The sequence below is a fragment of the Streptomyces sp. NPDC055239 genome (genome assembly GCF_053606205.1).
In genome coordinates this window covers 113,988-225,950 of sequence record NZ_JBSGRD010000012.1, presented here as the reverse complement: position 1 = coordinate 225,950, position 111,963 = coordinate 113,988, and the positions used below count along the sequence as shown (strand labels likewise).

At 69.5% G+C, this 111,963-nt stretch carries 110 protein-coding genes and 5 tRNA genes (2 of these 115 running past the window's edge); 78 read left to right on the top strand and 37 right to left on the bottom strand.

Annotated features, from left to right (window positions below; genetic code table 11):
* Positions 1-337, bottom strand: the start of a protein-coding gene (locus ACWFRJ_RS32840; RefSeq protein ID WP_453539145.1) for a PucR family transcriptional regulator. 830 nt of this gene lie to the left of the window's left edge; 337 of the gene's 1,167 nt are visible here — the first part of the coding sequence; the start codon lies at positions 335-337; its stop codon lies beyond the left edge, outside the window.
* A 181-nt stretch (positions 338-518) separates the two neighbouring features.
* Between ACWFRJ_RS32840 and ACWFRJ_RS32835 the strand changes: the two genes are divergently transcribed.
* Both ACWFRJ_RS32835 and pruA read left to right on the top strand, forming a co-directional pair.
* Complete coding sequence (locus tag ACWFRJ_RS32835) at positions 519-1,445, top strand: proline dehydrogenase family protein (protein WP_453539140.1); 927 nt, start codon at positions 519-521, stop codon at positions 1,443-1,445.
* 42 nt (positions 1,446-1,487) lie between these two features.
* Complete coding sequence (pruA, locus tag ACWFRJ_RS32830) at positions 1,488-3,119, top strand: L-glutamate gamma-semialdehyde dehydrogenase (protein ID WP_453539137.1); 1,632 nt, start codon at positions 1,488-1,490, stop codon at positions 3,117-3,119.
* Positions 3,120-3,283: 164 nt separating this feature from the next.
* On the opposite strand, the gene ACWFRJ_RS32825 is transcribed toward pruA, so the two are convergent.
* Complete coding sequence (locus tag ACWFRJ_RS32825; protein WP_453539134.1) at positions 3,284-3,658, bottom strand: MerR family transcriptional regulator; 375 nt, start codon at positions 3,656-3,658, stop codon at positions 3,284-3,286.
* A 74-nt stretch (positions 3,659-3,732) separates the two neighbouring features.
* Here ACWFRJ_RS32825 and ACWFRJ_RS32820 point away from each other — a divergent pair, with 74 nt between their 5' ends.
* Positions 3,733-4,851: an alkene reductase gene (locus ACWFRJ_RS32820; protein WP_453539131.1), complete on the top strand. Its 1,119-nt coding sequence runs from the start codon at positions 3,733-3,735 to the stop codon at positions 4,849-4,851.
* Here the strand turns inward: ACWFRJ_RS32820 and ACWFRJ_RS32815 are convergent.
* Genes ACWFRJ_RS32815 through ACWFRJ_RS32800 form a run of 4 tightly spaced genes read right to left on the bottom strand, consistent with a single transcriptional unit; the run spans position 4,830 to position 8,272 of the window.
* Positions 4,830-5,537, bottom strand: a complete 708-nt coding sequence (locus ACWFRJ_RS32815; RefSeq protein ID WP_453539128.1) for a nitroreductase family protein — start codon at positions 5,535-5,537, stop codon at positions 4,830-4,832. The two genes, ACWFRJ_RS32820 and ACWFRJ_RS32815, sit on opposite strands and share 22 nt — an antisense overlap.
* 19 nt (positions 5,538-5,556) lie before the next feature.
* Positions 5,557-6,759 (bottom strand): lysophospholipid acyltransferase family protein, encoded by a 1,203-nt coding sequence (locus ACWFRJ_RS32810; protein WP_453539424.1) that lies wholly within the window; start codon positions 6,757-6,759, stop codon positions 5,557-5,559.
* A gap of 32 nt (positions 6,760-6,791) precedes the next feature.
* Positions 6,792-7,655, bottom strand: coding sequence for a phosphatidate cytidylyltransferase (locus tag ACWFRJ_RS32805; RefSeq protein ID WP_453539125.1), 864 nt, complete (start codon positions 7,653-7,655; stop codon positions 6,792-6,794).
* Positions 7,652-8,272, bottom strand: a complete 621-nt coding sequence (locus ACWFRJ_RS32800; RefSeq protein ID WP_453539122.1) for a CDP-alcohol phosphatidyltransferase family protein — start codon at positions 8,270-8,272, stop codon at positions 7,652-7,654. The genes ACWFRJ_RS32805 and ACWFRJ_RS32800 overlap by 4 nt, the downstream gene beginning before the upstream one ends.
* Between ACWFRJ_RS32800 and ACWFRJ_RS32795 the strand changes: the two genes are divergently transcribed.
* Positions 8,271-8,876, top strand: coding sequence for a GNAT family N-acetyltransferase (locus ACWFRJ_RS32795; protein WP_453539119.1), 606 nt, complete (start codon positions 8,271-8,273; stop codon positions 8,874-8,876). The two genes, ACWFRJ_RS32800 and ACWFRJ_RS32795, sit on opposite strands and share 2 nt — an antisense overlap.
* Positions 8,877-9,165: 289 nt before the next feature.
* The gene (locus ACWFRJ_RS32790; RefSeq protein WP_383279553.1) at positions 9,166-9,294 is read left to right on the top strand and encodes a hypothetical protein; all 129 of its coding nucleotides are present in this window, start codon (positions 9,166-9,168) and stop codon (positions 9,292-9,294) included.
* Positions 9,295-9,323: 29 nt separating this feature from the next.
* Here ACWFRJ_RS32790 and ACWFRJ_RS32785 read toward each other — a convergent pair whose 3' ends face one another.
* A complete protein-coding gene (locus ACWFRJ_RS32785; RefSeq protein ID WP_453539115.1) occupies positions 9,324-10,919 on the bottom strand; it encodes a purple acid phosphatase family protein in 1,596 nt (531 codons plus the stop codon).
* Between the two features lie 162 nt (positions 10,920-11,081).
* Here ACWFRJ_RS32785 and ACWFRJ_RS32780 point away from each other — a divergent pair, with 162 nt between their 5' ends.
* From ACWFRJ_RS32780 to ACWFRJ_RS32770, 3 genes are all read left to right on the top strand, one after another.
* Entirely contained in the window at positions 11,082-12,131 is a 1,050-nt protein-coding gene (locus tag ACWFRJ_RS32780) for a 3-isopropylmalate dehydrogenase (protein WP_453539112.1), read from the top strand.
* Between the two features lie 263 nt (positions 12,132-12,394).
* Positions 12,395-13,492 carry a branched-chain amino acid aminotransferase gene (locus ACWFRJ_RS32775; protein WP_453539109.1) on the top strand — a complete coding sequence of 366 codons (1,098 nt, stop codon included), beginning with the start codon at positions 12,395-12,397 and terminating at the stop codon, positions 13,490-13,492.
* A gap of 173 nt (positions 13,493-13,665) precedes the next feature.
* Positions 13,666-14,133 carry a hypothetical protein gene (locus ACWFRJ_RS32770; protein ID WP_453539106.1) on the top strand — a complete coding sequence of 156 codons (468 nt, stop codon included), beginning with the start codon at positions 13,666-13,668 and terminating at the stop codon, positions 14,131-14,133.
* Here ACWFRJ_RS32770 and ACWFRJ_RS32765 read toward each other — a convergent pair.
* Entirely contained in the window at positions 14,114-15,529 is a 1,416-nt protein-coding gene (locus ACWFRJ_RS32765) for a cytosine permease (protein ID WP_453539103.1), read from the bottom strand. The two genes, ACWFRJ_RS32770 and ACWFRJ_RS32765, sit on opposite strands and share 20 nt — an antisense overlap.
* Positions 15,530-15,691: 162 nt before the next feature.
* Between ACWFRJ_RS32765 and ureA the strand changes: the two genes are divergently transcribed.
* The 8 genes from ureA (at position 15,692) to ACWFRJ_RS32725 (ending at position 25,672) form a co-directional block, all read left to right on the top strand.
* Positions 15,692-16,396 carry an urease subunit gamma gene (ureA, locus tag ACWFRJ_RS32760; protein ID WP_453539100.1) on the top strand — a complete coding sequence of 235 codons (705 nt, stop codon included), beginning with the start codon at positions 15,692-15,694 and terminating at the stop codon, positions 16,394-16,396.
* Positions 16,393-18,081, top strand: coding sequence for an urease subunit alpha (locus ACWFRJ_RS32755; RefSeq protein ID WP_453539097.1), 1,689 nt, complete (start codon positions 16,393-16,395; stop codon positions 18,079-18,081). Before ureA ends, ACWFRJ_RS32755 begins: the two co-directional genes overlap by 4 nt.
* Before the next feature lie 36 nt (positions 18,082-18,117).
* Complete coding sequence (locus tag ACWFRJ_RS32750) at positions 18,118-19,131, top strand: agmatine deiminase family protein (RefSeq protein ID WP_453539094.1); 1,014 nt, start codon at positions 18,118-18,120, stop codon at positions 19,129-19,131.
* Positions 19,132-19,241: 110 nt separating this feature from the next.
* A complete protein-coding gene (locus ACWFRJ_RS32745; RefSeq protein ID WP_453539421.1) occupies positions 19,242-19,808 on the top strand; it encodes a TetR/AcrR family transcriptional regulator in 567 nt (188 codons plus the stop codon).
* 128 nt (positions 19,809-19,936) lie between these two features.
* Complete coding sequence (locus ACWFRJ_RS32740) at positions 19,937-21,286, top strand: TolB family protein (protein WP_453539091.1); 1,350 nt, start codon at positions 19,937-19,939, stop codon at positions 21,284-21,286.
* A gap of 330 nt (positions 21,287-21,616) precedes the next feature.
* Positions 21,617-23,221, top strand: coding sequence for a citramalate synthase (gene cimA / locus ACWFRJ_RS32735; RefSeq protein ID WP_453539088.1), 1,605 nt, complete (start codon positions 21,617-21,619; stop codon positions 23,219-23,221).
* Between the two features lie 66 nt (positions 23,222-23,287).
* Entirely contained in the window at positions 23,288-24,658 is a 1,371-nt protein-coding gene (locus ACWFRJ_RS32730) for a hypothetical protein (RefSeq protein WP_453539085.1), read from the top strand.
* Positions 24,659-24,769: 111 nt separating this feature from the next.
* Entirely contained in the window at positions 24,770-25,672 is a 903-nt protein-coding gene (locus ACWFRJ_RS32725; protein WP_453539082.1) for an alpha/beta fold hydrolase, read from the top strand.
* On the opposite strand, the gene ACWFRJ_RS32720 is transcribed toward ACWFRJ_RS32725, so the two are convergent.
* Together ACWFRJ_RS32720 and ACWFRJ_RS32715 are read right to left on the bottom strand one after the other, a co-directional pair.
* The gene (locus ACWFRJ_RS32720; protein ID WP_453539079.1) at positions 25,669-26,661 is read right to left on the bottom strand and encodes an SDR family NAD(P)-dependent oxidoreductase; all 993 of its coding nucleotides are present in this window, start codon (positions 26,659-26,661) and stop codon (positions 25,669-25,671) included. The genes ACWFRJ_RS32725 and ACWFRJ_RS32720 overlap by 4 nt on opposite strands.
* A gap of 295 nt (positions 26,662-26,956) precedes the next feature.
* On the bottom strand, positions 26,957-27,493 hold the full coding sequence (locus ACWFRJ_RS32715; RefSeq protein WP_453539076.1) for a hypothetical protein: 537 nt from the start codon (positions 27,491-27,493) through the stop codon (positions 26,957-26,959).
* A 66-nt stretch (positions 27,494-27,559) separates the two neighbouring features.
* Here ACWFRJ_RS32715 and ACWFRJ_RS32710 point away from each other — a divergent pair, with 66 nt between their 5' ends.
* Positions 27,560-28,084, top strand: a complete 525-nt coding sequence (locus ACWFRJ_RS32710) for an NADPH-dependent FMN reductase (protein ID WP_453539073.1) — start codon at positions 27,560-27,562, stop codon at positions 28,082-28,084.
* A gap of 114 nt (positions 28,085-28,198) precedes the next feature.
* Here the strand turns inward: ACWFRJ_RS32710 and ACWFRJ_RS32705 are convergent, their stop codons facing one another.
* A complete protein-coding gene (locus tag ACWFRJ_RS32705; RefSeq protein WP_453539070.1) occupies positions 28,199-28,834 on the bottom strand; it encodes a YceI family protein in 636 nt (211 codons plus the stop codon).
* A gap of 433 nt (positions 28,835-29,267) precedes the next feature.
* Here ACWFRJ_RS32705 and ACWFRJ_RS32700 point away from each other — a divergent pair, with 433 nt between their 5' ends.
* Positions 29,268-30,860, top strand: a complete 1,593-nt coding sequence (locus tag ACWFRJ_RS32700; protein WP_453539067.1) for an acyl-CoA carboxylase subunit beta — start codon at positions 29,268-29,270, stop codon at positions 30,858-30,860.
* A 54-nt stretch (positions 30,861-30,914) separates the two neighbouring features.
* Entirely contained in the window at positions 30,915-31,109 is a 195-nt protein-coding gene (locus tag ACWFRJ_RS32695; protein ID WP_453539064.1) for an acyl-CoA carboxylase subunit epsilon, read from the top strand.
* Positions 31,110-31,196: 87 nt separating this feature from the next.
* Here the strand turns inward: ACWFRJ_RS32695 and ACWFRJ_RS32690 are convergent, their stop codons facing one another.
* From ACWFRJ_RS32690 to ACWFRJ_RS32680, 3 genes are read right to left on the bottom strand one after another with little or no spacing between them, the layout of a single operon-like run.
* Positions 31,197-31,451 (bottom strand): DUF397 domain-containing protein, encoded by a 255-nt coding sequence (locus ACWFRJ_RS32690; RefSeq protein WP_453539061.1) that lies wholly within the window; start codon positions 31,449-31,451, stop codon positions 31,197-31,199.
* Positions 31,448-31,690, bottom strand: coding sequence for a DUF397 domain-containing protein (locus tag ACWFRJ_RS32685; protein WP_453539418.1), 243 nt, complete (start codon positions 31,688-31,690; stop codon positions 31,448-31,450). The genes ACWFRJ_RS32690 and ACWFRJ_RS32685 overlap by 4 nt, the downstream gene beginning before the upstream one ends.
* Positions 31,690-32,547 carry a helix-turn-helix domain-containing protein gene (locus tag ACWFRJ_RS32680; RefSeq protein ID WP_453539415.1) on the bottom strand — a complete coding sequence of 286 codons (858 nt, stop codon included), beginning with the start codon at positions 32,545-32,547 and terminating at the stop codon, positions 31,690-31,692. Before ACWFRJ_RS32680 ends, ACWFRJ_RS32685 begins: the two co-directional genes overlap by 1 nt.
* A gap of 173 nt (positions 32,548-32,720) precedes the next feature.
* On the opposite strand from ACWFRJ_RS32680, the gene ACWFRJ_RS32675 reads away from it, so the two are divergent.
* Complete coding sequence (locus ACWFRJ_RS32675) at positions 32,721-33,146, top strand: ATP-binding protein (protein WP_453539058.1); 426 nt, start codon at positions 32,721-32,723, stop codon at positions 33,144-33,146.
* A gap of 191 nt (positions 33,147-33,337) precedes the next feature.
* Here the strand turns inward: ACWFRJ_RS32675 and ACWFRJ_RS32670 are convergent, their stop codons facing one another.
* The 9 genes from ACWFRJ_RS32670 to ACWFRJ_RS32630 all read right to left on the bottom strand — a co-directional run bounded on the left by ACWFRJ_RS32670 (position 33,338) and on the right by ACWFRJ_RS32630 (position 44,803).
* Positions 33,338-33,943: an RNA polymerase sigma factor gene (locus tag ACWFRJ_RS32670; RefSeq protein ID WP_453539055.1), complete on the bottom strand. Its 606-nt coding sequence runs from the start codon at positions 33,941-33,943 to the stop codon at positions 33,338-33,340.
* Between the two features lie 291 nt (positions 33,944-34,234).
* Positions 34,235-34,819, bottom strand: coding sequence for a GTP-binding protein (locus tag ACWFRJ_RS32665; protein WP_190084708.1), 585 nt, complete (start codon positions 34,817-34,819; stop codon positions 34,235-34,237).
* A complete protein-coding gene (locus ACWFRJ_RS32660) occupies positions 34,800-35,399 on the bottom strand; it encodes a DUF742 domain-containing protein (protein WP_453539051.1) in 600 nt (199 codons plus the stop codon). The genes ACWFRJ_RS32665 and ACWFRJ_RS32660 overlap by 20 nt, the downstream gene beginning before the upstream one ends.
* A gap of 93 nt (positions 35,400-35,492) precedes the next feature.
* Positions 35,493-35,906: a roadblock/LC7 domain-containing protein gene (locus ACWFRJ_RS32655; RefSeq protein ID WP_135330751.1), complete on the bottom strand. Its 414-nt coding sequence runs from the start codon at positions 35,904-35,906 to the stop codon at positions 35,493-35,495.
* A gap of 10 nt (positions 35,907-35,916) precedes the next feature.
* Positions 35,917-39,075 carry a nitrate- and nitrite sensing domain-containing protein gene (locus ACWFRJ_RS32650; protein ID WP_453539048.1) on the bottom strand — a complete coding sequence of 1,053 codons (3,159 nt, stop codon included), beginning with the start codon at positions 39,073-39,075 and terminating at the stop codon, positions 35,917-35,919.
* A gap of 340 nt (positions 39,076-39,415) precedes the next feature.
* Positions 39,416-40,000 (bottom strand): GTP-binding protein, encoded by a 585-nt coding sequence (locus tag ACWFRJ_RS32645; protein ID WP_453539045.1) that lies wholly within the window; start codon positions 39,998-40,000, stop codon positions 39,416-39,418.
* Positions 39,981-40,385: a DUF742 domain-containing protein gene (locus ACWFRJ_RS32640; RefSeq protein ID WP_190084712.1), complete on the bottom strand. Its 405-nt coding sequence runs from the start codon at positions 40,383-40,385 to the stop codon at positions 39,981-39,983. Before ACWFRJ_RS32640 ends, ACWFRJ_RS32645 begins: the two co-directional genes overlap by 20 nt.
* Before the next feature lie 119 nt (positions 40,386-40,504).
* Positions 40,505-40,924: a roadblock/LC7 domain-containing protein gene (locus tag ACWFRJ_RS32635; RefSeq protein WP_098244998.1), complete on the bottom strand. Its 420-nt coding sequence runs from the start codon at positions 40,922-40,924 to the stop codon at positions 40,505-40,507.
* Complete coding sequence (locus tag ACWFRJ_RS32630) at positions 40,925-44,803, bottom strand: nitrate- and nitrite sensing domain-containing protein (protein ID WP_453539040.1); 3,879 nt, start codon at positions 44,801-44,803, stop codon at positions 40,925-40,927.
* 573 nt (positions 44,804-45,376) lie between these two features.
* On the opposite strand from ACWFRJ_RS32630, the gene ACWFRJ_RS32625 reads away from it, so the two are divergent.
* The 9 genes from ACWFRJ_RS32625 (at position 45,377) to ACWFRJ_RS32585 (ending at position 49,430) form a co-directional block, all read left to right on the top strand.
* Positions 45,377-45,577, top strand: a complete 201-nt coding sequence (locus tag ACWFRJ_RS32625) for a hypothetical protein (protein ID WP_453539037.1) — start codon at positions 45,377-45,379, stop codon at positions 45,575-45,577.
* Positions 45,578-45,656: 79 nt separating this feature from the next.
* A complete protein-coding gene (locus tag ACWFRJ_RS32620) occupies positions 45,657-46,445 on the top strand; it encodes a fumarylacetoacetate hydrolase family protein (protein WP_453539034.1) in 789 nt (262 codons plus the stop codon).
* Positions 46,438-47,919, top strand: a complete 1,482-nt coding sequence (gene gltX, locus ACWFRJ_RS32615; protein WP_453539031.1) for a glutamate--tRNA ligase — start codon at positions 46,438-46,440, stop codon at positions 47,917-47,919. Before ACWFRJ_RS32620 ends, gltX begins: the two co-directional genes overlap by 8 nt.
* A 183-nt stretch (positions 47,920-48,102) precedes the next feature.
* The gene (locus ACWFRJ_RS32610) at positions 48,103-48,828 is read left to right on the top strand and encodes an HAD family hydrolase (protein WP_453539028.1); all 726 of its coding nucleotides are present in this window, start codon (positions 48,103-48,105) and stop codon (positions 48,826-48,828) included.
* Positions 48,829-48,917: 89 nt separating this feature from the next.
* Positions 48,918-48,989, top strand: a tRNA-Gln gene (locus ACWFRJ_RS32605).
* Between the two features lie 21 nt (positions 48,990-49,010).
* Positions 49,011-49,083: transfer RNA gene (locus ACWFRJ_RS32600), tRNA-Glu, on the top strand.
* Between the two features lie 62 nt (positions 49,084-49,145).
* A tRNA-Glu gene (locus tag ACWFRJ_RS32595) sits at positions 49,146-49,218 on the top strand.
* Positions 49,219-49,245: 27 nt separating this feature from the next.
* Positions 49,246-49,317: transfer RNA gene (locus ACWFRJ_RS32590), tRNA-Gln, on the top strand.
* 40 nt (positions 49,318-49,357) lie between these two features.
* Positions 49,358-49,430, top strand: a tRNA-Glu gene (locus ACWFRJ_RS32585).
* A 68-nt stretch (positions 49,431-49,498) separates the two neighbouring features.
* Here the strand turns inward: ACWFRJ_RS32585 and ACWFRJ_RS32580 are convergent.
* Positions 49,499-50,146, bottom strand: coding sequence for a MerR family transcriptional regulator (locus ACWFRJ_RS32580; protein ID WP_453539025.1), 648 nt, complete (start codon positions 50,144-50,146; stop codon positions 49,499-49,501).
* A 151-nt stretch (positions 50,147-50,297) separates the two neighbouring features.
* Here ACWFRJ_RS32580 and ACWFRJ_RS32575 point away from each other — a divergent pair, with 151 nt between their 5' ends.
* Positions 50,298-50,756 (top strand): DUF4188 domain-containing protein, encoded by a 459-nt coding sequence (locus ACWFRJ_RS32575; protein ID WP_453539412.1) that lies wholly within the window; start codon positions 50,298-50,300, stop codon positions 50,754-50,756.
* A 104-nt stretch (positions 50,757-50,860) separates the two neighbouring features.
* On the opposite strand, the gene ndgR is transcribed toward ACWFRJ_RS32575, so the two are convergent.
* Positions 50,861-51,577 (bottom strand): IclR family transcriptional regulator NdgR, encoded by a 717-nt coding sequence (ndgR, locus tag ACWFRJ_RS32570; protein WP_383280905.1) that lies wholly within the window; start codon positions 51,575-51,577, stop codon positions 50,861-50,863.
* A gap of 181 nt (positions 51,578-51,758) precedes the next feature.
* Between ndgR and leuC the strand changes: the two genes are divergently transcribed.
* From leuC to ACWFRJ_RS32550, 4 genes are all read left to right on the top strand, one after another.
* On the top strand, positions 51,759-53,192 hold the full coding sequence (gene leuC, locus ACWFRJ_RS32565) for a 3-isopropylmalate dehydratase large subunit (protein WP_453539021.1): 1,434 nt from the start codon (positions 51,759-51,761) through the stop codon (positions 53,190-53,192).
* 5 nt (positions 53,193-53,197) lie between these two features.
* Positions 53,198-53,791, top strand: coding sequence for a 3-isopropylmalate dehydratase small subunit (gene leuD / locus ACWFRJ_RS32560; protein ID WP_453539018.1), 594 nt, complete (start codon positions 53,198-53,200; stop codon positions 53,789-53,791).
* A 239-nt stretch (positions 53,792-54,030) separates the two neighbouring features.
* Positions 54,031-54,267, top strand: coding sequence for an SCO5555 family protein (locus ACWFRJ_RS32555; protein ID WP_389909061.1), 237 nt, complete (start codon positions 54,031-54,033; stop codon positions 54,265-54,267).
* Positions 54,268-54,440: 173 nt separating this feature from the next.
* Positions 54,441-55,124 carry an HU family DNA-binding protein gene (locus tag ACWFRJ_RS32550; RefSeq protein WP_453539015.1) on the top strand — a complete coding sequence of 228 codons (684 nt, stop codon included), beginning with the start codon at positions 54,441-54,443 and terminating at the stop codon, positions 55,122-55,124.
* A 106-nt stretch (positions 55,125-55,230) separates the two neighbouring features.
* Here ACWFRJ_RS32550 and ACWFRJ_RS32545 read toward each other — a convergent pair whose 3' ends face one another.
* A complete protein-coding gene (locus tag ACWFRJ_RS32545; RefSeq protein WP_361838132.1) occupies positions 55,231-55,434 on the bottom strand; it encodes a hypothetical protein in 204 nt (67 codons plus the stop codon).
* A gap of 13 nt (positions 55,435-55,447) precedes the next feature.
* The gene (cofC, locus tag ACWFRJ_RS32540; protein ID WP_453539409.1) at positions 55,448-56,083 is read right to left on the bottom strand and encodes a 2-phospho-L-lactate guanylyltransferase; all 636 of its coding nucleotides are present in this window, start codon (positions 56,081-56,083) and stop codon (positions 55,448-55,450) included.
* Between the two features lie 147 nt (positions 56,084-56,230).
* Between cofC and ACWFRJ_RS32535 the strand changes: the two genes are divergently transcribed.
* The 3 genes from ACWFRJ_RS32535 to ACWFRJ_RS32525 are packed head-to-tail and all read left to right on the top strand — an operon-like array spanning position 56,231 to position 59,245.
* Complete coding sequence (locus tag ACWFRJ_RS32535) at positions 56,231-57,022, top strand: lysophospholipid acyltransferase family protein (RefSeq protein WP_453539012.1); 792 nt, start codon at positions 56,231-56,233, stop codon at positions 57,020-57,022.
* Positions 57,019-58,029 carry an NAD(P)H-dependent glycerol-3-phosphate dehydrogenase gene (locus ACWFRJ_RS32530; RefSeq protein WP_453539009.1) on the top strand — a complete coding sequence of 337 codons (1,011 nt, stop codon included), beginning with the start codon at positions 57,019-57,021 and terminating at the stop codon, positions 58,027-58,029. The genes ACWFRJ_RS32535 and ACWFRJ_RS32530 overlap by 4 nt, the downstream gene beginning before the upstream one ends.
* Before the next feature lie 34 nt (positions 58,030-58,063).
* Positions 58,064-59,245 carry a D-alanine--D-alanine ligase family protein gene (locus ACWFRJ_RS32525; protein WP_453539006.1) on the top strand — a complete coding sequence of 394 codons (1,182 nt, stop codon included), beginning with the start codon at positions 58,064-58,066 and terminating at the stop codon, positions 59,243-59,245.
* Between the two features lie 63 nt (positions 59,246-59,308).
* On the opposite strand, the gene ACWFRJ_RS32520 is transcribed toward ACWFRJ_RS32525, so the two are convergent.
* Both ACWFRJ_RS32520 and ACWFRJ_RS32515 read right to left on the bottom strand, forming a co-directional pair.
* Entirely contained in the window at positions 59,309-59,794 is a 486-nt protein-coding gene (locus ACWFRJ_RS32520; RefSeq protein ID WP_453539406.1) for a DUF3515 domain-containing protein, read from the bottom strand.
* A 26-nt stretch (positions 59,795-59,820) separates the two neighbouring features.
* Entirely contained in the window at positions 59,821-60,054 is a 234-nt protein-coding gene (locus tag ACWFRJ_RS32515; RefSeq protein WP_055698135.1) for an Lrp/AsnC family transcriptional regulator, read from the bottom strand.
* 209 nt (positions 60,055-60,263) lie between these two features.
* Between ACWFRJ_RS32515 and ACWFRJ_RS32510 the strand changes: the two genes are divergently transcribed.
* Positions 60,264-61,232: a thiamine-phosphate kinase gene (locus ACWFRJ_RS32510; RefSeq protein ID WP_160507427.1), complete on the top strand. Its 969-nt coding sequence runs from the start codon at positions 60,264-60,266 to the stop codon at positions 61,230-61,232.
* Entirely contained in the window at positions 61,229-62,044 is an 816-nt protein-coding gene (gene thiD, locus ACWFRJ_RS32505; RefSeq protein ID WP_453539001.1) for a bifunctional hydroxymethylpyrimidine kinase/phosphomethylpyrimidine kinase, read from the top strand. Before ACWFRJ_RS32510 ends, thiD begins: the two co-directional genes overlap by 4 nt.
* A gap of 90 nt (positions 62,045-62,134) precedes the next feature.
* On the opposite strand, the gene rpmB is transcribed toward thiD, so the two are convergent.
* On the bottom strand, positions 62,135-62,320 hold the full coding sequence (gene rpmB / locus ACWFRJ_RS32500) for a 50S ribosomal protein L28 (RefSeq protein WP_160507429.1): 186 nt from the start codon (positions 62,318-62,320) through the stop codon (positions 62,135-62,137).
* Positions 62,321-62,538: 218 nt separating this feature from the next.
* On the opposite strand from rpmB, the gene ACWFRJ_RS32495 reads away from it, so the two are divergent.
* From ACWFRJ_RS32495 to mutM, 9 genes are all read left to right on the top strand, one after another.
* Positions 62,539-64,221, top strand: a complete 1,683-nt coding sequence (locus ACWFRJ_RS32495) for a DAK2 domain-containing protein (RefSeq protein WP_453538999.1) — start codon at positions 62,539-62,541, stop codon at positions 64,219-64,221.
* Between the two features lie 71 nt (positions 64,222-64,292).
* Entirely contained in the window at positions 64,293-66,503 is a 2,211-nt protein-coding gene (gene recG / locus ACWFRJ_RS32490; RefSeq protein WP_453538996.1) for an ATP-dependent DNA helicase RecG, read from the top strand.
* Between the two features lie 46 nt (positions 66,504-66,549).
* Positions 66,550-67,143, top strand: a complete 594-nt coding sequence (rsmD, locus tag ACWFRJ_RS32485; protein ID WP_389909037.1) for a 16S rRNA (guanine(966)-N(2))-methyltransferase RsmD — start codon at positions 66,550-66,552, stop codon at positions 67,141-67,143.
* Positions 67,144-67,169: 26 nt separating this feature from the next.
* Positions 67,170-67,649 (top strand): pantetheine-phosphate adenylyltransferase, encoded by a 480-nt coding sequence (gene coaD, locus ACWFRJ_RS32480; RefSeq protein WP_453539403.1) that lies wholly within the window; start codon positions 67,170-67,172, stop codon positions 67,647-67,649.
* Between the two features lie 130 nt (positions 67,650-67,779).
* Positions 67,780-68,865 (top strand): DivIVA domain-containing protein, encoded by a 1,086-nt coding sequence (locus tag ACWFRJ_RS32475; RefSeq protein ID WP_453538993.1) that lies wholly within the window; start codon positions 67,780-67,782, stop codon positions 68,863-68,865.
* A gap of 181 nt (positions 68,866-69,046) precedes the next feature.
* Positions 69,047-69,691 carry a YceD family protein gene (locus ACWFRJ_RS32470; RefSeq protein ID WP_453539400.1) on the top strand — a complete coding sequence of 215 codons (645 nt, stop codon included), beginning with the start codon at positions 69,047-69,049 and terminating at the stop codon, positions 69,689-69,691.
* 2 nt (positions 69,692-69,693) lie between these two features.
* The gene (gene rpmF / locus ACWFRJ_RS32465; protein WP_003965982.1) at positions 69,694-69,867 is read left to right on the top strand and encodes a 50S ribosomal protein L32; all 174 of its coding nucleotides are present in this window, start codon (positions 69,694-69,696) and stop codon (positions 69,865-69,867) included.
* A 19-nt stretch (positions 69,868-69,886) separates the two neighbouring features.
* Positions 69,887-70,714, top strand: coding sequence for a ribonuclease III (rnc, locus tag ACWFRJ_RS32460; protein WP_453538990.1), 828 nt, complete (start codon positions 69,887-69,889; stop codon positions 70,712-70,714).
* Between the two features lie 93 nt (positions 70,715-70,807).
* Positions 70,808-71,671 carry a bifunctional DNA-formamidopyrimidine glycosylase/DNA-(apurinic or apyrimidinic site) lyase gene (gene mutM, locus ACWFRJ_RS32455; RefSeq protein WP_453538987.1) on the top strand — a complete coding sequence of 288 codons (864 nt, stop codon included), beginning with the start codon at positions 70,808-70,810 and terminating at the stop codon, positions 71,669-71,671.
* On the opposite strand, the gene ACWFRJ_RS32450 is transcribed toward mutM, so the two are convergent.
* Positions 71,641-72,063 carry a winged helix-turn-helix transcriptional regulator gene (locus ACWFRJ_RS32450; protein WP_453538984.1) on the bottom strand — a complete coding sequence of 141 codons (423 nt, stop codon included), beginning with the start codon at positions 72,061-72,063 and terminating at the stop codon, positions 71,641-71,643. The genes mutM and ACWFRJ_RS32450 overlap by 31 nt on opposite strands.
* A 131-nt stretch (positions 72,064-72,194) precedes the next feature.
* Between ACWFRJ_RS32450 and ACWFRJ_RS32445 the strand changes: the two genes are divergently transcribed.
* Positions 72,195-72,794, top strand: a complete 600-nt coding sequence (locus ACWFRJ_RS32445) for a flavodoxin family protein (protein ID WP_453538981.1) — start codon at positions 72,195-72,197, stop codon at positions 72,792-72,794.
* Positions 72,795-72,829: 35 nt separating this feature from the next.
* On the opposite strand, the gene ACWFRJ_RS32440 is transcribed toward ACWFRJ_RS32445, so the two are convergent.
* A complete protein-coding gene (locus tag ACWFRJ_RS32440; RefSeq protein ID WP_453539397.1) occupies positions 72,830-73,771 on the bottom strand; it encodes a CAP domain-containing protein in 942 nt (313 codons plus the stop codon).
* Positions 73,772-73,902: 131 nt separating this feature from the next.
* On the opposite strand from ACWFRJ_RS32440, the gene ACWFRJ_RS32435 reads away from it, so the two are divergent.
* The 4 genes from ACWFRJ_RS32435 to ACWFRJ_RS32420 all read left to right on the top strand — a co-directional run bounded on the left by ACWFRJ_RS32435 (position 73,903) and on the right by ACWFRJ_RS32420 (position 80,254).
* On the top strand, positions 73,903-74,184 hold the full coding sequence (locus tag ACWFRJ_RS32435) for an acylphosphatase (protein WP_383316858.1): 282 nt from the start codon (positions 73,903-73,905) through the stop codon (positions 74,182-74,184).
* 383 nt (positions 74,185-74,567) lie between these two features.
* A complete protein-coding gene (locus ACWFRJ_RS32430; RefSeq protein WP_383270783.1) occupies positions 74,568-74,771 on the top strand; it encodes a hypothetical protein in 204 nt (67 codons plus the stop codon).
* 256 nt (positions 74,772-75,027) lie between these two features.
* A complete protein-coding gene (smc, locus tag ACWFRJ_RS32425; RefSeq protein ID WP_453538977.1) occupies positions 75,028-78,600 on the top strand; it encodes a chromosome segregation protein SMC in 3,573 nt (1,190 codons plus the stop codon).
* A 229-nt stretch (positions 78,601-78,829) separates the two neighbouring features.
* The gene (locus ACWFRJ_RS32420; protein WP_453538974.1) at positions 78,830-80,254 is read left to right on the top strand and encodes a sugar porter family MFS transporter; all 1,425 of its coding nucleotides are present in this window, start codon (positions 78,830-78,832) and stop codon (positions 80,252-80,254) included.
* A 44-nt stretch (positions 80,255-80,298) separates the two neighbouring features.
* Here the strand turns inward: ACWFRJ_RS32420 and ACWFRJ_RS32415 are convergent, their stop codons facing one another.
* The gene (locus tag ACWFRJ_RS32415) at positions 80,299-81,279 is read right to left on the bottom strand and encodes an LLM class flavin-dependent oxidoreductase (protein WP_453538971.1); all 981 of its coding nucleotides are present in this window, start codon (positions 81,277-81,279) and stop codon (positions 80,299-80,301) included.
* A 132-nt stretch (positions 81,280-81,411) separates the two neighbouring features.
* Positions 81,412-82,857 (bottom strand): purine-cytosine permease family protein, encoded by a 1,446-nt coding sequence (locus ACWFRJ_RS32410; protein WP_453538968.1) that lies wholly within the window; start codon positions 82,855-82,857, stop codon positions 81,412-81,414.
* A gap of 211 nt (positions 82,858-83,068) precedes the next feature.
* On the opposite strand from ACWFRJ_RS32410, the gene ftsY reads away from it, so the two are divergent.
* Entirely contained in the window at positions 83,069-84,277 is a 1,209-nt protein-coding gene (ftsY, locus tag ACWFRJ_RS32405; protein ID WP_389909006.1) for a signal recognition particle-docking protein FtsY, read from the top strand.
* 126 nt (positions 84,278-84,403) lie between these two features.
* Here ftsY and ACWFRJ_RS32400 read toward each other — a convergent pair whose 3' ends face one another.
* Entirely contained in the window at positions 84,404-85,066 is a 663-nt protein-coding gene (locus ACWFRJ_RS32400; RefSeq protein ID WP_453538964.1) for a bifunctional DNA primase/polymerase, read from the bottom strand.
* Positions 85,067-85,490: 424 nt separating this feature from the next.
* Between ACWFRJ_RS32400 and nsdA the strand changes: the two genes are divergently transcribed.
* The 6 genes from nsdA to ftsH all read left to right on the top strand — a co-directional run bounded on the left by nsdA (position 85,491) and on the right by ftsH (position 95,556).
* Entirely contained in the window at positions 85,491-86,966 is a 1,476-nt protein-coding gene (gene nsdA / locus ACWFRJ_RS32395; RefSeq protein ID WP_453538961.1) for a transcriptional repressor NsdA, read from the top strand.
* A 334-nt stretch (positions 86,967-87,300) separates the two neighbouring features.
* Positions 87,301-88,668: an ammonium transporter gene (locus ACWFRJ_RS32390; RefSeq protein ID WP_453538958.1), complete on the top strand. Its 1,368-nt coding sequence runs from the start codon at positions 87,301-87,303 to the stop codon at positions 88,666-88,668.
* Entirely contained in the window at positions 88,665-89,003 is a 339-nt protein-coding gene (locus tag ACWFRJ_RS32385) for a P-II family nitrogen regulator (RefSeq protein WP_249587501.1), read from the top strand. The genes ACWFRJ_RS32390 and ACWFRJ_RS32385 overlap by 4 nt, the downstream gene beginning before the upstream one ends.
* 81 nt (positions 89,004-89,084) lie before the next feature.
* Positions 89,085-91,571 (top strand): [protein-PII] uridylyltransferase, encoded by a 2,487-nt coding sequence (locus tag ACWFRJ_RS32380; RefSeq protein ID WP_453538954.1) that lies wholly within the window; start codon positions 89,085-89,087, stop codon positions 91,569-91,571.
* Between the two features lie 344 nt (positions 91,572-91,915).
* The gene (ffh, locus tag ACWFRJ_RS32375) at positions 91,916-93,481 is read left to right on the top strand and encodes a signal recognition particle protein (RefSeq protein ID WP_453538951.1); all 1,566 of its coding nucleotides are present in this window, start codon (positions 91,916-91,918) and stop codon (positions 93,479-93,481) included.
* Between the two features lie 140 nt (positions 93,482-93,621).
* A complete protein-coding gene (gene ftsH, locus ACWFRJ_RS32370; RefSeq protein ID WP_453538948.1) occupies positions 93,622-95,556 on the top strand; it encodes an ATP-dependent zinc metalloprotease FtsH in 1,935 nt (644 codons plus the stop codon).
* 44 nt (positions 95,557-95,600) lie between these two features.
* Here the strand turns inward: ftsH and ACWFRJ_RS32365 are convergent, their stop codons facing one another.
* Positions 95,601-96,464, bottom strand: coding sequence for a class I SAM-dependent methyltransferase (locus ACWFRJ_RS32365; protein ID WP_453538945.1), 864 nt, complete (start codon positions 96,462-96,464; stop codon positions 95,601-95,603).
* Positions 96,465-96,691: 227 nt separating this feature from the next.
* Between ACWFRJ_RS32365 and proS the strand changes: the two genes are divergently transcribed.
* The 18 genes from proS to ACWFRJ_RS32275 all read left to right on the top strand — a co-directional run bounded on the left by proS (position 96,692) and on the right by ACWFRJ_RS32275 (position 111,517).
* Positions 96,692-98,107, top strand: coding sequence for a proline--tRNA ligase (gene proS, locus ACWFRJ_RS32360; RefSeq protein WP_453538942.1), 1,416 nt, complete (start codon positions 96,692-96,694; stop codon positions 98,105-98,107).
* Between the two features lie 261 nt (positions 98,108-98,368).
* Positions 98,369-98,965 carry a hypothetical protein gene (locus ACWFRJ_RS32355; RefSeq protein WP_453538939.1) on the top strand — a complete coding sequence of 199 codons (597 nt, stop codon included), beginning with the start codon at positions 98,369-98,371 and terminating at the stop codon, positions 98,963-98,965.
* Positions 98,966-99,185: 220 nt separating this feature from the next.
* The gene (gene rpsP / locus ACWFRJ_RS32350; protein WP_344525346.1) at positions 99,186-99,623 is read left to right on the top strand and encodes a 30S ribosomal protein S16; all 438 of its coding nucleotides are present in this window, start codon (positions 99,186-99,188) and stop codon (positions 99,621-99,623) included.
* 2 nt (positions 99,624-99,625) lie between these two features.
* The gene (locus ACWFRJ_RS32345) at positions 99,626-99,865 is read left to right on the top strand and encodes an RNA-binding protein (RefSeq protein ID WP_030361979.1); all 240 of its coding nucleotides are present in this window, start codon (positions 99,626-99,628) and stop codon (positions 99,863-99,865) included.
* Between the two features lie 141 nt (positions 99,866-100,006).
* On the top strand, positions 100,007-100,615 hold the full coding sequence (gene rimM, locus ACWFRJ_RS32340) for a ribosome maturation factor RimM (protein ID WP_453538935.1): 609 nt from the start codon (positions 100,007-100,009) through the stop codon (positions 100,613-100,615).
* Positions 100,615-101,436: a tRNA (guanosine(37)-N1)-methyltransferase TrmD gene (trmD, locus tag ACWFRJ_RS32335; RefSeq protein ID WP_453538932.1), complete on the top strand. Its 822-nt coding sequence runs from the start codon at positions 100,615-100,617 to the stop codon at positions 101,434-101,436. The genes rimM and trmD overlap by 1 nt, the downstream gene beginning before the upstream one ends.
* A gap of 132 nt (positions 101,437-101,568) precedes the next feature.
* Positions 101,569-101,919, top strand: coding sequence for a 50S ribosomal protein L19 (rplS, locus tag ACWFRJ_RS32330; RefSeq protein WP_160507458.1), 351 nt, complete (start codon positions 101,569-101,571; stop codon positions 101,917-101,919).
* Positions 101,920-101,964: 45 nt separating this feature from the next.
* Positions 101,965-102,684 (top strand): signal peptidase I, encoded by a 720-nt coding sequence (lepB, locus tag ACWFRJ_RS32325; protein WP_453538929.1) that lies wholly within the window; start codon positions 101,965-101,967, stop codon positions 102,682-102,684.
* Positions 102,677-103,762 carry a signal peptidase I gene (gene lepB, locus ACWFRJ_RS32320; protein WP_453538926.1) on the top strand — a complete coding sequence of 362 codons (1,086 nt, stop codon included), beginning with the start codon at positions 102,677-102,679 and terminating at the stop codon, positions 103,760-103,762. Before lepB (ACWFRJ_RS32325) ends, lepB (ACWFRJ_RS32320) begins: the two co-directional genes overlap by 8 nt.
* On the top strand, positions 103,647-104,618 hold the full coding sequence (gene lepB, locus ACWFRJ_RS32315; RefSeq protein ID WP_453538919.1) for a signal peptidase I: 972 nt from the start codon (positions 103,647-103,649) through the stop codon (positions 104,616-104,618). Before lepB (ACWFRJ_RS32320) ends, lepB (ACWFRJ_RS32315) begins: the two co-directional genes overlap by 116 nt.
* A gap of 80 nt (positions 104,619-104,698) precedes the next feature.
* Positions 104,699-105,466, top strand: coding sequence for a signal peptidase I (lepB, locus tag ACWFRJ_RS32310; RefSeq protein WP_453538916.1), 768 nt, complete (start codon positions 104,699-104,701; stop codon positions 105,464-105,466).
* Positions 105,456-105,971, top strand: coding sequence for an NUDIX hydrolase (locus tag ACWFRJ_RS32305; protein ID WP_453538913.1), 516 nt, complete (start codon positions 105,456-105,458; stop codon positions 105,969-105,971). The genes lepB (ACWFRJ_RS32310) and ACWFRJ_RS32305 overlap by 11 nt, the downstream gene beginning before the upstream one ends.
* 55 nt (positions 105,972-106,026) lie before the next feature.
* Positions 106,027-106,335: a DUF2469 domain-containing protein gene (locus tag ACWFRJ_RS32300; RefSeq protein WP_003965949.1), complete on the top strand. Its 309-nt coding sequence runs from the start codon at positions 106,027-106,029 to the stop codon at positions 106,333-106,335.
* Between the two features lie 139 nt (positions 106,336-106,474).
* The gene (locus ACWFRJ_RS32295) at positions 106,475-106,852 is read left to right on the top strand and encodes a YraN family protein (protein ID WP_453538910.1); all 378 of its coding nucleotides are present in this window, start codon (positions 106,475-106,477) and stop codon (positions 106,850-106,852) included.
* Complete coding sequence (locus ACWFRJ_RS32290; protein WP_453538907.1) at positions 106,852-108,471, top strand: YifB family Mg chelatase-like AAA ATPase; 1,620 nt, start codon at positions 106,852-106,854, stop codon at positions 108,469-108,471. Before ACWFRJ_RS32295 ends, ACWFRJ_RS32290 begins: the two co-directional genes overlap by 1 nt.
* Entirely contained in the window at positions 108,468-109,646 is a 1,179-nt protein-coding gene (gene dprA, locus ACWFRJ_RS32285) for a DNA-processing protein DprA (protein WP_453538904.1), read from the top strand. Before ACWFRJ_RS32290 ends, dprA begins: the two co-directional genes overlap by 4 nt.
* A 338-nt stretch (positions 109,647-109,984) precedes the next feature.
* Positions 109,985-110,827 (top strand): RNA polymerase sigma factor WhiG, encoded by an 843-nt coding sequence (gene whiG, locus ACWFRJ_RS32280; RefSeq protein WP_383270743.1) that lies wholly within the window; start codon positions 109,985-109,987, stop codon positions 110,825-110,827.
* Positions 110,828-110,959: 132 nt separating this feature from the next.
* Complete coding sequence (locus tag ACWFRJ_RS32275; protein ID WP_453539394.1) at positions 110,960-111,517, top strand: TetR/AcrR family transcriptional regulator; 558 nt, start codon at positions 110,960-110,962, stop codon at positions 111,515-111,517.
* Here ACWFRJ_RS32275 and ACWFRJ_RS32270 read toward each other — a convergent pair.
* Positions 111,489-111,963 carry the 3' portion of a peptidoglycan DD-metalloendopeptidase family protein gene (locus ACWFRJ_RS32270; protein WP_453538901.1) on the bottom strand. It continues 284 nt past the right edge of the window, so 475 of the gene's 759 nt are visible here — the last part of the coding sequence; the start codon falls outside the window, past its right edge — the gene reads right to left on this strand; its stop codon occupies positions 111,489-111,491. The genes ACWFRJ_RS32275 and ACWFRJ_RS32270 overlap by 29 nt on opposite strands.

Genomic DNA, 111,963 nt, shown 5'->3' with positions numbered 1-111,963 from the left:
ATACGTAACCCAGGGCGAACCCCCGATGCCGTACGGGAAGGCAGATCCGGCCCCGATGGACGCCCGCCTCCGGAGTGGGCGGAATGCGGACCGGGGCGGTCGCGCGGGTGATGCCGAAGCTCTCGAACCAGGTGCGGACCCCGGCCGTCGAGCGGCGCGTGAGGATCGAGCGCGTGCGCACCGGGTCGAGAGCCGTCGCGTCGAAGTCGGTGTCGCCGCTGTCGTGCGCGCCGAACGCGATCAGCTCGAAATCGCGGTTCTCCAGCGTCGCGGGAGCGCCGAGCAGGGCCGAGATCTCGTCGACCAGTTCCTGGTAATCACCTTTCACACTGTCCATTCTGGCGTAGTTCCGCCCCACCTTCAGACAGATGTCTGAGATCCAGGGCACGGATGCGTGACAGGTGTCGATGGCCCCGGATCGGAGGGATCCTTAAGTTTCACGGTGGTTCTCCGTGCCGTACCGGCTTGTTACGCATATCCAGGTACGGCCCCGTTATCTACTCCCCGTGGAGGTGCCCGTGCTGGGTCCCGTGATCCTCGCCGCGTCGCGCAGCGACCAGATGCGCCGTTTCGTGTCGGCGGCCCCGGGCACCAAGCAGGTCGTCGACCGCTTCATCGCCGGTGAGTCGGTGGACCAGGTCGTGCCGATCATCACGGACGCCGCCGACAAGGGCCTCGAGGTCACCCTCGACGTCGTCGGCGAGGACATCACCACGCCCGAGCAGGCCGCCGCCGCACGCGACGCCTACCTGGAGCTCGTCGAGCGCCTCAAGGACCTCGGCCTCGGCACCAAGGCCGAGATGTCCATCAAGCTCTCCAGCTTCGGCCAGGCCCTGGAGGGCGGCCACGAGCTGGCCCTCGCCAACGTGCGCCCGGTCGTCATCGCCGCCGCCGCGATCGGCACCACCGTCACCCTGGACGCCGAGGACCACACCACCCTCGACTCGATGTTCGCCATCCACGAGGAGCTGCGGAAGGACTTCCCGCAGACCGGCTGCGTCATCCAGTCCTACCTCTTCCGCACCGAGGACGACGCCCGCCGCCTGGCCGCAGCGGGCAGCCGCGTACGCATCGTGAAGGGCGCCTACAAGGAGCCCGCCGAGGTCGCGTACCAGGACAAGGCGGAGATCGACAAGGCGTACGTCCGCGTCATGCGCATCCTCATGGAGGGCGACGGGTACCCGATGATCGGGTCCCACGACCCGCGCCTGATCGCCATCGCGCAGGAGCTCGGACGGCGTGCAGGGCGCAAACTGGACGAGTACGAGTTCCAGATGCTGTACGGCATTCGCAGCGACGAGCACCTGCGGCTCGCGGCCGAGGGCCACCGGATGCGCGTGTACACCGCCTACGGCACCGACTGGTACGGATACTTCATGCGCCGCCTCGCGGAGAAGCCGGCCAACCTGCTCTTCTTCGCCCGCTCCATCCTCACCAAGGGCTGAGCTCCCTTTCCCCCGACCCCCCTCCAAGGAGATACGGAACTCATGGACGCCGTCACCCAGGTCCCCGCGCCGGTCAACGAGCCGGTGCACGGCTACGCACCCGGTTCCCCGGAGCGTGCCCGCCTCGAGACGAAGCTCAAGGAGCTCTCCGAGAACCCCATCGAGCTGCCGATGACCATCGGCGGCGTCAAGCGCCTCGGTGGCGGTGAGCCCTTCAAGGTCGTGCAGCCGCACAACCACCAGGCCGTCATCGGCAACGGCCGCGGCGCCACGCAGCAGGACGCCCAGGACGCGATCGACGCCGCACTCGCCGCCGCCCCGGCGTGGCGCGCGATGTCCTTCGACGACCGCGCCGCGATCATCCTGCGCGCCGCCGAGCTGCTCTCCACGACGTGGCGCGAGACGCTCGCCGCGTCCACGATGCTCGGCCAGTCGAAGACCGCCCAGCAGGCCGAGATCGACACTCCCTGTGAGCTCGTCGACTTCTGGCGCTTCAACGTCAAGTACGCCCGTGACCTGCTCGCCGAGCAGCCCCCGGCGAACTCGACCGGCGTCTGGAACCGTCTGGACCACCGCCCGCTCGAGGGCTTCGTCTACGCGATCACGCCGTTCAACTTCACCGCCATCGCGGGCAACCTCCCCACCGCCCCCGCCCTCATGGGCAACGTGGTCGTGTGGAAGCCGTCCCCGACGCAGACGCACGCCGCCGTGCTGCTCATGCAGCTCCTTGAGGAGGCGGGCCTGCCCAAGGGCGTCATCAACCTGGTGACCGGCGACGGCATCGCCGTCTCCGAGGTGGCCCTGACCCACCGCGACCTGGCGGGCATCCACTTCACCGGCTCGACCCCGACCTTCCAGCACCTGTGGAAGACGGTCGGCGAGAACATCGCCAACTACCGCACGTACCCGCGCCTGGTCGGCGAGACCGGCGGCAAGGACTTCGTCGTCGCGCACCCGTCCGCGGACCGTGCCGTCCTGAAGACCGCGCTGACCCGTGGTTCCTTCGAGTTCCAGGGCCAGAAGTGCAGCGCCTCGTCGCGCGCGTACGTTCCTGCCTCGATCTGGAACTCCGGTTTCAAGGAGGAGTTCGCGGCCGAGGTCGACGGCATCAAGATGGGTGACGTCACCGATCTGTCGAACTTCATCGGCGCCGTCATCGACGAGCGCGCGTTCGCCAAGAACAAGGCCGCCATCGACCGTGCGGCGAGTGACCCGACCTGCACGGTCGTCGCGGGCGGCACGTACGACGACTCGGTCGGCTACTTCGTGCGCCCGACCGTCGTCGAGTGCTCGGACCCGGCCAACGAGGTCTTCACGACTGAGTACTTCGGTCCGTTCCTCGCGATCCACGTCTACGAGGACGACAAGTACGAGGAGATGCTGACCCAGATGGAGTCGGCGTCGGACTACGCGCTGACCGGGTCGGTCATCGCGGGTGACCGTGCGGCGGCGGCGTACACGATGGAGAAGCTCCGCTATGCGGCGGGCAACTTCTACATCAACGACAAGTCGACCGGTGCGGTTGTCGGGCAGCAGCCCTTCGGTGGTGGGCGTGCCTCGGGCACGAACGACAAGGCCGGGGCCCCGCAGAACCTGCAGCGTTGGACGCTGACCCGCGCCATCAAGGAGACGCTGGTCTCGCCGACGGAGTACGGCTACCCGCACATGGGCTAGCCCCTCCAGGGCCTCGCGCCCCCTCTTTACCCCGCCTCCGGCCTGGGCCCCACCCCGGTCGGGGGCGGTGTTTTTCCTCCCTGGGGCTTCAACTGGCCGAACAAGCCTCTCCCGCCCACCCGCTCGATTGCCCCGTGTTGCCAGGGGGGCGCGGGGTGCTCCCCTCAGCCGCTCGCAGGCGTCGTGCCCGACGCCGCCGAGATCACCTCGTCCAGTACGTCCCGCGCCCGCAGCAGCTCCTCCACCATGCCGTCGATCCGCGCCCGCTCCACCGACAGCTCCTCCACCAGCCAAGGCGTGGCCGTCTTCGAAGGGCCGCCGTCCTGGTCCCGCATGCACGGGAGCAGCTCCACGATTTTCGCGCTGCACAGGCCCGCCGCGAACAGCTCCTGGATGTGGACGACGCGGTCGATCGCCGCCTCCGTGTAGTCGCGGTGGCCGCCCGGTGTGCGCTCCGCGTGCAGCAGGCCCTGCTTCTCGTAGTAGCGCAGGGACCGCTCGCTCACAGCGGTACGCTTCGCCAGCTCGCCGATCCTCATGTCACGCGTACCTCCGCACTCGAAGTGTCTCCGCACTTGAATCTGACACCGGTGTCAGCTTCTACCTTTTCGGCATGACGAACACTTCGCTTCTCGCACCGTATTCCGCAAGCCCCATCGGCCACCTCCCCAACCGCATCGTGATGGCGCCCATGTCCCGTCACCGGGCGGCGGAGGACGGCACGCCGCTGCCGGTCGTCGCCGACCATTACGCCCAGCGCGCGAGCGCGGGCCTCATCGTCACCGAGGGCATCTGGCCCGCGAGCAGCGGTCAGAGCGACTGGCGGATCCCGGGTCTTCAGACCCCCGCCCACATCGCCGGCTGGCGCGTTGTGACCGAGGCGGTGCACGAGGCGGGCGGCCGGATCTACGCCCAGCTCATGCACGGCGGCCGCAAGGGCCACCCGCTGGCCCGGATCGACGGCGACCTTCCCGCGGGGCCGTCCGCGGTGCTCGTCCCCGGCCGTGTCCACGTGAGCGACGGCGGGAAGGCCGATCCGGTCGTCCCGCGCGCGATGACCCGCGACGAGATCCACACCGCCGTGCGCGATCACGTCACCGCCGCCCGCAACGCCATCGCCGCTGGCTTCGACGGCGTCGAACTCCACGGCGCCAACAGCTACTTGATCCACCAGTTCCTCGCCGACAACACCAACTTCCGCGACGACGAGTACGGCCGGAACTCGTTTCCCGACCGCATCCGCTTCGCCGTCGAGGTCGTGCGCGCCGTCGCCGACGCCATCGGGGCCGAGCGCCTCGGCCTGCGCCTCTCGCCGGGCAACCCGCAGTTCGGCATGGCGGAGGCCGACCCCGGCCCCGTCTACCGCGCGCTGCTCGACGAGATCGACGGCCTCGGCCTCGCCTATCTTCATCTCACCGACAACGACAGCTACCCCGCTCTCACCGACCTTCGCCCCCACTGGCACGGCACCCTCATCGGCAACGTCGGTGAGAACGGCGACCCGACCACGCGCGATGCGGGTGAGGCGGTACTCGCCGCAGGCCTGGCGGACCTCGTCTCCTACGGGCGGGCTTTCATCTCCAACCCCGACCTGCCGCAGCGGTTCGCTGCGGGCGCGCCTCTCCAGGAGATCGACGCGGCCCACCTCTACACCCACGGGGCCGAGGGGTACACCGACTACCCCTCCATGGAGCGCGAGTTGGTCTCCGCTCAGACCTCCACCAGGACCTGATCAAGCGATTTCCGTACGAGATCGGGGACCTGGCAGTCCGGCGCCGGATAGCCCACGGGGATCACCGCGAACGCCTTCTCGTTCTCCGGGCGGCCGAGCACCTGCGACAGGAACCGCATCGGGCTCGGGGTGTGGATCAGTGCGGCGAGGCCCGACAGGTGCAGCGCGGACAGCAGCATCCCCACGGCTATGCCGACCGACTCGTCGACGTAGTAGTGCTTGTGCTTGGCGCCGTCGTCGCCGAGCCAGTAACGCTCCTTGAAGACCACGACGAGGGCAGGCGCGTCCGTCAGATGCGGCTTCACCTCGTCCGTGCCGAGGGGGCGCAGCGCCGCGAGCCACTCCTCGCCGAGACGGCCGTCGTAGGAGATCTGCTCCTCGTGCTCGGCGGCCTCGCGGATCAGGCGGCGTATCTCCGGGTCCTGGACGAGGACGAACGTCCACGGCTGCTGGTGGGCGCCGGACGGCGCCGTCGCCGCGCACGCGATGGCGTCCCGCACTACTTGCGGGGGCACGGGGTCCGGCGCGAACTGTCGTACTGTCCGCCGCTCCTGCATCCGCGTCCTCAACTCGGCTGCGTGCGCGAGGGATTCGGACGCGGGCATGCGCGAGGGGCGGTACGGGACGGAGCGGTACGGCTCGCCGTGGATGGGGGTCCAGGGTCGTTCTGCGGTCTCGTCAGCCATGTTCACGAGTGTGCCCCGGTCAGCTCCATCCCGTCACGATCAATGAGAGCCCGGTCGTGAATCCGACGCCCAGCAGGGCCAGATAGAGACCGTAAAAGCGTCGTAGTCGGTGCGCGAGGAAACCGAAGGCCCCGAAGGCGAGGCCCACCGTGAGGGTGCGGGAGCCGCGCGAGAGCGCCGACTGGGCGAGCCAGTCCTGCGGCGCGATGTCGGCCCGGCCCGCCTCGCGTGCGTACACCTTGAACGGGATGCCGTTCCAGGGCTGGTGGCGGACGGCCGCCGCGGATTCGACGGCTAGTTCGGCGCGTACTTCCGCGCGCATCCTGTCCGTGGTCAGGGGGTGCGGCAACTGCACTCCGGACGCGGCCAGTTGGAGGGCGAGAAGGCCACCCGCCAGGCTTCCCGCGAGGGCGGTGAGGGAGAGCTTCAGGGCCCGGCGCGGTACCGCCACGCAGGCGATCGCCAGGAACAGCTCCGGCATCAGCGGCCAGCTCAGCGCCTCCGCGAACGCCCAGGCGAAGGCCGCCAAGAGGCCCCAGCGCGAGCCGATGACAGCGGCGGTCCGTTTGCGGGTGACGGAGTCCCTGAGGGGTTCTTCCGCCGTACGCCGATGAAGTTCCGCCACCGCGTCACGTGCCGCCTCCGGTGTGGTGTCCGGGGGCAGCGGGATTCCGATGCGGACCCGCACCAGGGTGGGGCGGAGCCTGCCGTGCTTGGGCAGGAGGCGGGCCGTGCCGTCGATGGCGACCGGGACGATGGGCACGTGCGCCTCCCGGGCGAGGATCAGGGCGCCCTTGTGGAAGGAGCCCAGTTCGCCCGCCCGCGCGCGAGTGCCCTCGGGGAAGAGGACGACGGCTCCGCCCGCGCGAAGGGCGTCCGCCCTGGACAGCAGGTCGTCCATGCCGCCTCCCGTGCGGCGCACCGGGAAGCCGGCTGCCAGGCGGCTGCAGATGCGCCTGCGCCAGGGGGAGGCGAACCAGTAGTCCGCTGCGGCGCCTATCGCGGGCGCGTGCCGGGCATCGAGCGCCGCGAGCAGGGCTGCGGTGTCCGCGTGCGACGAGTGGTTCGCCACGACCACGCAGCCGCCGCGCGGGAGTCGGCCGCGCCGCTCTACACCTCCGGTGAGGGTGAGCAGGGTCCACCAGAGGGCGCGGCGGAGGGTTGCTGCTGTGGCTGCTCTGGGGCGCCGTCGATCACCGGCTTCGCCGAGTTCGTCCTCGATCGCCGGACCGGCTGGATACGTAGTACGGACCTTCACAGCGTCACCACCATCGTCAGCAACAGCGCGACCAGCAACGAATCGATCCGGTCGAGCAGCCCGCCGAACCCCGGCAGCCAGCTCCCCGCGTCCTTCACTCCCGCCTCGCGCTTGACCATCGACTCCAGAAGATCCCCGAGTACGCAGCCGACGAGCACCGCGGCCCAGAGCAGCAGGGAGAACGCGCCGACCGCGGCCAGCGCAGCGGCGGTCGCGGCCGCGGCGCCCGCGGCGCCCGCCCAGGTCTTGTTGGGGGAGAGGGGAGAGAGCGGGCGGGCAAGGAGCCCCCTGCGGCCGAGCGCCGTACCCCCGCACCACGCCCCCACGTCCCCGAACGCCACCGCGACGCCCACCGCCACGGCCGTGTCGCCGAGCAGGACGAGTCCGCTCAGGGAGAGCGGGATCCAGAGCAGCCCGAAGACCGTCCGGCTCGCCCGGGTGAAGCCCTGCGCCGCGTCCCCGGAGAAGAGGGCCACACCGGCGGCGACGATCAGCAGCACGCCCGCCGTCCGCAGATCGAGGGCGTCGGGCGCGGCCCAGGCAATACCCGGTACCGCCACTGCGGACACCCCGAGCACCGCACGCTCGCCCCGCGGCAGCCCCGCCATCCGCGCGTACTCGCCCACGGCGACCACTCCGAGCCCGGCCGCCAGCGCGAACGCCCCCGCCCGGCCCAGGAAGAACGCCCCGAGGAAGAGCGGCGCGGACAGCGCCCAGGTCCGCCACCGCTTGCGCAGCTCGGCCCGCATCCGCACCCGCGAGGGCAGCGCGGCGACGGCCACTCCACCGGCGCCGAGCACTCCGGCGACCACGGGCACGGCCCGCCCGGCGACCTCCCCGGCGATGAACGCGGCGCTCATCGCCCGCTCCGCACATCACCGGCGGCCGACGAAGACGCGGAGGACGCCCCCAACTCCCGCCACAGCCGCCCGATTCGCATCCACGCCGTAAGGACCGAACCCGCCGCGATCACCGCGAGCACCGGCACGACCCACCCGGAAGCCGCCGCGAGGACCACAAGGGCGCAGCGCTCCGTCTTGCCGACCGGGCCTCCGTTCAGGCGGGGCGCGCCCGCCGCCGCCCCCGCGAGCGACACCCACGAAGGCAGTGTCGCCGCGAGGCCCGCCGTCGCCACGAGCCACAGCGGGGCCAGCGTGAGGAAGCCCGCGAGCATGGCCAGGTCGGCCGCCCGGTCGCCCAGTTCGTTCAGGAGCGCACCACGGCGCGTCGTGCGGCCCGTGTCGCGGGCCAGGGCTCCGTCGAGGTTCGCGAAGGCGAGCCGGGCGGAGAGCAGCACGGCCACGGGGAGCGCCGCGACCGGCACCGGCAGCCGGGCGAGAGCCGCCGCCGCGCCCGCCGCGCAGAGCACACCCGCCACGGTGAGGGTGTCGGGCGACACCTCGCGGCGGGCGAGCGCGCCGCGTACGCCGGACAACCGGTCCGCGTACCAGGGCTTGAGAGCGTAGAGGCCGTTCATGGCACTGACTCTGCCGCCGCCAGGACGCGGGCAAATCGGGGTGCGTACTCAGATATGGCCTGAGTACGGTGGATGGGTGACCACGTTGCGCACGGCCCATACCTGCGATCTCGACCCCACCGAACTCGGCGCCGCCCGCGCGTTGCTGGACGAGGCGTTCGACGGGGACTTCAGCGATCAGGACTGGGACCACGGCCTCGGCGGCGTGCACGCCCTCGTGCACGACGACTCCGGCCTTCTCCTCGCGCACGGCTCCGTGGTCCAGCGCCGGATCCTGCACAACGGCCGTTCGCTGCGCACCGGTTACGTCGAAGCGGTCGCCGTCCGCCCGGACCGGCAGCGGCAGGGCCTCGGCGGGCAGGTGATGGGAGCCCTGGAGCGGGTGATCGACCGGGCGTACGCGCTCGGCGCCCTCTCGGCGTCGGACGCGGGGCAGCGGCTCTACCTGGCGCGCGGCTGGCAGGAGTGGAAGGGCTCGGTCGGCACCCTCGGCGCGGAGGGTGTGCTCCGCATGCCCGACGAGGACTCCCCGCTCCTCTGGGGCGCCGACCTCGACCCGGTGCACGAACTCCTCATCGACTGGCGCGACGGGGACATCTTCTAGACCGCTTGCCTCGACCGTCGCGGTCCGTGCCCTCGTCCGCGAGCTCAGAGCCGCCAAAGGGCGACGGGTTGTGACGGAGAGTGATAGCCGTCTCAGATAGTAGGAAGTCCGAGTAATTGTGGAGACAGGTGCTCCGTCCTCGCTTAGCTTTGTAGAAGCCGAACGTCTCGCTCGACCAAGCGAATGGCGGTCGTGAGCCGGAGCTCCACGCAGGCAACCCCTGTCGCTCCTTCGCTCCCCGCCCCTCCGGCGTCTCGAAAACATCCTTCTTCCCAGGAGTGGATCCCCCATGGCCGAGACGACCGCACGCCGAGTCCGCCACGCCTCCCGTACCAGCGATTCCGAGCGCAGGAACGCCGCCGCTGCCCTGCAGCGAGCCCTCGACCGCAGGGACAACGGCGGCGAGACGGGTCACTGACCCGCCCGCTGCCCGCGCACCAATAGCCGCTACTTCCCGCGAGTCACCTCGAAGTGGTCCACGCGCTCTCCGCTCTCGGCGAGCGCGGTGACCGTCAGCTTCGGGTTCGCGCCGGCCGTCACCTCCACCGCGAGGAACGAGAAGCCGGTGTACCGCACCCGCGACCACTCCACCGTGTCCGGCTCCGGTCGGCGTGACTTCGTCCAGTGGAACGACTCGATCGACTCGCGGTCGTTGACGTTTCCCTCGTAGCTGTCGCGCACGCCCGCCGGGAAGTCGTAGAGGTCCTTGCCCGCGCCGCCCGCGGTGACGTACACGATGCCGTCGCGCGTCGGATCGGTCGACGCACCGACCGGCACGGGCTTGCCGACCTTGCCGTCCTTGACCGCGTCGGTCCGTTCGTAGACGTGGTTGTGGCCGTTGACGACCAGGTCCACCTGGTGCTTGGTGAACAGTTCGAGCCACGCGTCGCGCAGCCCGCCGTCCGACGCGTGCCTCGCCGTCGAGTACATGCAGTGGTGGAAGAAGACGACGACGAAGTCGATCGTGCCGTCGGCCCGCAGCTCGCCCAGGCGCTTGTCCAGCCAGGCGGTCTGCCTGCCGTCCGTGTAGCCCTTGTTGGCGGGGATCTCGTACGAGACGTCGTTCGCGTCGAGCGCGACGACGCCGACATTGCCGTAGGTGAAGGAGTAGACGCCGGGCGCGTTCTTCGGGTCGAAGCCGCTCTCCGGGAGTGACCAGCGGGCGGACTGGCCGCCGTAGCCGTTCGGCGAGTACCACGCCTCCATGTCGTGGTTGCCGGTCGTCACCATCCACGGGACCGACTTCGCCACCGACTCCGTCTGCGCGAGGAAGGTGTCCCACACACGCGCGTCGTACGTGTCGGACTCCTCGCCGTGCCCGGTGGTGTCGGCGTAGCAGATGTCGCCCGCGTGCAGGTGGAACGACGGGTTCTGGCCCAGGATCAACTGGTCGTTGGCGAGGGCGTGGTAGCTCACGCCCTGATCGCCGAAGGCCGTGAAGACGAAGTTCTCCGCCCGCGCCGGTGCCGTGCGGAAGGAGCCGATCGTCGCGAGGCGCTCGGGCGACGCCGGGTCGAAGCCCTCGTGGCCGACGCCGTAGTAGTACGTCGTGCCGGGCCTGAGTCCGTCGAGCGCCGCGTGCAGGTAGTACTGCTCTACCGCGGGCAGCTTCTTCGACAGGGACGGCGTGTGCAGATCGCGCACCTCGGCCTCGATCTTCCGGCTCAGCTCCCAGGGCTTCAACCCCACGCGCAGATACGGGGACTTGACCGCGAGCGGCACCTGCCAGGAGACCCGCATCTGCGTCTTCGGGTCGGCCCCGAAGGCGAGATGCCGGGCGAAGGGCGCCACGAGCCTGCCGTCGACCTTGACGGGGGTGGAGGACGCGGCGAGCGGACTCGACGCGGATGTGGTCCCGCTTCCGCCGTGCGCGCTGCCCGAACTTCCGGCGAGCAGGCCGATGCCGCCGACCGTGCCCGCGGTGGCGAACGAACTGGCGAGGACCTTGCGGCGGGAGAACTTCTTGCGCAGGTACGCGTGCTGCTCCGGCATGCTCATCGCGGCCGCGAGCCGCTCCGGTATGCCGACATCGGGGGTGTCCATGAAGGGGAACTTCCCAGTGGCCCCCAACTCCCACCAGGCCTGAGGGTGAAAACCGGGTGTCCATGCGGTGGCCTGCGCGCGGCACGGTCGGCGGCGTGACCAGGGGTGTCCGCATGTCGGACTGCGCGTGTCATCCCGTGGGACGAGGCGTACGCTGCTCGCATGTCGGCAAGTTCTCGCATCCTCAATCTCGCAGTGATCCCCGGTGATGGAATCGGCCCGGAAGTCGTGGCCCAGGGGCTCAAGGTCCTCAATGCCGTCCTCCCGCAGGATGTGAAGCTGGAGACCAAGGAGTTCGACTTCGGAGCCAAGCGCTACCACGCCTCCGGTGAGACCCTCACCGACGCCGACGTCGACGCCCTCAAGCAGTACAACGCCATCCTCCTCGGCGCGATCGGAGACCCCTCGGTCCCGTCCGGCGTCCTGGAGCGCGGCTTCCTGCTGAAGCTCCGCTTCCTCTTCGACCACCACGTCAACCTGCGGCCCTCGAAGCTGCTCCCGGGTGTCTCGACCCCCCTCAAGGGCCAGCCCGAGATCGACTTCATCGTCGTACGCGAAGGAACCGAGGGCCCCTACACGGGCAACGGCGGCTCGATCCGCACCGGTACCCCGCACGAGGTGGCCACCGAGGTCTCCGTCAACACCGCCTTCGGTGTGGAGCGCGTGGTCCGTGACGCCTTCGCCCGTGCCCAGGCCCGCCCGCGCAAGAAGCTGACGCTGGTCCACAAGAACAACGTCCTCGCGTACGCCGGTCACCTCTGGACGAACGTGTTCAACAAGGTGGCGAAGGAGTTCCCCGACGTCACCACCGACTACATCCACGTGGACGCGGCGACGATCTACCTCGTCACCGACCCGGCCCGCTTCGACGTGATCGTCACCGACAACCTCTTCGGCGACATCATCACCGACCTCGCCGCGGCCGTCTCCGGCGGCATCGGCGTCGCGGCCTCCGGCAACATCAACCCGAGCCGCGAGTTCCCGTCGATGTTCGAGCCCGTGCACGGCTCGGCGCCGGACATCGCGGGCCAGGGCAAGGCCGACCCCTCGGCCACCGTCCTGTCCGTCGCGCTGCTCCTGCGTCACCTCGGGTACGAGGACGAGGCGGCGCGCATCGAGGCCGCGGTCTCCGCCGACCTCGCGGAGCGCGGCGACACGGTCCGCAGCACCGAAGAGATCGGCGACGCGCTCGCCGTACGAGTAGCGGGCTGACCCGGTAGCTCACTGACATCACAGAAGCCGCCGGGTCCGGTTCACGACCCGGCGGCTTCTCGTATGCGGCTCCGGGTGCCAGTATCGACCCCTGGGCCGCATTCACGCTGTTTCTTCCTCGGAGCCACGCGAGCGATAATCGAACGTGGGACCGCGGAATGCAGGGTTACTCGGACGTCCTAGTACGAGCCAGCACGAGCTGGTAAGGGACGTACGGGCGTGAGCGCGGTCCGTCACCATCACACCGTGAAGGACTAGTACTCATGACGACGACGCCGACAACCACGATCGAGCTCAAGCCCACCTCGAGCCCGCTGTCCAGGGCGGAGCGCGAGGCGATCCTGGCCAATCCCGGGTTCGGTCGCCACTTCACCGATCACATGGTGACGATCAAGTGGACCGAGGGCCGGGGCTGGCACGACGGTCAGCTCACGCCGTACGGCCCGCTCTCGCTCGACCCGGCGACCAACGTCCTGCACTACGCGCAGGAGATCTTCGAGGGCCTCAAGGCCTACCGCCGCCCCGACGGCTCGGTCGCCTCCTTCCGCCCCGAGGCCAACGCGGAGCGCTTCCAGCGGTCGGCGCGGCGCCTCGCCATGCCGGAGCTGCCGGTCGAGACGTTCATCGAGGCGTGTGACGCGCTGGTGAGGGCGGACAAGGCGTGGGTGCCGGAGCACGGTGGCGAGGAGTCGCTCTACCTGCGTCCGTTCATGATCGCGAGCGAGGTCGGGCTCGGTGTGAAGCCGGCCAACGAGTACCTCTTCATCGTCATCGCGTCGCCCGCGGGCGCGTACTTCCCCGGTGGCGTCAAGCCCGTCTCGATCTGGCTGTCGGAGGACCGCGTGCGGGCGGTCCCCGGCGGTGTGGGCGACGCCAAGACCGGCGGCAACTACGCGGCGTCCCTGCTCGCGCAGGCCGAGGCCGCGGAGAAGGGCTGCGACCAGGTGGCGTACCTGGACGCCGTGGAGCACAAGTGGGTCGAGGAGCTCGGCGGGATGAACCTGTACTTCGTGTACGGGGACAAGATCGTCACCCCGACCCTGACGGGCTCGCTGCTCGCCGGAATCACCCGTGACTCGCTGCTGACGGTCGCCCGCGACCTGGGTTACTCCTCGGAGGAGTCGCGGGTCTCGATCGACCAGTGGCAGGCGGACACGTCCGACGGCACGCTGACGGAGGTCTTCGCGTGCGGCACCGCTGCCGTGATCACTCCCGTGGGTACGGTCAAGTGCCGTTCGGGCGAATGGACCCAGAGCGGCGGCGAGCCGGGCCCGGTCACGATGAAGCTGCGCGAGGCGCTGCTCGACGTGCAGCGCGGCACGGCGAAGGACCGGCACGGCTGGATGCATGATCTCGGCTGAGGGCTTAGCCGCGTACGTGGGTGAGGGCCGGGCCCGGAAGTGAGTCTTCCGGGACCGGCCTTCGCGCTGTCTGACAACGCGGGGCAATCGGGTGGGTGGGAAAGCCTGTTCGTTCAGGGGTGAATGCGGGGTGATCGGGCGGGTGGGTGGGAGAGCCCCGCCAGGAGGTGCCTGTGGTGGGACAGTGGGGCCCGTATCCCCGCGCCCACGTAGAAGTGGCCGAGTTCGAAACGTGGGCGTTGCCCCCGGAACCGTACGACCTGGTCGTCACCACCGAGCACGTCGCCGGGGGCAGTTCGGAGTTCTGGGTCGAAGTGCAGGGGTGCTACGAGCGCTGGGATCCCGACGCCACCGAGCCGGGCCTGCGGCTGCCCGCGGAGAGCACCGTCCACAGCGACACGGGGGAGCTGGAGCGAGCGGACTGCCTCGGCCCTGTCACCGTGCGGCGCTTCGCGCGCGACATCACCTACACCGCCGATCAGTACATCGACGTACTGCGGACCTACTCGGGGCACCGCACTCTCGACGACCCGACGCGGGACGGACTGCTCGGGTGCGTAAGGGCGTTGATCGAAGGGACGTACGGCGGTGTCATCGTCAAGCGCTATCTGCATGAGCTGATCACGGCGTCGGCACGCTGACCGCCGCGGGCTCGGGCGCCTGCCTTCGCTCCAGGATCACGTACGCAAGGCCGCCCACCACGCCCGACAGCAGGAAGCTGCAGTCCACCCCACCCGTGAGGGAGAGCAGCGGCCCCTCGTAGGAGGGGAGGGAGACCGCAGCGAGGCCGACCACCGCGCCGAGCGCCCAGCTCGCCGTTGCCGGGATGTTCCAGCCCGCGCGGTACCAGTAGATCCCGCCCCTGGAACGGCGGTTGAAGACCTGGAGCGCCTCGGCGTCGTAGACGCCCCCGCAGCGCGCGAAGCCGACCAGGGTGATCACCGCCCAGGGTGTGCCGATCGCCGTCAGGAGCAGCACGAAGGACGTCATCGCGTCCTGCGCCTCCCACGCGTAGTGGCCCACGAACACGCACCCCGTGGCGACCACCGCCACCGTGTACGTCGCGCGGGCGCGGGACGCGCGCGGCAGGATCGCGTCCAGATCCAGGCCCATCGAATACAGCATCAGACCCGCGTTGCCCACCGAGCCCGCCGACGCGGCGAGCAGGAGCGGGACCAAGTACCAGGTGGGGGACGCCGAGACCAGCGGGCCCGCGTAGTCGAGCGCCGCCCCCGCCGCGTACGCCGTGAACGTACCGAAGAGCTGGGGGACCAGGAGCCCGGCGAGCAGGCCGACCCACGACGCCCGCAGGACCGTACGCGAGCTGTGGCGGGTGGGGGAGACGTAACGCGTGTAGTCGCCCAGGAGCGTGATGAACGCGATGGGGCCGCTCAGACCCGCCGCCACCAGGGCGAGGAGCCACGTCGGCCAGAACGAGCCCAGGAGGTAGCCGCCCGCCTCGGGGAGCGACGACGTCGTGAAGTCGGGGGCGTACGCCACGACGCCGAGGATCAGCAGCGCCGTCATGCCGACCGCGAGGACGCGCGAGAGGCGCAGCAGGACCCGGTATCCGTACACCGCGCCCGTCACCGTCGCGGCGGCGAGAAGCGCGTACACGATCCCGTACGAGAGGCCGCCCGCCGGGAGCCCGATCAGGCGGTGCAGTACGCCCACCATCACGTCGCCGCCGATCCAGACGGTCAGCGCGGTGTAGCCGAGGGAGAGGAGGAGGCCGACGATCGAGCCGACCAGGCGGCCCCGGACGCCGAACTGCGCGCCGGAGGAGGTGGAGAGGTTCGTGCCCGTGCGGAGCGAGACCAGGGCGAGAGGTGCGGTGAGGGCGGTGCCGAGCACCGTGCCCGCCACCACCGAGGTGATCGACGCCCACCAGCCGAGGCCGAACGACACCGGCAGCCAGCCGAAGACGATCACCCCGAGACAGAGGTTGGAGCCGAGCAGGATCGAGATGAGATCGCGGGGGCCGCTGGTGCGTTCCCCGTCCGGGATGGTGTCGACTCCGCGCTGTTCTATCGGCATGAGGGTGCCCCTGACGCTCGATCGTGGCCGCCTGCGCACACAGGCCGCCGTTCGACTGTTTGAGTGCCGCTCAATGTGACCTGAGGCATGCTCGTACGTCAATGTTTCCGCTGGATCAATCTGGTGGTTAGAGTGTTGTTCAAACGATGGAGGTGTGGTGGCGTGCGGCTTACCCCCACGGAACGCGACCGGCTGCTGCTCTTCGGGGCGGCCGAGCTCGCCAGGGCCCGCAAGGCGCGCGGCCTCAGACTCAACGTCCCCGAGGCGACCGCGCTGATCGCGGACACGGTGTGCGAGGCGGCCCGCGACGGGGCCAGGCTCGCCGATGCGATCGAGCGGGCCCGCTCGGTCCTGGGCCCCGACGACGTCCTGCCGGGCGTGGCGGACGTGGTGACCGAGGTGCATGTGGAGGCCGTCTTCGACGACGGGTCCCGGCTCGCGGTCGTCTCACAGCCGATCGGGGCGGGGATGGGCGATGCGGCTCCGGGCGCGCTGCTTCCCGGGCCGCCGCACGCGGAGCTCGCGCCCGTCGCGACGCTCACCGTGCACAACACCGCCACCGTGCCCGTCTCCGTGACCTCGCACTTCCACCTCTTCGAGGCCAACCCCCGGCTCGACTTCGACCGCTCCGCCGCCTACGGCATGCGGCTCGCGGTGCCCGCGGGGTCCTCCGTCCGCTTCGGCCCCGGCGAGAGCGTCGAGGTCGGGCTCGTGCCGATCGGCGGTGAGCGCGTCGCGATCGGCTTCGCCGGTCTGGTGGACGGCGCGCTCGACGCGCCCGGCGCCAAGGAAGAGGCCCTGCGCAGGGCCGTGGCCTGCGGCTATCTGGGAGCAGACGGAGGAGCCGACGGAGGAGTTGAACGATGAGCATCGATCCCTACGCGTACGCGGCCACGCACGGACCCCGCGCGGGCGACCGCGTCCGGCTCGGCGACTCGGGCCTGACCGTCCGGGTGGAGTCCGACGCGCAGAAGTACGGCGAGGAGTTCCTCGCCGGGTTCGGCAAGACGGCCCGTGACGGGCTGCACCTGAAGGCCGCCGCCGTCCGCGAGACCTGTGACGTCGTGATCAGCAACGTGCTGGTGATCGACGCCGTGCAGGGCATCCGCAAGGTGTCGATCGGGATCAGGGAAGGCCGTATCCACGCCATCGGGCGGGCCGGTAATCCGGACACCCTCGACGGGGTCGACGTCGTGGTCGGCACCGGCACGTCCATCGTGTCGGGGGAGGGGCTCATCGCCACCGCCGGAGCCGTGGACACCCACGTCCACCTGCTCTCGCCGCGCATCATGGAGGCCTCGCTCGCCTCCGGGGTGACGACGATCATCGGCCAGGAATTCGGGCCCGTGTGGGGCGTCGGCGTCAACTCCCCCTGGGCGCTGCGGCACGCGTTCAACGCCTTCGACGCCTGGCCGGTCAACATCGGCTTCCTCGGCCGGGGTTCGTCCTCGCACGACGCCCCGTTGATCGAGGCGCTCGCCGAGGGCGGTGCGTCGGGCTTCAAGGTGCACGAGGACATGGGCGCCCATACGCGTGCGCTGGACACCGCCCTGCGGGTCGCCGAGGAACATGACGTCCAAGTCGCCCTGCACAGCGACGGGTTGAACGAGTGTCTGTCCGTCGAGGACACGCTGAGGGTGTTGGAAGGGCGGACCATTCACGCCTTCCACATCGAGGGCTGCGGCGGCGGACACGTACCGAACGTCCTGAAGATGGCGGGCGTGCCGAACGTGATCGGCTCCTCCACCAACCCCACGCTGCCCTTCGGGCGCGACGCGGTCGCCGAGCACTACGGGATGATCGTCTCCGTCCACGACCTGAAGACCGACCTGCCGGGCGACGCCGCCATGGCCCGCGACCGCATCCGCGCCGGGACCATGGGCGCCGAGGACGTGCTGCACGACCTGGGCGCCATCGGGATCACCTCGTCGGACGCGCAGGGCATGGGGCGCGCGGGCGAGACCGTACGCAGGACCTTCGCCATGGCCGGGAAGATGAAGGCCGAGCTCGGTCCCATGGAGGGCGACGGCGACGGCGACGACAACGCGCGCGTCCTGCGCTACATGGCCAAGCTGACCATCAACCCCGCCATCGCCCACGGTCTGTCCCACGAGGTCGGCTCCATCGAGGTCGGCAAGATGGCCGACGTCGTGCTCTGGCGTCCCGAATTCTTCGGCGCCAAGCCGCAGTTGGTACTGAAGTCCGGCTTCCCCGCCTACGGGGTCGTGGGTGATCCGAACGCCGCGACCGACACCTGCGAGCCCCTCGTCCTCGGGCCGCAGTTCGGGTCGTACGGCGCGACGCCCGCCGACATCTCGGTGGCCTTCGTCGCGCGGGCCGCCGTCGACCAGGGCAACGACCAGATGCCGACCCGGCGGCGCAGGGTCGCCGTGCACGGCACCCGGGGGATCGGGCCCGCCGACCTGCGCCTCAACTCCCGTACCGGCTCGATCGACGTCGACCAGCGCTCCGGCCTCGTCACGCTCGACGGCGACCCGGTCCGCTCCGAGCCCGCCGACTCCGTATCGCTCAACCGCCTGTACTTCCTGTAGCCCCGCCCGCTGCCCGTCCTTCCCGTAGGGATCACCATGACCTTCCGTATGCCCGCCGAGTGGGCCCCGCACGAGCGCACCTGGATGGCCTGGCCCGGCCCCAACACCACCTTCACGGACGAGCGTGAGCTGGCAGAGGCACGGGCCGCCTGGGCGGGCGTCGCCCGTGCCGTACGCCGCTTCGAACCCGTCACGATGATCGTCGGTACCGGCCAGAGCGAGTCGGCCCGCGCGCTCGTCGGTCCTGACGTCGAACTGGTCGAGCGCGATCTGGACGACGCGTGGATGCGTGACATCGGCCCCACCTTCGTACGCGATGGTCAGCGACTCGCCGCTGTGGACTGGACGTTCAACGGCTGGGGCGGCCAGGACTGGGCCCGCTGGGAGCACGACGCGAAGATCGCCCGGCACGTCGCCGACATCGCGGGCGTGCCCGTCCACTCCTCGCCCCTGGTCAACGAGGGCGGCGGCATCCACGTCGACGGCGAGGGCACCGTCCTCCTGACGGACACGGTCCAGCTCGACCCCGGACGCAATCCGGGACTGACCCGTGAGCAGGCGGAGGAGGAGATCCACGCCCGTATCGGCACGGAGAAGGCGATCTGGCTGCCGAAGGGCCTGACCGGCGACTACGGGCAGTTCGGCACCCGGGGGCACGTCGACATCGTCGCCGCCTTCGCCGCGCCCGGTGTCGTGCTCGTCCACGCGCAGCAGGACCCCGCCCACCCGGACTTCGAGGTCAGCAAGGAGATCATCGGGATCCTGCGGGGGCAGACCGACGCCAGGGGCCGCACCCTGCGGATCGTCGAGGTGCCGGCGCCGACGGTCCTCACCGACGACGACGGCTGGGTCGACTACTCCTACATCAACCACTACCTCTGCAACGGCGGCGTCGTCCTGTGCGCCTTCGACGACCCGCGCGACGAGATCGCGGCAGGCATCTTCCGCCGTCTCTTCCCTGAGCGGACCGTGACGCTCGTGGACGCCCGTACGATCTTTGCCGGGGGTGGTGGCATCCACTGCATCACCCAGCAGCAGCCGAAGATCTAGCCAGTCCATCTGGCGCATCCGGCGTCAGACGAATCACCGCAGGAGTCCCCGTGGCCGAGGCCGCCCGTCGGAAGAACGCGCCACCGCGCGAGGACGTCCTTGCCGCTGCCATGGAGATGATCGCCGAGCGTGGCCTGGAGAAGCTGACCATGGCCGCGCTCGGCCGCGAGGTCGGCATGAGCAGCGGCCACCTGCTCTACTACTTCCGCACCAAGGACGAGCTGCTCCTGCGCACCCTGGAGTGGAGCGAGTCCGCGCTCGGCGCCGAGCGCGGCAGGCTGCTCGCGCGGCGGGGCACGGCACGCGAGCGCCTCGACGCGTACGTCGATCTGTACGTCCCCGACGCCCCCGGCGACCCCCACTGGACGCTCTGGCTCGAGGTCTGGAACCGCTCCCTGAACGCCGACGAGGACGAGCGCGACCGGCAGGTCGCCATCGAGAGCGCCTGGCACCGCGACCTGGTGGCGCTGCTCGCCGAGGGCGTGTCGCGCGGCGAGTTCGGAGCCCTGGACCCCGACCGGTTCGCGGCGCGGCTCCGGGCGCTGCTCGACGGGTTCTCCATCCACGTGGCCATCGGCCTGCGTGGCACGAGCCGGGACCAAATCCTCGCGCACGTAAGGGAGTTCCTGGACGGAGCGCTCGCCTCCGGCCCCCAGGACCGCGTCACCCCCGTCTAGGTTGTACGCGTTCCGGCGGATTGCGTGTCCCCTGCGTCCCCTGGAACCGTTGGAGCATCCAGCGCATCAGAGACATTGCGTGCACTCAACACCACTGCAACACGGGGGACTTGACCATGCGCAGCGCCATGCCCAGAACCACTGCCAGCACCACGCCCAGCACCACGTCCAGAACCAAGCTCCGCGCCACCCTGGCCGCCGCCGCGCTCGTCGCCGCGATCACGGCCGCCACCCTGCCCGCCGCGTCCGCCGCACCCGATGCCGCACCCGTCGCCGCGCCCCGCACCGAACGGGTCAGCGTCGCCGCCGACGGGACACAGACCGACGGGGCGTCGGAGCTGCCGGACGTCAGCGCCGACGGGCGGTACGTGGTCTTCTCGACGGAGGCGAAGAACCTCGTGCCGGGCGACACCGACACCTGGCCCGATGTGTACGTACGTGACCTGCGGCGCGGCACGGTGGAGCGGGTCAGCGTGCAGGACTCGGGCGCCGAGTTCACCGACTTCGTGGGCCAGCGGCCGACCATCAGCGCCGACGGCCGCTACGTGACGTTCGCCGCCGTCTCGTACGACGCGGACGGCCATTACTACAGCGGCATCTACCTGCGGGACCTCAAGAAGAAGCGGACCGAGCTCGTCAGTCTCTCGGACGCGGACAAGCCCGTGACCGGGGAGAGCACGACACCCGCGCAGACGAGCGCGGACGGCAGATACGTCACGTTCGTCTCGCAGCTCAAGGAGAACGGCGACTACGTCGACGGGATGAACACCGGCGTGTACGTCCGCGACCGCAAGAAGGGGACCACCAAGCGGATCAGCGAGATCGTCACGGGCCCTGCCAGCTCCTCGTACTTCATCGGGCAGTTCACCGTGAGCGCCGACGGCAGCCACATCGGCTACTCGATCGGCCAGCAGCGTCCCGGCCTCGACAGCCGCACCTACATCTATGACACGAAGGCGGGCCAGGGCAGGCGGCTCGACCTCACACCGTCGGGCGCGGATCGCGAGGTCGGTGTCGACTCGCTGAGCAAGGACGGGCGGTACGGCGTCTTCTCCGCGCGGTCGGGCGATCTGGTCCCTGGCGACACCAACGAGAAGTACGACATCTTCCGCATCGACCTGCGCACCGATGTCATCGAGCGGATCGTGTACGACGCCGACGGCGGCCAGACGGACGGCACCTCGACCGAGCCCCGGATCACGCCGGACGGCCGCCACGTCGTGTTCAGCTCGAGCGCCTCCGGTCTCGTCGCCGACGATCCCGGGCACGGCTCCCTCTACGTACGCGATCTGCGCACCGGAAAGAACCAGCGCGTGGACGTGCCGCAGGGCGGCGGCGACGCCGACTCCGGCGTGTCCCACTACGCGCTCAGCGCGGACGCCGGGACCGTCGCGTTCTCGTCGGACGCCACGAATCTGGTGTCCGGCGACACCAACGGGGTGCGGGACGTCTTCGTACGTCACCCGCGCCAGAACTGAGGCCCCACGTCACGCGGGCGGCGCGCTGGACGCGTCGCCCGCATCGTGAGACGGGGCAGCGCGGCGTGTGCGGGCTGTGGCAGGGTGTCAGCGTGCTCTCGTTCGCCATGATTATTGGCAGCAGGCGCGCCGGTCCGCAGTGACCGTCTCGTACCACCATGTACGGGCGGACACCGTCGTCTCCAGACCCGCGCGCAAACCTCTCGTACCCACGAGGGGTTTTTTCGTTTCCTGGCCCAACATCAGCCGGACGCGGAGCGCGAGGGATCATTGAGGCGGTGGAGCCGGTCATTCCGGTAGACCGAGATCCGACACAGGAGCCAGATCAGCATGACGGAAACCAGCACACCCGACGATACGTTCCACGTCTTTGACACCACGCTGCGCGACGGCGCGCAGCGCGAGGGAATCAACCTGACCGTCGCGGACAAGCTGACCATCGCCCGGCACCTGGACGACTTCGGCGTGGGCTTCATCGAGGGCGGCTGGCCGGGTGCCAACCCCCGCGACACCGAGTTCTTCTCCCGCGCCCAGCAAGAGATCACCTTCCGGCGCGCCCAGCTCGTGGCCTTCGGCGCCACGCGCCGCGCGGGTGGCAACGCGGCCACGGACCCGCAGGTCAACGCCCTGCTGGAGTCCGGCGCCCCGGTCATCACGCTCGTCGCCAAATCTCATGACCGGCATGTCGAGCTCGCTCTGCGCACGACCCTGGAGGAGAACCTGGAGATGGTGCGGGACACCGTCTCCTACCTCGTGGGCCAGGGGCGTCGGGTCTTCGTCGACTGCGAGCACTTCTTCGACGGCTACCGCGCCAACGCCGCGTACGCGAAGTCCGTCGTCCGCACGGCCTCCGAGGCGGGCGCCGACGTCGTCGTCCTGTGCGACACCAACGGCGGCATGCTCCCCGCCCAGGTCCAGGCGATCGTGGGCACCGTGCTCGCCGACACCGGCGCCCGGCTCGGCATCCACGCGCAGGACGACACGGGGTGCGCGGTCGCCAACACCCTCGCGGCCGTCGACGCCGGCGCCACCCACGTGCAGTGCACCGCCAACGGCTACGGCGAGCGGGTCGGCAACGCCAACCTCTTCCCCGTGGTCGGCGCCCTTGAGCTGAAGTACGGCATGCGGGTCCTGCCCGAGGGCTCGCTGAGCGAGATGACCCGCGTCTCGCACGCCATCGCCGAGGTCGTCAACCTCACCCCCTCCACGCACCAGCCGTACGTAGGCGTCTCGGCCTTCGCGCACAAGGCGGGCCTGCACGCCTCCGCGATCAAGGTCGACCCGGATCTCTACCAGCACATCGACCCGGACCTGGTGGGCAACCGCATCCGGATGCTGGTCTCCGACATGGCGGGGCGCGCCTCCATCGAGCTCAAGGGCAAGGAGCTCGGGATCGACCTGGGCGACGACCGGGCGTTGGTGGGCCGGGTCGTGGAGCGGGTCAAGGAGCGCGAGCTCAACGGCTACACGTACGAGGCGGCCGACGCGTCCTTCGAGCTGCTGCTCCGCGAGGAGGCCGAGGGCCGGGCCCGGCGCTACTTCCGCGTCGAGTCCTGGCGGGCCATCGTCGAGGACCGGCCCGACGGCACGCACGCCAACGAGGCGACGGTGAAGCTGTGGGCCAAGGGCGAGCGCATCGTCGCCACGGCGGAGGGCAACGGCCCGGTCAACGCCCTCGACCGCTCGCTGCGTGTCGGCCTCGAGCGCATCTACCCCCAGCTCGCCAAGATGGAGCTCGTCGACTACAAGGTCCGCATCCTGGAGGGCAAGCACGGCACGTCGTCCACGACCCGGGTCCTTATCTCCACCAGTGACGGTGACGGGGAATGGTCGACGGTGGGTGTGGCGGAGAACGTGATCGCGGCGTCCTGGCAGGCCCTGGAGGACGCGTACACGTTCGGCCTGCTGCGGGCGGGCGTCGAGCCCGTGGAGTAGGAAACCGGGCGAAACCGGGTCGGCCCCGGGCCGCCGTCGGACGCCCGACTGGGTTAGCTTCGATGTATGAGGAATGGGACCAAGCGAGTCACTGTCGCGCTGTCCGGGCTTCTCATGGCTCTGGGCGCCGTGTCGTTCACGGCGGCGCCCGGAGCTGCGGCGGCCACCGGCGTCCCGGCCGTGGCCGACGCCTGGGAGAAGAGCCCGGTGTACGTGGACCCGGCCGTGTCGGACGAGCTGTCCGGGGTCGAGGCGAACGCCCTCGCGCAGAAGATCAAGGACGCCGACAAGCCGGTCTTCGTGGCGGTGCTGCCCGCGGACTTCCCGAAGAAGAAGCTCTTCAACAAGCTGCGCACCGAGACCGGCGTGACGGGTGTGTACGGGGTCCGGCTCGGTGACGCCTTCAACGCGAAGGCCGACAGGCAGGTGCTGAGCGGCGCGGCCGTCTCCAACCTGGTCACGACGTACGGGGACGAGGGCGACACCAAGGCCCAGCTGAACGCCTTCGTCGACCAGGCGGTGAAGGACGCTCACGGCTCGGCGCCCGACTCATGGGGCGGTTCTTCCGGTTCGGGTTCCGACGACGGCGTCAACGTGGGCGGTCTCATCGGTGTCGGTGCGGTGCTCGTGGCGGGCGCCGGGGCGACGTACGCGGTGGTCCGGCGCAACCGGCGGCGGCGGGCCGACGAGCAGCGGGCTGCCCTTGAGAAGCTGCGGGTCGTGGTGGACGAGGACATCACGGCGTACGGCGAGGAGCTCGACCGCCTCGACTTCCATCCCGCGGAGGCGGGCGCTGACGACGCGATGCGCGCCGACTACGAACGGGCGCTCGACTCGTACGAGAAGGCGAAGTCGTTCATGGCGGCTGCGGAGCGGCCCGAGGACGTACGGGGAGTCACCCAGTCCCTTGAGGACGGCCGCTTCTCGCTCGCCCTGCTCGCCGCGCGCCGGGAGGGCCGTCCCCTGCCGGAGCGGCGCGCTCCCTGCTTCTTCGACCCGCGGCACGGCCCGTCGGTGAAGGACGCGCAGTGGGCGCCGCCTGCCGGGGCCGAGCGCACGGTCCCGGTCTGCCAGGCGGACGCGACACGCCTGGCCGACGGCCAGGAACCCCTGTCCAGGACGGTGGCCACGGAGTCGGGGGAGCGCCGCCCGTACTGGGAGGCGGGCCCGGCATACGGCCCTTGGGCCGGTGGCTACTTCGGCGGCGGCATCCTGCCGGGCCTCCTGGTCGGCACGATGCTGGGCGGAATGATGGCGAGCCCGGCGTACGGCGCGGATTACGGCTCCGGGTACGGGGACTTCGGTGCCGGGTCCGGGTACGACGGCGGGGACTACTCGGGGTCGGACTTCGACCCGGGTGACTTCGGCGGCGGCGGTGACTTCGGTGGCGGTGGGGACTTCGGGGGTGGCGGCGACTTCGGGGGCGGCGGGTTCTAGGGGGAGAGGCGGACGGGGCCAACGGTTGACGGAACGGACAGAACGCGAGACGATACGTAGCGTCTCGCTTTGTTTCGTGTCCGATCGTCCAGTTGACCCGGGAGGTCACCCGTGCGGCAACAGTCGCGGCAGCAGGAGTACGTCGAAGTCGCCCCCGCTGTCCGCCTGTGGACGGAGCGGCGGGGCGCGCCCGATGCCCCCGCGCTGCTTCTGGTCATGGGTGCCCAGGCTTCGGGCCTCGGCTGGCCCGACACCTTCGTCGACATGCTTGCCGCCCGGTACCAGGTCATCCGCTACGACCACCGGGACACGGGCCGCTCCACCTCCACCTTCGATCAACACCCTTACCCCATCACCGACTTGGCGCAGGATGCCGTGGCGGTCCTGGACGGCCTCGGTGTCGAGCGGGCGCATCTGGTGGGCCTGTCACTGGGCGGCATGCTGACCCAGCTGGTCCTGGCCGACCACCCCGAGCGCGTCCTGAGCGCCACGCTGATCGGCACGTGCGCGCTCAGCGGGACTCCGTACATGACCCCGGACGGCACCGAAGTCCCGGTCGGCGAACTGCCCGGCATCGCTCCGGAAGCCCTGGAGATGTGGTCACGCCCGTTCGAGGACAAGGGCCCGGAGGCCGAACTTGACCGCCGGGTGGAGCACTGGCGCGTCCTGAACGGCGGCCAACTTCCCTTCGATGCACCGTACTTCCGCGATCTCGAGCGCCGGATCATCGAGCACACCGGCACTCACATCGCCTCGACGGCCCACGCCCGAGCCGACGACTCCCACATGCTCCGCACCGACGAACTGGCCGGCTCGAAGGTCCCCACACTCGTCGTCTCCGCCTCGGCCGAGCCGGTGTTCCCGCCCCCGCATCCGTACCACCTGGCGCAGGTCATCGGCGGCGGCGCACGCGTGGTGGAGATCGCGGGCATGGGCCACGCACTGCCCCCGGCGGTGCAGCCCCCGCTAGCGAAAGCGATCCTCGACCACGCCGACTCCACGGCCGGGCTCTAGGCCGCCAGGCCGCCCAATCCCGTGAGCTCCGCGGACAGTTGCCAGAGGCGGGCCGCGGCCTCCGGGTCCGTCGCCCAGGGTTTGACGCCGCCGATCAGCATGTCGTCCGTCGTGGCGGGCTCCGCGATGTCGCAGTCCTGGCAGTACGCGCCGCCATGGGCGTCGAGGAGCGGTGACGTCGCAGCCCAGACCGCGGTGGCCGCGCCCTGCGCCGGGGTCTTGAATCCTCGCGCCGGGGTGCCGTCGGCGGACATCCAGCCCTGGGCGACCTGCTCCTCGTGGGGGATGTGGCGCTGGAGGGGCGTCAGGATGCTGCCCGGATGTACGGAGAAGGCTCGTACGCCGGTGTCCGCCGTTCCAAGGGAATCGAGGTGGACGGCGAAGAGCGCGTTCGCCGTCTTGGACTGGGCGTAGGCGAGCCAGCGGTCGTAGCCCTGGTGGAAGTGCGGGTCCGCCCAGCGGATGTCGGAGAGGAAGTGCCCGGACGAGGCCACGGAGACCACGCGCGCGGTGCCCGGACTCAGCGCCGGATAGAGGTGGTTGACCAGGGCGAAGTGGCCCAGGTGGTTGATCGCGAAGTGGGACTCCCAGGTGCCGTCCGGTCCGACGCGGCTCTCGGGGCAGGCCATCACGCCCGCGTTGTTGATGAGGATGTCGAGGCTGCGGTGCGTCGTCGCGAGGAAGCGGCCCGCGAAGCGCCTGACGCTGCCCTGGTCGGCCAGGTCCAGCGCCCGCACTTCCACACGCTCCATGCCCCGCAGCGCCTTCTCCGCCACGTCCGGCCTGCGAGCGGGGACGACGACGTGCGCGCCTGCCCTGGCGAGCGCCCGGGTGATCTCCAGACCGAGCCCCGAGTAGCCGCCGGTGACCAGCGCCGCCTTGCCCGAGAGATCGACCCCGTCGAGTACGTCGTCCGCCGTGCTCACGCCCCCGAACCTGCTGCCGATCCTGCGCTCTTGCTTCTCTTGCTGCTCTGGCCGTGTGGTCATGAGCGGGAGGCTAGAAGCTGGACCGCGCTCTAGGGCAAGGCGTCTCTGCTCGGCGCTCGGCCGTCCGAGGCGTGTCGGACGGGCCTCCGCCGAGGCCTGGGCGACGGTCGGCGAGACGGTTCAGGAGTTACGGGTACCGACCCCGCCTTGCACCATGACCGCGGCCGTAGAGCCGGTACGCGCCTTCGCCTTCGTGCCCGCTCTTGAGGCGGAGGAGGGTAGGGCGGATGCGGGGGAGGCAGCTGAGCTGCTGCGGTACCTCGGTCGCCGGCCGAACTGGCCACAGCCGGAAGGCTCAAGCCCCCGTCGGCGGCGGCATGCTCCAGGTCCCCGAATGGCCGGGCGGGAGCGCCAAGTCGCGCCGGACCGCTTGGTAGTAGCCCTCGCGCGTCTTCCGTTGGCGGTCCAGGAGCGCTGACCACGCCTCCGGATCCCGGATGTCCTCGCGCAGGAAGCCTTCCATCTCGACGACCGTGAGGACCCAGACCCGTGCCTTGTCCACCACGTCCGGAGTGCCGAGCATCAGCAGCGCCTCACCGGCCGGATCCCGCGCGATGGTGGCTTCCGCCAGATGGGGTTCCGCCTCTTCGGGGGAGAGGGGGTGCGGGTGCGGGTCGTTGCCGAGGTGGGCCGATACGCGGTAGGTGAGCGTGACCGTCTGCTTCACCACGCGCGCATAGTCCCCGTATACGGCGAGGCGCCGCTCCTCCCAGCGAGCCGCCTGCTCCCGCTGGAAGCGGGCCCGGTCGCCCCGGGTGATCGCCAGGTACGAACCGAGCGCACCAACGATCACGCCTATGAGAGCAGGCAGTTGCTGTATGAACTCGTTCACGGCCCGAACGGTATAGGAGGTGCCGATGGGCCGGACAGGTAGAGGAGAGGCGGGTACGTTCGGCGGATGTCCTCCATGATCCTGCTGCTGTCCGGAAGCCTGCGTGCCGGTTCCTCCAACGAGGCCGTGCTGCGCACCGCGCAAGACGTGGCCCCCTCCAACGTACGCACCCTGCGCTACGAAGGTCTCGCGACGCTGCCCCACTTCAACCCCGATGACGACACGGACCCCCTGCCGCCGTCGGTGGCGGAGTTGCGTGCGGCGATCGACGAGGCGGCGGCGATCCTGGTCTGCACGCCGGAGTACGCGGGGACCCTGCCCGGCTCCTTCAAGAACCTGCTCGACTGGACTGTCGGCGGCACGGAGATCTCGGACAAGCCCGTCGCCTGGGTGAACGCGGCGGCACCGGGGCGAGGAGAGGGCGCGGCGGCCACTCTGCGGGCGGTTCTCGGCTACACGGGTGCGGCTGTCGTGGAGGAGGCCTGTGTCCGGATCCCGGTGAGCGGGGGAACGGTGGCCGAGGACGGCACGATCACGGACGCGAAGGTGAGGGAGCAACTGACTTCGGCGATGGCCCAGTTGCTGCGCTAGCCGACCAATGCAACGACCCACCCGCCCCTAGCCCACTTCGTCACGCGGGGCAATCAGGCGGGTGGGCGGGAGAAAATCCGCCGCGAAGCGGCGGCACAGAAAAGGAACCAGGGCTCAAGACCCGGACTTGATCGCGGAGATGTCGAAGCTCAGCTTGATCTTGTCGGAGACAAGCACTCCGCCCGTCTCGAGCGCGGCGTTCCACGTGAGGCCCCACTCCGAGCGGAGGATCTGCGCCGTGCCCTCGAAGCCGACCCGCTCGTTCCCGAAGGGGTCCGTGGCAGCGCCGTTGAACTCGAGGTCGATGGAGAGCGGCTTGGTGGTGTCCAGGATCGTCAGGTCACCGGTGATGCGGTAGTCGTCGCCACCCAGCGCCTCCGCCTTCGTGGAACGGAACGTCATCTCCGGGAACTCGTCGATCTTGAAGAAGTCCGCGCTCTTCAGGTGACCGTCACGGTCCGCGCTGCCGGTGTCGATGCTCTCCATCTTCACGTCGATGGAAGCCGTCGACCCGGACGGGTCGGTGCCGTCCAGGTGCAGCGTGCCTGCGACGTCGGTGAAGGAGCCCTTGACGTTGGTGACCATGGCGTGGCGCGCGACGAAGCCGATCGACGTGTGCGCGGGGTCGATCGCGTACTCGCCGGTCAGGGCGGCCAGGTCCGGGTTGACCGGGGCGGACGCCGCGGCGGCGGCTTCGGGGGACGTGGCGGAGGAGGTGGCGGTTTCGTTCTTGCGGCCGAAGAGACCCATGACTGCTCCTTGAGGGCGGGGTGCGAGCTGCGAGCTACAGGGTTACATCTGTTGAATGTTCAACGAGATTGACTCTAGCGCCATTCGGTTCAACATTCAACCTAATGCGAAGCGTGTCCGTGTGTTCACACTCCGCATTCGACAATAGCGCCCACACTGTGACCCCGCCGCTCCTCGCCCTCCCGGCCCACGGGTTTCGGACCCCCGGGCCGGGTGCGCCCCTCGCCGGTCCGCCGGGTACGCTCGCCTCCGCGGCGACTGTGAGGTGGATCTCACGTAGCCTTTTGTGGAATCCCTACAGCCGAACAGGGCTCTGAGCAGTCACTTCGGGCGCACTGACGGGACCTTCTGTTCAGGGGTGCCAGGAAAACGGGCCGGAGACTGTTCATAGTCGACGGTCCGTTTCTGTAGGCCCGCTTCGTATGGTCGCTACATGACCGTTTTGGACGACACCGCTTCTCCCGAGGGCGAGCCCACCGACGCGCGCGGGCGCGTGGCCGAGCTGCACGCGATTCGTGCCGAGGCCCTGCGCGGCCCGAGCGAGAAGGCGACGAAGGCCCAGCACGCCAAGGGCAAGCTGACCGCCCGCGAGCGGATCGAGCTTCTTCTGGACGCGGGTTCGTTCCAGGAGGTCGAGCAGCTGCGCCGGCACCGGGCGACCGGGTTCGGCCTGGAGGCCAAGAAGCCGTACACCGACGGTGTCATCACCGGCTGGGGCACGGTCGAGGGGCGCACGGTCTTCGTCTACGCCCACGACTTCCGCATCTTCGGCGGCGCGCTCGGTGAGGCGCACGCCACGAAGATCCACAAGATCATGGACATGGCCATCGCGGCCGGTGCGCCGCTGGTCTCCCTGAACGACGGCGCGGGGGCCCGTATCCAGGAGGGCGTCTCCGCGCTCGCCGGGTACGGCGGCATCTTCCAGCGCAACACCAAGGCCTCGGGCGTCATCCCGCAGATCAGCGTCATGCTCGGCCCGTGCGCGGGCGGTGCCGCCTACAGCCCCGCCCTCACCGACTTCGTCTTCATGGTCCGCGAGACCTCGCAGATGTTCATCACCGGACCCGACGTGGTGCGTGCGGTGACCGGCGAGGAGATCACCCAGAACGGCCTGGGCGGCGCCGACGTGCACGCCGAGACCTCGGGCGTCGCGCACTTCGCGTACGACGACGAGGAGACCTGCCTCGCCGAGGTCCGCTACCTCATCGCGATGCTCCCCTCGAACAACCGCGAGAACCCGCCCACCCACGAGTCGGACGACCCGGCGGACCGCCGCTCGGAAGTCCTGCTCGACCTGGTCCCGGCGGACGGCAACCGTCCGTACGACATGACCAAGGTCATCGAGGAGCTCGTCGACGACGGCGACTACCTCGAGGTCCACGAGCGCTGGGCCCGCAACATCATCTGCGCCCTGGCCCGTCTGGACGGCAAGGTGGTCGGCATCGTAGCCAACCAGCCGCAGTCGCTCGCCGGAGTCCTGGACATCGAGGCTTCCGAGAAGGCTGCCCGCTTCGTCCAGATGTGCGACGCTTTCAATATCCCGATCGTGACGCTCCTCGACGTGCCCGGCTTCCTGCCGGGTGTGGACCAGGAGCACGGCGGGATCATCCGGCACGGCGCCAAGCTGCTCTACGCGTACTGCAACGCCACGGTCCCGCGCATCTCGCTGATCCTGCGCAAGGCCTATGGAGGTGCGTACATCGTCATGGACAGCCAGTCCATCGGCGCCGACCTCACCTACGCCTGGCCCACGAACGAGATCGCGGTGATGGGCGCCGAGGGCGCCGCCAACGTCATCTTCCGCCGCCAGATCGCGGCCGCCGAGGACCCCGAGGCCATGCGTCAGAAGATGGTCAAGGAGTACAAGGCCGAACTGATGCACCCCTACTACGCCGCCGAGCGCGGCCTGGTCGACGACGTCATCGACCCCGCCGCCACGCGTGAGGTGCTGATCAGCTCCCTCGCGATGCTCCGCAACAAGCACGCGGACCTGCCGTCGCGCAAGCACGGCAACCCTCCGCAGTAAATCCGCAGTACTGACGCAGTACTTCCTGCAGTAGCCCACAAGGAGAACGCTGCAATGACTACCCCCGACATTCGCGTCGAGAAGGGCCACGCCGAGCCCGAAGAGGTCGCCGCCATCACCGCGATCCTGCTGGCCCGCGCCGCCGCCACCGCACAGGCACCCACGCCCCGCCGGGGTCGCGACAGGGCCGGCTGGCGCCGCCTGGAGCGCTCGCCCGGCTTCCGCGCCCCGCACAGCTGGCAGGGCTGACCGGCCCTCTGAAGCAGCCGGCAAGGCCGACAGGCACCCCGAAGGACCCCGCCATGGTGCGGGGTCCTTCGGCGTCTGCCCGCCAGATCAGTCGAACTCTCCGTCAAACACCCCGAGCTTGAACGCGTACCACTCCTCCGCGGTGAAGCGCAGGACGAGGCCGCGAGGGTCTGCGGGGTTGCGCAGGGCCACCGCGCCGTTCGCCAGCTGGGCTATCTCCACAGGGCCCTTGGCGGGGCTCCCCGGGGTGCTTGTCCACTGGGCGCGAGAGATGTCGAGCGCGTAGAGCAGCGCCTTTTCCCGCTGCGTGACACGTGTGCCGCTTGCAGTGTTCGTTCTCATATCTGCAGCATCCCGGAGTTGATTCCAGCGATGAATGCGTGCCACGAGGTGGAGTCGAATACGAGTGTTCCGAACTCCCGATTCTTCGTGTCACGAATCGCCCGCTGATCGGCCGAAAGCTTCGTATGCTCGATGCAGCCGTTCGAGGCGCCGCTGTAGGTGCTCTTGTGCCAGTTCGCTTTCACTGATTCGACTTCTGTATCTGTGAACGCGGCACTGGCCGCAGATGTACGAGACATCACGACCCGCTTTCTCCATTCATGTTTTTGAGGATGTACTGGCGAGACTCGGCGGGAGAGAGCGCGGCGGCCGTCAGATCGTCCCAGGCTTTGGTGTAAACCTGCACGTCAGGCCGCTGCTCAAGCAATGTTCCCCCGGTCATGTGTTCCAACCAGGTCACCTCTATGGGGGGCTCTCCGCGCAGGGTGAACACCGTGTACGGAGCGTACTGCGCGAGCGGCAATGCGATGTTCAGGGGGAGGATCTGAACAGTGACATTGGCCTGATTACCCACGTCGATCAGGTGCTGAAATTGTTGACGGATCAATTCAGCGGGACCAGAAATGCGGTGCAGTGCCGGGGCGTCGATGACGACGCGCAGCCGGAATTCATTGTTCCCGTCGAGCAGATCTTTGCGTCTCATGCGTGTCTCCACAAGAGTTTCGACGCGATCCGCTTCGGCTCCCGCGGTGAATATCTCCCGCATGTATGCCTCTGTCTGGAGCAGACCCGGAAGGACCATTGGCTCGTAAGAGCGGATGAGTGAGGAGTCGGCCTCCAGCGTGAGGTAGTCGCGCAAGTCGCCGCTGATCAAGGGACCTTGACCGGACCACCAGTCGACCTTGTGGATGTCCCTGGCGAGCCGCTTCAGATTCGACCGCTGCTGATCGTCCTTCACCCCGTACAGATTGAGCAGGGTGGTGAGGTCGAGTTGCCGGATGCCCCGTTTGCCTGTCTCGATCTGGCTGATCTTTGGCTGCCCACACTCCAGCGCGTCGGCCGCGTCCTGGACCTTGAGGCCGGCATCCGACCGGAGTCGTCGCAGCTCGGCGCCGAGACGCCGGCTGCGCATGGTGGGCATATCACTTTGCGGCATGCGCACATGATGTCCCTCGCCTTCCGGCCAGACAACTGTCATCTGCCGCACTCCCCTTGAGAGATATGGCTGGTACGTAATACTTGCCTAAGTGATAGATGCCTCGACATGATGCGAGTCCAACGTCCTTTGTTCTCGGTTGAGTTGACACCTACAGCGGTGCCGGAGGGGCAATGCCGAACATGTCCGCGGAGCAACTCGTAGTGATCAGCAGATCCTGCGAGGTCCGCATGGAGTACGACCCGCACTGCCTGGAGCAGATACGCCGGATCGTCGGCGCCTGCCTGTGCAGTTGGGGCCTGGAGGAGCTGGTCGACGACTGCGCCTTCGTGGCCACCGAACTGTGCAGCAATGTGCGGCACTGCACGTGCTCGTCGTTCGAGTTCGCCGTCCGTCGTACGGGCGCTGAGAGCGTGCGCCTGGAGGTGACGGACACTTCCACCGAGCTTCCGGTGGTTCCCACCGAGCTCCCTGACCTGTTCCAGGTCAGCGGGCGTGGACTGTTCCTCGTCGCGGCTCTGTCGGCCGACGTCGGGGTCGAACCGACGGTCGGAGGCAAGATGGTCTGGGCCGAGCTCAAGGTGCCCGGGTTCGGCTGACGAGGCCGGTAATGGGGGGTGAGACGTCGGCCGGACGCGATGCGTCGGTCGGCGTCTTCGTCTGTGTACCAGCATGACTCTCCTCTCTTTTTTCTGTGGTCTTTCCTGGTCCTTGCTGGCCGTTCTCGCGCCGGTGTCTGCCGTACCGCCGCACAGAAGGTGCTCTGCGGTCCGTTCGGCCGGATGGCGACCTACAGGGCGGCGGTGTCCCCGAGGAGCTTGGCCAGTCCGCGCATACCCCGGTGTGCGGCGGTCCGGACGGTTCTCGCCCGTCTGCCGAGCACGGCGGCCGCCTGTCGGAGGTCGAGCCTCACCACGAGGAGAAGGAGCAGTGCCTCCGCCTGCTCCTGCGGCAGCCGCGCGATGAGTGCGAGGGTCCGCTCGGCGGGCCGCGTGGCCTCGTCGCCGTCGGGCCGGAGCCGGTCCTGGCGGCAGGGGTGTTCCAGGGCTCTGGTGCGGACCATCAGAGCGCACCAGCCGCGGAAGTCGGCGCCGTTCCCCTGGAACTTGGCCAGATTTCGGGCGATGTACTCCCAACTTTGGGCCTCGACACCGGCGGCGAGCGCCGGACCCACCAATCCCTGGGCGTACAGGAGCAGTTGGGGGTGCAGGGACCGGTAGAGCACCCGGAAGGCGTCCTCGTCCCCCCGCTGCGCCGCCGCCACCGCCGCTCCCAGGTGGTCGTCCACCGGGAGTGCGCCGGAACGGCCCTCCTGCCCGGCTGGTGCCGCCCGCGCCCGCTGTGCGGTCAGGGCGCCGGTCAAGGAGACGCTCCCGCCTGGGTGGGACAGGCTCATGTGAGGGCTCCGCTTCCTGCTCGATCCGTCGGGGGAAAGAAGAAAGGCAGGAGTGGTCGCGAACCTGCCTCTCCCTCCAGCGAGGGTGCCATCGAAAACATCACAGCGGCAGGTATGTGTTTTGGCCAAAGGTGAACGCAAGGCTACGGTCGGCAACGCAAGGCGACGGTCGGCTACGTAAGGCAACGGACAGCATACGCAAGGCGACGGCCGCACGGAGGTGCCTTCACAGCAGTTCGCCCCCGCCGGCTCCTGCCGGCGGGGGCGAACTGTAGGACGTGTACGGGGCTGTTACCGGAGCCGCGCCATGAGCGCGTGCTCCACGAGCGTGATCAAACCGCTCTTGGCGTCAGCGCGATGCCGCGCGTCCGTCGTGATGATCGGAGTGTCCGGGCCGATCTGCAGCGCCTCGCGCACCTCGTCCGGCGTGTACGGCTGGTGGCCGTCGAAGCCGTTGAGGGCGATGACGAAGGGCAGGCCCGAGTTCTCGAAGTAGTCGACGGCGGGGAAGCAGTCGGCGAGCCTCCTCGTGTCGACCAGGACCACGGCGCCGATCGCGCCGCGTACGAGGTCGTCCCACATGAACCAGAAGCGGTCCTGTCCCGGCGTACCGAAGAGGTACAGGATCAGGTCCTGGTCCAGGGTGATGCGGCCGAAGTCCATGGCGACGGTCGTCGTCGTCTTGTCCCCGGTGTGGGTGAGGTCGTCGATGCCCGCGGACGCGGACGTCATGACGGCCTCGGTGCGCAGCGGGTTGATCTCAGAGACCGCCCCGACGAAGGTGGTCTTGCCCACGCCGAAGCCGCCCGCCACCACGATTTTCGCGGAGGTGGTGGAGCGAGCTGTTGCTCCGCCGCTAGAGCTTGCGAAGTCCACTGAGCACCCTTTCGAGCAGTGTCACGTCTGGCTGGCCGCCGGCGGTCTCGTCGCCGCCCGGCTGATGGATGGCGACAAGTCCGGCCTCCGCCAGGTCGGCTACGAGGATTCGGGCGACGCCGAGAGGAATGGAGAGAAGTGCCGAGATCTCAGCGATTGACTTGATCTCTCGGCACAGATTGCAGATCCGCTGATGCTCGGGCAACTGGCCCTGCAACTGATGCGGTTGAGCTGTGGTGTGCACCAGCGCCTCGATGGCGAGCTGGTAGCGGGGCCTGGTGCGGCCGCCCGTCATGGCGTACGGACGCACCAGGGGATTGCTCGCAGCCCCCGCGGGCGCCGGTTCAGGGGCGCGTCGCTGTGGTTGCACTGGCTGGATCCTGGGGGTGTGAGGCTGGTCGTACGGGCTCTGGCGGGGGCCCGGCTGCTGCGGTTGCTGATACGGCCTGCGGTGCTGGCTCGGTGTGGAGGGGAAGTTGTACCGGTTCGGCGCCCCGTCGTGCGGCCCTTGACCCTGGCCGTGACCAGGCGACCAGCTGGCCGATGACGAACCGTCCGGGGGTGTTCCTGAACCTGCCACGTACTCCTCCTCCGACTGTGCCTGGCACCATCATCCTGGAGCCGCGTTCCGAAACCTTACGGCCACGGAGCGCGAAAACGCACCGTACGTCTACTAGTTGAGAAGGCTCCCCTGCAGCTCCGCACGCAGGTCGGGCGTGAGTACGGTGCCGGCGCGGTCGACAAGAAGTGCCATCTCGTACCCAATGAGACCGATGTCCGCATCCGGGTGTGCGAGGACGGCGAGCGAGGAGCCGTCAGAAATGGACATGAGGAAGAGAAATCCTCGCTCCATCTCCACAACGGTCTGGGTCACGGAACCGCCCTCGAAGATCCGGGAGGCCCCGGCGGTGAGGGAGGTCAGACCGGACGCGACAGCCGCGAGCTGGTCGGCCCTGTCGCGGGGGAAGCCTTCGGACATCGCCAGAAGGAGTCCGTCGGCGGAGACCACCACCGTGTGGGACACCCCGGGGGTGTTGTCCACGAAGTTAGTGATCAACCAGTTCAGATTCTGCGCCGCCTGGCTCATCGGGCTCACACTAACGCTCCTGGTTGTAGGTGCTGTCAGGCCCACCGTGGTGATTACCGGTGTCCTGGCCATTCGTGGTGTCACTGCCTGCGTTGCGTCCCCGCTGGACGCCGCGGCGCAGGTTGCTCAGCCGACCCCGGACGTCCTCGGGGTCGCGGGAGACCTGAGGGCCGCCCTGTGGGGTCTGTTCCGCCGTACCCTCGACCAGATTGGCCTTGGGCACCCGCTTCGGGAGACCGGACGGGGTGACCCCACCCGCCTTGGGCTCCTTCAGCGATTCGGCGCGCTGCCAGCGGTCGTCGTTGGACGTACGCCAGCTGCTGTCGTTGTCGCCGTCCGCGGTGTCGGCCGGGGCCGGGACGCTGCCGTTGCTGATCGCACCGGTGGCGCCGCGGCGCGGAAGACCCGCAGCGGTGGTGTCGTGGACCGCGGACGGGGCCGGTCCGGGACGCTCGAAGCCTACGCGGTCGGCACCGTTCGCGGGAGCCGCCGAGCCAGATTCCGATTCCGGAGAGTACTCGGCCCGATACGCGCCCGAGTTGTCGTCGAATCCGCCGCGCGTCGGCCAGTCGTCCTGGTGAGAGCGGTCCGGGTAGGCCGAGAACGGCTCGGAGACAGCACCCGTACGAGCGGCGTCGTCGTTCTGACCCGCCTCCGCATAGGGCGCTTCCTGGTATGCGTCCTGCGCCGGATAGTAGGGGTCGTCGTACGCCTGTTGTACGGGCTGACCCTGGTTGTACTCGTCGTACACCGGGGCCTGCCGACCGTACGAGGGGTCGTAGCCACCCTGCTGCTGCTCGAAGCCCTGCTGCTCGAAGCCCTGCGCCTGCGCCTCCAGAGCGGCACGCCGCTCCTCGCGCATCAGCGAGCGGCCCACCGGGTCGAGATCCTGGGAGTCGACCGCGTCGCCGTTGTAGCGGCTGTCGTCGAAGCCGAGCTCGGCCGCCGTACGTATCGGCGGGTGGTTGAACGCCGCCGCCTGATCCGGGGCCTGCTGCTCCGGCATGATCGAGGAGACGGTGAAGTCGGAGTCGGACAGCTGGTTCTCGCCGCTGCCGCCGTGCGTGATCCCGTCGGGGAGCATGACGAGCGAGGTCGTACCTGCCTGCTCGCCCGAGGGGCGCAGCTGGACGCGGATGCCGTGCCGGTCGGAGAGGCGGCCGACCACGAACAGGCCCATGCGCTGGGAGATCGCGGCGTCCACCGTCGGCGGGTTGGCGAGCTTGTGGTTGATGTCCGCGAAGTCCTCGGCGGTGAGGCCGATGCCCTTGTCGTGGATCTCGACCATGATGCGGCCGTCGGGAAGACGGGTCGCGGTGACGCGGACCTTGGTCTGCGGCGAGGAGAACGTGGTGGCGTTCTCCAGGAGCTCGGCGAGCAGGTGCACGAGGTCGGTCACGGCCAGGCCGTGGATCTCGGCCTCCGGAACGCCCGACAGCTCGATGCGCTCGTACTGCTCCACCTCGGACGATGCGGCGCGCAGCACGTCGACCAGCGGGACCGGCTGGTCCCAGCGGCGTCCGGGCTCCTCGCCGGAGAGGACCAGGAGGTTCTCGCCGTTGCGGCGCATACGGGTCGCCAGGTGGTCCAGGCGGAAGAGGCTCTCCAGCTGGTCCGGGTCGGCCTCGTTGTTCTCCAGGTCGGTGATGAGGGTCAGCTGGCCCTCGATCAGGGACTGGTTGCGCTGCGAGAGGTTGGTGAAGATCGCGTTGATGTTGCCTCGGAGCAGGGCCTGCTCGGCGGCGAGCCTGACGGCCTCGCGGTGCACCTGGTCGAAGGCGCGGGCGACCTCGCCGATCTCGTCCGTGGAGTTGATCGGGATGGGCTGCACGCGGGTGTCGACGCGGCCGGGGTCGGTGCGCGAGAGCTGGTCGACCAGCATCGGCAGACGCTGCTCGGCGATGCCGAAGGCGGCCGTACGCAGCTGGCGCATCGCGCGGCTCATCTGGCGGGCCATGAGCCCGGCCAGGATGAAGGCGGCGAGCAGCGCGATCACGACGATGGCGCCGTTGATGTAGGCGGTGCGCTGGGCGTTCGACGCGATGTCCGCGGCCTCGTTCACGGCCTTGTCGGCCAGGTCGGACTCGATGGTGCGGTACGCGTCGAACTTGGCGCTGGTGGTGGCCCACCAGGCCTCGGGGGTGATGCCCTTGCCGGCGAGGGCGACCCGGGCGCTGGGCTGCGTGGACTCCAGCTGGGCCATGGCCGCGACCATCGCCTCGGAGGACGGCGGCGGTACGAACGTCTCGCCCTTGGCCTTCGCGGCGGCGGCCGCCTGCTTGGCCTGCTTCTCGCCGTCGGCCTTCAGCTGCTTCTTCGCGGCCTCCAGCTTGGCGACGTCCGCCGAGGTGCCACCGCCCGTGTACTCCTCGATGGCGATGCCTTCGAGATAGGCGTACGACGAGAGCGCCACGCGCTGCTTGGCGAGGCTCGTGGAGGTGGGTCCTGGCTCGACGAGAAGGTGCGTACCGAGGGAGCGCTGGAGGGAGAGCGCGGCCTTGGTCAGCGAGATCGCGTAGACGGTGCGGCCGTAGCTGGTGATGTTTCCGGTGCCCAGACCGAGTTCGTTGGCGAACTCCATCAGGGGGTGCTGGATGGCGACGTAGCCCTCTTCGGTCTGCGCGCCGGAGAGCTTGGAGGTGTAGGCGGCCTGGCGCAGGGACTGCAGCCCCGGCTCCACCTTGTGGAAGCCTTCGAGGCGGCGCTCGAGGCCTTCCTTCTTGGGCATGTTCTTGGCGGCGGCGTCGAACTTGGCCCCGGCCTCGTCGGTGGCCTTGCGGGCCTTCACGACGACGGGGTCGTTCTTCTTGCCGCGCAGCAGCGGGGCCGCGGAGAGGTCGCGCTCCTCGATGAGGCGGTTGCCGTAGTTCAGAGAGGCCTGCACGAGGCGGGCCGTGGCCTCGGCGTCCTGGGCTTCGCTCCAGGTGTCGATCGAGCCCTTGACCTGGAAGCCGCCCATGACGAGACCGACGAGCACGGGTATGAGGAGGATCGCGTTCAGACGGGTCGGCACGCGCCAGTTGCGCGGGGACAGTCTTCCGCCGCTGGGGGCCGGCGTCTCCACACTCTGCACATCGGCGGGGGACGCCGCTGTGCGCGGCGGCGGGGTGAAGTTGCCCCGCGTGTCCCGCGTATGCGGCGGCGCGGGGCTCGTCTTGCTTCGCCTCACTCGACCAACAACCTCTCGGCGGCGGGACCTGCACTGGTCCCGCTGTCGTCTCCAAGGCCCGTGCTACTGGGCAGTTCGACGCATTCCAGCACGTCAGGCGGTCCTCTACCAAACAGTAGGAAGCGCAAGTTGTGAGTGGTGTAAGCCTCAGATAAAACGGTCAAATGGAGCGAGCCCCGCCAAAAGGCGGGGCTCTTGTGCGCGTAGCGACACCGAATGACCGCGACGCGTGGCGGCGCCCGGTGAATTCTCTGTCGAAACGTTATGAACAGAGCGGCCACCCGTGTCAAAGGACACAGACCGCTCTGTTGAATCTACGGCAACTTCCGTACGCCCTCGTCTACTTGAGTCGTGCCATAAGTGCGTGCTCGACCAGCGTGATCAGGCCGCTCTTTGCGTCCGCACGGTGTCGGGCATCGGTGGTGATGATCGGCGTGTTGGGGCCGATCTGGAGAGCTTCGCGCACCTCGTCGGGGGTGTACGGCTGGTGGCCGTCGAAGCCGTTGAGGGCGATGACGAAGGGCAGGCCGCTGTTCTCGAAGTAGTCGACGGCCGGAAAGCAGTCGGCGAGACGGCGGGTGTCCACGAGCACGACGGCGCCGATCGCGCCGCGTACGAGGTCGTCCCACATGAACCAGAAGCGGTCCTGACCGGGCGTACCGAAGAGGTACAGGATCAGGTCCTGGTCCAGGGTGATGCGGCCGAAGTCCATGGCGACGGTCGTCGTCGTCTTGTCCCCGGTGTGGGTGAGGTCGTCGATGCCCGCGGACGCGGACGTCATGACGGCCTCGGTGCGCAGCGGGTTGATCTCGGAGACCGCGCCCACAAACGTGGTCTTGCCCACGCCGAAGCCGCCCGCCACCACGATTTTCGCGGAGGTGGTGGAGCGAGCCGGCGCTCCGCCGCTAGAGCTTGCGAAGTCCACTGAGCACCCTTTCGAGCAGTGTCACGTCAGGCTGACCGCCGGCGTTCTCGTCGCCGCCCGGCTGGTGAATGGCGACGAGCCCGGCCTCGGCCAGGTCGGCCACGAGAATCCGGGCCACGCCGAGCGGCATGGAGAGCAGGGCCGACACCTCGGCCACCGACTTGACCTCACGGCACAGGTGGCAGATGCGCTGGTGCTCGGGGAGCAGCCCCATCAGCTGCGCCGGGTCGGCCGTCGTGCTCACCAGCGCCTCTATCGCGAGCTGGTAGCGGGGCCTTGTCCGGCCGCCGGTCATCGCATAAGGACGCACCAGCGGCTGGTCGCCTTCAATCCCGTACGACGCGTGAGAGCCGTACGGGTCATGAGAGGCGTTGGGCGGGGTCATGGATCCTCCGGGCGGGACAGCAGGTGGTCTGCGTGCCGTCTGATAGAGCCGGTGGGGGGCACCAGGTTGGCCGGACGGTGGTCAGTACGTTCGGTCGGTGGGGCGGCCGATGAAGAAATTCAGTGCAACAGGCTGCCCTGCAGTTCGGCGCGGAGGTCCGGGGTGAGGACGGCGCCCGCGCGGTCGACGAGCAACGCCATCTCGTATCCGACAAGGCCGATGTCACACTCCGGGTGCGCGAGCACGGCCAGCGATGAACCGTCGGAGACGGACATGAGGAAGAGGAACCCCCGCTCCATCTCCACGACGGTCTGGGTGACGGCGCCGCCCTCGAAGATCCGGGAGGCCCCGGCGGTGAGCGAGGTCAGACCCGACGCGACCGCGGCCAGCTGATCGGCGCGGTCACGCGGGAATCCCTCGGACATCGCCAGAAGGAGGCCGTCGGCGGAGACCACGACCGTGTGGGACACCCCGGGGGTGTTGTCCACGAAGTTCGTGATCAGCCAGTTCAGATTCTGTGCCGCCTGACTCGGACTCAACTAACGCTCCTGCTGGTGAGTGGGGAAGCTGCCGGTCTGGCCCGTACCGGCCTGGCGACCCTGCTGGATGCCCCGACGGAGATTCGTCAGCCGGCCGCGCACGTCATCGGGCGCACGCGAGACCTGCGGACCTGTGCTTTCCTGCTGCTGCTGCGCGGTGCCCGCGACGAGGTTGGCTCGTGGGACGCGGCGCGGCAGTCCTGACGTGGTGACACCACCGGCGGACGGCTGCCTGACGCGCTCGGCCTGGCGGCCGAGCTCGTCGTTGGGCGAGGTGCGCCACGAGGCGGCGCTGCCGTTCGTGACGTTGTTGATGTTGCCGCCGCCGTTGCCGTTGGACGCGGGGGCGGGCGCTGAGACCGGGCGCTGGGGCATGCCCGGGTTCTGGGGCTGCTGTCCCTGCGGCTGCTGTCCTTGCTGCCGCGACGGTAGGGGCGACGAGGGCTGCGGGCGCTGCGGACGCAGGGGCTGCTGCGGCTGCTGCTGCTCGGGGGAGCGGTCGCCGCCCTGCTGACCCTGGTGCCCTTGCTGGGGCTGCTGTTGCTGCTGCTGGAACCAGTTGGTCTCCAGCGTGTCGAACAGCGGGGTGCGGCCGTCGCCGGGACCGGCGGGCGGCAGGCCCTCCGACTGCGAAGGCTGCTGGGGCTGCTGGGGTTGGTGCGGCTGCTGCTGCGAGGGCTGCTGCGGCACCGGCGGCATGCCGAGCGGGTCGCCCTGCCCCTGCTGACCACCGGGGCCCTGACCCTGACCGGGGCCCTGACCGCGCCGGGGCGCCCCGCCGTTGTAGCCGGGGGCGCTGGTGCCGGGACGCTGGAACTGCCCGGTGCCCGAGCCGGAGGAGCCGCTCTGACCACCGAAGACGTCCGGGCGGACGTACTGTCCGGTGCCCTGCTGACCCTGACCGTGACCCTGGTTCTGGCCCTGACCGGGGCCCTGACCACCCTGCTGACCGTGATCGGCGTTCTGCGGCGAACCCGTACCGGGCGGAGGCCCGTTGAAGTCCGGCCGCGGGAACTCGGCGGTCGAGCCGGGGCCCTGCGCGCCCGCGCCCGCCACGGGGTGCGGGAACTGTCCGGTGGACTCCGGCTCCTCGTGCCCGCGCGGGGTGTCGAACGGCTCGCGCGAGATCTGCGGCTGCGCGTTCTCGTCGCTCCAACTGGGCACGCGAGGCTGCGGGTTGCCCCCGGGCAGCTCGGCACGCGGGCCACCGCGCGGCGGCAGCTGCGGCCTGCGCCCCTGGTCCCCGCCGTCGTTCGCGGAGGGGTTCATGGGCCCGGCGGGGTTCATGGGTCCGGCGGGGTTCACCGGATTCGTACGCTGCTGCGGTACGGGAGGCTGCGGCGCGGAACCCTGACCGCGGCCACTGCCCTGCCCGCCCTCGAAGAGGCTGCCACCGGAAGTACCCGTGTTGCCGGAGCCGAAGTTGGACGTTCCCTGCCGGGGAGGCAGCTGGCCGGAAGGATTCGCCGGAGCGGACGGCGAACCGGCCCGCGGTCCCGCGTCACGCGAGGGCAGCGCCGCGCGCGGCCCCGTTCCCGCGACCTGACCACGAGAGGGAGCCGCACCGAGCCGGCCCGCGGAACCCGCGGGAGCCGAGCCGGGCGCACCGCTTCCGGCGCCGACTCCGCGACGCGCGGCGGCGGCACCGGCGGAGGCCTGCGCGGCGACGGGGCCACCGCTCTGGCCCGGGACGGGCGCACCGGGCTTGTTCGGCGCGTTCTTGCCGCCCTGGGCGACATCGACGGGCAGCATGACCAGCGCGGTCGTGCCGCCGGAGTCCGACGGACGGAGCTGGATGCGGATGCCGTGGCGCTGCGACAGACGGCCGACCACGAACAGACCCATGCGGCGCGAGACCGAGACGTCCACGGTGGGCGGCGACGCGAGCCGCTCGTTGATCGCGGCGAGGTCCTCGGGCGAGAGGCCGATGCCCGTGTCGTGGATCTCGATGAGCACACGGCCGTCGGGCAGCGCGTGACCGGTGACCTTGACCTTGGTCTGCGGCGAGGAGAACGATGTCGCGTTCTCGAGCAGCTCGGCGAGCAGGTGCACGAGGTCGTTGACCACGCGTCCGGCGACCTCGGTCGTCGGGACCGCGGAGAGCTCGATGCGCTCGTACTGCTCCACCTCGGACGCGGCGGCACGCAGCACGTCGACGAGCGGAACGGGCCGGGTCCAGCGGCGGCCGGGCTCTTCACCGGCGAGCACGAGGAGGTTCTCGCCGTTACGGCGCATGCGGGTCGCGAGGTGGTCGAGCTTGAAGAGCGAGGACAGCTGGTCCGGGTCGGCCTCGCGCGACTCCAGCTCGGAGATGAGCGAGAGCTGGCGCTGGATGAGGCCCTGCGAACGGCGCGAGAGGTTGGTGAACATCGCGTTGACGTTGCCTCGCAGGAGCGCCTGCTCGGCGGCGAGACGGACGGCCTCGCGGTGCACGTCGTCGAAGGCCGCGGCCACCTGGCCGATCTCGTCCCGGGAGTGCACACCGACGGACTCGACGGAGGTGTCGACGTCCTGCGGGTCGGACTCGGAGAGCTGCTTGACGAGCTCGGGCAGGCGGTCCTGGGCGACCTTGGTCGCGGTGTCCTGGAGGCGCCGCAGCGAGCGGATCATGGACCGGGCCACGACGAAGGCGCCGACGAGCGAGACACCGAGGACGAGCAGGATCAGCGCACCGTTGAGGATGGCGGCCTGCTCGGACTCGTTGCGCAGCTCGCGGGCCTTCTGCTCCATCTCGTTGAGCAGCGTGAGCTCGATCTTGGACATCGCGTCGATCTTGGTGGTGTCGTTGTCCACCCAGTCCTTGTACGAGCGCTTGTCCTGGAGCTTGATGCCGCCCTCCTGCTCAAGCACACGCTTGGCGTAGGAGTCGGCGCCCTTGATGGAGGAGTTGCCGCCGTCGATGGGCTTGGTCAGCTCGTCGGGGTTGCCCGCGTAGATGCCCTTGAAGGCATCCAGCTTTGAGTTCTCCTTGTCGAGCGCGGCGAAGCCGTAGCGCCGGTCGGTCTCGGAGATCTTGCCGAACGTGCTGTCGCCCGCCGGGAGCGAGGCGGCGATCACGGCGCGCTGCACCGAGGCGTACTCCTTGGCGGAGGAGAAGGCCGTCAGGGCGCGGGTGCGCTGGATCATGTCCGGGTTGCTGGTCGCCTGCGCCATGTCCGACGACAGGGAGAGCAGCTGCTCGATGAGCTGGCTGTAGGCGTCGACCGTCTGCGAGGTGGAGTTCGCGTCCTGGTAGGCGTCCTTGCGGACCCTGGTGATCTGCTGGAGCTGCTGGGTGATCTCGACCGTGTTCGCGCGGACGCCGAGGAGGCCCTTGTCGCTGTCGGTGTTGTCGAGCTCCTGCGTCTCCTGGAGGAAACGGTTGTACGCGCGGTCCGTCTTCTCCCGGGAGCCCTTGACCACGTAGTCCGACGACTTCGCGCCGTGCGCGAGGGGACCTGCCGAGCGGTCGCGCTCCTCCTGGAGCGCGGAGGCCAGCTCGGTGGCCCGCTTGGTCATGTCGGTCAGCATCTTCATGTTGTTGAGCTGCTGGATCTCGTCCATCGACTCATTGATACGAAGAGCGCCGAGAGAGGTCGCGGTGATCACGGGGAGCGCGAGCAGCGAGACGAGGCGGGTGGAGATGCGCCAGTTGCGCAGGGCTATTCGCGACCCGGGTCCTGTGGGCGACTTGGCCGTGCCCGTCGAGCCGCCCGGTGTCGGAGCGGCCGTGGGCAGGCTCGTGCCGCCGCTCGTGCCGCGCACGGCGCCGAGGCCGTTGTCGCCGGACGGTGCCTGCCCGGGGTTCTGGGCGTGCTGGGCCGAGGAGCCGCGGTCGGTCCCGCCGCGCTCCGGCTCTGCCGCAGCGCCGCTGCCATCCCTCTTGAAACGTCCCTGCACTAGCGTCGCAACCTCTGGACCAGGCGTCCCTCCGCACAAACGGCGGGACGGTGTCGGCGTCGTGGGGCGCGAAACGCCCCATGGTGGTCGTGAGTGACCGGCGCTGCTCCCCTTCTCCGCCGCCACTCGGCGCTGCGTTGCGCCCCTGCGCGCCGGTTCGATCCCGCGGCGGTCCCGGGAATTCCAGCACAGTGCAGGATCTCCAACAAGGCCCGTGTGTCGCACCGGGACTTCCGTGACCCGGCGTGAGGGGCGCGTCACGAGACGTAGAAAGTGAACAGGGCAAAATGGTCGATTGAGCCCAGGAAACCCGTGGACCAGGGGTGTCCCAGTGTTCATGATCGGGAGCGGAATGATTGCTTCAGTGGCGCAATGTCCGATTCCAACAAACCCTTCACGGGCCTGAATTGACCCATTTGCCCGCTCGCTCGTGAGGAAACTCACATCAAGATCAAGGTCTCATCCTGGCTTTGGGCGGGAATTGGATGTTTAGCCTGGCGCTTTACAGGGATGGCGAATCCGACAACCCGCGCCCTCCCCGGGACGCTTCAACGGACAGGACCCGAACAGCAGATGAAGACCGTCAAGTCGGCGATGTTCCGCAACATAGCCAACCCCCGCCGCACCACCCTCGCGCACCTCACGGACGCGCAGGAGGTCGCCCCGGCCGCAGACCAGCCGGAGCACTCCACCGAACTGCCGACGCAGACGGCCAACCCCAAGCGCACGATCCTGATGGACGCGCCGGAGCCGCAGCTCCCGCTCGCGGGTTAATACGAGAGGCCGGCCCCCCTTGCCGCGTTAGCCTGGAGCGTCAGACTCCACCCCACACCAGCAAGGGGCCAACGCTCACGTGCGCATCGCCAGGTTCTCCATCGACGGCAACGTCGCCTTCGGCGCGGTCGAGGGCGAAAGTCCCCCCGGAACGACCGACGGGCTCGTCCTCGACATCATCAAGGGCATCCCGTTCGCGGACTTCGAGCTCTCCGGCACGAAGGTCCCGCTGAGCAAGGTCAGGCTGCTGCCTCCGGTGCTCCCCAACAAGGTCGTGGGCATCGGCCGCAACTACGCGGACCACGCGAAGGAGCTCGGCAACGAGGTCCCCGACATCCCGGTCGCCTTCTTCAAGCCGTCCACCTCGGTGATCGGCCCCGGCGACTCCATCGCGTACCCCTCCTTCTCGCAGGAGGTGCACTACGAGGCCGAGCTCGCCGTGGTCATCGGCCGCATGTGCCGCGAGGTCCCGCGCGAGCGCGCCCGTGACGTCATCCTCGGCTACACCTGCGCCAACGACGTCACCGCGCGTGACGTGCAGCAGCGCGAGAAGCAGTGGGCCAGGGCCAAGGGCTTCGACAGCTCCTGCCCGCTCGGCCCCTGGGTGGAGACCGACCTCGACCCCTCCGACCTCACCATCCAGTGCACGGTCAACGGCGAACAGCGCCAGCTGGGGCGTACGGCCGACATGGTCCGCTCCATCGAGGACCTGATCGTGCACATCTCCGAGGCCATGACGCTGCTCCCGGGCGACGTCATCCTCACGGGCACCCCGGCAGGGGTCGGCCCCCTCAACGTCGGCGACGAGGTCGCCGTCACCATCGAAGGCATCGGCACTCTCACCAACAAGGTGATCAAGCGTGGCTAACGCGACTCCCGTACGCGTACGTTTCTGTCCCTCGCCGACCGGCAACCCCCACGTGGGCCTGGTCCGCACCGCTCTCTTCAACTGGGCCTACGCCCGGCACAACGAGGGCTCCCTGGTCTTCCGCATCGAGGACACCGACGCGGCCCGCGACTCCGAGGAGTCGTACGAGCAGCTGCTCGAGGCGATGCGCTGGCTGGGCTTCGACTGGGACGAGGGCCCCGAGGTCGGCGGCCCGCACGAGCCGTACCGCCAGTCGCAGCGGATGGACATCTACCAGGACGTCGCCGCCAAGCTCCTGGACGCGGGGCGCGCGTACTACTGCTACTGCTCCACGGAGGAGCTCGACGCCCGCCGCGAGGCCGCCCGCGCCGCGGGCAAGGCGTCCGGCTACGACGGCCACTGCCGCGACCTGACCGCCGAGCAGCGTGCCGCGTACGAGACGGAGGGCTGTAAGCCCATCGTCCGTTTCCGCATGCCCGACGAGGCGATCACGTTCACGGACCTGGTCCGCGGCGAGATCACCGTCCAGCCGGAGAACCTCCCGGACTACGGCATCGTCCGCGCCAACGGAGCACCGCTCTACACCCTGGTGAACCCGGTCGACGACGCCCTGATGGAGATCACCCACGTCCTGCGCGGCGAGGACCTGCTCTCCTCGACCCCGCGCCAGATCGCCCTCTACAAGGCGCTCGCCGACCTGGGCATCGCCAAGGAGACCCCGGCCTTCGGCCACCTCCCGTACGTGATGGGCGAGGGCAACAAGAAGCTCTCCAAGCGCGACCCGCAGGCGTCCCTGAACCTCTACCGCGAGCGCGGCTTCCTCCCCGAGGGCCTCCTGAACTACCTGTCCCTCCTGGGCTGGTCGTTCTCCGCGGACCAGGACGTCTTCTCGATCCCCGACATGGTCGCCAAGTTCGACCTCGCGGACGTGAACGCCAACCCGGCCCGCTTCGACCTGAAGAAGGCCGAGGCGATCAACGCCGACCACATCCGCATGCTGGACGTGAAGGCGTTCGCGGCGGCCTGCGAGCCGTGGCTGCGGGCCCCGCACGCCAACTGGGCCCCCGAGGCGTTCGACCAGGCGGCCTGGGAGGCCATCGCCCCGCACGCCCAGACCCGCATCAAGGTCCTCTCCGAGATCACGGAGAACGTGGACTTCCTCTTCCTGGACGAGCCCGTCGATGACGAGGCGTCCTGGACGAAGGCCATGGGCAAGGGCGACCCGGCCGCACTCCTGACGACGGCCCGCGCCAAGCTCGACGCCGCCGACTGGACGTCCCCGGAGTCCCTCAAGGAGGCCGTCCTGGCCGCCGGCGAGGAGCACGGCCTGAAGCTCGGCAAGGCCCAGGCCCCGGTCCGCGTGGCCGTCACGGGCCGCACGGTCGGCCTGCCCCTCTTCGAGTCCCTGGAGATCCTGGGCAAGGAGAAGTCGCTGACCCGCATCGACGCGACCCTGGCGAAGCTGGCCGCGTAAGCACGTCAGTCAGTACGCACGCACAGAACGAAGGGCCCGGAAGCCGCCACGGCTCCCGGGCCCTTCGCGTACGTTCGAACCATGCCGATCAAAGCCGTGGTCTGGGACGTCGATACTGCATTCTTCGGGGGATGACCCCCGAACCCCCAGCCGGGAGCGGCGTCTGCGATTACCGTCGGTGCCATGCCGATCAAAGCCGTGGTCTGGGACGTAGACGACACGATCTTCGATTACGCGCATGCCGACACTGCCGGTATGCACGCCCACCTCACCGCCGAAGGTCTCATCGAGCGGTACGAGACCGCCGAGCGTGCCCTCGTGCTGTGGAAAGAGGTCACCGAGCGGCACTGGGCGCGCTTCAGTGGCGGAGGGATCGAGTTCGAGGCGCAGCGACGGGACCGCGTGCGCGAGTTCCTGGATGCCGTCCTGACCGATCGGGAGGCCGATGCCTGGTTCGAGCGCTATCTCGTCCACTACGAATCCGCGTGGAAGCTCTTCCCGGACACGATCCCTGTCCTGGACTCCCTCGCCGGTGATTACCGTCACGCGGTCCTCTCCAACTCCGCCCTGACCGTTCAGGACCGCAAACTGCGCGTCCTCGGTGTGCGCGACCGCTTCGAGTCCGTCCTGTGCGCCGCCGAACTCGGCGTCTCCAAGCCCGCGGCGGAGGCCTTCCTCGCGGTCTGCACGACGATGGGCCTGGCTCCCGACGAGGTCGCCTACGTGGGGGACCAGCCGGAGATCGACGCGCGCGGCGCCCGTGACGCGGGTCTTCTCGGGATCTGGCTCGACCGCAACAGCGCGTCCCAGGAAGGCCCGTCGGGCGTGCACCGCATCACGTGCCTCGCGGAGCTGCCGCCGCTGCTTCGCGCCGATACCCGTTTTGGAGCGCCGTCCACCTTCGGGTAATGTTCTTCCTGCGCCGCCCGAGAAGGCCGAAAGGTCCGGACCGGGAGACGTAAGTCGAAGCAAAGCTCCTACATGGGGTTGCGTATCGATGGCCTATGGTGTAATTGGCAGCACGACGGTTTCTGGTTCCGTTAGTCTAGGTTCGAGTCCTGGTAGGCCAGCTCGCAGAGCTTATCTGCAACGCCCCCGTTGTGTAGCGGCCTAGCACGCCGCCCTCTCAAGGCGGTAGCGCCGGTTCGAATCCGGTCGGGGGTACAGATCCTTCCCATGGAAGCAGTCAGGGTCGCACCCGCTGCTACCGATGCAGGATCGCTAGGGCCCCCGTTGTGTAGCGGCCTAGCACGCCGCCCTCTCAAGGCGGTAGCGCCGGTTCGAATCCGGTCGGGGGTACGCAGGTCTAGCTGGTCTAGACCACTGTGGGCTATGGTGTAATTGGCAACACGACGGTTTCTGGTTCCGTTGTTCTAGGTTCGAGTCCTGGTAGCCCAGCGCAGTACAGCAGGACAAAGCAGTGCAGCAGGACGAGCTAGCCCCCGTTGTGTAGCGGCCTAGCACGCCGCCCTCTCAAGGCGGTAGCGCCGGTTCGAATCCGGTCGGGGGTACGCGAATCGAGAAGGGGCCTTCCCGTGAGGGAGGGCCCCTTCGTCGTTCCCTCTGGTCTTCTCTCCGGTCAATCCTCTTGCCTGTAGCGGCGGTTGGACTCCCCCGCCTGTGCGAGCCTGCGCAGGCTCAGCAGGACCGGCTCGTAGAGGACGGTGAGCGCGACCGCCGCCTCGAGCTGTTCGTCGGGCGAATCGAAGCGCTCCACCAAGTCCAGGTCGGCGACGGCCAGTTGACCCGCCGAGCGCGCGTAGGGCGCCAAGTCGTCGATGCCGCAGGGGTATCCGAGCCTGGCGAGCGTCGCGACCGCGGTCACGAGCATTCCGTACGCCGGTGACTCCGGCCCGTACCCCTGCCCGTGCTGCCAGTCGAGTCGTTCGAGCAGGGCGTCGACCGTGTGCCGTGCCGTCGCCGTCGCCGGGTCGTCCTCGACGGGCTCGGGGCCGTGGGGGAGTGCCCAGACGGCCGTGCCCAGGCGGGAGCTGTGGTCCAGGGAATCGTCCTCCAGGGCGGTGAGCACCTCCCTCGCGGACGCGATCGGCACCCGGCCCACCTGGATGAGCGCGCGCACGAGACGCAGTCGCTGCAGGTGCTTCTCGTCGTACTCGGCCTGGGTCGCGCTCACGCGGCGGCCCGGCGGGAGCAGGCCCTCGCGCAGGTAGTACTTGATCGTGGCCGTCGAGACCCCGCTGCGCGTGCTGAGCTCCGCCAGTCTCATCGGCTCGCTTTCCCTCTTGCTCGTTCTCTCTTGCCTTGCCCCCCTTGCGCATCCACTTGGGGAGTGGCACTATCCAATCATGGATAGCGACACTATCCAACGCTCTCCTGGAGGGGAAATCATCGTGAGCAGCAAGCCGATCGAAGGGCGCATGACCGCCGACGCGCAGGGCGGCGTGACCGTCTTCACCATCGGGATGCACATCAACAACTTCCGGGCCGTGAGCAGCTGGTGGCCCGTCTTCCGGGCGATGCCGCCCATGCTCAAGGAGCTGTCCAAGGACCGGGAGAGCGGCATGCTGGGCTATCAGCTGCTGCGCGGCGGCGCGCGGCTGCTGTACATCGTTCAGTACTGGGAGTCGTCGGAGAAGCTGATCGCCTACGCGTCGGCGCAGGACAAGGAGCACCGGTCCGCCTGGGCCGCCTTCAACCGGCGGATGCGGGAGGGCAAGGGGAAGGTCGGCTTCTGGCACGAGACGTACGTCGTGCCGGCGGGGGCCCATGAGCAGGTGTACGTGAACATGCCGGAGTTCGGCCTGGGGAAGGCCGTCGGTGTGGTGCCCGTCGGGCGGCGGGGCGAGCGGGCCGCCGACCGCCTCAAGGCGGCCTGAGGAAGCAAACGAGAACGCCCGAGGGGCCGCCGCGGCGTTGAGGCGGCCCCTCGGGCGTTCTGTGTACTGGCTGCGAGTGCTGCGGGTCCGGCCGTCCGGCCTGTTCAGCCCGTGCGGCGCAGGGCCTCGGACAGGCGTCCGGCGGCGTCGATGACGGCCTGGGCGTGCATGCGGCCCGGGTGTCGGGTCAGGCGCTCGATCGGTCCGGAGACCGAGACGGCGGCGACCACGCGGTTCGAGGGGCCGCGCACGGGAGCGGAGACGGACGCGACGCCCGGCTCTCGCTCGCCGATCGACTGGGCCCAGCCCCGTCGGCGTACGCCCGAAAGGGCCGTGGCCGTGAAGCGGGCGCCCTGGAGACCGCGGTGCAGGCGCTCCGGCTCCTCCCAGGCCATCAGGATCTGCGCGGACGAGCCCGCTTTCATCGTCAGCGTCGAGCCGACGGGGACCGTGTCCCGCAGGCCCGAGAGGCGCTCGGCCGCGGCGACGCAGATGCGCATGTCGCCCTGGCGGCGGTAGAGCTGCGCGCTCTCGCCCGTCACGTCACGCACATGCGTGAGCACCGGGCCCGCCGTGGCGAGCAGACGGTCCTCGCCGGCCGCCGCCGCGAGTTCCGAGAGCCGGGGGCCGAGAATGAAACGGCCCTGCATGTCGCGCGCCACCATCCGGTGGTGTTCCAGTGCCACGGCGAGACGGTGTGCCGTGGGTCGTGCGAGTCCGGTGGCCGCGACCAGACCCGCGAGGGTGGCCGGGCCGGACTCCAGGGCGCTCAAGACGAGAGCCGCCTTGTCGAGAACGCCGACGCCGCTAGAGTTGTCCATGCGTCGATACTCGCGTCTCACTCTGTGAAACGCAAGTTCAATTTCCCATGGAACACGTCACCCTGTACGTGCGATCCGCGGACCAACGGATAGCGGTCCACGCACGGTACGAGGGGTACGGGCGTGGACGAAAAATTCTCTAGTTGGGCCGGCGCCAACACAGCCGGTCGGAGGGAAAGCGATGGGTAGGACACTCGCGGAGAAGGTCTGGGACGACCACGTCGTCCGGCGCGCCGAAGGCGAGCCCGACCTTCTCTTCATCGATCTGCACCTGCTGCACGAGGTGACGAGCCCGCAGGCCTTCGACGGCCTCAGGCAGGCCGCACGCCCGGTGCGGCGCCTCGACCTCACCATCGCCACCGAGGATCACAACACCCCGACCCTCGACATCGACAAGCCCATCGCCGACCCGGTCTCGCGGGCGCAGTTGGAGACGCTGCGCAAGAACTGCGCCGAGTTCGGCGTGCGGCTGCACTCGCTCGGCGACGTCGAGCAGGGCGTCGTCCACGTGGTGGGCCCTCAGCTGGGACTGACCCAGCCCGGCACCACCGTGGTCTGCGGCGACTCCCACACCTCCACGCACGGCGCCTTCGGCGCGCTGGCGTTCGGCATCGGCACCTCCCAGGTCGAGCACGTCCTGGCCACGCAGACGCTGCCGATGGCGCCCCCGAAGACCATGGCCATCACGGTCGACGGCGAACTGCCCGACACCGTCACGGCCAAGGACCTGATCCTCGCCATCATCGCCAAGATCGGCACCGGCGGCGGCCAGGGCTACGTCCTGGAGTACCGCGGCTCCGCCATCGAGAAACTCTCGATGGAAGCCCGCATGACCATCTGCAACATGTCGATCGAGGCCGGCGCCCGCGCGGGCATGATCGCCCCCGACGCGACCACCTTCGACTACATCGAGGGCCGCGACCACGCCCCGAAGGGCGAGGACTGGGACGCGGCGGTCGCGTACTGGAAGACCCTGAAGACGGACGAGGACGCGGTCTTCGACGCCGAGGTCTACATCGACGCCACCAAGCTCGCGCCTTTCGTCACCTGGGGCACCAACCCGGGCCAGGGCGCGCCGCTCTCGGAGCAGGTCCCCGATCCCGCTTCGTACGAAGACGCCTCGGAGCGGTACGCCGCTGAAAAGGCCCTGGAATACATGGGGTTGACCGCAGGGCAGGCGCTGCGCGACATCAAGGTCGACACCGTCTTCGTAGGTTCCTGCACCAACGGCCGTATCGAGGACCTGCGCGCGGCGGCCTCCATCGTCGAGGGCCGCAAAGTCGCCGAGGGCGTACGGATGCTGGTCGTTCCCGGCTCGGTCCGGGTCGCCCTGCAGGCCATCGAGGAGGGCTTGGACAAGGTCTTCACCGCCGCGGGCGCCGAATGGCGGCACGCGGGCTGCTCGATGTGCCTGGGCATGAACCCCGACCAACTTGCCCCCGGCGAGCGCTCCGCGTCGACGTCCAACCGCAACTTCGAGGGCAGGCAGGGCAAGGGCGGCCGCACCCATCTGGTGTCGCCCCAGGTCGCCGCCGCCACCGCGGTGACGGGGCATCTGTCCTCGCCCGCCGACCTGACCGATGCCCCTGACGCCCCCGTCACCGCCGGAGTCTGAGAGCCATGGAAGCATTCACCACGCACACCGGCCGGGCCGTCCCGCTGCGCCGCAGCAACGTCGACACCGACCAGATCATCCCCGCCCACTGGCTGAAGAAGGTCACCAGGGACGGATTTGAGGACGGGCTCTTCGAGGCCTGGCGCAAGGACGGCGAGTTCGTTCTGAACAAACCCGAGCGCCAGGGCGCCACGGTTCTGGTCGCGGGACCCGACTTCGGTACGGGCTCCTCGCGCGAGCACGCCGTCTGGGCGCTGCAGAACTTCGGCTTCAAGACCGTCATCTCCTCGCGCTTCGCCGACATCTTCCGCGGCAACTCGCTGAAGAACGGTCTGCTGACCGTCGTGCTCGACCAGAAGGTCGTGGACGCGCTCTGGGCCCTCACGGAGGCCGACCCGCAGGTCGAAATCACCGTTGACCTGCAAGATCGTCAGGTTCGGGCCGAGGGCGTCACCGCCGACTTCGAGCTCGACGAGAACGCCCGGTGGCGTCTCCTGAACGGTCTGGACGACATCAGCATCACGCTCCAGAACGAGCCGGACATCGCCGCCTACGAGTCGACGCGCCCCTCGTACAAGCCGCGGACGGTGCAGGTCTGACACCCCCGCAACACCCTGGTGTACCCCCAATCGTGGACGGTTGGGGGTACATCTGTGTCTGCCCCCTTCCGGGTGCGCGATGGCCTGAACGGGTGGTCTCAACTCCCTTGATTCAGACGGTAGAAGAGGCTTGAAATCCCCTTGTACTCGCTGCGACCGGGTACCCTCAGGAGGGCGCCGGATGTGGGTAGTTACCCCCTGCGGAGGCGACAACTCGCCCCAGATGGCACAATCGGTGCATGGAACGTGACAGCCAACTCGAGCTCTACGGGCTTGTTGCGGACCAACTGAAGGAAGCGCACTCAAGAGTGCGTGCACTGCAAGTCCCGGAGGGCGTACGGATGGCGCTGACCCGGAAGCTGCTGGTCATTACGGCTGCGGCCAAACACGATCTCGCCGATGCGGCAAGGCGTCTGGAGCTATTGATGGCGTCCCTCGACCAAGCTGAAGAGGGCCGATTCCCCGAAGACACCTGAGCCACAAGGCTCAAACGGGCCTTCGAGGAACCTTCGAGGAACTCATGGACAGCCGAGTTCGTTGCGGCACAAGGGTGATTAGCCCGTTTCGTGTTTGATTTGCGGTATATATCTGCCTAACGTGCGAAAAAGCCTGGCGAATACGCTCGGGCGAGGTCTCCGAAGGGGAAGACGTGAACAAGGCGCAGCTCGTAGAAGCGATTGCCGACAAGGTGGGCGGCCGCCAGCAGGCCGCCGACGCCGTGGACGCGGTTCTGGACGCAGTCGTCCGTGCCGTGGTCAGCGGAGACCGTGTTTCGGTCACCGGTTTCGGATCGTTCGAGAAGGTTGACCGTCCGGCCCGCTACGCCCGCAACCCGCAGACCGGGGAGCGCGTTCGGGTCAAGAAGACCTCGGTTCCGCGTTTCCGCGCAGGACAGGGCTTCAAGGACCTGGTGAGCGGCTCGAAGAAGCTCCCGAAGAACGACGTCGCGGTCAAGAAGGCGCCCAAGGGCAGCCTTTCGGGCGGCAGCGCTTCGGCGACCGTCAAGAAGGCGGCGGCCAAGAAGGCCACGGCCAAGAAGGCGGCGGCGAAGAAGGCCACTCCCGCCAAGAAGACCACCGCCAAGAAGACGACGGCGACGGCGAAGAAGGCGACCGCCAAGAAGACCACCGCCAAGAAGGCGACGGCGACGGCGAAGAAGGCGTCCGCGGCCAAGAAGACCACGGCCAAGAAGGCGACCCCCGCCACCAAGAAGGCGACCGCCAAGAAGACCGCGCCGGCCACCAAGAAGGCCACCGCCAAGAAGACCGCGCCCGCCAAGAAGTCGGCGGCGCGCAAGACCACCGCCAAGAAGGCGACCGCCCGCAAGAAGTAAGGGCACGAGGGCACTCACGCGCCGGGCCGGGCTCCCAACTGGGAGCCCGGCCCGCGGCGTGTCCTGGGCCCTGTGAGGAGGGGCGGCGGTCTTGTGGAGGGCCGTCTCAGAACGTTTGCAGCGTCACAAGGGTGACGCGGCGCTGCTCGCCCTCTCCCTCGACCTCGATCCGCACCCGCTGGCCCGGCCTGAGCAACCGCAGGCCGCCCGCGTCGAACGCCGGGGGATCGAAGGGCACCGGAGTGCCGTCGTCGAGCAGCACGCTGCCGCTGCGGGTCTCGGAGTCGTACGTGTACGCGGTCGCCTGCATGGGGGAAGCGTACTCAGTCGGCGATCAGCAGCCTCGCGGCAGCCGCCGCCGTGCGCGGTCCGACGCCCAGCGCGAGCGCGGTCCGCAGATCCTCGCCGGTGTCCACGTCCTGGCGTACGGAATCGACATCGGCGAGCGGAAGTTCCACCGCGCCGGATGCCGAGTGCCGGGAACGGGACGCCGCGCCGAAAGCGGGGAGCAATTCCATGCCGGGGGCCGCGGAGAGCAGAGTCGTGCCGATTCCGGCGGCATCCGCAAGGAAAGAACGGGGAAAATATGCGGCGCTGTCGAGTACCCGGGCCAATTCCAGGGGACGCAGTGCGGGGAGATCGGCATTCAGCGCCGCGACAGCCGTTTCGGGCCGCCCGGCGCGCACGGCCGCCGTCCCGTGCGCCAGAGCGGCGTTGAGGCCCCCCGCGGGCTCGTCCCGCACGATCCGGGCTCCGAGGGACGTCAGCTCGCGCCCGGCCAGGACATCGTCCGTGACGACCACCACACCCTTTACCGCGGAGCAGGCCACCGCGGCGGCCACGGTGTCCTGTGCGAAGGCGAGAGCGAGGCCCGGGCGCAAGGTGTCGCCGGTACTGGCGGTGAGCCTGCTCTTGGCGCGCTCCAGCGGTTTCAGGGGTATTACCAGGGTCCACTGCACGGGGGCGGCTCCGTCCTTCGCGTCAGCGCCCATTGTGGCCTGCTGGGAGTTCCGGGCAGCGAACGCGGGCGTACGGTGTTCTCGACAGACAGGCAGCCCGGGGCGACACTTGAGCGGCCGTCCAGGCTCATGGAGGAAGGTGTCCGAGTGTCCCGCCGCAGAATCGGCTTCTGGTACCGCCTGGCGGCGGTCATCGCCAAACCGCCTCTGGTGGTTTTCTTCAAGCGGGACTGGCGGGGAATGGAACACATTCCGGCCGACGGTGGATTCATCACCGCGGTGAATCACAACTCGTATATCGACCCCCTCTCGTACGCTCATTTTCAGTACAACAGCGGACGAGTCCCTCGTTTCCTGGCGAAGGACGGCCTTTTCAAGGACGGGTTCGTCGGCAAGGTCATGAAGGGCACGGGCCAGATCCCGGTCTACCGCGAGACCACGAACGCGCTCGACGCGTTCCGTGCCGCGGTCGACGCGATCGAGCGCGGCGAATGCGTGGCGTTCTACCCCGAGGGCACCCTCACCAGGGACCCCGAAGTGTGGCCGATGACCGGCAAGTCCGGTGCCGCGCGGGTCGCCCTGCGGACCAAGTGCCCCGTCATCCCAGTGGCGCAATGGGGCGCCAACCTCGCGCTTCCGCCGTACAGCAAGAAGCTCAGCCTCTTCCCGCGCAAGAAGCTCCAGGTCCTCGCGGGAAGACCGGTCGACCTCTCGCGCTTCTACGACAAGGAGCCCACCCCCGAGATCCTGCGGGAGGTGACCGAGACCATCATGGGCGCGGTCACCGAACTCCTGGAGGAGATCCGGGAGGAGAAGGCCCCCGAGACCCCGTACGACCCGCGCAAGGCGCGGCTCGCACAACGACGCAAGGCAGCGGACCGCAGTGGTCGCGGCGTTGCCGAGAACACCCCTGAGAACACCACGGAGGACAGCAAGTGACGAACCCGGTGAAGGCCGCCGTCTTCGGAACGGGCTCTTGGGGTACTGCCTTCGGCATGGTGCTCGCCGACGCGGGGTGCGACGTCACCCTGTGGGGCCGCCGCGCCGAACTCGCGGACGCGATCAACTCCTCGCGCAGGAACCCCGACTACCTCCCCGACGTCGAACTCCCCGCGAACCTCAGGGCGACCACCGACCCGGCTCGGGCCGCGGCCGGCGCCGACTTCACCGTGCTCGCCGTGCCCTCGCAGACGCTGCGCGCCAACCTCGCCGAGTGGGCGCCGCTGCTCGCCCCCGACACCGTGCTCGTCTCCCTCATGAAGGGCGTCGAACTGGGCTCCGCGATGCGGATGAGCGAGGTCATCGAGGACGTCACGAAGGTCGCCGCCGACCGCGTCGCCGTCGTCACAGGACCCAACCTCGCCCGCGAGATCGCCGCGAGGCAGCCCGCCGCCGCCGTGGTCGCCTGCCGCGACGAATCGATCGCGCAGCGCCTGCAGACCGCCTGCCACACGCCGTACTTCCGCCCGTACACGAACACGGACGTCGTCGGCTGCGAGCTCGGCGGCGCCGTCAAGAACGTCATCGGCCTCGCCGTCGGCATCGCGGACGGGATGGGCCTGGGCGACAACACCAAGGGCTCGCTCATCACCCGCGGCCTCGCCGAGACCACCCGTCTGGGCCTGGCACTGGGCGCGGACCCGCTGACGTTCTCCGGACTCGCGGGCCTCGGCGACCTGGTGGCCACCTGCTCGTCGCCGCTTTCGCGCAACCACACCTTCGGCACGAACCTCGGCAAGGGCATGACGCTCGAGGAGACCATCGCGGTCACCAAGCAGACCGCCGAGGGCGTCAAGTCCTGCGAGTCCGTCCTTGAACTGGGCCGCAGGCACGGCGTCGACATGCCCATCACCGAGACGGTCGTGGGCATCGTGCACGAGGGCACGCCGCCGGTGGTCGCCCTCAAGGAGCTGATGTCGCGCAGCGCCAAGCCCGAGCGGCGCTGACTCTCCGAGGACCAGCGGGTACCCTCAACCCGATATGAGCAGCGAGAACCTCCCCCAGAGCCCCGAGCCGCGCCCCGAGCAGAGCTCTGAGCTGCCGCTCCGCAAGCCGCGTGTGGCCGTCGTGTTCGGCGGCCGCAGCTCGGAGCACGGCATCTCGGTCGTCACGGCGGGCGCCGTGCTGCGTGCCATCGACCGCACCAAGTACGACGTCCTGCCCATCGGCATCACGACGGACGGCCGGTGGGCGCTGACCGCCGACGATCCCGACCGCATGGCGATCACCGACCGCCGGGTGCCCAACGTCGACGAGCTCGCCGATTCGGCCGACGGCGGCGTCGTGATGCCCCTGGACCCGAACAACCGCGAGGTCGTCTACAGCGAGCCGGGCTCCGTGCCCAAGGCGCTCGGCGAGGTCGACGTCGTCTTCCCGATGCTGCACGGCCCTTACGGCGAGGACGGCACCCTCCAGGGACTCCTCGAGCTCTCCGGAGTGCCCTACGTGGGCGCCGGAGTGCTCGCGTCGGCCGTCGGCCAGGACAAGGAGTACATGAAGCGGGTGTTCATCTCGTTCGGTCTGCCCGTCGGCCCGTACCTGGTGATCCGCCCGCGCGAGTGGGACCGCGACCAGGAGGGCGCCCGCAAGAAGATCGCGGAGTTCGCCGGCGACCACGGCTGGCCGCTGTTCATCAAGCCCGCGCGCGGGGGCTCTTCGATGGGCATCACGAAGGTCGACTCCTTCGAAGGTCTCGACGAGGCCCTGGAGGAGGCCCGCCGCCACGACCCCAAGATCCTCGTCGAGTCGCTCCTGCGCGGCCGTGAGATCGAGTGCGGGGTCCTGGAGTTCGAGGACGGGCCGCGCGCGAGCCTGCCCGCCGAGATCCCGCCGGTGCAGTCGCACGACTACTACGACTTCGAGGCGAAGTACATCGACTCGACCCCCGGGATCGTGCCCGCCCCGCTGACGCCCGAGCAGACCGCCGAGATCCAGCGGCTCGCGGTCGACGCCTTCGAGGCCACCTCCTGCGAGGGCCTGGTGCGCGCGGACTTCTTCCTCACCGATGACGGGCAGTTCGTCATCAACGAGATCAACACGATGCCGGGCTTCACGCCCATCTCGATGTACCCGCAGATGTGGGAAGCGAGCGGCCTCAGCTATCCGGAACTGGTCGACCGCCTGATCCAGGCGGCCCTCGACCGGTCGACGGGGCTGCGCTAGCACCTCCCGCGAGGGCTCTGCGGAGCTAAGAAGGGTCTGCGGAGCTGAGAAGGCTCAGCGGAGCTAGGAGGCGATCCCCTCGGGGATCGCCTTCTTCATGGGGGCGGCGAAGTCCGTGAGCGGGCCCACGCCGCTCTGCGCGCGCTCCTTGGGCAGGGTCACCTCCACGTACGCCTTGCGCAGCGTGGAGGTGAAGCGGAACGAACCGTCGTCCTGCTCCTCGAGCAGCCAGTTGACGCCGTCCGCCGTCACACCGTCCGCTTCCGGGTCGTTCATCTCGGGCGGTTTGGCGACACCGCAGCGCAGTATGATCGCCGGGTCTCCCCACCCGGCGGTCAGCTCCGACTTCGGCTCGGGATCAACCCGCTCAAGACCGTCCACCTTCTTCGGCAGCTGCTTGTCCAGGTTCCGGCACAGTTCGGTGACCTTGCTGTCCGGAGTGGGAACCGCAGCGTCAACCCCTTCGTCTGCTGAGGAGCAGCCCGCTGAAGCGATCAGCAGTGCGAGAGCGGGGGCTGATACCAGGCAGCGACGCCGGCGAGGGGAAATCTTCACCGGCCAAGGGTAGACGGGGGCTACAAGTGCACGACGGGGCAGGTCAGGGTCCGGGTGATGCCGTCCACTTGCTGGACTCTGGCGACCACCATGCGGCCGAGTTCGTCCACCGTGTCCGCCTGGGCGCGCACGATGACATCGTAGGGACCGGTCACGTCCTCGGCCTGGATCACTCCTGGGATCTTGCCGATCAGCTCGGCGACGGTCGACGCCTTGCCGACCTCTGTTTGGATCAGGATGTACGCCTGTACCACGGAACCTCCAGGGCGGCCACGAGGATCATGTGGGGAGAAGGGACGCCACGGTACCGCGTCGCTGCTTCCCGCGGGGAGACCCGAGGCAGCTGTGGCGCGCACTTCGCGGTGGACGGACAACACAAGTTGACGGTCGTCTCGACCGTACCTATGACAGTGACGGCTCGCGACCGCGGGCCGAGCAGCGTGAAAGGGCATGGTGAGTCCCGGTGAAGGGAACCGTCGGCGAGTTGGGGGAGTTCGGACTCATCAGGGAACTCACCTCTCGGCTCACCTCCACCCCGGCCGTCCGGCTCGGCCCGGGCGATGACGCCGCCGTCGTGTCGGCTCCCGACCGCAGGGTCGTGGCGAGCACCGACATCCTCCTCGAAGGGCGCCACTTCCGCCGCGACTGGTCCACCGCGTACGACGTGGGCCGCAAGGCCGCCGCACAGAACCTCGCCGACATCGCCGCCATGGGCGCCGTACCGACCGCGCTCCTCCTCGGCCTCGTCGTCCCCGCCGAACTCCCCGCGAGCTGGCCCACCGAGCTCATGGACGGCCTGCGGGACGAATGCCAGGTCGCGGGAGCGGCGGTCGTGGGCGGCGACGTCGTACGCGGTGACACGATCACCGTCGCGATCACCGCGCTCGGCGATCTGCGCAACCACGAGCCGGTCACCCGCGCGGGCGCCCAGCCGGGCGATGTCGTCGCCGTCACCGGCTGGTTGGGCTGGTCCGCCGCCGGGCACGCGGTCCTCTCGCGTGGCTTCCGCTCGCCCCGCGCCTTCGTCGAGGCCCACCGCAGGCCCGAACCGCCGTACCACGCGGGCCCCGCGGCAGCCGGTCTCGGCGCGACCTCGATGACGGACGTGAGCGACGGCCTCATCGCCGACCTCGGCCACATCGCCGAGTCGAGCAAGGTGCGCATCGACATCCGCTCCGGGGACGTCGACGTGCCCTCCCAGATGAACGACATCGGCCAGGCCGTCGGCGTCGACCCGCTGCAATGGGTGCTCAACGGCGGAGAGGACCACGCCATAGTGGCGACGTTCCCGCCCGACGTGAAGCTGCCCGCCCGCTGGAAGGTCATCGGCGAGGTCCTCAACCCCTCGGCCCTGCCGCAGGTGACGGTGGACGGGGCGCCCTGGACCAGCAAGGGCTGGGACCACTTCGGCGACAACGGGGACATGGAGTGAGTACGGCCCTCGGTGCGGCCAAGGCCCCGCCCCGTGTCCTGACCGTCGCCGGATCCGACTCCGGCGGCGGCGCGGGCATCCAGGCCGACTTGAAGACGATGCTGGCGCTCGGCACGCACGGCATGAGCGTCGTCACGGCCGTCACGGCGCAGAACTCCCTTGGCGTACAGGGCGTTTGGGAGCTTCCGGTGGAGGCGGTGCGCGCGCAGTACCGCAGCGTCGTCGACGACATCGGCGTCCAAGCCGTCAAGACCGGCATGCTGGCATCGGCCGAACTGGTCGAGACGGTCGCCGAGTTGATCGCGGAAACGGACGCCCCCTCGGTCGTCGACCCGGTGGGCGTCTCCAAGCACGGCGACTCCCTCCTGGCCGCATCCGCACTCGACTCCGTCCGTACGAAACTGCTCCCCGTCGCCACCGTCGCGACCCCGAACCTCGACGAGGTCGCACAGCTCACGGGCGTCCAGGTCGAGTCCGAGGACGGGATGCGGCGAGCGGCTGTGGCCCTCCTGGCGTACGGGCCGCGGTGGGCGCTCATCAAGGGCGGCCACCTGCGGGGCGACGCGGTGGACCTGCTCACCGACGGCTCCGACGAGCACTGGCTGCGCGCGCCACGGCACGACAACCGCCACACGCACGGCACGGGCTGCACCCTCGCCAGCGCCATCGCCTCGCACTTGGCCAAGGGGCTTCCGGTCCCGGAGGCCGTCGCGGCGGCGAAGGAGTACGTGACCGGGGCGATCGAGGCCGGGTTCGCGCTCGGCGGCGGGATCGGGCCTGTGGATCACGGGTGGCGGTTCAGGGGGCAGTAAGTACTGGCGGGCATTTACGGGCACACGAAAGAGCCGGTCCCCCGAAGGGGACCGGCTCTTTCAGCAACCAGCTAGGTGGCCGCGCTGACGTCAGCGCGAGACCTTGCCGGCCTTGATGCACGAGGTGCAGGCATTGAGCCGCTTCGGCGTCCCGCTGACCACGGCACGAACGCGCTGGATGTTCGGGTTCCAGCGACGGGACGTACGGCGGTGAGAGTGCGAGATGTTGTTGCCGAAGCTCGGCCCCTTGCCGCAGACGTCGCAGTTGGCAGCCACGGGTCACTCCAAGACTTCAGATGCACTTACGGGTAATCCCGGCATGCCGGGATCAGTGCAATGATCGTGGGTGGCGTTGCCAGGAGGAATGTCCCGATGGGTATCGGGCAACCGGAGCAGCATACAACGACTGCTTCGGTAGAACGAAACTACCATGTCTCGCCCCGGCCCCGCCCCGGGCCTTTCGGCCTTCCCGGTCTACGCTGCGTCCATTCCGGATGCCCTTAGGAGGCGAGCAGGTGCCGCAGAACCTCGACGCCGTCGCGGTGCGCGCCTGGTGCGGCCTCGCTCTGGACGCCCTGGGAGGGGCCCGCGAGGAGATAGACGCGATCAACGTCTACCCGGTCGCGGACGGAGACACCGGAACCAATCTCTATCTGACCGTGGAATCGGCCTCCCAGGCCGTCGACGCCGTCTTCACGGGCCTGGAGCCGTCCCGTCCCTCGCTGGCCGAGGCCGTGCGGGCGATGGCGCACGGCGCCCTGATCGGGGCCCGCGGGAACTCGGGCACGATCCTGTCCCAGCTGCTGCGCGGGATGGCGCAGGTGCTCGGCGCCGACCGTGACACTGATCACGCCGACGGCCGTGCCCTCGCGCTCGCGTTGCGCCGGGCCGCCGAGTCCGCGTACCAAGCGGTCGCGCACCCCGTCGAGGGCACGGTCCTCACGGTGGCCGCCGCCGCTGCCGACGCGGCCTGCGGTGCCGACGGCGACTGCGGGGTGGTGGCGCGGGCCGCCTACGACAGCGCGTGCCGGGCCCTCGACGCGACGCCGGAGCAGCTCGCGGTGCTCGGCCGTGCGGGAGTGGTGGACGCCGGAGGGCGCGGGCTCGTGGCGGTGCTCGGGGCGCTGGTGGGGGCGCTGTCGGGGGAGACGGTGCGTCTGAAGGCTGCCTCCCCTCATCTGAAGACGACGGCTTCGGGCGGCCACGCGCGCGTGGAACCCATCGAGTGCCAGGACGCCCCGGCCGCCGCCGCAGCCCCCGCCTTCGAGGTGATCTACCTCCTTGAGGCCGACGACAAGGCCGTGGCGCGGCTGCGGACGCGGCTCGACGGGCTCGGTGACTCACTCGTCGTCGTCGGCGGTGACGGGCTGTGGAACGTCCACGTCCATGTCGACGACGCCGGGGCCGCCGTCGAGGCGGGCGTCGAGGCGGGGCGGCCCCACCGCATCCGCGTCACCCACTTCGGAGTGGGTGACGCGCACACCGCCGGCGCCGCGCAGCCGCCCCGGGAACGTACGCAGCGCGGGATCGTCGCCGTCGTACCGGGGGAGGGGCTCGCCGGTCTCTACACCGAGGCAGGGGCGACCACGGTGCCCACGCGCCCAGGGGAGCCGCCCGCCAGCGGCGAGCTCGTCGACGCCATCCGGCGCGCCCACGCGCGCGAGGTGGTGCTCCTGCCGAACGACGCCGAGCTGCGCCACACCGCTGCCGCCGCCGCTGAACAGGCCCGCACCGAAGGGGTGCGCGTCGCGCTCATCCCCACCCGGTCTGCGGTCCAGGGCATCGCGGCGCTCGCCGTGCACGAGCCGGACCGCCGCTTCGACGAGGACGTCGTCGCGATGACATCGGCGGCCGGTGCGACCCGGTACGCCGAACTGGCCCTCGCCGAGCGGCAGTCGTGGACCATGGCGGGCATCTGCCAGGCCGGTGACGTCCTCGGTCTGATCGACGGCGACGTGGCGGTGATCGGCGACGACACCACACGCACCGCGCGCTCCGTCCTTGACCGGATGCTGGCCGCGGGCGGCGAGTTGGTCACGCTGGTGCTCGGCGAGAACGTGCCGGACAGCCTCGGCGACGAGCTGGAGAAGCATGTGCGCGAGGCGCATCTGGCGGTCGACACGGTGGTCTACCGGGGTGGACGTCAGTCGGCCCTGCTCCTTATCGGCGTGGAGTAACCGATCTTCACGATGGCCCTGACCAGCGGATTTCACAGACGTACGCCGAATTGTCAGTGCGGTGGTGTGCAATGGATCTCGTGCCCGCGCTCGAAGAACCCCTGAAGAAAGTGGTCGGTCCCGCCACCGCGAAGGTGATGGCCGAGCACCTCGACCTGCACACGGTCGGCGACCTGCTGCACCACTATCCGCGCAAGTACGCGGAGCGGGGTGAGCTCACCCGCCTCGCCGACCTGCCCCTCGACGAGCACGTCACGGTGGTCGCCCAGGTCGCGACGGCGCGCATCCTGACGTTCAACGGCGGCAGGGGCCAGCGCCTCGAAGTGACGATCACCGACGGCAGCGGCCAGCTCCAGCTCGTCTTCTTCGGGCGCGGCATCCACAAGCCGCACAAGGACCTGCTGCCCGGCACGCGCGCGATGTTCGCGGGCAAGGCGTCCGTCTTCAACCGCAAGATGCAGCTCGCGCACCCCGCGTACGAACTCCTGAAGGGCGACCCGGACAACCCCGCCGGGGCCGAGGACGCCGTGGACTCCTGGGCCGGAGCCCTCATCCCGATCTATCCGGCCACCGCCAAGCTGGAGTCCTGGAAGATCGCCAAGTCCGTCGACGCGGTCCTGCCCAGCGCCCAGGAGGCTGTCGACCCGCTGCCGCCGAGCCTGCGCGACGGCCGGGATCTGATCCCGCTCCCCGAAGCGCTCCTGAAGATCCACCGGCCGCATACGAAGGCGGACATCGAATCCGCCCGCGACCGCCTGAAGTGGGACGAGGCCTTCGTCCTGCAAGTCGCCCTGGCCCGCCGGAGGTACGCGGACGCGCAACTCCCCGCGATCGCCCGCCGCCCCCGCGAGGGAGGCCTGCTCGACGCGTTCGACGCCAAGCTGCCCTTCACCCTCACCGAGGGCCAGGAGAAGGTCTCCAAGGAGATCTTCGACGACCTCGCCACCGAGCACCCGATGCACCGCCTCCTCCAGGGGGAGGTCGGTTCCGGAAAGACGATGGTCGCGCTGCGCGCCATGCTCGCCGTCGTGGACGCGGGCGGGCAGGCCGCGATGCTCGCGCCCACCGAGGTCCTCGCCCAGCAGCATCACCGCTCGATCACCGAGATGATGGGCGAGCTCGCCGAGGGCGGCATGCTCGGCGGCTCGGACCAGGGCACCAAGGTCACTCTGCTCACCGGCTCGATGGGCATGGCGGGCCGCCGTCAGGCCCTGCTCGACCTGGTCACCGGCGAGGCCGGGGTCGTCATCGGCACGCACGCGCTGATCGAGGACAAGGTCCAGTTCCACGACCTGGGCCTCGTCGTCGTCGACGAACAGCACCGCTTCGGGGTCGAGCAGCGCGACGCCCTGCGCGGCAAGGGCAAGCAGCCCCCGCACCTCCTCGTCATGACGGCCACACCCATTCCGCGCACGGTCGCGATGACGGTCTTCGGCGACCTGGAGACCTCGGTCCTCGACCAGCTCCCCGCGGGCCGTTCGCCGATCGCCACCCATGTCGTACCGGCCGAGGACAAGCCCCACTTCCTGGCGCGCGCGTGGGAGCGCGTGCGCGAGGAGGTCGAGAACGGCCATCAGGCGTACGTGGTCTGTCCCCGGATCGGCGACGAGGACGATGACGCGAAGAAGGCCAAGAAGAAGGCCGAAGAAGAGGCCACCGCCGAGAAGAGGCCACCGCTCGCCGTCATCGAGGTCGCCGAGCAGCTCTCCCGCGGCCCGCTGAGCGGCCTCAAGGTGGAGATCCTGCACGGCCGCATGCAGCCCGACGACAAGGACGCGGTGATGCGCCGCTTCGCCTCGGGCGAGACCCAGGTCCTGGTCGCGACGACGGTCATCGAGGTCGGCGTGAACGTCCCGAACGCCACCGCCATGGTGATCATGGACGCCGACCGTTTCGGCGTATCGCAGCTGCACCAGCTGCGCGGCCGCGTCGGCCGTGGCTCGGCCCCCGGCCTCTGCCTCCTGGTCACCGACATGGCCGAGGCGAGCCCCGCCCGCGCCCGCCTCGGAGCCGTGGCCGCGACGCTCGACGGCTTCGAGCTCTCCCGGATCGACCTGGAGCAGCGCCGCGAGGGCGACGTACTGGGGCAGGCGCAGTCCGGCGTCCGCTCCAGCCTGCGCATGCTCGCGGTCATCGAGGACGAGGAGATCATCGCCGAGGCCCGCGAGGAGGCCGTCGCGGTCGTGTCCCGCGACCCCGACCTGGAGCACCTGCCCGAGCTGCGCACGGCCCTGGACGCCCTCCTGGACGACGAGCGCGAGCAGTACCTCGACAAGGGCTGAGAGACTGAGGCCGGATCTTCCCGTACGTACACCGACAAGGACTCAGATGACCCGCGTGATCGCCGGTGTGGCCGGCGGACGTCTCCTCGCCGTCCCGCCGGGAACCGGCACACGGCCCACGTCCGACCGGGCGCGCGAGGGCCTGTTCTCCACCTGGCAGGCCCTGCAGGGCACGCTGGACGAGGCGCGCGTCCTCGACCTGTACGCCGGGTCCGGAGCCATCGGCCTCGAAGCGCTCTCGCGCGGCGCGAGCCACGCCCTGCTCGTCGAGACCGACGCCCGCGCGGTGCGCACGATCAGGGAGAACGTGAAGGCCATCGGCCTGCCCGGCGCCGAGGTCAGGGCGGGCAAAGCCACCCAGATCGTCCAGGGCGGCGCCCCCACGGCCCCGTACGACCTGGTCTTCCTCGACCCTCCGTACGTCGTCACCGATGACGATCTTCGCGAGATCCTGCTCACACTCCGTGCGGAGGGCTGGCTCACCGGCGATGCGCTCGTCACCGTTGAGCGCAGTACCAGGGGCGGAGAATTCGGTTGGCCCGACGGCTTCGAAGCACTGAGGTCCCGTCGGTACGGCGAAGCCACGTTTTGGTACGGTCGCGCCGCCTCTACGTGCGACGACTCAGTGATCGCGCCATGACCGGACCGGAGAGCGAGGGACTTCAGTTGCGCCGCGCCGTCTGTCCGGGGTCATTCGACCCCATCACCAATGGACACCTCGACATCATCGCCCGCGCCTCCAGGCTGTACGACGTGGTGCACGTCGCGGTGATGATCAATCAGTCGAAGAAGGGCCTGTTCACCGTCGAAGAGCGGATAGAGCTGATCCGCGAGGTCACCGCCGACTTCGGCAACGTCGAGGTCGAGTCCTTCCACGGCCTCCTCGTCGACTTCTGCAAGCAGCGCGACATTCCGGCCATCGTGAAGGGCCTGCGCGCGGTCAGCGATTTCGACTACGAGCTGCAGATGGCCCAGATGAACAACGGCCTCTCGGGCGTCGAGACCCTCTTCGTGCCGACCAACCCCACCTACAGCTTCCTCTCCTCCTCGCTCGTCAAGGAGGTCGCCGCCTGGGGCGGCGACGTCGCCCACCTGCTGCCGCCGGTGGTCCACGAGGCGCTGACGGAGCGCATCGGCAAGAAGTGACGTCCCGGACGGGGCGTCGTCGGGCCTTCGTGCGGACTGATGGCCCGTCATCCGGTGTCGTACGGCAGCCGACTGGCCTTACAGTCGTGCCGTCCGTCTCCAACCAGCTGTAGAGAGTGGCGAGCGCACGGTGGACGTACAGAAGAAGATCGACGAGATCGTCGAGGCGGTCGGCAGCGCCCGGTCGATGCCCATGTCGGCCTCGTGCGTGGTCAACCGCGCCGATCTCCTGTCGATGCTCGAAGAGGTGCGCGAGGCACTGCCCGGGTCCCTCGCCCAGGCCCAGGAGCTCATCGGCGGCCGCGAGCAGCTGGTCGAGCAGGCCCGCCAGGAAGCGGACCGGATCATCGAGACCGCGCACGCCGAGCGCGGTTCGCTGATCTCCGACACGGAGGTCGCCCGCAACTCCCAGGGCGAGGCCGAGCGCATCCTCGCGGAGGCCCGGCAGGCCGCCGACGAGGTCCGCGTCGAGGCCGACGACTACGTGGACAGCAAGCTCGCGAACTTCGAGGTCGTCCTCACCAAGACACTCGGCTCGGTCGGCCGCGGCCGCGAGAAGCTCCTGGGCACCGGTCCCGGCCTCGACGAGCAGGGTTACGAGGACGAGGACGCCCCGGAGCGCAGCCACGACCCCGAGACCCTGCGCCGGGACGCGGACGCGTATGTCGACGTCAAGCTCGGCGCCTTCGAGGCCGTCCTCGCCAAGACCCTGGAGGCGGTCGGCCGCGGCCGTCAGACCCTGCACGGCCGTGCGCCCGCGGACGATCTCGCGGGCCTCGCCGAGGGCCTCGGCCCGCAGGGGCACACCACGGACGCCGAGTACCTCGCGGGCCTCACCGACCCGACGGCGCCCGCGGCGCCGGTGGCCCCCGCGCCCGTCGCCCCGCAGCCGCCCCAGGCGGCCCCGCAGATTCCCGTGCAGCAGCCGTACGCCCCGCCCCAGCAGGAGCCCGACCCTTACGGCTACCAGCAGCAGGACCAGTACGCCTACCAGCAGCAGTACGCCCAGCAGGACCCGTACGGCTACCAGCAGCAGGATCCGTACGGCTACCCGCAGCAGGGGTACGACCAGATGCAGCAGCAGGGGTACGGGGATCCGCAGCAACAACAACAGCACCAGCAGCAGCAGGCCCCCGGCGTGCTCGACGAGACCAGCCTCTTCGACACCGGCATGATCACGGCGGAGCAGCTGCGCCAGTACGAGCAGGGCCGCTAGAGCCTGCTCGGAGGCGGGCCCGGGACCGGATGGGGACCGGATTGGGCCGAGAGCGAATGGTCCAGTATCCTGGCTGTTCGGTCGCGCGTACGTCCGCGATCCAGGCTGCCCGGCTAGTGAGCGAAGCTCACGACGGGGGCGGCCCTCCTTGAACTTCCAGGATTCGAAAGCAGGACCAGCCCTGAGCACTCACCTTGACCACCGAAACCCACTCGTGTTCGACACACACGAGCTGGGTCGGCGTCCTGGTGCGCTGCAGCGGCTGACCCGTTCCGTCGAGGCCCCCGGTTCTCCGGGTGTCTTCGGCATCGACGGGGTCATCGGAGTGCCTGCGGGCGCCCCGGTCGAGCTGGAGATCCGCCTTGAGTCGGTCATGGAAGGGGTGCTTGTCACAGGCACCGCCCGTGCAACGGCCGAGGGGGAGTGCGTAAGGTGTCTGGAGCCGCTGAAGCTTGAGGTGGACGCGGATTTCCAGGAGATGTTCTCGTACCCTGACGCCGACGACCGGAGCCGCACCGCGGAACCGGCCGACGACGCCGAGGAAGACGAGGACAGGCTTTATCTCGAGGACGGCTTGTTCGACCTCGAGGCTGTGCTGCGTGACGCGGTAGTGCTCGCACTGCCGATGCAGCCGGTGTGCCGGGACGACTGTCCGGGCCTGTGTTCCCAGTGCGGAGCACGGCTCGCTGACGACCCGGAGCATCACCACGACGTCGCCGACATTCGTTGGGCGGCACTGCAGGGACTCGCCGGGACCATCCAGGACGGCGAGAAGGACGACGTGAGCGGCGCCGAAGCCGGCGTCGACGAGAAGCAGGAGAAGTAGCCGTGGCTGTTCCGAAGCGGAAGATGTCGCGCAGCAACACGCGCCACCGCCGGTCGCAGTGGAAGGCTGCGGTCCCCACTCTGGTTTCGTGTGAGCGTTGCCAGGAGCCGAAGCTGCAGCACATCGCGTGCCCGAGCTGCGGCACGTACAACAAGCGCCAGGTCCTCGAGGTCTGAGCGGCTGGTGAGAGGCACCGTGTCTAGCCACAAAACGGCGGATGACGCCAAGAAGCAGGCGGAAAACACGGCCTCGTCCCACACGCTTTTGGAAGGGCGGCTCGGGTACAAACTCGAGTCCGCCCTTCTGGTGCGTGCACTGACCCACCGTTCGTACGCGTACGAGAACGGCGGTCTGCCGACGAATGAACGGCTCGAGTTCCTCGGGGACTCGGTGCTCGGACTCGTCGTCACGGACACGCTCTATCGCACCCACCCCGACCTGCCCGAAGGCCAGCTGGCCAAGTTGCGGGCCGCGGTGGTCAATTCGCGTGCGCTGGCGGAGGTCAGTCGCGGCCTCGAACTCGGTCTCTTCATCCGGCTCGGCCGGGGCGAAGAGGGCACGGGTGGCCGGGACAAGGCATCCATCCTCGCCGACACCCTTGAAGCGGTGATCGGCGCGGTCTATCTGGACCAGGGTCTGGACGCGGCGGGTGAGCTGGTGCACCGGCTCTTCGACCCGCTGATCGACAGGTCCTCGAACCTGGGCGCGGGCCTGGACTGGAAAACCAGCCTCCAGGAGCTCACCGCGACCGAGAGCCTCGGCGTTCCCGAGTACCTCGTCACGGAGAGCGGCCCGGACCACGAGAAGACCTTTACTGCTGCCGCCCGCGTCGGAGGCGTCTCGTACGGCACCGGCACCGGCCGCAGCAAGAAGGAAGCGGAGCAGCAAGCCGCGGAGTCCGCCTGGCGCGAGATCAGCGCTGCCGCGGATGAGCGGATCGCGGCGGCGGAAGCCGCCGCGGGTGCTGCTGTCGTTACCACTGCTGTGGAGGATGACGGGGGCACCGACGCCCCGTCCGCCTGACAGTTGATTTACTGGCTGGTGCCGGTCGCCCTTCGGGTGGTCGGCACCAGCCTTTTTCGCCGCACCCACCCATGTGATTACCCGGAGTAGTCAATGCCCGAGCTGCCCGAGGTCGAAGTCGTCCGGCGTGGTCTGGCGCGGTGGGTGACCGATCGCACCGTCGCCGATGTCGAGGTCCTGCATCCGCGCTCCGTACGGCGGCACATCGCGGGCGGTGCGGACTTCGGGCACCGCCTCAAGGGGCACCGGGTCGGTACGGCGATGCGGCGCGGGAAGTATCTCTGGCTGCCGATCGAGGACAGCGGCACCTCGATCCTCGCCCATCTCGGCATGAGCGGGCAGCTGCTGGTGCAGCCCCAAGAGGCCCCCGACGAGAAGCACCTGCGGATCCGGATGCGGTTCGCCGACGAGCTCGGCACCGAGCTGCGCTTCGTCGACCAGCGCACCTTCGGCGGGCTCTCCCTGCACGCGAACACTCCGGACGGGCTGCCGGACGTCATCGCGCACATCGCGCGCGACCCGCTCGACGAGCTGTTCGACGACGCGGCCTTCCACGCCGCGCTGCGCCGCCGTCGTACGACGATCAAACGCGCGCTGCTCGACCAGTCGTTGATCAGCGGGGTCGGCAACATCTACGCGGACGAGGCTCTTTGGCGGTCGAAGCTGCACTACGAGCGGCCCACCGCCACGTTCACGCGCCCGCGCACGGCTGAACTCCTGGGCCACGTACGGGATGTGATGAACGCGGCCCTCGCCGTCGGCGGCACGAGCTTCGACAGCCTGTACGTGAACGTGAACGGCGAGTCCGGGTACTTCGAGCGGTCGCTCGACGCCTATGGACGTGAGGACGAACCGTGCCGCCGCTGCGGTACGGCGATGCGCCGACGCTCCTGGATGAACCGCTCCAGCTACTTCTGCCCGCGCTGTCAGCGGCCGCCGGTCGCCACGCTGTCGTAGCGCTCGCGCGCTTCGAGCACGCCGTCCATCCTGCCCTCCACGCAGTGGATGAGGTTCATCAGGCGGTCGGTGATGTCCCGTCCCAGCGGGGTGAGTTGATACTCCACGCGCGGCGGATTGGTGGGCTGCGCCTCGCGGTGCACCAGGCCGTCGCGCTCAAGGGCGTGCAGGGTCTGGGACAGCATCTTCTCGCTCACGCCGTCGACCCTGCGGCGCAGTTCGTTGAACCGGAACGTGCCGTCGTGCAGCGCGCCCAGGGTGAGCGCGCCCCAGCGTCCGGTGACGTGCTCCAGGGTGCCGCGCGAGGGGCACTGCTTGGAGAACACGTTGTACGCCAAGTCCTGCGCGGCCGTGTCAGCCATGTCCTGGGCGCTTTCGGTACACGAATCCATGTATTCAGCATACTCCCGCGCAGCGCTTGCCGTCGGGTTGCGCTAACTAGAAGTTAGTGCTTTCCTTCAGTCACCGCTCGGCGTCCGTCCGGCCGGTCCTGCCGAGTCCTGCCTCACGAGGAGCACCCACCATGACAAGCCCTGTCGTCGCGATCGCCTATCACTCCGGCTACGGCCACACCGCCGTCGTCGCCGAGGCGGTCCGCGCCGGTGCCGCCGACGCGGGCGCCACCGTGCACCTGATCAAGGTCGACGAGATCACCGAAGCCGAGTGGGAGCTGCTCGACGCCGCGGACGCGATCATCTTCGGCTCGCCCACCTACATGGGTACCGCGTCCGGCGCCTTCCACGTCTTCGCAGAGGCCTCGTCGAAGCGCTGGTTCGCCAAGGCGTGGCACGACAAGCTGGCCGCCGGATTCACCAACTCCGGTTCCAAGAGCGGCGACAAGCTGCACACCCTGCAGTTCTTCCAGACGCTCGCGGCACAGCACGCGATGCACTGGGTGAGCCTCGGCCTGACCCCGGGCTGGAACTCCACGCAGGGCTCCGAGCACGACCTCAACCGTCTTGGCTTCTTCTCGGGGGCCGCCGCGCAGACCAATTCCGACGAGGGTCCGGAAGGCGTGCACAAGGCGGACATCGCCACGGCCGAGCACCTCGGCCGCCGGGTCACGGAGACCGCGCGGGTGTTCGTGACGGGGCGGGCTGCTGCTGCGACTGTCGCGGCCTGAGACGCCGCGGGTTCCTGGCTGGAAGCCCTGGAAGCCTAGAAGCCGAAGTCCTGCGTCCACCAAGGGCCGCCCGGCGCGAAGTGCGCACCGACGCCCAGGGTCTTGTAGTCGCAGTTGAGGATGTTGGCCCGGTGTCCCGCGCTGTTCATCCAGGCGTCCATCACGGACTGGGCGTTGGCCTGGCCGCGCGCGATGTTCTCGCCGCCGAGATCCGATATCCCGGCCTTCTCGGCGCGGTCCCACGGGGTCGCGCCGTCCGGGTCGGTGTGGTCGAAGAAGTCCCGCTCGGCCATGTCCTCGCTGAACGCTCCGGCGAGCGAGGCCAGCGAGGCGTCCGCGCGCACGGGGGAGCAGCCCACCTTGGCCCGCTCCTCGTTGACCAGCGTGAGCACCGCGGCCTCCGCGGCGCTCTCGGCGGACGGCGACTTCGAGCTGGCCGGCGGAGCCTTCGGCTTCTCGGAGGGGGTGCGCGAGGGGCTCGGGGGCGCCGTCGTCTTCTTCTTCCCGCCAGTCTCGGGCGCGGGCGCCTTGGACGACGGCTTCTTCGACGGCTCGGCCGAGGGCTTCTCGGTGGCGGTGGACTGCGAGGGGGACGGGTCCGGGGCGTCGGCGCGCTCGGAGTCGCGGCTCGGCGGAGCCGACTCGCGGTCGGCGGTGCCGTTCTCGCCGCCCTGGGGGGCCACCTCGGAGGGGGATCCCGCGGAGCGGACCTTGTTCGAGTCGCCGCCACCGCCCAGGGAGAAGTTGTCGGCGCCGGGGACAAGGCCGGAGGCGACGGCCACGGCGCCCATCGCGACGGCTGCCGACACACCGAGCAGGCCGGTGCGCACCGGTGTGGCGCGGCCCCTGCGGCGGTGTGACACGGTGGCGGGGCGGGGCTCCGGGACGCCGGCGTGCTCGCCCGCGTATCTGTCGGAGACCCCTGTGGCGCGGCCGGTGGCGGCTGCCCCTGCGCCGGAGCGTCGGTGGCGTCCCATCTCCTGGCCTTCCTCGTCCTGGCGGTCAAAGTGGCTCACCCATACGAGTGAGGCTCATCGATTCGGGACTGTACGCGATGGCGCATGGGGACGAAGTGCTCCGAGAGCAATTGGCCGGTTAGCGTGCACCCATGAACGAAGAAGTCAGAGTCACGGCCTGGGTGCGTGGCCAGGTGCAAGGCGTGGGATTCCGCTGGTTCACGCGGGCCAAGGCTCTGGAGATCGGGGGCCTGAGTGGTTTTGCTCTCAATCTGGACGACGGCCGTGTGCAAGTCGTCGCCGAAGGTGCCCGAGCGGGCGCCCAGGGACTGCTCGACTGGCTGCGCGAGGGCGACACACCCGGCCGCGTCGACGGCGTCACTGAGATCTGGGACACTCCGCGCGGCATCTACGACACGTTCGCGATTCGCTGACGAAGAGCTGCCCGACGGACCGGTGCGGGTGCGTCTGTGGCAACTGCCCGGGGCAGGAAAGCCCTGGTGGTTGCCAAGAACCGTACGTCGTGGCAGGCTCCCGGGTGAAGGATGATCGACACGCCCCCAGGGCCCCGCAGCAGAGGCAGCGCCGCCGTTCCTACGGCCGCAGGCCCCCGGGTTGCCCGCCAATACGGGGCGTGATCGTGTTGACCGTCAAACTTTTTGGTGAGACTCTGAAAGCCCCGCGCACCTTAGCTGTTTGGCATGTGAGAACGGCCAGCAAGACCTAGCAAGAACAACGAGTGCCAAGCACCGCGGGTGCGAATCCCTCACGACCCACACCGCTTCGGTCGGTCACTCATTGTGGAGGACCATCCATCATGGCAAAGGCGCTTCTCGGTTACGTCGGCGGCTCTGACCCGCGACTTCTCGCCGAGATGCGACGGCTCCAGCAGCGTGTCCAGGACCTGGAATCTGAGCTCGTAAAGATCCAGGCCGAGAACGACGCGCTTGCGGTCGCCGCTTCTCACGAATCGCTCCTCGAGGGCATCGACGTACCCCAGGCGGAGCCTGCGCTCACCTGACCACTGCCATCACCGAGTAACGGGCCCACCTCACCCGCAGGGTCTGCGTAACGATCAGTCCTCGTCGCGCTGCCCTCGTGTGAGCAGGCTCTTCACGCACGTGGTCGGGCTGACCAAGTCAGCCGCTTGTCCATTCCTGCAAGGGACGCTTCGGCGTCCCTTCTCTCTTGTGGCCGCGTACGCCGCTTCCTTTACCGTCTGATGTGCCCTGCATCTTCCTGGGTGAAACGGACAGTGAAAGGTAGAGTGCGTCCGCGTGCACCTCAAGGCCATGACACTGCGCGGTTTCAAATCCTTCGCGTCCGCCACGACGCTGAAGTTCGAACCGGGCATCACCTGCGTCGTCGGACCGAACGGCTCCGGCAAGTCCAATGTCGTGGACGCGCTGTCCTGGGTCATGGGCGAGCAAGGTGCCAAGTCGCTGCGCGGCGGCAAGATGGAAGACGTCATCTTCGCCGGTACCACCGGGCGCCCGCCGCTCGGCCGTGCCGAGGTCTCCCTCACCATCGACAACTCCGACGGGGCTCTGCCCATCGAGTACGCCGAGGTCACCATCACGCGGATCATGTTCCGCAACGGCGGCAGCGAGTACCAGATCAACGGTGACACGTGCCGCCTGCTCGACATCCAGGAACTGCTCTCCGACTCCGGCATCGGGCGCGAGATGCACGTCATCGTCGGGCAGGGCCAGCTCGACGGCGTACTGCACGCCGACCCCATGGGACGCCGTGCCTTCATCGAGGAGGCCGCGGGCGTCCTCAAGCACCGCAAGCGCAAAGAGAAGGCGCTGCGCAAGCTCGACGCGATGCAGGCCAACCTCGCGCGCGTACAGGATCTGACCGACGAACTGCGGCGCCAGCTCAAGCCGCTCGGCCGGCAGGCCGCCGTCGCGCGCCGGGCCGCCGTGATCCAGGCCGATCTGCGTGACACGCGCCTGAGGCTGCTCGCCGACGATCTCGTACGCCTGCGGGGCGCGCTGCAGACCGAGGTCGCCGACGAGGCCGCGCTCAAGCAGCGCAAGGACAGCGCCGAGGCCGAGCTGAAGAAGGCGCTGCACCGGGAGGCCGAGCTCGAGGACGAGGTGCGGCGCCTCACGCCACGGCTCCAGCGGGCGCAGCAGACGTGGTACGAGCTTTCGCAGCTCGCCGAGCGGGTGCGCGGCACGGTGTCCCTCGCCGACGCCCGGGTCAAGAGCGCGACCGCCGCACCCCCCGAGGAGCGGCGCGGCCGCGACCCGGAGGACATGGAGCGCGAGGCCGCGCGGATCCGCGAGCAGGAGGCGGAGCTGGAAGCCGCCCTTGAAGCGGCGGAGCACGCGCTTGAGGACACGGTGGGCCACCGTGCCGATCTTGAGCGGGAGTTGGCGGTCGAGGAGCGCCGACTCAAGGACGTCGCCCGAGCCATCGCCGACCGGCGTGAGGGTCTCGCGCGGCTGAACGGCCAGGTCAACGCGGCACGTTCGCGGGCGGGCTCCGCGCAGGCCGAGATCGACCGGCTCTCCGTGGCGCGTGATGAGGCGGGGGAGCGGGCGGTCGTCGCCCAGGAGGAGTACGAGCAGCTGAAGGCGGAGGTCGACGGCCTCGACGCCGGTGACGCGGAGCTCGGCGAGCGGCACGACGAGGCGAAGCGTTTCCTCGCGGAGGCCGAAGCCGCGCTGACCGCGGCGCGCGAGGCGGCCACCGCCGCCGAGCGCAAGCGGGCCGCGGTCGCCGCCCGGCACGAGGCGCTCGCGCTGGGCCTGCGGCGCAAGGACGGCACGGGCGCGCTGCTCGCCGCCAAGGACAGCCTCACGGGGCTGCTCGGTCCGGCGGCCGAGTTGCTCTCGATCGCTCCGGGGCACGAGGTGGCGATCGCGGCGGCGTTCGGCGCGGCGGCGGACGCGATCGCGATGACCACACCGACGTCGGCGGCGGAGGCCATCCGGCTGCTGCGCAAGCAGGACGCGGGCCGGGCCGCGCTGCTCCTTGCGGGGGCGCCGGAGAAGCCGGGCGATGCTCACGGTGACGTACGGCCGGAGGGCTCTGAAGGGCCGCCCCTGGTAGCCGAACTGGTGCGCGGACCCGAGGAGTTGATGCCCTCGGTGCGGCGTCTGCTGCGGGGGATGGTCGCCGTCGGCACGCTTGAGGACGCCGAGGACTTCGTCTACGCCCACCCGGAACTCACCGCCGTCACCGCCGAAGGCGACCTGCTCGGGGCGCACTTCGCGCAGGGCGGGTCCGCCGGGGCGCCCAGCCTCCTTGAAGTGCAGGCCTCCGTCGACGAAGCGGCTGCCGATCTTGAGCAACTCGCCGAACAGTGCGATGAGTTGGCGCGTACGCAGCAGGAGGCGGGCGAGCGGCGCAAGGGGAGTGCCGCGCTCGTCGAGGAGCTGGGCGAGCGCAGGCGCGCCGCCGACCGGGAGAAGTCGTCCGTGGCTCAGCAACTCGGCGCGCTCGCCGGGCAGGCGCGCGGCGCGGTGGGCGAGGCCGAGCGCAGTGCGGCCGCCGCGGCCAAGGCGCAGGAGGCGCTCGACAAGGCGGTCCAGGACGCCGAAGAGCTGGCCGAGCGTCTTGCCGTGGCACAGGAGGCTCCGGTCGACGAGGAGCCCGACGCCGCCGTGCGGGACCGGCTCGCAGCCGACGGGGCCAACGCCCGGCAGACCGAGATGGAGGCCAGGCTCCAGGTGCGTACGCACGAGGAGCGGGTCAAGGGGCTCGCGGGACGTGCCGACTCGCTCGACCGGGGCGCCCGCGCCGAACGCGAGGCACGCGCGCGTGCCGAGCAGCGCAAGGCCCGGATGCGGCACGAGGCGGCGGTCGCCGAGGCCGTCGCCATTGGTGCGCGGCAGCTGCTCGCGCACGTCGAGGTCTCCCTCGTACGGGCACAGGAGGAACGTGCCTCCGCCGAGCGCGCCAAGGAGGTGCGGGAGCGCGATCTCACCGCCGAGCGGGGCCAGGGACGTGACCTCAAGGCCGAGCTCGACAAATTGACGGATTCAGTCCACCGCGGCGAGGTACTCGGTGCCGAGAAGCGGCTGCGGATCGAGCAGCTGGAGTCCAAGGCACTGGAGGAACTCGGTGTGGAACCGGCGGGACTCGTCTCCGACTACGGCCCCGACCAGCTCGTGCCGCCCTCGCCCGCCGCCGAGGGCGAGGAGCTCCCCGAAGACCCGGAGCATCCGCGCAACAGGCCCGTGCCGTACGTACGCGGTGAGCAGGAGAAGCGGCTGAGGTCAGCCGAACGGGCGTATCAGCAGCTCGGGAAAGTGAATCCGCTGGCCCTTGAGGAGTTCGCCGCGCTCGAGGAACGCCATAAGTTCCTGAGCGAGCAGCTCGAGGACCTGAAGAAGACGCGGACGGATCTCCTGCAAGTCGTGAAGGAGGTCGACGAGCGCGTCGAGCAGGTCTTCACCGAGGCCTACCGGGACACGGCCCGTGAGTTCGAGGGGGTCTTCTCGCGGCTCTTCCCGGGCGGCGAGGGGCGGCTCGTCCTGACCGACCCCGACAACATGCTCACCACGGGCATCGACGTCGAGGCCCGCCCGCCGGGCAAGAAGGTCAAGCGGCTCTCGCTGCTCTCCGGCGGTGAGCGATCCCTGACGGCCGTGGCGCTGCTCGTTTCGATCTTCAAGGCACGGCCCAGTCCCTTCTACGTGATGGACGAGGTCGAGGCCGCGCTCGACGACACCAACCTGCAGCGGCTCATCCGCATCATGGAGGAGCTGCAGGAGGCCTCGCAGCTCATCGTGATCACGCACCAGAAGCGGACGATGGAGGTCGCGGACGCGCTGTACGGCGTGTCCATGCAGGGCGACGGCGTCTCCAAGGTGATCAGCCAGCGGCTTCGATAGCCCCTTCACAGTCCTTCACCGGCTCACCTTCATAACTTCAAGACTTGAACGAAGCCTGCCTCGATAGCGCCTGAAGTTCACAGGAACCCAGGTGTTGACTTCGAAACTTGAAGGCATAGTCTCTGCAACGTTGCTTTTACCTTCAGGTGGTGGGCGGCACGAAGTTGTGCGCCACTTGAAGTGCTCACCCCCACCCCCGGCGATGTTGCCGGTGGCCCGAGGAGTCCATGTGACCAGCACAATGAAGGCGCCGCAGCCCGGAGGCAGAGAGGCCCACCCGGACCATCTCGGCCATGTCATCTTCATTACGGCCGCCGCCGCGATGGGTGGCTTCCTCTTCGGCTACGACAGTTCGGTGATCAATGGCGCCACCGTCGCCATCCAGCACCGCTTCGACGTAGACGCGAACATGCTCGGCTGGATCATCGCCACCGCGCTGCTCGGCTGTGCCGTCGGTGCCGCGATCGCCGGGCGCATCGCCGACCGCATCGGCCGCATCCGCTGCATGCAGATCGCCGCCGTCCTCTTCGCCGCGAGTGCCGTGGGCTCCGCCCTGCCGTTCGCCGCCTGGGACCTGACGATGTGGCGCTTCATCGGCGGCATCGGCATCGGCATGGCCTCCGTCATCGGCCCGGCCTACATCGCCGAGGTCGCGCCGCCCGCGTACCGAGGCCGCCTCGCCTCGTTCCAGCAGGCCGCGATCGTCACCGGCATCGCCATCTCCCAGCTGGTCAACTGGGCCATCCTGAACATGGCCGACGGCGACCAGCGCGGCAAGCTCCTCGGCCTCGAGGCCTGGCAGCTGATGCTCGGCGTCATGGTCATCCCGGCCGTCATCTACGGCCTGCTCTCCTTCGCCATCCCCGAGTCGCCGCGCTTCCTGATCTCGGTCGGCCGCAACACCGAGGCGAAGAAGGTGCTCGGCGAGGTCGAAGGCACCCAGATCGACCTGGACGGACGCGTCGCCGAGATCGAGCACGGCATGCGCAGCGAGCACAAGTCCTCGTTCAAGGACCTGCTCGGCAAGGTCGGCTTCCTGCCGATCGTCTGGATCGGCATCGGGCTCTCGGTGTTCCAGCAGCTCGTCGGCATCAACGTGATCTTCTACTACTCGAACCAGCTGTGGCAGTCGATCGGCAAGGACCCGAGCAGCTCGTTCCTGTACTCGTTCGAGACGTCGATCGTGAACATCATCGGCACGGTCATCGCGATGATCTTCGTCGACCGCATCGGCCGCAAGCCGCTCGCCATCATCGGTTCCGCAGGCATGGCGGTCGCGCTCTTCACCTGCGCCTGGGCGTTCTCGTACCGCACGGGATCCGGCGACAACGTCTCGCTGCCGAACGCGCAGGGCCTGACCGCGATCATCGCCGCCAACGCCTTCGTGCTCTTCTTCGCCCTCTCCTGGGGCGTGGTGGTCTGGGTCCTGCTCGGCGAGATCTTCCCGAACAGGCTGCGTGCCGCGGCCCTCGGTGTCGCCGCGTCGGCCCAGTGGCTCGCCAACTTCGCGATCACCAAGACGTTCCCGAGCATGTCCGAGTGGAGCCTGACCGGCTCGTACATCATCTACGGCGCCTTCGCCGTGCTCTCGATCCCCTTCGTCATGAAGTTCGTCAAGGAGACGAAGGGCAAGACCCTGGAGGAGATGGGCTAGTCCCCGCTGCCCCTCCTCTGAGGAAGCTGCCCCGGTTCAAGGACCTATTCCTTGAGCCGGGGCAGTACGTTTTCGCAGAAGTGGTGCAGGCTGCGCCATCCCTCGTCGACCGGCATCCCTCCTGAGAGCGGGTGCAGTACGAGATTGGCGGCGCCGGCCTGCACGTACGCCACGCACTCGTCGGGCGTGAGGACGCGGTAGACGCCCTCGGCACGCAGCTCGTCGACCGTCGTCGCGGCGGACTTCACCGCCGAGCGGATGTCCTTGGACTGCCAGGAGGCGTAGGTGCGGGCCTCGTGCAGGAAGTGCTCGCCGTGCTCGGCCCAGGTGCGGTCCGGGTCGTCCGCGATGTGCAGGAGCGGGGTCTCGGCCGCGGGCATCATGCTCCAGCCCTCGGTGCCGTACTCGGTGAGGCGCTCGTTGTAGTACGCCTCTAGCTCCGGCAGATGGGCGCTGGGGAAGAACGGCAGGCCGAGCCGGGCCGCGCGACGGGCCGCCGCCTCGGACGACCCTCCGACCAGGAGCAGCGGGTGGGGCCGGGTGAACGGGCGCGGAGTGACGCGCACGGTGCGGCCGCGGAACTCGAAGGGCTCGCCCGTCCACGCCTGCAACAGGGTCTCCAGGAGTTCGTCCTGGAGCTTGCCGCGCCGCTTCCACTCGACGTCGAACGCCTCGTACTCGGCGGGCCGGTAGCCGATCCCCGCCACCGTCACCAGACGGCCGCCGCTGAGCAGATCGAGTACGGCGATGTCCTCGGCGAGCCGGAGCGGATCGTGCAGCGGGCCGATGATCGCGGAGACCGTGACCGCGATGCGCCGGGTCGCGCCGAACACCGCCCCCGCGAAAGTGAAGGGCGAGGGCAGCCAGTTGTTGTCGACGCCGTGGTGCTCCTCGGTCTGCACGGTGGAGATGCCCCGGTCGTCCGCATACGCCGCCATCTCCAGGGCGGCCTTGTAGCGATCGCTCAGCGAGGTGGGCGTGGCATCGGGCTCGACGAGGTTGAAACGTACGACTGTGACGGGCATGGGAAACGTCCCCCTTCACCGTGTTCACCGTGGGCGGGCGAAGAGGGACGTTAGATGACGCGGTGTCAGATGAACAGTGTCCGGGGGTAGTTGTTCCGGATCAGGCCGGGCCGGAGACGGCCTCGGACCGGATCAGGCCGAGACCAGCTCGGTCTCGCCCTTGCCCTCGGGGGTCTCGACGGCCGGGTCCCTCGGCAGGACCGCGTACAGCACGGCCGCGATGACGATCGTGGCGAGCCAGCCAAGGCCGTTGCGGCCGATCCAGGACGTGGCGAGCGGGCCGCTGAACCAGTCGACCTTCGTGAAGAGCAGACCCATCACCAGAGCCACCGCCCACGCGGTCATGGCCTGCCAGGCGAAGCCCGCCCTGTACCAGTAGGCGCTGGTGCGCTTGGTGTCCATCAGCGCCTCGGCGTCGTACGTCTTCCTGCTCAGCATGTCGATGCCGAAGACGCCGATCCAGGCGGAGAACGCGACGGCGAGCAGGGTCAGGAAGGAGACGAACGAGCTGATGAAGCTGGTGGCCACGTTCATCAGGAGGTAGCCGAAGATCAGGCTGATGACGGCGTTGATGCTCACGGCCCAGGTGCGCGGGACCTTGATGCCGAGGGTCATGGCGGTGAAGCCCGCGGAGTACATCGACATCGAGTTGATCAGGAGCATGCCGATCAGGGCCATGAGCAGATACGGCACTGCGATCCACGTCGGCAGGAGCTGGCCGACGAAGGAGACCGGGTCCGAGGCCTTCGACAGGCTCGGCACGCTGACCGCCATGACCGCGCCCATCAGGACCATCGGTACGACGACGATGCCGGCGCCGCCGATCGCGTTGCCCACCAGGGCCTTGCCGGAGGCCCTGCGCGGGAGATAGCGCGTGAAGTCCGGGCCCGTGGGGACCCAGCTGATGCCGCCCGCGGCGATCGTGCCGATGCCCGCGATCATCGCGGCGGTGGAGCCCGCGGACCGCGAGAAGACGTCCGACCAGGGGGTGTTGGCCACGAGGTAGACAAGGACGAGGACGCTGAACGCGCCGAAGAGGTACGTCGCCCAGGTGTTGCAGATGTGCAGCACCTTGCGGCCCAGGCCGCTGATCAGGAACGTACAGGAGACGAAGGCGACCAGCGTCACGATCGTCAGCCACGTGCTGGACTTCACGCCGAAGCAGATGTCCAGGACGGTGATGATCGCGTACGCGCCCGTCACCGCGTTGATCGTCTCCCAGCCCCAGCGCGCGACCCAGATCAGCGCGCCGGGGAAGAGGTTGCCGCGCTGGCCGAAGACGGCGCGCGAGAGCGTCATGCCGGGGGAGCCGCCGCGCTTGCCGGCGATCGAGATCAGACCGACCAGGCCGTAGCTGAGAAGGGGCGACACGAGGGCGACGACCAGGGCCTGCCAGAAGTTCAGGCCGTTGGTCACGATGAGGCCCGCGCCCATGGTGAGCAGCAGGACGCTGATGTTGGCCGCCACCCAGGTGGGGAACAGCTCGCGGGTCCGGCCCGTGCGCTCGGAGTCGGGGACGGGCTCGAGGCCGCGTGTCTCCAGGGCGCCTTCGGTTTCGGCGGTGGCGGTGGTGCTCATGGGGTGGGGTCCGTGCCTCTCGCTCGGATCGCAACGCCGCGACCCGTCCGTGATCCGTCCGTGTGGGGGTGATCGGGTTGGACTCTACGCGCGTTGATACGGAGAGCTCCATCGTACTTTAGTCCGAGTAGTGCCCTCTATTAGCTTATGTTCTTTGGAGGAAGCTACAGCTTGGGCCCGTGTTGCCCCCATGGCTGATACTGGGTGAGTTATGGAAATCGTCATCCTTGCTGTAGTCATCGCCGTGGTCGTGATCGGCGCGCTCGGCGGGCTCGTGATCGGCAGCCGCAAGAAGAAGCAGCTGCCGCCGCAGGCCCCGTCGTCCACGCCCACCATCACCGCTCCTCCGGCCGAGCCGCACGTCGGCGACGAGGCCGAGACGCCGCGCGACGAACCGCGCCGCACTATCGAGGAGGTGGAACTCCCGCTCGCCGAGCCGTCGGCGTCGGCCCCCGTGGTCGTCGAAGAACCGGCCGCACCGGAGATCGAGACCCCGGAGCCCACGGCAGGTCGCCTGGTCCGTCTGCGCACGCGCCTCTCGCGCTCGCAGAACGCACTCGGCAAGGGGCTGCTCACGCTCCTCTCCCGCGAGCACCTGGACGAGGACACGTGGGAGGAGATCGAGGACACGCTCCTCACCGCCGACGTCGGCGTGGCCCCCACCCAGGAACTGGTCGAGCGCCTTCGCGAGCGCGTCCGCGTGCTCGGCACCCGCACCCCGGACGATCTGCGCACCCTGCTGCGCGAGGAACTCCTCACGCTTCTGGGCCCCGACCTGGACCGCGTCGTGAAGACCGAGTCGGGCCTGGAGACGCCCGGCATCGTGATGGTCGTCGGCGTGAACGGCACCGGCAAGACCACCACCACCGGCAAGCTCGCGCGCGTCCTGGTCGCCGACGGCCGCTCGGTGGTCCTCGGCGCCGCCGACACGTTCCGCGCGGCTGCCGCCGACCAGCTGCAGACCTGGGGCGAGCGCGTCGGCGCGCGCACGGTCCGCGGCCCCGAGGGCGGCGACCCCGCGTCGATCGCCTTCGACGCGGTCAAGGAAGGCATCGCGGAGGGCGCCGACGTCGTCCTCATCGACACCGCGGGCCGGCTGCACACCAAGACCGGTCTGATGGACGAGCTCGGCAAGGTCAAGCGCGTCGTCGAGAAGCACGCGCCGCTCGACGAGGTGCTGCTCGTCCTGGACGCGACGACCGGGCAGAACGGCCTGGTGCAGGCGCGGGTCTTCGCCGAGGTCGTCGACATCACCGGCATCGTCCTGACGAAGCTGGACGGCACCGCCAAGGGCGGAATCGTCGTCGCCGTTCAGCGGGAACTGGGTGTGCCGGTGAAGCTGGTGGGTCTTGGCGAGGGCGCGGACGATCTGGCGCCGTTCGAGCCGGAGGCGTTCGTGGACGCGTTGATCGGGGAGTAGATACTCCGCCCGGTCTGCCTGGTCCGCCCGGCGTGCGTCTGACGCGTACGAACGCGTACGAAAGAAATGCCCCACCCCGGGGTGCAGCCGGGGTGGGGCATTTCCGTGTGCGGGCGGTGCCGGTGCCTACGCCGGTGAGCGATGGGCCACGTACGCCAGGGTCCCCAGGACAAGCCGCGCCTGCGGCGGATGCGTCGCAGAGTCCAGGTCCGGGGCGCGGAGCCAGCGGACCGGGCCGAGGCCCCCGCGGTCGGACGGCGGGGCCGTGATGTGGGTGCCGGGGCCCAGGCCGTGCAGGTCGATGTCGGCGTCGTCCCAGCCCATGCGGTAGAGCAGCTGGGGGAGTTCGGCGGCGGCGCCGGGGGCGACGAAGAAGTGCGCACGGCCGTCCGGGGTGACCGCCACGGGGCCGAGCGGCAGGCCCATGCGCTCCAGGCGGACCAGCGCCCTGCGTCCCGCGGCCTCGGCCACCTCGATCACGTCGAAGGCGCGCCCCACGGGTAGCAGCACGGCCGCGCCGGGAAACTGCGACCAGGCCTCGGTCACTTCGTCGAGCGTCGCCCCTGCGGGGACCTCGGGAGCGAACTCCAGGGGGTGGGCGCCGGGGGCCGCGCAGTCGGCCGCGCCACAGGAGCAGCGTCCGTCCAGAGCGCGTGCGCCGGGGACCGCTGCCCATCCCCACAGTCCGGTGTACTCGGCCACCGCCGTGCACTCCGAGGTGCGGCCGCGCCGACGTGAACCGGTGCGGAGCTCTCTCGTTCCCCGGATGCCGCCGATCGTGAAGCCCATGCCCCCTCCAACGGGTCGAGCGCGGTGTGGTTACGTGACGGAATCGGATCGTTACCCTGTGCTTTTGTGCCGGCGCCCGGGGGGTGCGAAGGGGGTGCGCCCAGTCATGCGCGCCCCCGAAGTGCTCCCTTCCGCCCACCTTCGGACGTCCACTGTCAAGTGAATCGCTTGTGGCGGGGCGGGAGTTCATTCGAAGGGGTGGCGAATGGTGGCGTTTCCGCGATCGCCCTCGCCGGAGGGGTGATCGTAGGATTACTTTCAGTGCACGGACCCTAAGTGTTGTGCAATCGTGGGTATGCCGGAGGCAACTAGGTTCCCTGTTCGACGGGTGACGTTCTCCGGGCGGAGAGCCGCAGTGCGCGGCATTCTGGTAAGGCTTGGCGTGAGACCGCGCGTAAGTGTCTTGAGGGATGGGGGCGTTCTAGTGGGCGGCAACGGCGAAAGTGGTGCGAACGCTGATAAGCGCCCCAACGAACTGCTCAACTCCTGGTTCGTGCGCAGCGGCTGGTCGAAGGGTGAGCTCGCGCGCCAAGTGAACCGCAGGGCGCGGCAGTTGGGCGCGCACCACATCTCCACGGACACCTCACGGGTGCGGCGCTGGCTGGACGGCGAGAACCCCCGCGAGCCCATCCCGCGCATCCTCTCCGAGCTGTTCTCCGAGCGGTTCGGCTGTGTCGTCGCGGTCGAGGACCTCGGCCTTCGCGCCGCGCACCAGGCGCCCTCCGTCTCGGGCGTCGACCTGCCCTGGACAGGACCCCAGACCGTCGCGCTCATCAGTGAGTTCTCGCGCAGCGACCTGATGCTGGCCCGGCGCGGCTTCCTCGGTACCTCGCTCGCGCTCTCCGCGGGCACCGCCCTCATCGAACCCATGCAGCGCTGGCTCGTCCCGGGGCCGACGACCCCGGTCGGCGACCCCGAGCCCGCCACGCCGTCCCGCAGGCCGGGACGGCTCTCCAAACCGGAGCTGGACCTCCTGGAGTCCACGACCGTGATGTTCCGGCAGTGGGACGCGCAGTGCGGCGGCGGCCTGCGGCGCAAGGCGGTCGTCGGCCAACTTCACGAAGTGACGGACCTGCTGCAGGAGCCTCAGCCCGAGGCCACGTCCAAGCGGCTCTTCAAGGTCGCGGGCGAACTGGCCGAGCTCGCGGGCTGGATGAGCTACGACGTCGGACTCCAGCCCACCGCCCAGAAGTACTTCGTGCTCGCCCTGCACGCGGCGAAGGAAGCCGGCGAGAAGCCCCTCGGTTCGTACATCCTCTCCAGCATGAGCCGCCAGATGATCCACCTCGGGCGGCCCGACGACGCGCTCGAACTGATCCACCTCGCGCAGTACGGCAGTCGAGACTGCGCCAGCCCGCGCACCCAGGCCATGCTGTATGCGATGGAGGCCCGCGCCTACGCCAGCATGGGCCAGCCCGGCAAGTGCAAGCGGGCCGTGCGCATGGCCGAGGACACCTTCGCCGACGCGCTGGACTTCGACGAGCCCGAGCCCGACTGGATCCGCTTCTTCTCCGAGGCCGAGCTGAACGGCGAGAACGCCCACTCGTTCCGCGACCTGGCCTATGTGGCGGGCCGCAGCCCCACGTACGCCTCGCTCGCAGAGCCCGTCATGGAGCGTGCCGTCCACCTCTTCGGCAAGGACTCCGAGCACCAGCGTTCGTACGCACTGAACCTCATCGGCATGGCCACCGTCCATCTGCTCCAGCGCGAGCCCGAGCAGAGCACGATCCTGGCGGGCCAAGCCCTCACCATCGCCAAGAAGGTCCGCTCCGAGCGGGTCAACACCCGCCTCCGCAAGACCGTGGACACCGCCGTGCGGGACTTCGGCGACACCGCGGAGGTCGTGCAGCTCACCGATCAGCTCGCCGTCGACATGCCGGAGACCGCGGAGGCGGTCTGACCAGAACTTCGGGGCGTTCTGACAGCGCCCCGCCAAGACTCCGGCCGTGGCCGGCCCATCCCGAACAGCCCGACTCGGCTCCCCCACGCCAGGTCCATCGGATGGCCGCCGCGGCCGGTTCGCGTGCTGTGCGCAGGGTTGTGCGCAGGGTATGGAAACGCGACCCGCCTGACCCGGCAGTTCATGGACGCGTAACACGTACGACCTCTTCGTCACTGCGGCGAAACACCTAGGGGCACCCCCGGAAACGGCGCTGCGTCAATCTCGTGGCGCATAAAGGCCTACGCCCTCTGCCCCGCCCGCACGGGCCGCATACGACGACGAGGAGACGCCGATGCCCCCAGGCATCACGATCGCCGCAGACGCCCCGCAGCTGTCTGCCGCCAACACCGGGTTCATGCTCATCTGTTCCGCCCTGGTGATGCTCATGACGCCGGGACTCGCCTTCTTCTACGGAGGCATGGTCCGCGTCAAGAGCACGCTGAACATGCTGATGATGAGCTTCATCAGTCTGGGGATCGTCACCATCCTCTGGGTGCTGTACGGCTTCTCCATCGCGTTCGGCACCGACCACGGAAGCCTCTTCGGCTGGTCGTCCGACTACGTCGGGCTGAGCGGCATAGGACTTACCGAGCTCTGGGACGGCTACACCATCCCGGTCTATGTCTTCGCGGTCTTCCAGCTGATGTTCGCGATCATCACGCCCGCGCTGATCAGCGGTGCGCTCGCCGACCGCGTGAAGTTCACCGCCTGGGCGCTGTTCATCACGCTCTGGGCCACGATCGTCTACTTCCCTGTCGCGCACTGGGTGTGGGGCACGGGCGGCTGGGCCTTCGAACTCGGCGTCATCGACTTCGCCGGTGGTACGGCCGTGCACATCAACGCCGGTGCCGCCGCGCTCGGCGTGATCCTGGTCATCGGCAAGCGCGTCGGCTTCAAGAAGGACCCGATGCGGCCGCACAGCCTGCCGCTCGTCATGCTCGGCGCCGCACTGCTCTGGTTCGGCTGGTTCGGCTTCAACGCCGGATCGTGGCTGGGCAACGACGACGGCGTCGGCGCGATGATGTTCCTGAACACGCAGGTCGCCACTGCTGCGGCCATGCTGGCCTGGCTCGCCTACGAGAAGATCCGGCACGGCGCGTTCACCACGCTCGGCGCCGCCTCCGGTGCCGTCGCGGGGCTCGTCGCGATCACTCCGTCCGGTGGCTCCATCTCGCCGCTCGGCGCGATCGCCGTCGGTGCCATCGCCGGTCTGCTGTGCGCCATGGCCGTCGGCCTCAAGTTCAAGTTCGGCTACGACGACTCCCTCGACGTCGTCGGCGTCCACCTCGTCGGCGGTGTCGTCGGCTCGCTGCTCGTCGGCTTCTTCGCCACCGGCGGCGTCCAGTCCGAGGCCAAGGGCCTCTTCTACGGCGGCGGCCTCGACCAGCTCGGCAAGCAGGCCGCCGGTGTCGGCGCGGTCCTCGCGTACTCCCTCATCGCCTCCGCGGTCCTCGCCTTCCTGGTCGACAAGACCATCGGGATGCGGGTCAGCGAGGACGAGGAGGTCGGCGGCATCGACCAGGTGCAGCACGCCGAGACCGCGTACGACTACAGCGGAGCGGGCGGTGGCACGGCGCCCCGCACCGCCGCCGCGCCGAGCCCGCCGGTCCAGGACGCCGGTAAGGCTGCGACCGGCAAGAACAAGAGGGTGGACGCATGAAGCTCATCACCGCGGTCGTCAAGCCGCACCGGCTCGACGAGATCAAGGAGGCCCTCCAGGCCTTCGGCGTCCAGGGCCTGACCGTCACCGAGGCCAGCGGCTACGGCCGACAGCGCGGTCACACCGAGGTCTACCGTGGCGCGGAGTACACCGTCGATCTCGTACCGAAGATCCGGATCGAGGTCCTCGTCGAGGACGACGACGCGGAACAGCTCGTGGATGTCGTGGTGAAGGCCGCCCGAACCGGCAAGATCGGGGACGGCAAGGTCTGGAGCGTTCCGGTCGAGACGGCCGTGCGGGTGCGGACCGGCGAGCGCGGGCCCGATGCGCTCTGAGACGGGCCGGGCCTGGCTGACCAGGTCCGAGCGGAACTGAGCGGGACTAGCGGGACTGACAGGAGCTGCTGGGTGACGAGTATGGACGAACGTACTGAATCGAACTCGGACTCGGACTCGGAAGACTCCGGACCCAGCGGCTATGCGGCGGCCCGGCTGCGCCTCCTTCAAGGGGAGGCGCAGTCCGGGCCGCCGCGCCGTTCGGCCCTGTCCGACCTCACGGACGACTGGCTGACCGGACTCTTCATGGCCGCGGGCGCGCCGCGCGGGACCTCCCTCGTCGCCGTGGGCGGCTACGGCAGGGGCGAGCTCTCGCCGCGCAGCGACCTGGATCTGCTGTTGCTGCACGACGGCAGCGCGGATGCCGCGGAGGTGGCGGCCCTCGCGGACCGCGTCTGGTATCCCATCTGGGATCTCGGGCTCGCGCTCGACCACTCCGTGCGGACACCGGCGGAGGCCCGCAAGACGGCGGGCGACGACCTCAAGGTGCAGCTGGGGCTGCTCGACGCGCGGCACGTGGTGGGGGACCTTGGTCTTACCGCCGGGCTGCGCACCGCGGTGCTCGCGGACTGGCGCAACCTCGCGCCGAAGAAGCTGCCCGAGCTGCGGGAGCTGTGCGAGGAACGGGCCGAGCGGCAGGGGGAGCTGAGCTATCTCCTTGAGCCGGACCTGAAGGAGGCACGGGGCGGGCTCAGGGACGCGACCGCGCTGCGGGCCGTCGCCGCCTCGTGGCTCGCGGACGCGCCGCGTGAGGGCCTTTCCGACGCCCGGCGGCGGCTGCTCGACGTGCGGGACGCGCTGCATCTGACCACGGGGCGCGCCACGGACCGGCTCGCCCTACAGGAGCAGGACCAAGTCGCCGCCGAGCTGGGTTTGCTGGACGCGGACACCTTGCTGCGACAGGTGTACGAGGCCGCCCGCACCGTTTCGTACGCGAGTGACGTGACGTGGCGCGAGGTGGGCAGGGTGCTGCGGTCCCGGGCCGTACGGCCCCGGCTGCGGGCGATGCTTGGCGGCGGCAAGGGAGCGGCGGCCGAGCGGTCGCCGCTGGCCGAGGGCGTGGTGGAGCAGGACGGCGAGGTCGTCCTCGCCCGCGCGGCCCGCCCCGAGCGGGACCCGGTGCTGCCGTTGCGGGCCGCTGCCGCCGCGGCCCAGGCGGGGCTGCCGCTTTCGCTGCACGCGGTGCGCAGGATGGCCGCGGCGGTACGTCCACTGCCCACGCCGTGGCCCGCTGAGGCCCGGGAGCAGCTGGTGACGCTGCTCGGGGCCGGGCGGCCGACGGTCGAGGTGTGGGAGGCCCTTGAGGCCGAGGGGCTGATCACCCGGTTGCTGCCGGACTGGGAGCGGGTGCGGTGCAGGCCGCAGCGCAACGCCGTGCACACGTGGACGGTCGACCGGCATCTGGTGGAGACGGCGGTGCAGGCCTCGGAGCTGACCCGGCGCGTGGGACGGCCCGACCTGTTGCTGGTGGCCGGACTGCTGCACGACATCGGCAAGGGCTGGCCGGGGGATCACTCCGTGGCCGGGGAGATCATCGCCAGGGACGTCGCCGCGCGGATCGGTTTCGACCGGGCGGATGTCGCCGTCCTCGCCACTCTCGTACGTCATCACTTGCTCCTGATCGAGACGGCCACGCGGCGCGACCTCGACGACCCGGCCACGGTGCGGTCCGTCGCGGACGCGGTGGGGTCGACGGGGACGCTGGAACTGCTGCACGCGCTGACGGAGGCGGACGCGCTCGCCACAGGGCCCGCGGCCTGGTCCGCCTGGCGGGGTTCGCTCGTCGCCGACCTGGTGAAGCGGGTGGGTGCTGTCCTCGCCGGTGACGAGCCGGAGGGAGGGGAGGACGTGGCTCCCACCGCCGAGCAGGAGCGGCTCGCCGTGGAGGCGTTCCGTACGGGTGGGCCGGTGCTCGCGCTGCGGGCGCAGACGGAGGGGGCTGGTGGTTCTGGTTCGGGGGAGGAGGCGGCCGGGGATCCCGAGCCGCTGGGCGTGGAGCTGGTGATCGCGGTGCCGGATCAGCCCGGTGTGCTGTCCGCTGTCGCGGGGGTGTTGGCCATGCACCGGCTCGCGGTGCGGACGGCGGAGTTGCGGGGCGTCGGGCTGCCGTCCGGTCTCGAGGACTCGGTCCTGCTCCTGAACTGGCGGGTCGCGGCGGAGTACGGTTCGCTGCCGCAGGCCGCGCGGCTGCGGGCGGATCTCGTGCGGGCGCTCGACGGCTCACTGGACATCGCGTCGAGGCTGGCGGAACGGGACGCGGCGTACCCGAGGCGCCGGGGAACGGTGGCACCGCCGCCGCGCGTGACGGTGGCGTCGGCGGGCTCCCGCCTCGCGACGGTGATCGAGGTACGGGCCCAGGACGCACCGGGCCTGCTGCACCGGATCGGGCGGGCGCTGGAGTCGGCGGGGGTGCTGGTGCGCAGTGCGCATGTGTCGACGCTGGGTGCGAACGCGGTGGACGCGTTCTACGTGACGGAGCCGAAGCCGGAGACGCCGACGCCGTCGCCGCTGTCGGGGGAGCGGGCTGTGGGGGTGGCTCGGGCTGTGGAGGAGGCGTTGAGGGGGTAGTTGAGGGGGTAGGGGGCGGTGCTGGTCCGTCTATGGGGCGGGGTCGCGCCGGTATGTCCGTCCTCGCCATCCGCTACTGGACGCGTGACTGCTTCGGCGAGGGAGCGCGGCGAACCGTGCTCCGGGCGGACATACCGACACGTCCCCTCCTGCGCGTTGCCGACTGCTGCTCGGTGGTGGCCCGGGACACCACGCCCCAGGGTGCAAAGACCCGGCTCTGATACTGCGCACCCACACCCCCAGCCGTGCAGATACCCTGGAGGGCGACCTGTCCGCCCTCCCCCAAGTTCTCGGCTTCGCTCGAGCAGGGGGCGCCCCCTTCAACCCGAGGATTCGCGACCGCCGTGTTCGACACTCTCTCCGACCGCCTCGCAGCGACATTCAAGAACCTCCGGGGCAAGGGCCGCCTGTCCGAGGCGGACATCGACGCCACGGCGCGCGAGATCCGCATCGCCCTGCTCGAGGCGGACGTCGCCCTTCCCGTCGTCCGTGCCTTCATCAAGCAGGTCAAGGAGCGCGCAGCCGGGGTCGAGGTCTCCCAGGCCCTGAACCCCGCCCAGCAGGTCATCAAGATCGTCAACGAGGAGCTCGTCGGCATCCTCGGCGGCGAGACCCGGCGCCTGCGGTTCGCCAAGAACCCGCCGACCGTCATCATGCTCGCCGGTCTGCAGGGTGCGGGTAAGACCACCCTCGCCGGAAAGCTCGGCCTCTGGCTGAAGGGGCAGGGCCACTCCCCGCTCCTGGTGGCGTGCGACCTGCAGCGCCCGAACGCCGTGAACCAGCTCTCCGTCGTCGGTGAGCGCGCCGGCGTCGGCGTCTACGCCCCGCAGCCGGGCAACGGAGTCGGCGACCCCGTCGCGGTCGCCAAGGACTCGATCGAGTTCGCCAAGACCAAGCAGTACGACGTCGTCATCGTCGACACCGCGGGGCGCCTCGGCATCGACCAGGAGCTGATGCAGCAGGCCGCGGACATCCGCGACGCCGTGAGCCCGGACGAAGTCCTCTTCGTCGTCGACGCCATGATCGGTCAGGACGCCGTCAACACGGCGGAGTCCTTCCGTGACGGCGTCGGCTTCGACGGCGTCGTCCTGTCGAAGCTCGACGGTGACGCCCGCGGTGGTGCCGCCCTGTCGATCGCCCAGGTCACCGGGCGCCAGATCATGTTCGCCTCCAACGGCGAGAAGCTGGACGACTTCGACGCGTTCCACCCGGACCGCATGGCGTCCCGCATCCTCGGCATGGGCGACATGCTCACGCTGATCGAGAAGGCCGAGCAGACCTTCTCCCAGCAAGAGGCCGAGAAGATGGCCGCCAAGCTGCAGGGCAGCAAGGGCGGCAAGGACTTCACGCTGGACGACTTCCTGGCCCAGATGGAGCAGGTCAGGAAGATGGGCAGCATCAGCAAGCTGCTCGGGATGATGCCCGGCATGGGGCAGATCAAGGACCAGATCAACAACCTGGACGAGCGGGACGTCGACCGCACCGCCGCCATCATCAAGTCGATGACGCCCGCCGAGCGCGCGGACGCGGCGATCATCAACGGCTCGCGCCGCGCCCGTATCGCCAAGGGCTCCGGCGTCGAGGTCAGCGCCGTCAAGAATCTGGTCGAGCGGTTCTTCGAGGCCCGCAAGATGATGTCGCGGATGGCCCAGGGCGGCGGCATGCCGGGTATGCCAGGGATGCCCGGCATGGGTGGCGGCCCCGGCAAGCAGAAGAAGAAGCAGAAGCAGGCCAAGGGCAAGCGGAAGTCGGGCAACCCGATGAAGCGCCAGCAGGAGGAGCAGGAGGCCGCCGCCCGCCGCGAGCAGGCGGGTCAGGCGGGCCAGGAAGGCGGCGCCTTCGGCCTCCCCGCGGGACAGCAGGGGCAGAACTTCGAGCTGCCGGACGAGTTCAAGAAGTTCATGGGCTGACGCCTCACATCGCGTACGCCGTCTGGGGCGCCCCTCTGTGGAGAGGGGCGCCCCAGACGTTTCCGGACCAGAGCCCTCAGGCGCTTCCGGAGTGGATACGAGCAGGTGCCCCGCCCCTGTTTGTGTCGTAACGTCCGAATATGAGCAACCCTGTGCCGCCGCGCCGGGCGCCCGACAAGCCATGGCGCTCCGAGGGCGCACCCCCGCCCGCGCCCACGCCACCGCCCAAGAAGAAGATGCCGGGCGGATGGGGCGGGCTCATCCTCACCGCGCTCATCGTCTATCTCATCGCCAACCTCGTTCTCTCCTTCTTCAACGAGGGCGACGAGCCGACGATCTCGTACACGGAGTTCAGCAAGCAGGTCGACTCCGGGAACGTCACGAAGATCTACGCCAAGGGCGACGCGATCCAGGGGCAGCTCAAGAAGGAGAAGGAGAAGCCGGGCGACGAGAAGGGGAAGTACACCAAGTTCACCACCCAGCGGCCCGCCTTCGCCGACGACAAGCTCTGGGACGACCTGACCAAACACGACGTCACCGTCACCGCCGAGCCCGTCGTCCAGGAGCGCAGCTTCCTCTCCAACCTGCTCATCTCGCTCGCCCCGATGCTGCTCCTGGTCTTCCTGTGGATCTTCATCGCCCGGCGGATGAGCTCGGGCATGGGCGGCGCGGGCGGCATGCTGGGCCGCAAGGCCCCGCCGAAGCCGGTGGAACTCGAACCCGGCGACCAGCGCACCACCTTCGACGACGTGGCGGGCATCGACGAGGTCGAGGGCGAGCTGAGCGATGTCGTCGACTTCCTGAAGAACCCCGACGCCTACCGCGAGATGGGCGCCAAGATGCCGCGAGGCGTGCTGCTCGCGGGCCTGCCCGGAACCGGCAAGACGCTGCTCGCGCGTGCCGTCGCCGGTGAGGCGGGGGTGCCCTTCTTCTCGGCGTCCGCGTCGGAGTTCATCGAGATGATCGTGGGCGTCGGCGCCTCGCGCGTACGTGAACTCTTCGCCGAGGCCAGGAAGGTCGCGCCGTCGATCATCTTCATCGACGAGATCGACACCATCGGGCGGGCGCGTGGCGGTGGCGGGATGGGCGGGCACGACGAGCGTGAGCAGACGCTGAACCAGATTCTCACCGAGATGGATGGTTTCTCGGGCTCGGAGGGCGTCATCGTCCTCGCGGCCACCAACCGCGCCGACATCCTCGACTCCGCCCTGACCCGCCCTGGCCGCTTCGACCGGGTGGTCACCGTCAGCCCGCCCGACCGCGGCGGACGCGAGGCCATCCTCAAGATCCACACGCGGGAGATCCCGATGGCGGGCGACATCGACCTCGCCCAGGTCGCCCGTACGACACCGGGGATGACCGGCGCGGATCTCGCCAACCTCGCCAACGAAGCCGCCCTGCTCGCGGTCAAGCGCAAGCAGAAGGAAGTGACCCAGGCCGACCTCTCCGAGGCCCTGGAGAAGGTTCAGCTCGGCGCCGAGCGGCCCCTGGTCATGCCCGAAGAGGAGCGGCGGCGCACGGCGTACCACGAGAGCGGGCACGCCCTGCTCGGCATGCTGCAGCCCGGCGCCGACCCGGTCCGGAAGATCACCATCGTGCCTCGCGGTCGCGCCCTGGGCGTCACGCTCTCGACTCCGGACTCCGACAAGTACGCGTACACGGAGGAGTATCTGCGCGGCCGGATCGTCGGGGCCCTGGGTGGCATGGCGGCCGAACACGTCGTCTTCGACGCCATCACCACGGGCGCGGAGAGCGACCTCGAACAGGTCACCAACATCGCCCGCGGCATGGTCGGCCGCTGGGGCATGAGCGAGCGCGTGGGCCGCCTCTCCGCACTGCCGAGCGACGCCCAGCAGGCCTACGGGCTCTCGGCCGCCCCGGTCACACTCGACACGATCGACCACGAGATGCGACGGATCGTCGACGCCTGCTACGAGAGCGCGTGCCTGCAACTGAGGGACCACCGGGGTCAGCTGGACGCCCTGGCCGCCGCACTCCTGGAGAACGAGACGCTGGAGGAGGAAGCGGCGTACAGGATCGCGGGCATCACACGGCTCACGAAGGACATCGACTAGACCTCTCCGGCCCCGGGGCAGGAGAGGCGAGGGGCCGAAGCCCGCTACCGCGTACTCGCGATCAAGTACCGGAACACGTTCGGCATCCAGATGGTCCCGTCCCGCCGTTTGTACGGGTGCAGGGCCTCCGTCAGCTCCTTGTCGACCTGTACCTGATCCGTCGCACCCACGGCCGCGTCGAAAAGGCCCGTCGAGAGCAGCCCGCGGACCGCGCTGTCCGTGTCCGCGTACCCGAAGGGGCAGGCGACGCGTCCCGAACCGTCCGGCTTGAGGCCCGCCCGCTGGGCGACCTCCTCCAGATCGTCGCGGAGCGCGGGGCGCCAACTTCCCGTACTGCGGAGCGGGTCGGCGAGCTTGGTCGCCACCTTCAGTACAGAAGAGGTCGTGCAGCGCTCCGGAGGGCCCCATCCGACGACGACCACGGGGATGCCGCGCCCGGCCAGCGGGACGGTGGACTCCAGGAGGCCGGAGAGGCCTTCGGAGTCGCCCGCGACGCAGCCGATCGGCTGGAACGCGGTGACCATGTTGAACGCGGGTACGTCCGGCCCCGCGACATCCGCGGGGTCGCCCTCCACGAGCCGGACTTCGCCGTCCGGTTGTTCGCCCCAGCTCGCTTCGGGCGACAGGCGCTCGCGCGCCAGGGCGATCCGTTCGGGAGCCGCGGGGTCGACACCGGTGACCGACGCGCCCCGTGACGCCGCCATCAGAAGGGCGAGTCCGGAACCGCAGCCGAGGCCGAGAAGCCTTGTCCCGCTGCCTACTTCGAGTCGTTCGTACACCGCTTCATAGAGCGGAACCAGCATCCGTTCCTGGATCTCCGCCCAGTCACGCGCGCGTGCGCACCGGTCCACGCCACGGGGGGTCGTGCCCGCGTGGGGGAGGTGCGGCTGCGCGAGTGTAGGTGTCATCGAAAGCGCCCCAATCCGCCGAGAGTTGCTGGAGTGTCGTATTCAAACGTTTCGTCCGCCCCCGTGCAGTGCGCTCGCACTCCCCCCGTATGCCAGAGAACTCCGCATCCGTCGTGGCGTCCAGAGGTTGTGGGGCAATGCTTGCGTGTCACCGTCGTGCGCCCCCTGGAGCAATCCCGTAAGAATTCAATTCACGCGCTCAGGAGGCCCGCCGTACCATGCGCGCCATGGCTAAGGCACCCGTTCTCACGCCCCGGGCGGAAGACTTTCCGCGCTGGTACCAGGACCTGATCAACAAGGCCGAGCTGGCCGACAACGGCCCGGTGCGCGGCACGATGGTGATCCGACCGTACGGCTACGGCCTGTGGGAACGCATGCAGCAGGACATGGACGCGCGCATCAAGGAGACGGGTACCCAGAACGCGTACTTTCCTCTCCTCATCCCCCAGTCGTATCTGACGAGGGAGGCCGAACACGTCGAAGGGTTCGCCCCCGAACTCGCCGTCGTCACGCACGGCGGCGGCAAGGAGCTGGAGGAGCCGGTCGTCATCCGCCCCACTTCGGAGACAATTGTCAACGAGTACTTCTCCAAGTGGGTGCAGAGCTACCGCGACCTGCCGCTCCTGATCAACCAGTGGGCGAACGTCGTCCGTTGGGAGCTGCGCCCCCGGCTCTTCCTGCGTACGTCGGAGTTCCTCTGGCAGGAGGGCCACACGGCCCACGCGACGTACGAAGAAGCGCGCGATTTCGCCGCCCGCATCCACCGGCATGTCTACGGCGCCTTCATGCGGGACGTCCTGGCCATGGACTCCGTCCTGGGCCGCAAGACCGCCCGGGAGCGCTTCGCGGGCGCCATCAACACCCTGACGCTCGAAGGCATGATGGGCGACGGCAAGGCCCTCCAGCTCGGTACGAGCCACGAACTCGGCCAGAACTTCGCCAAGGCCTTCCACACCCAGTACCTGTCCAAGGAGGGCAGGCAGGAGCTCGTCTGGCAGACCTCCTGGGGCAGTACGACAAGGATGATCGGCGCCCTGGTGATGATGCACGGCGACGACAGCGGCCTGCGGGTCCCGCCGCGCCTCGCACCGGTCCAGGTCGTCGTCCTCGCCGTCAAGGGCGACGACGCCGTGCTGGCCAAGGTCCGCGAGATCGACGACCGACTGAGGGCCGCGGGGGTGCGCGTCCAGGTCGACGACCGCACGGACACCCCCTTCGGGCGCCGCGCCGTCGACTGGGAGCTCAAGGGAGTGCCGGTCCGCGTCGAGGTCGGCCCACGCGACCTGGAGAACGGCACCGCGATGCTGGCCCGCCGCATCAAAGGAGGCAAGGAGGCGGTGGCGATCGATTCCCTCGCTGCGCTGCTGCCCACCGTCCTCGAGGAGGACCAGAAGCTGCTCCTTGACCAGGCCCGCGAGCGCCGGGAGTCCCGCACATCGGACGTCACCTCCGTCGAGCAGGCCGTGGAGGCCACGGCCGCCGGCGGCTGGGCGCGCATCCCCTGGGCCACGCTCGGCCCGGAGGGCGAGGCCCGGCTCGCCGAGCACTCGGTGTCCGTGCGGTGTCTGGTCGCGGAGGACGGGGCGGTGCCGGACGCCGATGAGACCCCGGGTAACGTCGCTCTGGTGGCCCGCGCCTACTGAAGAGCGCGCCTCCGGTACCAGCGCGCTCGTTCCCGGCTCGTACGCCTGCCCAGGCAACACAAGCTCCGGTGTGAGCGGTTCTTCTACGCGCCGGGGCGTACGCGCCACTACGTACCGGCTTGCTATGAGCTGCGAGGCTTCTGGGCAGATCAGCGCACCCGCCCTCGTCCGGACGCATCAACGGCAACTGACGGGTACGTGCAAATTATTTGGGATGCCCCGGAATGGAACCCCGGGGCGCCCCGGCTCGTTGTTCACGACGTGAGCACGACACCACCTGTTCTCGCCGCAGAGCTGGCACAGGCGTGGGCCGATATTCAGCGGCACCACCCCGAGCTGCCCGATCTTGCCGCGCCCGAATCCCTGATCGGAGAGTCGTCGTCCGCCTGCGGCGCCGAGCTCTCCTTCGAGCGACTGCTCCACGAGGCAGTCCATGGCATCGCCGCGTCACGCGGCGTACGCGACACCTCACGCGCGGGCCGCTATCACAACCGCAGATTCCTCGCGATCGCCGAGGAGCTGGGTCTTGACCATCCCGAGGAGCCGCATCCCAGCAGCGGCTTCTCGCTGGTCACGCTCAACCCCGAGGCGAGGAAGCGCTACCGCCCGACGATCGAGCGGCTCCAGCGCGCCCTCAAGGCACACACGGCGGCGACCGCCGCCGACACGGCACGCAGCTTCCGGGGCCCGGCCGCCCGGCACGGCTCCTCCGGGGGCGGCGTCCGCGTCAAGGCGGTCTGCGACTGCGGGCGCAACGTCCGCGTGGTCCCGTCGGTGCTCGCCCAGGCGCCCATCGTCTGCGGCGGCTGCGGCAAGCCCTTCCGTATTCCGGAAGTGGTCGGCGTCGCCGCCGGATGACGAAGCCGACCCGGCGCGGTGTTGGCCGGGGGGCGGTCGGGGCGCCCGGACCGGGTCGAGGCGCCCCGACGACGTATGGCACAATAGGTCGCTGTACTCGACAGCCGCATAGGAACCCTCTCGCCTCCGGCTGACGCGTCCATCGGGCACCCCGAGTACCGCAACCCCACGTGGCATCTCGTTGTGCCCAACCACGTCAAGACCAGGAGACACCACTCCAGTGGCAGTCAAGATCAAGCTGAAGCGTCTGGGCAAGATCCGCGCGCCTCACTACCGCATCGTCGTCGCCGACTCCCGTACCCGCCGTGATGGTCGGGCCATCGAGGAGATCGGTCTGTACCACCCGGTTCAGAACCCCTCGCGCATCGAGGTCAACTCGGAGCGCGCGCAGTACTGGCTCTCTGTCGGCGCTCAGCCGACCGAGCCGGTCATGGCGATCCTGAAGCTCACCGGTGACTGGCAGGCGCACAAGGGCCTTCCGGCCCCCGCGCCGCTGCTCGTCGCGGAGCCCAAGGACAAGCGCGCCGCGTTCGAGGCCTTCACCAAGGGCCTCGAGGGCGACGAGGTTAAGGGTGAGGCCATCACTCAGAAGGCCAAGAAGGCTGACAAGAAGGCGGACGCGGCCGAGGCCGCGCCCACCGAGTCGACCGAGGCCTGAGCATGCTCGAGGAGGCTCTCGAGCACCTCGTGAAGGGCATTGTCGACAACCCCGACGACGTGCAGGTCGCCTCGCGCAACCTGCGCCGGGGGCGTGTGCTCGAGGTCCGGGTCCACCCGGATGACCTCGGCAAGGTGATCGGCCGCAACGGCCGTACCGCGCGCGCTCTGCGGACCGTCGTAGGCGCCATCGGCGGCCGTGGTGTCCGCGTCGACCTCGTCGACGTGGACCAGGTTCACTGAACCACAGGTAGCACCGGCACGGGCCGGGGAGGGCTTCTGGGCCTTCCTCGGCCCGTAGTCGTCTGCGGGCATCCACCGACGTCCCCAGACGTCCGCAGACGCCTACGGGACCCCTCCGTAGGCACACGACAGGAGAGAGCAGTGCAGCTGGTAGTCGCGCGGATCGGCCGCGCCCACGGCATCAAGGGCGAGGTCACCGTCGAGGTGCGTACCGACGAGCCGGAGCTGCGGCTCGGCCCCGGCGCCGTCCTCGCCACCGACCCCGCCTCCACGGGACCGCTGGCCATCGAGACCGGCCGTGTGCACAGTGGCCGCCTGATCCTGCGCTTCGAAGGCGTACGCGACCGCACGGGCGCCGAAGCGCTGCGCAACACGCTGCTGATCGCGGAGGTCGACCCGGAAGAGCTTCCGGAGGACGAGGACGAGTACTACGACCATCAGCTGATGGACCTCGACGTCGTCACGAAGGATGGCATCGAGGTCGGCCGGATCACGGAGATCTCGCACCTGCCCTCGCAGGACCTGTTCATCGTGGAGCGGCCCGACGGCACCGAGGTGATGATCCCCTTCGTGGAGGAGATCGTCACCGAGATCGACCTGGAGGAGCAGCGGGCGATCATCGACCCGCCGCCCGGCCTGATCGACGACCGCGCGGAGGTCGCCTCCGCCAGGGACGGCGAGGCCGAACCGGACGAGGCCGAACCGGACGAGGCCGAACCGGACGAGGCCGCTCCGAAGGACGACGCCTGATGCGGCTCGACGTCGTCACGATCTTCCCGGAGTACCTGGAACCCCTGAACGTCTCCCTCGTCGGCAAGGCACGCGCGCGTGGCCAGCTCGACGTGAACGTGCACGACCTCAGGGAGTGGACGTACGACCGGCACAACACGGTCGACGACACCCCCTACGGCGGCGGCCCCGGCATGGTCATGAAGACCGACCCCTGGGGTGCGGCGCTCGACGACGTACTCGCCGAGGGGTACGAGGCCGGGGCCCACGGGCCCGTCCTGGTCGTCCCCACGCCCAGCGGGCGGCCCTTCACCCAGGAACTCGCCGTCGAGCTCTCCGAGCGGCCATGGCTCGTCTTCACGCCCGCGCGCTACGAAGGCATCGACCGCCGCGTCGTGGACGAGTACGCGACCCGGATGCCGGTCTACGAAGTGTCGATCGGCGACTACGTCCTCGCGGGCGGCGAGGCTGCCGTCCTGGTCGTCACCGAGGCGGTGGCCCGGCTGCTGCCCGGAGTCCTCGGCAACGCCGAGTCCCACCGCGACGACTCCTTCGCGCCGGGCGCCATGGCGAACCTCCTCGAAGGCCCCGTCTACACCAAGCCGCCGCAGTGGCGCGGTCACGGCATTCCCGATGTGCTGATCAGCGGCCACCACGGCAAGATCGCGCGCTGGCGCAGGGACGAGGCGCTGCGGCGCACGGTCCGCAACAGGCCCGATCTGATCGAGCGTTGCGACCCCGCGGCCTTCGACAAGAAGGACCGCGAGATGCTCTCGATCCTGGGGTGGCGGCCGGGCCCCGACGGCCGATTTGGGCGAGACCCCGAGGCCGTGGAACAATAGGTCGCTGCTGTACGTCCAGCGTGTGCCCCTGCCACAGGGGGAAAGCCGCCCGCCCGATGTGAACAGCTATCGAATCCTCATCACGAACTTACCGCTGATGACCTGTGGCATCAGTGAAGAAAGCAGACGATCATGGCTAACCTGCTCGACTCCGTCGACAGCGCTTCGCTGCGCACCGACATCCCGGCCTTCCGCCCGGGTGACACCGTCAACGTCCACGTGCGCGTCATCGAGGGCAACCGCTCCCGTGTCCAGCAGTTCAAGGGCGTAGTCATCCGCCGCCAGGGTGCCGGCGTGCGCGAGACCTTCACGGTCCGCAAGGTCTCCTTCTCCGTCGGCGTCGAGCGCACCTTCCCGGTGCACACCCCGATCGTCGAGAAGATCGAGCTCGTCTCCCGCGGCGCCGTGCGTCGCGCGAAGCTGTACTACCTCCGTGAGCTGCGCGGCAAGGCCGCGAAGATCAAGGAGAAGCGCGACAACTGAGCTCGCGCACGGGTCCACAGCGGGGCCGGATAGCATCTGGCCCCGATGGACACCGAAGCACAGCACACGGAGCGCGACCGCTCCTCCCCACCCACCGATTCCCCGAGCGCCGAGCGCGAGGGTGAGTCCGAGGGGACGGAGGAGGGGTCGCGCTCCGCTTTTATGTCGCTGGTGTCCTGGGTGCCCGGCGGCAGAGTCACCCTGACGCTGCTGATCTGCATGGCGTCCCTGCTGGTCGTCAGCACCTTCGTGATGCAGCCGTTCCAGATCCCCAGCGGCTCCATGAAGCCCGCGTTCCGGGTCGGAGACCGGGTACTGGTCAACAAGTTGGCGTACCGTTTCGGTGCCGAGCCGCAGCGAGGTGACGCGGTCGTCTTCGACGGCAGCGGCTACTTCGGGGATGCCGACTACATCAAGCGGGTCGCAGGGGTGGGAGGAGACCGGGTGGTCTGCTGCGACGAGCGGGGGAGGATCAAGGTGAACGGCGAGCCCGTCGACGAGCCGTACCTGTACCCGGGGGACGCCCCCTCGAAGGTGCGCTTCGTCGCTGTCGTCCCCGAAGGCAGCCTGTTCCTCCTCGGTGACCACCGCAGTGACTCCCGTGACTCCCGCGACTATCTCGGGCAGCCCGGCGGCGGCATGATCCCCGTCGACTCCGTGATCGGCAGGGCCGACTGGATCGCCTGGCCCATCGGCCACTGGACCTCCCTGGAGCGTCCCGACGGCTACGCGCGCGTGCCGGCACCAGGCGGCGCGCATGGGTAACCGCGGGCGGACGCGCGACGCCAGTCACCGGTCGGACACCCGGCTGCCCACGGGATCCCGGCCCACCAGTGGCCCCGTACTGCCCGGAAGGGCCGAGCGGCGCAAGCTCGCGCGGAAGGTCAAGCGGCGCAGGCAGCGCTCGGCGATCAAGGAGATACCTCTCCTCATAGGTGTCGCGCTGCTCATAGCCCTGGTCCTGAAGACCTTCCTGGTGCAGGCCTTCGTGATCCCCTCGGGCTCGATGGAGCAGACGATCAAGATCGGCGACCGGGTCCTCGTGGACAAGCTCACCCCGTGGTTCGGTGCCAAGCCCGCGCGCGGTGACGTCGTCGTCTTCAAGGACCCCGGCAATTGGCTCGCGGACGAGAAGTCCAAGAAGAAGAACGACCCCGTGGGCGTCAAGCAGATCAAGGAAGGCCTGACCTTCATCGGTCTGCTGCCGTCCGACGACGAACGGGACCTGATCAAGCGCGTGGTCGGCGTCGGCGGCGACACCGTGAAGTGCTGTGACAAGAACAAGAAGCTCACGGTCAACGGCGTCCCGCTCACCGAGCCTTACATCAATCCGGGTGATGATCCCTCGTCCTTCGCGTTCGAGGTGAAGGTCCCCAAGGGGCGCCTGTTCGTCATGGGCGACCACCGTTCCGACTCGGCCGACTCCCGGTTCCACCGCACCGAGAAGTTCAGCGGCACCGTCTCCGAGGACAGCGTGGTGGGGCGCGCGCTCGTCATCGCCTGGCCCTTCGGCCACTGGCGCAAGCTGGAGGAGCCCGATACGTACGCGTCCGTGCCCGACGCGCGTGCGGGGTCGGACAGCGCCATCGGGCCGTCGCATAGGGTGGCACTCGGCGATCGATACGGATCGACCGGACTCCCGACCCCTGCGGAACTCCCGCTCGTTATGGGAGTGGTGGGCCTGCATCGCATCAGGAGCGGGCAGCGGCACGGACTGAGGAGTGGATGTGGGGGATGTGGCGGTCGGCGCACGGTCCGGACACGGTGGGCCCGAGGAGCAGCCAGGGCGGTCAGACGAGCCGGAGGGTTCGGCCGCGGCGGACGGCGTGAACCCCGGGAGTGACACCGCGGGCGCCAGTCCCGCACCCGGCGAGCAGGACGAGAAGCCGGCGAAGGGGCCGAAGAAGCCCCGTTCCTTCTGGAAGGAGCTGCCGCTCCTCATCGGCATCGCGCTCGTCCTGGCACTGGTGATCAAGACCTTCCTGGTGCAGGCGTTCTCGATTCCCTCGGACTCGATGCAGAACACGCTCCAGAAGGGCGACCGCGTACTGGTCGACAAGCTGACACCGTGGTTCGGCTCGGAGCCCGAGCGTGGCGAGGTCGTCGTCTTCAGGGATCCCGGCCACTGGCTCGACGGTGAGCCGACGCCCGACCCGAACCCGATCCAGCGGGTCCTCGGCTGGGTCGGCCTGATGCCGTCCGCCGACGAGAAGGACCTGATCAAGCGGGTCATCGGGGTCGGCGGCGACACGGTCGAGTGCAAGGGCACCGGTCCGGTGAAGGTCAACGGCAAGGCACTGAACGAGCCGTACGTCTTCGAGGGCAACACCCCTTGCAGCGTCGACGACCAGGGCGGCCAGTTCAAGGTCACCGTTCCCGCGGGCAAAATCTGGGTCATGGGTGACCACCGGCAGAACTCCCTCGACTCCCGCTACCACCAGAACCAGGCCGGCGGCGGCGCCGTCCCCGTGGACAACGTCGTGGGCCGCGCCATCGTGATCGCCTGGCCGCCCACCCGCTGGGCGACGCTGCCCAAGCCGGACACCTTCGACCAGCAGGGCATCAACACCGCGATGAGCGCGGCGCCCGCGGCCCTCGGACTCGCGGGAGCGGTTCCGGTCGTGCTCTGGCGCAGGCGCCGGCTCACGGTGGCCGCTGCCCAGGCCGCGAGGGTTTCTGGCGGAGGTACCGCCGGGTAGGGTGCCGTCCCAGATCACCGATCTTCCGCGCGCCTGTTCGTAGGCGCGCGGGGTCGTCTCCGATATGGGGGAGCACTGGGATGAGCAGGACACAACGTACGGACGAGGGCCGCGGACGGCTCGGCAGCGTGCTGTCGGGCCTTGCCGTGGCCCTCGGCTGTGTGCTCTTCCTGGGGGGCTTCGTCTGGGGCGCCGTCCTGTACCAGCCGTACACCGTTCCCACCGGGTCGATGACGCCGACGATCGGCGCGGGCGACCGGGTCCTCGCCGAGCGGATAGACGGCAGCGAGGTGCGCCGGGGCGACGTCGTCGTCTTCAGGCAGTCGAGCTGGGGCGATCTGCCGATGGTCAAGCGCGTGGTCGGTGTCGGCGGTGACCGGATCTCCTGCTGCACGGACGGCAAGCTGATGGTCAACGGCAAGCAGGTGGCAGAACCGTATCTTCCCGAGGGCAAGGGCGCCGCGGCCACCGGAATCCCGGCCACCACGGTCCCCAAGGGCAACCTCTTCCTGCTCGGTGACGAGCGCAGCGGCTCCCTGGACTCCAGCGTGCACCTGGGCGACTCCAACCACGGCTCCGTGCCGCGCGGCGCGGTGGAGGGACGGGTCGACGCGGTGGCCTGGCCGCTGGACAAGTTCGGGACCCTCGAGCGACCTGTGGGCTTCGCCGACATGCCGGGCGGCATCTCAGAGCCGGGGCCCGTGCGGCTCGTGGTGTGGGCGGTGGTGGCAGGTGCGGTCCTGGTCATGGGTGGTGCGGCATACGGCCCGGTGGCCAAGCGAGTCGGGCGCAGGCGCGAGCGGCCACAGAACCGCGATCGCGCTGGAGCGGGCGCCAGTGCCGGCTGATTCGCAGCCGCAGCCGCAGCCGCAGCCGCTGCGCAAGGTCGCGCGGGTCGTGTTGCTCGACCCGCGGGACCGGATCCTGCTGCTGCACGGCCACGAGCCGGACAACACGGCGGACGACTGGTGGTTCACGCCTGGCGGCGGTCTGGAGGGCGACGAGACGCATGAAGAGGCCGCACTGCGTGAACTGATGGAAGAGACGGGCATCACCGAGGTCGAGCTCGGCCCCGCCCTGTGGCAGCGGATCTGCTCGTTCCCCTTCGCCGGACGGCGCTGGGACCAGGACGAGCGGTACTTCCTTGCGCGTACGTCGCAGACGTCCACGCAGGCCACAGGGCTGACGGAGCTGGAACGACGGACTGTCGCGGGAGCGCGTTGGTGGACGTGCCAGGAACTGACCGAGGCACATGAGACGGTGTATCCGACCAGGCTCGCCGAGCTGCTTCGCAGGCTGCTCGACGAGGGTCCTCCGAGCCGGCCCGAGACCCTCGGCACGGAAATCGTGTAGAGGCTTCAGGGGCTGACGCACAATAGGGGGACGCAAGGCTGAAGGGGAACATGCCATGAGCGCCGAGGACCTCGAGAAGTACGAGACCGAGATGGAGCTGAAGCTCTACCGGGAGTACCGCGATGTCGTCGGTCTGTTCAAATATGTGATCGAGACCGAACGGCGCTTCTACCTCACCAACGACTACGAGATGCAGGTCCACTCGGTCCAGGGTGAGGTTTTCTTCGAGGTGTCCATGGCGGATGCCTGGGTGTGGGACATGTACAGGCCCGCACGGTTCGTGAAGCAGGTACGCGTCCTGACGTTCAAGGACGTGAATATCGAGGAGCTCAACAAGAGCGACCTCGAGCTGCCGGGCGGCTGAGTCCGCTGCCGGGAGGCTGAGTCCGGACGCCGGGTTCACCGGCGCGGGTGAGCGAGTTATCCACAACGTGTGACTCGTCCACCAAGATCCACAAGGTTCGGGGCCGAGCCCCAGTGTGGATGTCGGAGGTGGTGCCGACATGAACGCACGGGGGGCACTCGGGCGGTACGGCGAAGATCTGGCCGCGCGGCGGCTCGGTGAAGCCGGAATGACGGTTCTGGAGCGAAACTGGCGCGGTGGCAGAACCGGCGAGATCGACATCGTGGCCATGGACGGCGAAGCGCTGGTCGTCTGCGAGGTCAAGACGCGCAGGGCCGGCCCGGTGGGCTCTGCCATCTATCAGCATCCGATGGCGGCCGTGGACCGGGCCAAGGCGGAGCGGCTGCGGCGCCTGGCCCAGCGCTGGATCGAGGAGCGTGGCGGTCCACCGCCGGGCGGGGTGCGGATCGACCTCGTCGGCGTGCTCGTCCCGCGCCGCGGCGCCCCCGTCGTGGAGCACGCGCGGGGGGTGGCCTGATGGGATTCGCGCGTACGTGTTCCGTGGCGCTCGTCGGCGTCGAGGGCGTGGTCGTCGAGGTGCAGGCCGATCTGGAGCCGGGCGTCGCGGCGTTCACCCTGGTGGGGCTCCCGGACAAGAGCCTGACGGAGAGCAAGGACCGGGTCAGGGCCGCGGTGGTCAACTCGGGCGGGGAGTGGCCCCAGAAGAAGCTCACGGTGGGCCTCAGCCCGGCGTCGGTCCCCAAGGGAGGCAGCGGCTTCGATCTCGCGATCGCCTGCGCGGTGCTCGGCGCGGCGGAGCGGATCGATCCACGGACCCTCACCGACATCGTGATGATCGGCGAGCTGGGGCTCGACGGGCGGGTCCGGCCGGTCCGGGGAGTGCTGCCCGCGGTCCTCGCTGCGGCGGACGCGGGCTATGAGCAGGTCGTGGTCCCTGAGTGCACGGCGGCCGAGGCCTCGCTGGTGCCGGGGGTCTCGGTGCTCGGGGTGCGCAGCCTGCGGCAGCTGATCGCCGTGCTGACCGATGAGCCGGTCCCCGAGGAGGAACCGGACGAGCCGGGGCGGCCCGACCCGATGCTCGCGGGGCTCTGTGTGCCCGGCACGGGCATGGGCGCGGGGCTCAGCGGCGGCCTGGAGGACGCCCATGCCCTGGACCTGGCCGATGTCGTCGGACAGACGTCGGCCCGGACCGCCGTGGAGGTGGCGGCGACGGGCGGCCACCACCTCTTTCTGCAGGGCCCGCCAGGCGCGGGAAAGACGATGCTCGCGGAACGGCTGCCGGCGATCCTGCCCCGGCTGACCCGGGAGGAGTCCCTGGAGGTGACCGCTGTCCACTCCGTGGCGGGCATGCTCCCACCGGGCAGGCCCTTGGTGGACATCGCGCCGTACTGCGCGCCGCACCACTCCGCGACGATGCAGTCGCTGGTGGGCGGCGGCAAGGGCATCGCGCGGCCGGGAGCGGTTTCGCTGGCTCATCGCGGGGTGCTTTTTTTGGACGAGGCCCCGGAGTTCAGCAGCCAGACCTTGGACTCCTTGCGTCAGCCCCTCGAGGCCGGGCATGTGGTGATCGCCCGCAGCGCGGGAGTGGTGCGGCTGCCCGCGAAGTTCCTGATGGTGCTCGCCGCCAATCCCTGTCCCTGTGGTCGGCACACGCTGCTCGGCGACGGCTGCGAATGCCCGGCGTCCGTCGTCCGCCGCTACCAGGCGCGGCTCTCCGGCCCGCTGCTCGACAGGGTCGACCTGAAGGTCGGGGTCGAGCCCGTCACGCGATCCGAGCTGGCCGGGTACGGCACGCGGGGCGACTCCACGCAGACGGTCGCCGACCGGGTGCGCGCCGCCCGGGAGCGAGCGGCGGCCAGGCTGACCGGTACCGGCTGGCGGACGAACAGTGAAGTACCGGGACATGCGCTGCGGACGCGGTGGCCCGCGGAGTCGGGCGCCCTGGACGCCGCCGAACTCGACCTCGAGCGCGGCTTCCTGACCGCCCGGGGGCTCGACCGTGTCCTGCGGGTCGCCTGGACCGTGGCGGACCTCGCAGGCCGTGACCGGCCTGCCGCGCAAGATGTCGCCCTGGCGCTGCAGCTGCGTACGGGGGTGTCGCGTGGCGTGCCGATGGCGATCGGGGCGCTGACATGACCTCGGTCTCGGCTTCGGGCTCGGGCCCTGCCCCGGAGGCGGAGCGGACGGCGAGGGCCGCCCTGACCCGGATCCTTGAACCGGGGGACGAGGTGGGAGGGCGGTGGTTGAGGGAGACCGGGGCCGTCGAAGTGGTGCGGCGGCTGACCGAGGGGGAGGAGCGGCTGAACGGGGTGACACCGGCGCGGTGGGAAGGGCTGCGGGCGCGGGCGGGGAAGGCGCGGCCCGAGCGGGACCTGGCGGTGGCGCGGGATGCGGGGATGCGATTCGTGTGCCCGGGGGAGGCGGAGTGGCCGGTCCAGTTGGATGATCTGGGGGACGCGCGGCCGTTGGGGCTGTGGGTGCGGGGGCGGCCCAGCCTGCGGATATGGGCACTCCGGTCGGTGGCGGTGGTCGGCGCGCGGGCTTGCACGGAGTACGGGGCGCACATGGCGGCCGACCTGGGGGCGGGGCTCGCCGAGCGGGGCTGGGTGGTCGTGTCGGGCGGCGCCTATGGAGTGGACGGGGCCGCGCACCGGGGAGCGTTGGGGGCCGGCGGGGCCACGGTCGCGGTGCTCGCTTGCGGGGTCGACCGGGCCTATCCGCGAGGGCACGCCGAGTTGATCAGAAGAATCGCGGAACAGGGTCTTGTGGTGGGGGAGTTGCCGCCGGGAGATCATCCGACGCCGAGCAGGTTCATCCTCAGGAACCGCGTCATCGCCGCCCTCACCAGGGGGAGCGTCGTCGTCGAGGCCGCGTACCGCAGTGGTGCGCTCGCCACGGCGCGCAGTGCGCGGGAGCTCGGCCGGTTCACCATGGGGGTGCCGGGCCCCGCCACCAGCGGGCTCTCGGCGGGGGTGCACGAACTCCTTCGTGGTGACGGTGTACTGGTGACCGACGCGGCGGAAGTCGTCGAGCTGGTCGGCGACATGGGCGAGCTGGCTCCGGAGCGGCGCGGACCCGTCGTGCCGCGCGATCTGCTCGCCCCGGACGCCGCGCGTGTCCTGGCGGCGCTGCCCGCCCGGGGAAGTGCGTCGGCCAGAGAGATCGCACTGGGTGCGAGCACGGCGGTGGACGAAGCAGTCGGTCGACTGTACGAGTTGCGCTCACTTGGGTTCGTCGAACGACACGGCGACGGATGGCAGTTGACACGCCAGGCGATTGTGTCGGTCTTCCCGGCGGGAGGTGGTTCGTGACCGACCGTGTTCGGCCGTCTGGATGAACCCCCGATGGCCGCGCGAAATCGCGGAGTTGGCGCTTCGCGGTCGTCACGGAAGGCGACGAGGGGGGCTCGGTGGGGGGTCCAGCGGAACGTATCTGCGTACGCGAGATCGCCTACTGTTCGCACACTGCGACACTTCAGTCACGCTACGCTCACAAGGATTCCGAAGCGGACAGGCAACCACAGGCAACCACGGGCAAGCAGACGGACAACCTCATTCACTTCACGCAAGATCACCACCTCGCGGGTGCGGGCGAATCCATCGGCTCGCACGACCTCACCGGTTCACGGCAGAACGGCTCAAGGCAACGAATGCCCCAGCACACCTCAGGGTCCGACCGGGCGGCAGCTCCTCCCGCCGCCCGTAGCGGCGAGCGGGAGCGGCCCCCCGCCCCCTCGTCGCTGGACGAGCTGTGGCGGTCGTACAAGGAGACGGGGGACGGGCGGCTGCGCGAGCAGTTGATCCTGCACTACTCGCCGCTGGTGAAGTACGTCGCGGGTCGGGTCAGCGTGGGGTTGCCGCCCAACGTCGAGCAGGCGGACTTCGTCTCGTCCGGGGTGTTCGGTCTGATCGACGCGATCGAGAAGTTCGACATCGAGCGGTCGATCAAGTTCGAGACGTACGCGATCACTCGCATCCGTGGCGCGATGATCGACGAACTGCGGGCGCTCGACTGGATCCCCCGCTCCGTGCGGCAGAAGGCGCGCAACGTCGAGCGGGCCTACGCCACGCTGGAAGCCCAGCTGCGGCGCACGCCGTCGGAGAGCGAGGTCGCCCACGAGATGGGGGTGGCGATCGAGGAACTGCACGCTGTTTTCAGCCAGTTGTCGCTGGCGAACGTGGTGGCCCTCGAGGAGCTCCTGCACGTCGGTGGCGAGGGCGGCAACCGGCTGAGCCTGATGGACACGCTCGAGGACACCGCGGCCGACAACCCCGTGGAGGTCGCCGAGGACCGCGAGCTGCGACGGCTGCTCGCGCGCTCGATCAACACGCTGCCGGAGCGGGAGAAGACCGTCGTCACCCTCTACTACTACGAAGGCCTCACGCTCGCCGAGATCGGCAACGTGCTCGGCGTGACGGAGAGCCGGGTGAGCCAGATCCACACGAAATCGGTGCTCCAGCTGCGGGCGAAGCTGGCGAGTTTCGGCCGCTGAGCGCGCTGAATCGTCCCTGCCCACGGCCCGTGCTGTGAGGTGCCGGTGTGGGGTTCTTCGAGGTGGAACGACTCCCGTCCCGGCGGTCACGTCCGTAGAGTGGAGCGCGTGCCAAGGATTCGAGCGGCCTCTGTGGCCGAGCACCGGTCGATGCAGCGGGGCGCCCTGTTGGACGCCGCGCGCTCCCTGCTGTCCGAGGGCGGTACGGAGGCGTTGACCTTCCCCGCTCTCGCCGAGCGCACGGGGCTCGCGCGGTCTTCCGTGTACGAGTACTTCCGGTCGCGTGCCGCGGTCGTCGAGGAGCTGTGCGAGGTCGACTTCCCCGTTTGGGCGGCGGAGGTGTCGGCGGCGATGGAGCGGGCGGATTCCGCCGAGGGCAAGGTCGAGGCGTACGTCCGTCGGCAGCTCGATCTGGTGGGGGACCGGCGGCACAGGGCTGTCGTCGCGATCTCCGCGGCCGAGTTGGACGCGGGGGCGCGGGAGAAGATCCGGGCCGCGCACGGTGGGCTCGTCGCCATGATCGGCGAGGCGTTGCACGAGCTGGGACATGCGGAGCCCCGGCTCGCGGCGATGCTTCTGCAGGGTGTCGTGGACGCGGCTGTGCGGCGGATCGAGCTGGGCGCCGCGGAGGATCCGTCCGCCATCACCGAGGCGGCCGTCGTCATGGCGCTGCGGGGTGTGCGGGGCTGAGGCCTCGTTCGTCGACTCCTGGTCCTGGCGGTGGGGTGCCGCGTCCGCCTGCTCTGCCGTGCGGGACGCCTGCCCAAGGCGGCATCAGCCGCAGGACAGGCACGTCGATCACCGGCAGCAGACGGGACGCCCCGTGCCCAAGGAGCCACGGCGGCAGCAGCGACAGCGGGTTCAGGTACGTATCAGCCCTCAGCAGGCCCCAGTGCAGGCAGCTGCTGGGGCAGTGGGCCGCAGGCGCTGTGGGTGCTGTGGGTGCCGGGGGTCCCGTGGGTCCCGTGGGTCCCGTGGGGAGTTCCAGCACCCCCAGCGCCTCACCCGTCGCCACCTCGGCGCCCTTCTTGACCGTGGCCCGCACCGGCCCGTACGTCGTGCGCAGGGGCGGATCCCCCGAGCCCGCCAGCTCCACCGCGATCACGCCACGGCCCGCCACCCGGCCCGCGAACGAG

What these genes read in the sequence shown, in the direction of transcription:
- pruA (WP_453539137.1), top strand. Translation starts at nt 1,488, where the DNA reads ATGGACGCCGTCACCCAGGTCCCCGCGCCGGTCAACGAGCCGGTGCAC.
- ACWFRJ_RS32825 (WP_453539134.1), bottom strand. Translation starts at nt 3,658, where the DNA reads ATGAGGATCGGCGAGCTGGCGAAGCGTACCGCTGTGAGCGAGCGGTCC.
- ACWFRJ_RS32820 (WP_453539131.1), top strand. Translation starts at nt 3,733, where the DNA reads ATGACGAACACTTCGCTTCTCGCACCGTATTCCGCAAGCCCCATCGGC.
- ACWFRJ_RS32815 (WP_453539128.1), bottom strand. Translation starts at nt 5,537, where the DNA reads ATGGCTGACGAGACCGCAGAACGACCCTGGACCCCCATCCACGGCGAG.
- ACWFRJ_RS32805 (WP_453539125.1), bottom strand. Translation starts at nt 7,655, where the DNA reads ATGAGCGCCGCGTTCATCGCCGGGGAGGTCGCCGGGCGGGCCGTGCCC.
- ACWFRJ_RS32795 (WP_453539119.1), top strand. Translation starts at nt 8,271, where the DNA reads ATGGCACTGACTCTGCCGCCGCCAGGACGCGGGCAAATCGGGGTGCGT.
- ACWFRJ_RS32800 (WP_453539122.1), bottom strand. Translation starts at nt 8,272, where the DNA reads ATGAACGGCCTCTACGCTCTCAAGCCCTGGTACGCGGACCGGTTGTCC.
- ACWFRJ_RS32790 (WP_383279553.1), top strand. Translation starts at nt 9,166, where the DNA reads ATGGCCGAGACGACCGCACGCCGAGTCCGCCACGCCTCCCGTACCAGC.
- ACWFRJ_RS32785 (WP_453539115.1), bottom strand. Translation starts at nt 10,919, where the DNA reads ATGGACACCCCCGATGTCGGCATACCGGAGCGGCTCGCGGCCGCGATG.
- ACWFRJ_RS32780 (WP_453539112.1), top strand. Translation starts at nt 11,082, where the DNA reads ATGTCGGCAAGTTCTCGCATCCTCAATCTCGCAGTGATCCCCGGTGAT.
- ACWFRJ_RS32775 (WP_453539109.1), top strand. Translation starts at nt 12,395, where the DNA reads ATGACGACGACGCCGACAACCACGATCGAGCTCAAGCCCACCTCGAGC.
- ACWFRJ_RS32765 (WP_453539103.1), bottom strand. Translation starts at nt 15,529, where the DNA reads ATGCCGATAGAACAGCGCGGAGTCGACACCATCCCGGACGGGGAACGC.
- ACWFRJ_RS32755 (WP_453539097.1), top strand. Translation starts at nt 16,393, where the DNA reads ATGAGCATCGATCCCTACGCGTACGCGGCCACGCACGGACCCCGCGCG.
- ACWFRJ_RS32750 (WP_453539094.1), top strand. Translation starts at nt 18,118, where the DNA reads ATGACCTTCCGTATGCCCGCCGAGTGGGCCCCGCACGAGCGCACCTGG.
- ACWFRJ_RS32745 (WP_453539421.1), top strand. Translation starts at nt 19,242, where the DNA reads ATGGAGATGATCGCCGAGCGTGGCCTGGAGAAGCTGACCATGGCCGCG.
- ACWFRJ_RS32740 (WP_453539091.1), top strand. Translation starts at nt 19,937, where the DNA reads ATGCCCAGAACCACTGCCAGCACCACGCCCAGCACCACGTCCAGAACC.
- cimA (WP_453539088.1), top strand. Translation starts at nt 21,617, where the DNA reads ATGACGGAAACCAGCACACCCGACGATACGTTCCACGTCTTTGACACC.
- ACWFRJ_RS32730 (WP_453539085.1), top strand. Translation starts at nt 23,288, where the DNA reads ATGAGGAATGGGACCAAGCGAGTCACTGTCGCGCTGTCCGGGCTTCTC.
- ACWFRJ_RS32720 (WP_453539079.1), bottom strand. Translation starts at nt 26,661, where the DNA reads ATGACCACACGGCCAGAGCAGCAAGAGAAGCAAGAGCGCAGGATCGGC.
- ACWFRJ_RS32710 (WP_453539073.1), top strand. Translation starts at nt 27,560, where the DNA reads ATGTCCTCCATGATCCTGCTGCTGTCCGGAAGCCTGCGTGCCGGTTCC.
- ACWFRJ_RS32705 (WP_453539070.1), bottom strand. Translation starts at nt 28,834, where the DNA reads ATGGGTCTCTTCGGCCGCAAGAACGAAACCGCCACCTCCTCCGCCACG.
- ACWFRJ_RS32700 (WP_453539067.1), top strand. Translation starts at nt 29,268, where the DNA reads ATGACCGTTTTGGACGACACCGCTTCTCCCGAGGGCGAGCCCACCGAC.
- ACWFRJ_RS32695 (WP_453539064.1), top strand. Translation starts at nt 30,915, where the DNA reads ATGACTACCCCCGACATTCGCGTCGAGAAGGGCCACGCCGAGCCCGAA.
- ACWFRJ_RS32690 (WP_453539061.1), bottom strand. Translation starts at nt 31,451, where the DNA reads ATGAGAACGAACACTGCAAGCGGCACACGTGTCACGCAGCGGGAAAAG.
- ACWFRJ_RS32685 (WP_453539418.1), bottom strand. Translation starts at nt 31,690, where the DNA reads ATGTCTCGTACATCTGCGGCCAGTGCCGCGTTCACAGATACAGAAGTC.
- ACWFRJ_RS32680 (WP_453539415.1), bottom strand. Translation starts at nt 32,547, where the DNA reads ATGCCGCAAAGTGATATGCCCACCATGCGCAGCCGGCGTCTCGGCGCC.
- ACWFRJ_RS32675 (WP_453539058.1), top strand. Translation starts at nt 32,721, where the DNA reads ATGCCGAACATGTCCGCGGAGCAACTCGTAGTGATCAGCAGATCCTGC.
- ACWFRJ_RS32670 (WP_453539055.1), bottom strand. Translation starts at nt 33,943, where the DNA reads ATGAGCCTGTCCCACCCAGGCGGGAGCGTCTCCTTGACCGGCGCCCTG.
- ACWFRJ_RS32655 (WP_135330751.1), bottom strand. Translation starts at nt 35,906, where the DNA reads ATGAGCCAGGCGGCGCAGAATCTGAACTGGTTGATCACTAACTTCGTG.
- ACWFRJ_RS32640 (WP_190084712.1), bottom strand. Translation starts at nt 40,385, where the DNA reads ATGACCCCGCCCAACGCCTCTCATGACCCGTACGGCTCTCACGCGTCG.
- ACWFRJ_RS32625 (WP_453539037.1), top strand. Translation starts at nt 45,377, where the DNA reads ATGAAGACCGTCAAGTCGGCGATGTTCCGCAACATAGCCAACCCCCGC.
- ACWFRJ_RS32610 (WP_453539028.1), top strand. Translation starts at nt 48,103, where the DNA reads ATGCCGATCAAAGCCGTGGTCTGGGACGTAGACGACACGATCTTCGAT.
- ACWFRJ_RS32580 (WP_453539025.1), bottom strand. Translation starts at nt 50,146, where the DNA reads ATGAGACTGGCGGAGCTCAGCACGCGCAGCGGGGTCTCGACGGCCACG.
- ACWFRJ_RS32575 (WP_453539412.1), top strand. Translation starts at nt 50,298, where the DNA reads ATGACCGCCGACGCGCAGGGCGGCGTGACCGTCTTCACCATCGGGATG.
- ndgR (WP_383280905.1), bottom strand. Translation starts at nt 51,577, where the DNA reads ATGGACAACTCTAGCGGCGTCGGCGTTCTCGACAAGGCGGCTCTCGTC.
- leuC (WP_453539021.1), top strand. Translation starts at nt 51,759, where the DNA reads ATGGGTAGGACACTCGCGGAGAAGGTCTGGGACGACCACGTCGTCCGG.
- leuD (WP_453539018.1), top strand. Translation starts at nt 53,198, where the DNA reads ATGGAAGCATTCACCACGCACACCGGCCGGGCCGTCCCGCTGCGCCGC.
- ACWFRJ_RS32555 (WP_389909061.1), top strand. Translation starts at nt 54,031, where the DNA reads ATGGAACGTGACAGCCAACTCGAGCTCTACGGGCTTGTTGCGGACCAA.
- ACWFRJ_RS32545 (WP_361838132.1), bottom strand. Translation starts at nt 55,434, where the DNA reads ATGCAGGCGACCGCGTACACGTACGACTCCGAGACCCGCAGCGGCAGC.
- ACWFRJ_RS32525 (WP_453539006.1), top strand. Translation starts at nt 58,064, where the DNA reads ATGAGCAGCGAGAACCTCCCCCAGAGCCCCGAGCCGCGCCCCGAGCAG.
- ACWFRJ_RS32495 (WP_453538999.1), top strand. Translation starts at nt 62,539, where the DNA reads ATGCCCTTAGGAGGCGAGCAGGTGCCGCAGAACCTCGACGCCGTCGCG.
- recG (WP_453538996.1), top strand. Translation starts at nt 64,293, where the DNA reads ATGGATCTCGTGCCCGCGCTCGAAGAACCCCTGAAGAAAGTGGTCGGT.
- rsmD (WP_389909037.1), top strand. Translation starts at nt 66,550, where the DNA reads ATGACCCGCGTGATCGCCGGTGTGGCCGGCGGACGTCTCCTCGCCGTC.
- mutM (WP_453538987.1), top strand. Translation starts at nt 70,808, where the DNA reads ATGCCCGAGCTGCCCGAGGTCGAAGTCGTCCGGCGTGGTCTGGCGCGG.
- ACWFRJ_RS32450 (WP_453538984.1), bottom strand. Translation starts at nt 72,063, where the DNA reads ATGGATTCGTGTACCGAAAGCGCCCAGGACATGGCTGACACGGCCGCG.
- ACWFRJ_RS32445 (WP_453538981.1), top strand. Translation starts at nt 72,195, where the DNA reads ATGACAAGCCCTGTCGTCGCGATCGCCTATCACTCCGGCTACGGCCAC.
- ACWFRJ_RS32440 (WP_453539397.1), bottom strand. Translation starts at nt 73,771, where the DNA reads ATGGGACGCCACCGACGCTCCGGCGCAGGGGCAGCCGCCACCGGCCGC.
- ACWFRJ_RS32435 (WP_383316858.1), top strand. Translation starts at nt 73,903, where the DNA reads ATGAACGAAGAAGTCAGAGTCACGGCCTGGGTGCGTGGCCAGGTGCAA.
- ACWFRJ_RS32430 (WP_383270783.1), top strand. Translation starts at nt 74,568, where the DNA reads ATGGCAAAGGCGCTTCTCGGTTACGTCGGCGGCTCTGACCCGCGACTT.
- ACWFRJ_RS32415 (WP_453538971.1), bottom strand. Translation starts at nt 81,279, where the DNA reads ATGCCCGTCACAGTCGTACGTTTCAACCTCGTCGAGCCCGATGCCACG.
- ACWFRJ_RS32410 (WP_453538968.1), bottom strand. Translation starts at nt 82,857, where the DNA reads ATGAGCACCACCGCCACCGCCGAAACCGAAGGCGCCCTGGAGACACGC.
- ftsY (WP_389909006.1), top strand. Translation starts at nt 83,069, where the DNA reads ATGGAAATCGTCATCCTTGCTGTAGTCATCGCCGTGGTCGTGATCGGC.
- ACWFRJ_RS32400 (WP_453538964.1), bottom strand. Translation starts at nt 85,066, where the DNA reads ATGGGCTTCACGATCGGCGGCATCCGGGGAACGAGAGAGCTCCGCACC.
- ACWFRJ_RS32390 (WP_453538958.1), top strand. Translation starts at nt 87,301, where the DNA reads ATGCCCCCAGGCATCACGATCGCCGCAGACGCCCCGCAGCTGTCTGCC.
- ACWFRJ_RS32385 (WP_249587501.1), top strand. Translation starts at nt 88,665, where the DNA reads ATGAAGCTCATCACCGCGGTCGTCAAGCCGCACCGGCTCGACGAGATC.
- ACWFRJ_RS32380 (WP_453538954.1), top strand. Translation starts at nt 89,085, where the DNA reads ATGGACGAACGTACTGAATCGAACTCGGACTCGGACTCGGAAGACTCC.
- ftsH (WP_453538948.1), top strand. Translation starts at nt 93,622, where the DNA reads ATGAGCAACCCTGTGCCGCCGCGCCGGGCGCCCGACAAGCCATGGCGC.
- ACWFRJ_RS32365 (WP_453538945.1), bottom strand. Translation starts at nt 96,464, where the DNA reads ATGACACCTACACTCGCGCAGCCGCACCTCCCCCACGCGGGCACGACC.
- proS (WP_453538942.1), top strand. Translation starts at nt 96,692, where the DNA reads ATGGCTAAGGCACCCGTTCTCACGCCCCGGGCGGAAGACTTTCCGCGC.
- ACWFRJ_RS32345 (WP_030361979.1), top strand. Translation starts at nt 99,626, where the DNA reads ATGCTCGAGGAGGCTCTCGAGCACCTCGTGAAGGGCATTGTCGACAAC.
- trmD (WP_453538932.1), top strand. Translation starts at nt 100,615, where the DNA reads ATGCGGCTCGACGTCGTCACGATCTTCCCGGAGTACCTGGAACCCCTG.
- rplS (WP_160507458.1), top strand. Translation starts at nt 101,569, where the DNA reads ATGGCTAACCTGCTCGACTCCGTCGACAGCGCTTCGCTGCGCACCGAC.
- lepB (WP_453538929.1), top strand. Translation starts at nt 101,965, where the DNA reads ATGGACACCGAAGCACAGCACACGGAGCGCGACCGCTCCTCCCCACCC.
- lepB (WP_453538926.1), top strand. Translation starts at nt 102,677, where the DNA reads ATGGGTAACCGCGGGCGGACGCGCGACGCCAGTCACCGGTCGGACACC.
- lepB (WP_453538916.1), top strand. Translation starts at nt 104,699, where the DNA reads ATGAGCAGGACACAACGTACGGACGAGGGCCGCGGACGGCTCGGCAGC.
- ACWFRJ_RS32300 (WP_003965949.1), top strand. Translation starts at nt 106,027, where the DNA reads ATGAGCGCCGAGGACCTCGAGAAGTACGAGACCGAGATGGAGCTGAAG.
- ACWFRJ_RS32295 (WP_453538910.1), top strand. Translation starts at nt 106,475, where the DNA reads ATGAACGCACGGGGGGCACTCGGGCGGTACGGCGAAGATCTGGCCGCG.
- ACWFRJ_RS32290 (WP_453538907.1), top strand. Translation starts at nt 106,852, where the DNA reads ATGGGATTCGCGCGTACGTGTTCCGTGGCGCTCGTCGGCGTCGAGGGC.
- dprA (WP_453538904.1), top strand. Translation starts at nt 108,468, where the DNA reads ATGACCTCGGTCTCGGCTTCGGGCTCGGGCCCTGCCCCGGAGGCGGAG.
- whiG (WP_383270743.1), top strand. Translation starts at nt 109,985, where the DNA reads ATGCCCCAGCACACCTCAGGGTCCGACCGGGCGGCAGCTCCTCCCGCC.